The sequence below is a fragment of the Pseudomonas sp. 1152_12 genome (assembly GCF_052850675.1).
The window spans coordinates 170963-286305 of sequence record NZ_VXCW01000009.1 but is presented as its reverse complement, the minus strand read 5'-3'; the positions used below and the strand labels follow the sequence as shown (position 1 = coordinate 286305).

The following is a 115343-nucleotide window of genomic DNA, read 5'->3' as shown; positions in this document are numbered from 1 at the left end:
CAATGCCCTGTGGCTGACCAACGCGATGGTGCAAATTTTCCTGGTGATTACGCTGTTCTCCGCCAGCACTTACCTGTCGCTGATCTACCTCGCCACTTCGATGATCCTGGTGCCTTACCTGTGGTCGGCGGCTTACGCCCTGCTGCTGGCCGTGCGCGGTGAGACCTACGAAAACGCCCTGCGCGAACGCAAAAAAGACCTGCTCATCGGCGCCATCGCGCTGATCTACGCGGTCTGGTTGCTCTACGCCGGCGGCACCAAATACCTGCTGCTCTCCGCCCTGCTCTACGCCCCCGGCGTGATCCTCTTCGCCAAGGCCAAGCATGAACTGGGCAAACCGATTTTCACCAACGTCGAGAAGCTGATTTTCGCCGCCGTCGTCATTGGCGCCTTGGTGGCTGCTTATGGCCTCTACGACGGTTTCTTGGCTCTGTAACTTTTGTTCACTGGAGGATCTGTAATGACCACGGAAAAAGTGAAGTACGGCGTACATTCCGAAGCCGGCAAACTGCGCAAAGTCATGGTGTGCTCCCCAGGTTTGGCCCACCAGCGGCTGACCCCCAACAACTGCGATGAACTGCTGTTCGATGACGTGCTGTGGGTGGCCCAGGCCAAGCGCGACCATTTCGACTTCGTCACCAAGATGCGCGAGCGGGACATTGATGTGCTGGAAATGCACAACCTGCTGACCGATATCGTCGCCATCCCCGAAGCGCTGGACTGGATCTTGGAACGCAAGATCACCGCCAACACTGTGGGCCTTGGCCTGGTCGATGAAGTCGGCTCCTGGCTGCGCAGCCTGGAGCCGCGCAAAGTCAGCGAGTTCCTGATCGGTGGCGTGTCGGCCGATGACCTGCCGAGCAGCTTCGGTGGCAAAACCATCGAGATGTTCCGCGACTTCCTCGGCCACTCAAGTTTCATTCTGCCGCCGCTGCCCAACACCCAGTTCACCCGCGACACCACCTGCTGGATCTACGGCGGTGTGACGCTCAACCCGATGTACTGGCCTGCGCGACGTCAGGAAACCCTGCTGGCCTCGGCCATCTACAAGTTCCACCCCGAGTTCACCAACGCAGACTTCCAGATTTGGTACGGCGACCCCGACCAGGAACACGGTGCCGCCACGCTGGAAGGCGGCGACGTCATGCCGATTGGCAACGGTGTTGTGCTGATCGGCATGGGTGAACGCTCGTCCCACCAAGCGATTGGCCAGCTGGCGCGCAACCTGTTCAAAAACAAAGCCGTGGAACGCGTGATCGTTGCTGGCCTGCCGAAATCCCGCGCGGCGATGCACTTGGACACCGTGTTCAGCTTCTGCGACCGCGACCTGGTCACCATCTTCCCCGAAGTGGTCAACCAGATCATCCCCTTCACCCTGCGCCCTGATGAAAGAAAGCCACACGGTATCGATATCCAACGGGAGAAAACCAACTTCCTCGACACCGTGGCCGCAGCGCTCAACCTCAAGGCCCTGCGCGTGGTCGAGACCGGCGGCAACAGCTTCGCCGCCGAGCGCGAGCAGTGGGACGACGGCAACAACGTGGTGGCCCTGGAGCCTGGCGTGGTGATCGGCTACGACCGCAACACCTACACCAACACTCTGCTGCGCAAGGCCGGTGTGGAAGTCATCACCATCAGCGCCGGTGAACTCGGCCGTGGCCGTGGCGGCGGCCACTGCATGACCTGCCCGATCATCCGCGACCCAATCGACTACTAACTTTCAGGCCTTGGCCGCCGCTCACAAGGCGCCGGCCAAGGGGATAACCTAAACAGAAGGAGATCCAACATGGCTTTTAATATGCGCAACCGCAGCCTGCTCTCGCTGATGCACCACACCACTCGCGAGCTCAACTACCTGCTGGACCTATCCCGCGACCTCAAGCGCGCCAAATACACCGGCACCGAGCGTGCGCACCTGCAGGGCAAAAACATTGCGCTGATCTTCGAAAAAACCTCGACCCGCACCCGTTGCGCGTTCGAAGTGGCGGCCCATGACCAAGGCGCCCACGTCACCTATATCGACCCGATGTCGTCGCAGATCGGCCACAAAGAAAGCATGAAAGACACCGCCCGTGTACTGGGCCGCATGTTCGACGCCATCGAGTACCGTGGCTTCGAGCAGGAAATCGTCGAAGAGCTGGCCAAGTTCGCCGGCGTGCCGGTGTTCAACGGCCTCACCGCCGAATTCCACCCGACCCAAATGATCGCCGACACCCTGACCATGCGCGAGCACAGCGACAAGCCGCTGCATGACATCAGCTATGCCTACCTGGGCGACGCCCGCTACAACATGGGCAACTCGCTGCTGATGATCGGCGCCAAGCTGGGCATGGACGTGCGTATCGGCGCGCCGAAAGCCCTGTGGCCGCATGAAGATTTCATCAAGCAGTGCCAGGCCTTTGCAGAAGAAAGCGGCGCGCGCATTACCATCACCGAAGACCCGAAAGAAGCGGTCAAAGGCGTGGACTTCATCCACACCGATATCTGGGTGTCGATGGGAGAGCCGGTGGAAGCGTGGGACGAGCGTATCGAGCAACTGCTGCCGTACCAGGTCAACACCAAGATGATGAAGGCCTCGGGCAACCCTCGCGTGAAGTTCATGCACTGCCTGCCAGCATTCCACAACAGCGAAACCAAAGTAGGCAAGGACATCGCCGCGCGTTATCCGAACCTGGCCAATGGGGTGGAAGTGACCGAGGAAGTGTTTGAGTCGCCGGCCAATATCGCCTTTGAGCAGGCGGAAAACCGCATGCACACCATCAAGGCGATCCTGGTGTCGGCGTTGGCGGATATCTAAACTTTAAGTGTGGAACTCAGTCAATGTGGGAGCTGGCTTGCCTGCGATGCGGACACCTCGGTTTCTCAGGAACATCAGGGTGATGCCATCGCGGGCAAGCCCGGCGCCCACATTGATTGCTCTTCGCTCAGAGACCTTGCTGAATTCTAGAAGGATTGCATTATGCGTATCGTCGTTGCACTGGGCGGTAACGCCCTGCTGCGCCGTGGTGAACCCATGACCGCGGACAACCAACGCACCAACATCCGAATCGCCACCGAACAGATCGCCAAAATCCATCCCGGCAACGAGCTGGTGATTGCCCACGGCAATGGCCCGCAAGTGGGCCTGCTGTCGTTGCAGGCGGCGGCCTACACCAGCGTGTCGCCCTACCCGCTGGACGTGCTGGGTGCCGAAACCGAAGGCATGATCGGCTACATCATCGAACAGGAGCTGGGCAACCTGCTGGACGCCGACGTGCCATTCGCGACCTTGCTGACCCAGGTTGAAGTGGACGCTAACGATCCGGCCTTCAAGAACCCGACCAAGCCCATCGGCCCGGTGTACGCCAAAGCCGAAGCGGAAAAACTCGCCGCCGAAAAAGGCTGGGCCATCGCCCCGGATGGCGATAAATATCGCCGCGTGGTTGCCAGCCCTCGCCCCAAACGCATTTTTGAAATCCGCCCGATCAAATGGCTGCTGGAAAAAAGTGCCATCGTGATCTGCGCCGGTGGTGGCGGGATTCCAACGATGTATGGCGAAGACGGCAAACTGCGCGGCATCGAGGCCGTGATCGACAAAGACCTGTGCTCATCGTTGCTGGCCGCGCAGTTGGACGCCGATTTGCTGGTGATCGCCACCGACGTCAACGCTGCGTTCATCGACTTCGGTAAGCCGACACAGAAGGCCATCGACCAAGCCCACCCGGACGAAATGGAAAACCTCGGCTTCGCCGCCGGCTCCATGGGCCCCAAGGTACAAGCCGCCTGCGAGTTCGCCCGCCAGACTGGCAAAACCGCCGTCATCGGTTCACTCTCGGACATCGAAGCCATCGTCCAGGGCCGCGCCGGTACGCGTATCAGCACGGCAAAACCTGGCATCACCTATCTGTGAAGTAAAGGAGATACGCCTATGGCCACCTTTGAACCCGGTCACTTGCACGTCGAACGTCACGCGCTCAACAAAGATGACTACAGCTACAACCTGTGCATCGACTACGAGGTCAGCCAGGATCCAAAGGAAGGCAAGGGAATGCTCTTCAAACTGCACGGTTCGGTGCAGGGCAAGGACCTCAAGGAGGAGTTCTTTCTGCCCAAGGACCAGGCCTTTGATTTTGCGCGGCATGCGATGAATATCGCGCAGAAATATGGCATGCCAAAGGTTGCGACGCTTAACGGGCAGATGCACAAGCAGTACGACTTGATGTTCGAGGATGTACGGCATCAGTTGGATCTGAAGCCGGGGGATCCGGTCAAGCCCGAACACTTGGAATAACTCGGTTCAAATGTGGGAGGGAGCAAGTCCCCTCCCACATTTTTTGATCTCCACCACCTGTCAGGCATACTTGCCGCCTCTCGCTCTCCAGAATCGTTAACCGCCCCATGCGTATCCACGTCAGCTTCATCGACCGCGTCGGCATTACCCAGGAAGTCCTGGCCCTGCTCGGTGGGCGCAATCTCAACCTGGATGCGGTGGAGATGGTGCCGCCCAATGTCTACATCGACGCCCCGACGCTGAGCGCCGAGGTGCTCGAAGAACTGCGCGACGCGCTGTTCAGCGTGCACGGCGTACAGGCGGTCACGGTAGTAGACATCCTTCCCGGCCAGCGCCGCCACTTGCAGCTCGACGCCCTGCTGGCGGCGATGACCGATCCGGTGCTGGCCCTGGACAGCGCCGGCAAGATCCTGCTGGCCAACCCGGCGCTGATCGCCCTCTATGGCCGCGAACCGGCCGGGGAAAGCATCAGCGCGCTGTTCAATGACCCGGCGCTGCTCGACACCTTGCTGGAGCAAGGCTTTCGCCTGCCCCTGCGCGAGATCAGCGTCAACGGCCAAACCTTTTTACTGGACGCCACGCCGATCACCGACGCTGGCGCCCTGCTCACGCTGTACCAACCCAACCGCATCGGCGAACAGCTGTCGGCGCTGCACCACGACCATGCCGAAGGCTTTGATGCGCTGTTAGGCGAGTCCCCGGTGATTCGTACCCTCAAGGCCCGTGCGCAGCGCGTCGCCGCACTGGATGCACCGTTATTGATCCAAGGCGAAACCGGCACCGGCAAAGAGCTGGTGGCGCGTGCCTGCCACGCCATCAGCGCGCGCCACAGTGCGCCGTTTTTGGCCTTGAACTGCGCGGCGTTGCCGGAAAACCTCGCCGAAAGCGAGCTGTTTGGTTACGCCCCGGGCGCGTTTACCGGTGCTCAGCGCGGCGGCAAGCCGGGGCTGATGGAGTTGGCCAACCAAGGCACGGTGTTCCTCGATGAGATTGGCGAAATGTCGCCGTACTTGCAGGCCAAGCTGCTGCGCTTTCTGAATGACGGCAGCTTCCGCCGTGTGGGTGGCGACCGCGAAGTGAAAGTTAACGTACGCATTCTCAGCGCCACCCACCGCGACCTGGAAAAGATGGTCAGCGAAGGCACGTTTCGCGAAGACTTGTTCTACCGCCTCAACGTACTCAACGTTGAAGTACCGCCGCTGCGTGAGCGCGGCCAAGACATCCTGCTGCTGGCCCGCTACTTCATGCAGCAGGCCTGCGCGCAGATCCAGCGCCCGGTCTGCCGTCTGGCGCCCGGCACCTACCCGGCGCTGCTGGGTAACCGCTGGCCGGGCAACGTTCGGCAACTGCAAAACGTGATCTTTCGCGCCGCCGCCATTTGCGAAAGCAGCTTGGTGGACATCGGCGACCTGGACATCGCTGGCACCTCGGTGGCGCGCCAGAGCGACGGCGAAGTCGACAGCCTGGAACAGGCGGTGGAAGACTTTGAGCGCAGCCTGCTGGAGAAGCTATACGCCAGCTATCCCTCGACCCGCCAATTGGCCAGCCGCTTGCAGACCTCGCACACGGCGATCGCCCATCGGCTGCGCAAGTACGGCATCCCCAATAAGCCCTGACTGAATAAACGCGGTCCAAATGTGGGAGCTTGCATAACTCACCCAATTGGGTCTGAGAACGACATCCGCTGTACTGAAAGCGCTACAGCGTAACGATATCGCTACAACCCTGTTTTTTGCGCGCCATGCAAGGCTTTGATCCACATAGGCTTTTTTTCACCGGCCAGACTGTAGCGAAATCGCTACAGCCAAAACATCTAACGTCACAGCCAATTTTGTTAACTTATTGATTTATAAGAGTTTAATGACTTTGGCCGCGATATTGCTAAGTAACTCCTCATTATTCCAATCTTGTCCACCAGACGAATCTGGCCCTGAGGAGTTTCCATGAGCGAGTTGCGTTTCACTGAAGATCACGAATGGCTGCGCGCCGAAGCCGATGGCAGCGTCACTGTGGGTATCACCGCTTTCGCGCAGAACGCGCTGGGTGATGTGGTTTTCGTGCAACTGCCGGAGTTGCAGTCCTACGACAAAGGCGCCGAAGCCTCCACCGTTGAATCGGTCAAGGCAGCCAGCGGCGTGTACATGCCGCTCGACGGCGAAGTCCTCGAAGTCAACGACAAACTCAGCGACAGCCCGGAACTGGTCAACGAAGATCCGATGGGCGAAGGTTGGTTCTTCCGCTTTAAACCCGCCGATGCCAATGCAGTGGCTAAGCTGTTGGATCAGGATGCGTACGACCGCCTGATCAAAGCCAACGCTGAAGCCTGAGGAGCGCGCCATGACCATTAATCTCAGCACCGCCAACGAATTCATCGCCCGCCACATCGGCCCGCGCCAGGAAGACGAGCAACAGATGCTGGCCAGCCTGGGCTTCGACTCCTTGGAAGCCCTGAGCGCCAGCGTGATCCCGGAAAGCATCAAGGGCACCAGCGTGCTCGGCCTGGAAGATGGCCTGAGCGAAGCCGAGGCCCTGGCCAAGATCAAGGCCATTGCTGGCCAGAACCAACTGTTCAAGACCTACATCGGCCAGGGCTACTACAACTGCCACACACCGTCGCCGATCCTGCGCAACCTGCTGGAAAACCCGGCTTGGTACACCGCTTACACGCCGTATCAGCCAGAAATCTCCCAGGGCCGCCTGGAAGCGCTGCTGAACTTCCAAACCCTGATCAGCGACCTCACCGGCCTGCCGATCGCCAACGCCTCGCTGCTCGACGAAGCTACCGCCGCCGCCGAAGCCATGACCTTCTGCAAGCGCCTGAGCAAGAACAAGGGCAGCAACGCGTTCTTCGCTTCGATCCACAGCCACCCGCAAACCCTCGACGTACTGCGCACCCGTGCCGAGCCGCTGGGCATTGACGTGGTGGTGGGCGATGAGCGCGAACTGACCGACGTCAGCGCATTCTTCGGCGCCCTGCTGCAATACCCGGCCAGCAACGGTGACGTGTTTGATTACCGTGAGCTGACCGAGCGCTTCCACACCGCCAACGCCTTGGTCGCGGTCGCCGCCGACCTGCTGGCCCTGACCCTGCTGACCCCACCGGGTGAGTTCGGTGCCGACGTGGCCATCGGCAGCGCGCAACGCTTTGGCGTGCCGCTGGGCTTTGGTGGCCCGCACGCGGCGTACTTCTCTACCAAGGATGCGTTCAAGCGCGACATGCCGGGCCGTCTAGTCGGTGTGTCGGTCGACCGTTTCGGCAAGCCGGCCCTGCGCCTGGCCATGCAGACCCGCGAGCAACATATCCGTCGCGAGAAAGCCACCAGCAACATCTGCACCGCCCAAGTGCTGCTGGCCAACATCGCCAGCATGTACGCCGTGTACCACGGCCCTAAAGGCCTGACCCAGATTGCCCAACGCATTCACCAACTGACCGCGATCCTGGCCAAGGGCCTGACGGCCTTGGGCTTGAAGGTCGAGCAGGCACACTTCTTCGACACCCTGACCCTCAACACGGGCGCCAACACCGCTGCCCTGCACGACAAGGCGCACGCACAGCGCATCAACCTGCGTGTGGTCGATGCTGAGCGTCTGGGCTTGTCGGTCGACGAAACCACCCGCCAGGCCGACATCGAAGCCCTGTGGTCGATCTTCGCCGACGGCAAGGCACTGCCCGCTTTCACCAACACCGAAAGCACCCTGCCCGCCGCGCTGCTGCGCCAGTCGCCGATCCTCAGCCACCCGGTGTTCAACCGCTACCACTCCGAAACCGAGCTGATGCGCTACCTGCGCAAGCTGGCCGACAAGGACCTGGCACTGGACCGCACCATGATCCCGCTGGGTTCGTGCACCATGAAGCTCAACGCCGCCAGCGAAATGATTCCGGTGACCTGGGCCGAGTTCGGTGCCCTGCACCCGTTTGCCCCGGCCGAACAAAGCGCCGGCTACCTGCAACTGACGTCCGAGCTGGAAGCCATGCTCTGCGCAGCCACCGGTTATGACGCCATCTCGCTGCAACCGAACGCCGGTTCCCAGGGTGAATACGCCGGCCTGCTGGCAATTCGTGCCTATCACCAGAGCCGTGGCGAAGATCGCCGCGACATCTGCCTGATCCCATCGTCGGCCCACGGCACCAACCCCGCTACCGCCAACATGGCCGGTATGCGCGTAGTGGTCACCGCCTGCGATGCACGTGGCAACGTCGACATCGAAGACCTGCGTGCCAAAGCCATCGAGCACCGCGAGCACCTCGCCGCGCTGATGATCACCTACCCGTCCACCCACGGCGTGTTCGAAGAAGGCATCCGCGAAATCTGCGGCATCATTCACGACAACGGCGGCCAGGTGTACATCGACGGCGCCAACATGAACGCCATGGTCGGCCTGTGCGCACCGGGCAAGTTCGGCGGCGACGTGTCCCACCTGAACCTGCACAAGACGTTCTGCATCCCTCACGGCGGTGGCGGCCCGGGCGTTGGCCCGATTGGGGTTAAATCCCACCTCACGCCGTTCCTGCCTGGCCACGCAGCCATGGAGCGCAAGGAAGGCGCGGTGTGCGCGGCGCCATTCGGCAGCGCGAGTATCCTGCCAATCACCTGGATGTACATCAGCATGATGGGCGGCGCGGGTCTCAAGCGCGCTTCGCAGTTGGCGATCCTGAATGCCAACTACATTTCCCGTCGCCTCGAAGAGCACTACCCAGTGCTTTACACCGGCAGCAACGGCCTGGTAGCGCACGAGTGCATCCTTGACCTGCGCCCGTTGAAAGACAGCAGCGGCATCAGCGTTGATGACGTGGCCAAGCGCCTGATCGATTTTGGCTTCCACGCGCCGACCATGTCGTTCCCGGTGGCCGGCACCTTGATGATCGAGCCGACAGAAAGTGAATCCAAGGAAGAACTGGACCGCTTCTGCGACGCGATGATCGCCATCCGCGAAGAGATCCGCGCGGTGGAAAACGGCACGCTGGACAAGGACGACAACCCGCTGAAAAACGCACCGCACACGGCTGCTGAAATCGTCGGCGAATGGAGCCACCCGTACAGCCGTGAACAAGCGGTGTACCCGGTTGCGTCGTTGATCGAAGGCAAGTACTGGCCCCCGGTTGGCCGGGTCGACAACGTGTTTGGCGATCGCAACCTCGTATGCGCATGCCCTTCAATCGAGAGCTACGCCTGATCTGACTGGAGGAACACGGTCAAAAATGTGGGAGCGGGCTTGCTCGCGAAAGCGGTGTACCAGTTGATACATCTGGTGACTGAACCAACGCATTCGCGAGCAAGCCCGCTCCCACATTTGAGCGCGTTCATCCGATAAATAATAAGAAACCGGAGAACAACCATGTCCCTTAGCGTGTTCGACCTGTTCAAAATTGGCATCGGCCCCTCCAGCTCTCACACCGTCGGCCCGATGCGCGCCGCCGCCCGATTCGTCGAAGGCCTCAAGCGCGATAACCTGCTGAGCGCCACCACCGGCATCAAGGTGGAACTCTATGGCTCGCTGGGCGCCACCGGTAAAGGCCACGGCAGCGACAAAGCCGTGTTGCTGGGCCTGGAAGGCGAACACCCGGACACCGTCAATACTGAAACCGTGGCTGCACGCCTCGCGCAAATGCGCAGCGACGGTCGCTTAAACCTGCTCGGCGAACACAGCATTGCGTTCAATGAGAAAGAACACCTGGCGATGATTCGCAAACCCCTCGCCTACCATCCCAACGGCATGATTTTTCGTGCCTTCGATGCGGCGGGTATCCAGATTCGCAGCCGCGAGTACTACTCGGTCGGTGGCGGGTTTGTGGTGGATGAAGACGCCGCTGGCGCCGACCGGATTGTCGAAGACACCACGCCGCTGACCTTTCCGTTCAAGCACGCCAAAGACTTGCTGGGGCATTGCGCTACCTACGGGCTGTCGATCAGCCAAGTGATGCTGACCAATGAAAGTGCCTGGCGCCCGGAAGCGGAAACCCGCGCCGGTTTGTTGAAAATCTGGCAAGTGATGCAGGACTGCGTCGACGCCGGCTGTCGCAACGAAGGGATTTTGCCCGGTGGTTTGAAGGTCAAGCGCCGCGCCGCTGCCCTGCATCGCCAGCTATGCAAGAACCCGGAATCAGCGCTGCGTGACCCGCTGTCGGTGCTTGATTGGGTCAACCTGTATGCACTGGCGGTCAACGAAGAAAACGCCAACGGCGGGCGTGTGGTCACGGCGCCCACCAACGGCGCAGCCGGGATTGTGCCGGCCGTGCTGCATTACTACATGCGCTTTATCCCAGGCGCGAACGAGGACGGCGTGGTGCGCTTTCTGCTCACCGCCGCCGCCATCGGGATTTTGTACAAGGAAAACGCCTCAATCTCCGGCGCCGAAGTCGGCTGCCAGGGCGAGGTTGGCGTGGCCTGTTCAATGGCTGCAGGTGCGCTATGCGAAGTGTTGGGTGGCAGCGCGTCCCAAGTGGAAAACGCCGCCGAGATCGGCATGGAACATAACCTCGGCCTGACCTGCGATCCGATTGGCGGCTTGGTACAAGTGCCGTGCATCGAGCGTAATGCGATGGGCTCGGTCAAGGCGATCAATGCAGTGCGTATGGCGTTGCGCGGCGATGGTCAGCACTTTGTGTCCCTCGACAAGGTCATCCGCACCATGCGCCAGACCGGCGCCGACATGAAAAGCAAATACAAGGAAACCGCCCGTGGCGGTTTGGCGGTCAACATTATCGAGTGCTGACGCTTACACGCGCGTCCGCACGTTTTTCAGGAGCTGAATATGTCCACCGAAACCCTGTTGAAAACCCCACTGCATGCGCTGCACCTCGAGCTGGGCGCGCGCATGGTGCCCTTTGCCGGCTACGACATGCCGGTGCAATACCCGCTGGGCGTGATGAAGGAACACCTGCACACTCGTGATCAAGCCGGGTTGTTCGACGTGTCGCACATGGGTCAGATCCGCTTGACCGGCGCGAATGCCGCCAAAGCCCTGGAAACCCTGGTGCCTGTCGACATCATCGACCTGCCGGTGGGCATGCAGCGCTACGCCATGTTCACCAATGACCAAGGCGGCATTCTCGACGACCTGATGGTGGCCAACCTGGGCAACGACGAGCTGTTCCTGGTGGTCAACGCCGCCTGCAAGGACCAGGACTTGGCGCACCTGCGCAAACACATTGGCGAGCAGTGCACCATCGAGCCGCTGTTCGAAGAACGCGCCCTGCTCGCCCTGCAAGGCCCGGCGGCAGTGAAGGTACTGGCGCGCCTGGCGCCGGAAGTGACCCAGATGACCTTCATGCAGTTCGCCACCCTGCGCCTGCTGGGTGTGGACTGCTACGTCAGCCGCTCCGGTTACACCGGCGAAGACGGTTTTGAAATCTCGGTGCCGGCCGCCAACGCCGAGAGCCTGGCGCGTAGCCTGCTGGCCGAGACCGAAGTGCAAGCCATCGGCCTAGGCGCCCGCGACTCGCTACGCCTGGAAGCTGGCCTGTGCCTGTACGGCCACGACATGAACACCGACACCACCCCGATCGAAGCCAGCCTGCTATGGGCGATCTCCAAGGCCCGCCGCGCCGACGGCGCACGTGCCGGTGGCTTCCCGGGCGCCGACAGGATCTTCACCCAGCAACAAGCCGGTGTAAGCCGTAAGCGTGTCGGCCTGCTGCCACAGGAACGCACCCCGGTGCGTGAAGGCGCTGAAATCGTCGATGAGCACGGCACCGTGATCGGCAGCGTGTGCAGCGGCGGCTTTGGCCCGACGTTGGGCGGCCCGCTGGCCATGGGTTACCTGGACAGCGCATTCATCGCACTGGACACCGAAGTGTCTGCGTTGGTACGTGGGAAAAAGGTGCCATTACGTGTAAGTAAAATGCCATTCGTACCACAACGTTACTACCGTGGCTGATTGGCTGTTTCTATAAGTAACGCGGTTGCGTTAGCGCGCACTAAACTGTAACGCAACCGCCATAAAACAGTGCATCGTCGATAGTCAATGTAATAGGGGCTCACCTATAACAAGTGATCAACGCTATCGAATAAGCAGGCGTAACATTGTTGATCAAACAGCCACGAACCCAAGCAAACGCTGGGCTTTTGGCGGGGCTTGTTTTTTCTCTGTTAGTTGGCGTAGAGTTTGCCCACTGTGTTTGCATGGGTCGCTTGGAACCTGGACCTGGGCAGTAGCTGAAGTAGTTGTGCTACAACCCGTTCGACGTCTCTTACTTTCCTGCAACCCAGCCCAGTACTCTTTCATGCGAAAGGGGCTGTCATTAATTTTTAGCGTCAAGGAAATAAGAAAATGGCTGAACGTCAGAGCGGTACCGTCAAGTGGTTTAACGACGAGAAAGGGTTTGGTTTTATCACTCCAGAAAGCGGTCCGGATCTGTTCGTCCATTTCCGCGCTATTCAGGGCAACGGCTTCAAGAGCCTCAAAGAAGGCCAGAAAGTGACTTTCATCGCCGTGCAAGGCCAGAAAGGCATGCAGGCTGACGAAGTACAAGCAGAAGGTTGATCCTTACTGCGACAAAAAGCCCCTGAGGGTGACATCAGGGGCTTTTTTATAGGCGTTTATCCGTAAAATGGCTTTTTCCTCAAGAGAAACTGCCATGTCCAAACCCCTGCTGAGCCCCCAAGGCGAATTTCCCGCCGTTGGTCTGGGCCGTCGTCTGGCAGCGATGTTCTATGACTTTCTGTTGTGCACCGCCCTGCTGATCGTCACCGCGTTTATCTACAAACTGGTGTGGATGGCATTTATCGGCGAGGCCAAGATGCGCACGCTCACCGAGTCGGGCGCGCTGGACGGTGACCCGTTGCTGTCGACGATTTTGTTTTTTGTGCTGTTTGGTTTTTTCGCCATGTTCTGGACTTATTCAGGGCAGACACTGGGCATGCAGGTGTGGGGCGTACGCGTACAGAACGCCGACGGCTCGCGGATCAGTCTGTGGCAGGCGCTGTTACGCTTTGTGGTGTCGATTGCGTCGTGGCTGTGCGTGGGGTTGGGGTTTATCTGGTCGTTGTTTGATAAGCAGAAACGCAGTTGGCATGACATTTATTCGGATACGCAGTTGGTGCGGGTTCCGAAGCAGAAGAAGTAATTCAAGGCAACCCAAATCAAATGTCGGAGCTGGCTTGCGATGCAGGTACCTCGGTCTATCAGGCAGACCTGGGTGATGCTATCGCAGCATAGGTATCTACACATCTTTATATGGGTTGAATTCTTTGGTTGTCGTGGGGGCGCTGGGTACATATCCGTTATTTGGGTAACGGCTGCTATGGGTTCCGCCCTTACGGCGGGTCACTTTTGGAAAAGAGCCCGGAATGCCGGCCCAGCCAAAAGTAACCAAAATGGCTCTTGCCCCACCACTCGGCACCTCGCCTAGGCTCGGTGTGCCCTCACTCCGGCCAGCGTGGTTTAACGGGGCGCCTAAGATCAAGATCAAGATCAAAAGCAAGAGCACGCCGGCCTGACAGCCGACCTGATATTTGAAACTGAACTCAATCTAATGTGGGATCTCATTACATCAGCTAGATAGGCTTCTGCTCTGCTTCTGCCCTGCTTTTGCTTCTACCACTCAGGTCGGCTACTAGGCCGCCGTGCTCTTGCTTTTGATCTGCTTTTGATCTTGATCTGAGGCGCCCCGTTAAACCACGATGGCCGAACGCAGGCTTGAATCCGTGGGTAACCCGGCAGGACGCCGGGTTAGCCGCGATGGGCCAAGGATGGCCCATGGCGGCGGCCCACGGATTCAAGCCGGAGTGAGGGCATGCCGAGCCTAGGCGAGGCACCGAGTGGTGGGGCGAAGACCTTTTGCTTACTTTTGGGTCTTTCCAAAAGTGAGCCGCTGTAAGAGCGGAACCCTAAGCAGCCGTTACCGCAGCAACGGATATGTACTCACATCTACCTAACAACCCCGTCAAAAACTTAGCGCAACACAAAAAGTTGCGTAGATACCCATGCTCATCGCGGGCAAGCCAGCTCCCACAGTTTGACCGTTTTTACGGCTGCATCAGGCATTGCCAGCCAGTTTCAGGCGCGCAGCCTGGGTAAAATCCAGCATGCGCTTGAGCGGCCGCACCGCCTGTGGAATCACCGACGGCTCAACGAATATCTCGTTGCTGCCCTCACGCAGGCACTGCAGCGTGCGCTCCAGCGTATTCATCGCCATCCACGGGCAGTGCGCGCAACTGCGGCATGCCGCGCCGTTGCCGGCAGTCGGTGCCTCAACAAACACCTTGTCCGGGCACAACTGTTGCATCTTGTAGAAGATGCCGCGGTCGGTCGCCACGATGAACGTCTTGTTCGGCAAACGCTGAGCCGCCGCGATCAGTTGGCTGGTGGAACCCACCGCGTCCGCCAATTCAATCACCGCCGTCGGCGACTCCGGGTGTACCAAGATCGCTGCATCCGGGTACAGCGCCTTCATGTCCTCCAACTGCTTGGACTTGAACTCCTCGTGGACGATGCAAGCACCGTCCCACAGCAGCATGTCGGCACCGGTCTGGCGTTGAATGTACGTGCCCAGGTGCTTGTCCGGGCCCCAGATAATGGTTTCGCCGTTGTCCATCAGGCTTTCGACGATTTCCAGCGCGCAGCTGGAGGTGACAACCCAATCCGCCCGGGCCTTGACCGCCGCCGAGGTGTTGGCATACACCACCACCGTGCGCTCGGGATGCTGATCGCAGAACGCCGAAAACTCATCCACCGGGCAGCCAAGATCCAGAGAGCACGTGGCTTCCAGGGTGGGCATGAGGATGCGTTTTTCGGGGGTGAGGATTTTGGCGGTCTCGCCCATGAAACGCACACCGGCAACCAGCACGGTCTTGGCCGGGTGGGCAGCGCCGAAGCGCGCCATTTCCAGGGAGTCGGAGACACAGCCGCCGGTTTCTTCGGCCAGGGCCTGAATCACCGGGTCGCAGTAGAAGTGGGCGACCAGCACCGCGTCTTGAGCCTTGAGCTCGGCGGCGATGGCGGCACGCAGGCGCGTCTCTTCTTCGGCGCTGAGCGCCTTGGGCTGCTTGGCGTCGAGGTGAGCTTGAACCAGAAGGCGTTCGGAAATTTGCGTCATGTTCGCAAGACCTGCAGGCGCAGTTGCGCGAAAGTCGAGTGTACCACCGGCTCTGGAGCCCTTCGGGCGCCGCCGGACGAAGTGATTGTGTTCATCAAGCACGGTGAAGCTGCGCAAGGCTACAGAATATCGAATGGATTCAAAAGCCTAATATGGCGTTCACGGGTGCGTCGGTAGGGATGGGCCCAGCGTATTGTGCCGCTGCGAAAATCCTACCTCACCCAGGCATTGGCCGTGCGACTGCACAAAGTCGTCAACAGCCGCTTGAACCTGAAGACAAAAGGCTAAGCGGTCAGGCTGGATCTTTTGGCAAGATCGGTGCCAGCTTTGAGTAAACAGAGCGATTAAACAAATTCCCTGCAACAATCGAAACCCTCCATCGCTATGCCCCCTCCTGCTAAAACCCTTTAAACCAAGGCTCTTAAGAAGCCTGGCGTTTAGGCTTGCACCATATTTGTGCGATTTATTACTGAATAACGCGGAATTCATCACGTTTTATGTAATAAATCCTACAACCCATGTAACAAACCGTTTAAAGATGACTCAAGTGCGACAAGCCCTGAGTTCACGGTTTGGCAGTGAGCTCGTGGGTCGTGTGAATTTCTACGTTAAGGATGTCGAGTGCCGAATCAGCCCTCAACCCAACATCAGCGGTGTTTGCGAGAACTGGGCGTCGCCCTGCTCTGCCTTTGCACGTTGCCAGCGGCCGCCGCCGAGGGGCCGCAGCCAGGCCAGGAAACCCTGCGCCTACAGCAGCAACAGTCAGGCCAGGAAGCCTTGCGCCTACAGCAGCAACAGCAACGCGACCTGCAGCAATTACAACTCGAGCAGCGCCAGCGGCAGATGCAACGAGGCAGCTTCGGTACGCAACCGGCCACCCCGGCCTCGCCTGCAGGCATCGCCAAGGATGAACGCTGCTGGCCGCTGAGCGGCACGCGTCTGGCCGGTGTAACGCTGTTCAACAAGGCTGAGTTAAACAAACGCATCGAACCCTACATCGCGCCCTGCATGGGCGTCACCCAGATCAACCGCTTGCTGGCCGAGATCACCCGGCTGTATGTCGAGGCTGGCTATATCGCCAGCCGCCCGTACCTGATCAGTACGCCCGCTGCCGGGCAACCGCTGGATATTCACGTCGAAGAAGGCTACCTGGAAGCCATCGAACTGGCCGACCAAAGCCTGCCAGTGTCGTTGGGCGGGGCGTTTCCCGGGATGCTCGGCCAGCCGCTGAACCTGCGCGACCTGGAACAAGGCCTGGACCAGCTCAATCGCCTGCGCTCGGTTGACCTCACCGCCGACATTGCACCCGGCAGCGAGCCCGGCGCCTCGCGCATCATCCTGCGCTCACGCAGCAGCGCCTCGCGCTGGGCGCTGGGGCTGGGGGTGGATAACCTCGGCAGTGCCGGCACGGGGCGTGATCGCAATGCCATCAACCTAAGCCTGGACAGCCCGCTGGAGCTCAATGATTCGCTCAACCTGAGCTTCAGCGACACGCTCAACCACGGGCCGCGCTACAGCCGCAGCAACAGCGTGTTTTATTCCATCCCTTACGGGTACTGGACCTACAGCCTGTTCGCCAGCCATACCGAATACCGCTCGCCGTTCAAGCTCAGCCGCGCCACGTTTTATAACAGCGGCCGTACCGACCAGGTCAGTTTGCGCACTGACCGCGTGCTGTGGCGCGACCAGGGCCATCAACTCAGCGCCAACCTGCAACTGGCCTACAAGGACGTCGACAGCTACCTGCAAAAGGTTCGCTTAGGCATCCAGAGCCCGACGCTGACAGTGGCCGAGGCTGGCCTGAATCTGTTCTGGCTCAACAGCGCAGTGTGGAACCTCGACGTCAATTACGCCCAAGGCCTGACGTGGTTCGGCGCCGACCGTGATGCTGACCAAACGCAAAAAAACTTGCCCCAGGCGCAGTTCCATAAATACCGCGCCAACCTCACCCAATGGCGCAACGGCCAATGGCTGGGCCAACCGTGGCAGTGGCAGAGCCAGCTGTCGGCGCAATACAGCCCGGATGCGCTGCCTGCCATCGAGCAACTGCTGGGCACCGACGATTCGGCGGTGCGGGGCTACCGCGAAAACAGCGCGTCCGGGGCCATCGGAGCGGTATGGCGCAACACCTTGCGCCTGCCGCTGAGCAGCAACCTGCCGGTAAAAATCACCCCGCGCCTGGGCCTGGACAACGGCTGGCTCAAGCGCGAACACGGCGCCCAAAGCCAGCGCCTGAGCGGCGCCAGTGTCGGGCTCAACCTGAGCTGGAAAAACGTGCAACTGGACCTCGATTACCAACGCAACCTCAACACGCCCACAGGGTTTGGCCAGGAACCGGAGGTCTGGCTGACGCGCTTGAGCCTACAGATATGAGCAAACACCTGTTTAGCCTGAGTTAACCGCAGTACCTGACCACCTCAGCAGCGTTGCAACGAACAACGCACGTCGCGGATCAGCCAACACAGAGCGAATTTATTTATGCCGACTGACATCCATACGTTTCACCTTTCACCCCAGGGCAAACTGCGCTGGGCCATCGCCAGCTTGTTCCTGCTGCCGCAGCTGGTGCTGGCCGGTGGCTTGACCGTCGTCGAAGGGCCTGGCGGCACCCCGCAACTGCAAAACCAGGGCGGCGTGCCGATCGTCAACATCGTCGCCCCGAATGCCGGCGGCCTGTCGCATAACCAGTTCCTGGACTACAACGTCGACCGCCAGGGCGTGGTGTTGAACAACGCCTTGCAGGCCGGCCAATCGCAACTCGCCGGGCAACTGGCGGCCAACCCGCAGTTCCAGGGCCAGGCGGCGAGCGTGATCCTCAACGAGGTGGTGAGCCGCAACGCCTCGGCCATCAATGGCGCCCAGGAGATTTTTGGCCGGGCCGCCGATTATGTACTGGCCAACCCCAACGGGATTTCCGTCAACGGCGGCAGTTTCATCAACACCCCGAATGCCAACTTGGTGGTGGGCCGCCCTGAGCTCAACGACGGTAAGCTACAAGGTTTGAACACGCGCGATGCCAGCGGCCAACTGACGGTGCTAGGCCAGGGCCTGCAAAACGGCGCGGGCTCGATCAACCTGATTGCGCCGCGCATCGACAGCGATGGGCGCCTCAGTGCGCGTGACCAATTGAACCTCACGGTCGGCCGCAATCAGGTCGACTACGCCAGCGGCCAGGTGCGCCAGGTCGACCCGGCGAGCAAAACCCAAGACCAGCGTATCGACGCCCGTCTGTTCGGAGCGATGCAGGCCGGCCGCATCAACATCATCAGCACCGCCGAAGGGGCCGGTGTGCGCGTAGGTGCGGTGCAAGTCGAGGGCCGTGACGGGGTGAAGGTCAGCTCCGCCGGCGACCTCGATATCAGCGGCCAGGTCCACGCCGACAGCCTCGACGCCACCCGCGCCGGTGTGCAGAGCCGCCAGGGCGATGTCGACTTGCACAGCGCCAAGGACTTGAGCCTCGCCGCCACCGACGTCGGCGGGCGCAACGTCAAGCTCGACGCCGGCCGCAACCTCACCCTCAGCAGCCTGGAAAGCCGCAAGCTCCAGGAAAAACGTGAACAGTGGAACAACAGCAACTTCCTGTTCACCTACGAAACCTATGACCGCACCACCACCGACAAAGATTCGCGCCAGCACGGTACAAACGTCGTCGCGCAGCAGAATGCCGCGCTGTCGTCCGGCGCCAAGACCGAGATCAAGGCTAGCCAGGTCGAAGCGGGCGAGGCCTTGCGCGTCAACAGCGGCGCCGACCTGCAATTGAGTGCCGCCACCGAAACCCATGAAACCCGCGACCAAGGCAACCATCGCAAGCACCTGTGGAAAGCCAACTGGGACAAGTCCAGCAACGAACAGCGCAGCGTCACCAGCCGCCTCAAGGCCGGCAAAACCCTGGAGCTGACCAGCCAGCAAAAACTGCAGCTGCAGGGCGCCGAGCTGAAATCTGCGGGCGATATTCAATTGGCCGCCCGGCAAGTCGATATCACCAGCGCCAGCCGTACCCAGAGCAGCCGCGACAACGCTTACTCCGGCGACCTGACCGGCGGCAGCTTCTTCGGCAAGAACGGCGATGGCGATAAGGGCAAGACCCTGAACACCGGCAGCAAGGTCAACGCCGACGGCAAGCTGATCGTCAAGGCGGACGACGTGCGCATCAGCGGCAGCCAGGCGCGTGGTGGCCAACAGGCCAGCGTCATCAGCGACAAAGGCTCACTGGTGATCGACGGCGTACAAGACACCTCCCACGACAATAGCTACAGCAACGACAGCAAGTTCTTTGGTATCTCCAAGGATGAAAGCCGCAAGAACCTCAAGGACAGCACCGTCGTCGCCAGCAACCTGCGCTCGGACAGCAACCTCAAACTGCAAAGCGCCAAGGACATCAGCGTCAGCGGCTCCAAGGTCTCAGCGGCAGGCGAACTGCAAGCGGATGCCAAAGGTGACATCAAGGTCGCGTCGGCTGAAAACACCTCTGACACCACCACCAGCACTCACACGCGGGGTTTCGATGGCTACGCCAAGGAAACCGCCGACGGCACCCGTCAGTACCGCGCGGGTGTGAACTATGCAGACCAGCAGCACACCAGCAAGACCGACACCACCCAGCAGCAAGCTTCCAGCCTCAGTGGCGGCAGCCTGGCCGTCACGGCCGGTGGCGACGTGAGCATCAAGGGTTCCGAGCTGAAGGCGACCCAGGGCGATGCGACCGTGAGCGCTAAGAACGTCGAGCTGTTGGCGACCGATGACAGCACCCGCAACCAAACCGACACCACCACCACCGCTGGCGGCGTGTACTACACCGGCGGCCTGGACCGAGCCGGCAATGGTGCGCAGTTCAGCCATCAGAGCAGCAATGACACCAGCCACAAAACCACGGCGCAAACCAGCAGCGTGGCGTCGGCCGGCACCCTGACGATCAACGCCGGCAACACCCTCACCAGCCAAGGCGCGCAGGTGAAGGCCGGTTCTGAGTTGCAGGTCAACGCGGCCCAGGTCGATAACCAGGCGGCGCATAACACCGAGACCGGTACCCACAAGGAGAACGGCTGGACCGCCGACGTCGGCGCCAATGTCGAATACAAAGGCATCACCCGGCCTATCGAAAAAGCCGTCGAAGGCGTGGCGCAGGCCAAATTCCATCAGCCAGGCCTGCTGGATGCCTTCGAGCAACCGAATGTCGGGCTCGATGTGGAAATCGGCCATACCAACAAGACCCGCACCCAGCAGGACAGCACTGCCGTGGTCAGTCAGTTCAGTGGTGGCACGGTGCAGGTCAATGTCGCCAACACCGTGAAGGATGAAGGCACCCAATACCGCGCCACTGAGGGCGGGCTGAAGATCAATGCCGGCGAGCACCTCGCCACCGCCGCCGCCAACACCCACACCAGTAGCGAGCAAGGCGTTGACGCCAAAGCGGGCGTGCGCGTCTACACCACTACCGGTGAAGACTTGAACGTGCGCGGCAATGGCGCAGGCGGCAGCAGCGATGTGCGCGAGGCCAGCAGCACAGCGGTGGTCGGCAGCTACGCCGGCGCCCAGGGTGTGAACATCGAGACCCAAGGCGACGCGCGTTATGAAGGCAGCCAGTTCAACGGCGGCCAGGCGGGCATCAACCTCAAAGCCGGTGGCGAATTGGCGCTGAACCAGGCCAACGATACCCAGAGCAACACTAACACTAGCCTGCGCGGCAGCGGTTCATTGACCGTGGGCACGGCGCCGGGCAGCAACGGTACAAACGTCAACCTCGGTGCCGGTGTGCAACTGGACAACAAGCGCCTGAACACCCAGGACAGCCAGGCGCGTGTCGCGACGCTGCAGGGCAACGGCCCGATCCAGCTCAGCAGCGGTGGCGACATGATCCTGCAAGGCACACAGGTCGGCAGCAGCACCGCGAAGACCGGTGACATCAGCCTCAACGCTGGCGGCAAGCTGAACCTGCAAGCAGCCACCGATACACACGTGAGCAGCGGCAGCAACCTGGGCGGCGGCCTGACGGTCGGTGCCGGCAAGACCAACAGCGCCGAAAGCAGCAGCACCACCGGCAGCCTGAGCGCCAACTTCAACATCGGCAAAGTCGCCGAAAACGACCAAGGCGTCAGCGTCGGGCAGTTGCACAGCAACGGCAAGGTGAGCCTCACCAGCGGCGCCAACGCGGCGGATGCCATCCACCTGCAAGGCACTCAGGTAGTGGCGGACAGCGTCAGTCTGGAGGCGCAAAACGGCGGTATCCTGCAAGAGTCGGCGCAATCGACCCAGGCACATAACAGCTGGGGCGTGACCCTGGGCGCAGGCGGCAGCGGCGGCAAAACCACCCTGGCCGACGCCGGTGAACACGACACCCCCAAGACCCAGCACGGCATCAATGCGCGGGCCAAGGTCGACGTGGATCACCTGCAAGGCACCACCCAGCACGACAGCCTGATCAAGGCGAATAAGGTGGTGATCAACAGTGCCGGTGACACCCATCTGGCCGGCGCGCGGATTGAAGCCGAGCAGGTCAGTGGCAATGTCGGCGGCGACCTCGTCGTTGAGAGCCGCAAGGATCAAGTCAGCAGCACCCAGGTCAACGTCGACGCCAAACTTGATGTCGAGAAAAACCAACCCGGCGTGGTCAACAAACTGGCCAAGGCCAGCGGACCGCTCAAGGACAAGGTGCAAGCCAAGGCCGAGGGCGCGTTCGACAAGCATCGCGACAAGTTGGAGAACGCCGTCGACAAGGGCACCGAGCACCTGGCCTCGGCCAAGGACAGCGTGGTCAACAGCGTTGGTAACGCCAAGGAACGCCTGGGCGAAAAACTCACCCGCAGCGGTAGCTACGACGTGAACCCCGAGCCCCGTGGCGCCTTCGGTACGAGCGTGGACAAAGCCAAGGCTTACCTGGCGGACAAGAAGGATGCCGTGGGCACTCGCCTGTCGGACCTCAAGGAAAAGGTCTGGCCAAAAACCACTGACAGCTACGCCGTCAGCGGCAAGAACACCACCGGCAGCTCGGTGGCCAATACCGCCGAAAGCGTGCTGTTCGGCGACAAGAGCGGCAACACGTCCTACACCCCGACGCTGAACCTGGACGTCAGCCATGGGGTGAAAGACAGCGTCACTCAAGCATCGGGCATCCGCGGTACGCAGGGCGTAAACCTGCAGGTGAGTGGCGAAACCCGCCTGACGGGCGCGCGGATCAGCGCGGACCAGGGCAAGGTCGACCTCGGTGGTTCCAAAGTGACGGCAACGACGTTGGCCGGCAGCGACTACCGAGCCGATGTGGGGCTGAACCTGTCGAAATCACCGGTCAATCTGGTGCTGGGAGCCAAGGATGAATTGACCCAGAAACAGGACGACGCCACGCGTAAGGATCAAGCCTTCAACCTCGGGCCGCTAAGGGTCGGCGGGCACAGTGATAGCCAGGAGTTGCAGGCCGGGATTGATCAGCGCGTTAACTAAGTCACAGTGCGGCGGTGGGCGCGGGTAAGCCGTCTTCCACCGCCGCATACATTTCTAAATGTTTCTTCATAAACCCAAACCGTCATTAAACAGACATATCTCAGGAATTAAATCGTCACGTCCCGGACAGGTGGACCTACCCACTTACCCTTCCCCTGAGGTGTTGTCGTGATGTTGCCGACTAAAAAAAGACTGTCTGTTTTGCTCGCTACCCTGTGCTTGAGCGGCGTGGCGCACGCCACTGACGTGACCGGCGCGGGCTCCAGCTTCGTCTACCCGGTGCTGTCCAAGTGGTCGCAGGACTACAGCAAGAATTCCAGCAATCGCATCAACTACCAGTCGATCGGTTCCGGCGGCGGTATCGCCCAGATCAAGGCGGCCACCGTTGACTTCGGCGCCTCCGACGCCCCGCTGTCGGCCGATGACCTCAAAGCCGGCGGCCTGGGCCAATTCCCCAGCGTGATTGGCGGCATCGTGCCGGTGATGAACGTTGAAGGTATTGCGCCAGGCCAGCTGAAACTCGATGGCGACGTGCTCGCGAAGATTTTCCTCGGTGACATCAAGGCCTGGAACGACCCGGCCATCGCCGCCCTTAACCCTGGCTTGAACCTGCCGGTGGCGAACATCACCGTGGTGCATCGCTCCGACGGTTCGGGCACCTCGTACAACTTCACCAACTACCTGGCCAAAGTCAGTGACAGCTGGAAAACCAAGATCGGTTTCGGCACCACCGTGCCGTGGCCGGTCGGCGTTGGTGGCAAAGGCAACGAAGGCGTTTCGGCCTACGTGAAGCAGATCAAGAACTCCATCGGTTTTGTGGAGTACGCCTACGCCCTGCAGAACAAGATGACCTACACCCAGTTGAAGAACGCGTCGGGGAAATTCGTCAAACCTGACGCCAAGGCGTTCCAGGCGGCTGCGGATACTGCCGACTGGGCCAACGCCAAGGACTTCAACCTGATCATGACCAACGCGCCAGGCGAAGGCGCATGGCCGATCACGGCGACCACCTGGATCATCATGTACAAGCAGCCCAAGAATGCCGAGCAAAGCCAGGCGGCGTTCAGCTTCTTCAAATGGTCACTGGAAAAAGGCCAGCAACAGGCCGCGGCGTTGGACTACGTAGCACTGCCGAACTCCTTGGTGTCGCGCATCGAAGCTTACTGGAAGTCTGACTTCGCCAACTGATTCGCCCTACAACCGCCTTCCTCTGCGCTGAGGGAGGCGGTGAGCACATTTGATATGAATGACACCGTCCATCCACTGGTTATGACGACTCACGCAGGCGAGACACCGGGCGACCGGCGTGCCACCCGCGATCAACGCCACGATCTGTGGTTCAAACGCTCGATGTTCGGCGCAGCCATGCTGGTATTGGTGCTGCTGGGGGCCATTGCGGCCTCGACCCTTTGGGGCGGTGGCTTGGCGTTCAAAACCTTTGGTTTGAGCTTTATCACCAGCACCGAGTGGGATGCGGTAAACAACCACTTTGGCGCCGTGGTGCCGATTTACGGCACCTTGGTCACCTCATTTCTGGCACTGCTGATTGCGGTGCCGGTGAGTTTTGGCATTGCGATTTTTCTCACCGAAGTCGCGCCGCCATGGCTGAAGATGCCGGTTGCGTCGGCGATTGAATTACTCGCCGGGATTCCCTCGATCATCTATGGCATGTGGGGCCTGTTCGTGTTCGGGCCGTTCATGGCCGAACACCTGTCGCCCTATATCAATGACTACCTGGGCGCCCTGCCCTTTGTTGGCTCGCTGTTCCAGGGGCCGCCGCTGGGAATTGGCATGCTCACCGCCGGCATCGTGCTGGCGGTGATGATCATGCCGTTTATCACCTCGGTGATGCACGAGGTGTTTCGCAGTGTGCCGACGCCATTGAAAGAATCGGCCTACGCCTTGGGCAGCACCACCTGGGAAGTGGTGTGGGACATCGTCTTGCCCTACACCCGCTCGGCGGTAGTCGGCGGTATTTTTCTCGGTTTGGGCCGCGCCCTTGGCGAGACCATGGCCGTGACCTTCGTATTGGGTAACGCCCAGCAATTTTCCGCCTCACTGTTGATGCCCAGCAGCTCCATTGCGTCGGTCATCGCCAACGAGTTCAGCGAGGCCTACACCGACCTGCATCGCTCCGCGCTGATCGCCTTGGGCTTCTTGCTGTTTATCGTGACCTTTGTGGTGCTGGCACTGGCACGCCTGCTGCTGATGCGCCTGTCGCGTAAGGAAGGCCTATGAGCGCCAATGACCGCCTGTACCGCAAACGCGCGCTTAAAAACGGCGTGGCCATGCTCCTCAGTTGTGGGGCTACGGCCTTCGGTCTGCTGTGGCTGGCGTGGATCCTGCTGACGACCCTTATCAATGGCTTCCAGGCCCTCAACCTGCGCCTGTTTACCCAGATGACCCCGCCGCCCGGCACTGAAGGCGGGCTGGCCAATGCGTTTTATGGCAGCGCGCTAATGTCTGCCATCGCGTTGTTGATCGGCACGCCCATCGGGCTGATGGCGGGCATCTGGCTGGCGGAGTTCGCCCGCCACTCGCGCCTGGGCACCACGGTGCGGTTTATCAACGACATCCTGCTGTCGGCGCCGTCGATTGTGCTGGGGTTATTCATCTACACCAGCGTGATCCTGCCGCTGAACCTGCTCACGAACCATCAGGTCGGGTTTTCCGCCATCGCCGGTGCCTTGGCCCTGGCTTTGCTGGTGATTCCGGTGGTAGTGCGCACCACCGATGAAATGCTCCAACTGCAACCCTCAACGATGCGCGAGGCTGCGCTGGCGCTGGGTGTGCCGCAATGGAAGTTGACGCTGCAAATCGTGCTGAGAGCGGCCAAGGCTGGTGTGGTCACCGGCATCCTGCTGGCCCTGGCGCGGATTACCGGGGAAACCGCGCCCCTGCTGTTCACCGCCTTCGGCAACCAGTTCTGGAGCAGCAACCTGCTCAAGCCGATTGCCAGCGTGCCGGTGGTTATTTTCCAGTACGCCATGAGCCCGTTCGATGACTGGCATGCGCTCGCGTGGGCCGGAGCCTTGGTCCTGACGCTGTTCGTGCTGGTGCTCAGCCTGGCATCTCGCCTGATCCTTTTACGCAATAGGTCTCACTGATGGACGCCACCGATATTGCTCACGGAAAAACCAAAATCCAGGTGCGTGGATTGGAGTTCTTCTACAACAACCAACGCTCACTGAAATCCATCGACATCGATATCCCGGAAAAGCGCATCACCGCCATCATCGGCCCCTCAGGCTGCGGTAAGTCTACGTTGCTGCGCGTGTTCAACCGCATCTACGCGATGTACCCGAAGCAGGAGGCGCGCGGCGAAGTGCTGCTCAATGGCGAAAACATCCTCTCCCCCGGCTACTCGATGAATCGCCTGCGCAGCCACGTCGGGATGGTGTTCCAGAAGCCTGTGCCGTTTCCGATGTCGATCTTCGACAACATCGCCTACGCGGTGCGCCACCATGAAAAACTCTCGCGCCGTGAAATGAATGACCGCGTCGAGCAAGCCCTGCGCGGCGGCGCGCTGTGGGATGAGGTCAAAGACAAACTCAACCAGAGCGCACAAAGCCTCTCCGGTGGTCAGCAACAACGACTGTGCATCGCGCGCACCATTGCGCTACGTCCGCAGGTGTTGCTGCTGGACGAACCGACCTCCGCGCTCGACCCCATTTCCACCGGGCGTATCGAACAGTTGATTACGGAGTTGAAGGCGCAGTACACGGTGATCATCGTGACCCACAACATGCAGCAAGCCGCGCGGGTGTCGGACAACACCGCGTTCATGTTCATGGGGGAATTGATTGAGTATGGCAATACGGACGAGATTTTCACCAAGCCGAAGGTGAAGCAGACCGAGGACTACATTACCGGGCGGTTTGGTTAGTGCAGCCACAGGCCCGCGATGAGTATCGCGGGCCCTTTTGCGGGTTAACGAGTGGGAATTATCGCCAGTTGGCCGCCAGCACTGGCTGCAAGGCCTGTTGCTCGGCGGCACCGAAGGTCATGGTCGCAGGTGCCGCAGGGGCAAATGCGGCCATGGCCTGGACCAGATGGTCCACATCACTGTCCATCAACCGCTGACGATCACCGGCCATGATGTCCCGTGGACGCTCAGGCGTGTCGGCGTACCAGTTACGCAGCGTGACCTCCTGTTGGCTGCCGACCACCGAGATCTGCAAGTCCTGCCCTTTGTGCTGGAACCACAGATGATCGGGTTTAATGTCCTGGCCGAACACCAATTCCCCTCGGGAGCCACTGAACTCGATGTCGTTGACGCCGTGCCCGACTTCAACCGTCGGCATGCTGCCACTGACCACGACCTTGTTGTTGCCATCGCCCAGTTTCACCTGCGTGAAAGCGCCGGAATCGGTAAGGGTGTTGTTACCGTGGCCAACCGTCAGCTTGTCGATGTCACCGGTCACGACGTTATTGCCGTTGCCCAGGCTGATATTGCCTCGACGACCCGCCACATTGATCGTGTTGTCACCGTTGCCGGCGACCACTTTGACATTGAACGCCTCAATATTGACGGTCTTGCTCTCGTCGCCCAGGATCACATCGTCTGAAAAGAAGCCTTTGATGTTGATGACGTTGGGATCACTCGCCGCAGGCACCGGATCGACTGTCGAAGGCGTGCGCCCAAGAATTCGGTCACGGATGGAATCGAAGGAGGTGTCCACCACGCTCGGTTGGCGCGGCGTAAGATCCAGGTCGCGATGCGAGATATCGACCATCGGAATGTCTGGAATGACAATCGGCCGCGGCTGACGCACATCAATCGGCGTGCGCCCGACCACGCCAATGTCCGGCAGCTTTGTCGGTTCCAGCGAACCCACGCCACGTTCGGCCAGCAGTTGCTCGAGCGTTTTATGCTCAGGCACTGTCACGCCACGGTTGGCATCGCGCTCGGCAAGAATCTGCTCAATGGTTTTATGTTCCGGCACTTTCGGGTTCAGATCGATACCGCGCTCGGCCAGCAGCTCTTCGAGCGTCTTGGTCGGCGGCAACGTGAGGTCCGGAATCGTCACCGACGGCTTGAGCACCGGGTCCGGCACGACGATAGGCGGGTGCAAATCAGTCGGCGGCAACGTGACAGGTGTCACCGGCCCCACCGGCGTGACCACCGCTGGCGCGTGATCGGCAAACAGGAAATCTGTCGCCGTGACCTGCGCCACATCAAGCGCATCCAGATACAGCAGCTTGGTGTTGGAACCGTTGTGCGTGACGTACACCCCGTGAATCTGGGTCAGGTTGTTTAACGTGGCGCGGTTCTTGTGTTCGATGGTCAGCTGGCTGAAGTCGGTGACGCCGGTCTGGCGCAAGTCGATCTTATCAATGCCATGGCGGAAGCCGCGCAACGCATTGTTGTAATCGGTAACGCCGGTTTGCGCCGCCACCACAAACACATCCGAGGTCGCGCTGTCGTGGCTATAGACCGTGCCACTCAACGAGGCCACGTTTTTGCCTTGGGCGTCGCCTGTGTACATCACACCTTGGCCGCCACCCTTGAGCACCACGGTGCCCAAGCCCTCTTGCGGCTTGATCGCCGAGGCGTCGCTGTTGATGTAGGCGGTGGGCGCCACAAAGCTGTCCTGGAACAGGAAGTTGGCGGCCGTGATACCGGCGACAACCTGGTTCTTCAGGACAATGCTCTGGCCGTTGCCCAGGTCAACGTTGACGTCCGCGCCCTGCTGGGTCAGCAGCAGGTCGGCAAATTGCTTGCCGGCAAACCCCACCAAGTCGACGATTTCGCCACGGGCAGCCTCGAAGTTGTTAAGCGTGTCATTGCCCGCCTCACGGCGATGAACCACAAAGAAATCCTTGCCCGCGCCGCCGGTCAGGGTGTTATTGCCGCGCCCGCCATCCAGCAAGGCATCGGCATTACCCGCGACCAAGGTGTCATTCCCGTCGCCGGTAACAATGTTGTGAAGGCTCGCCGGTTTTTTCACCGTCAACGCCGCACCGCCAATACTGGCAACACCGGTTAACAGATTGACCGAGGTATCCCCCGAAACGGCCGCCGCGTTGAGCGTGTTACGCCCGCCGGCCAGCCCGTTGACCGCGTCGTCCAACACCGCGCGATTGGCATTGCCGAGCACGGATTTGACGTATTCGTCGGTGTAGAAATAGGTGTCGTCGGCACTCGCCTTGCTGCCATACAAACGCAGCGACCAGCTGTTGAGCGTCACTGGCAAACCGGACGCAGCATCCGTCACCTGCAATGTCCAGTTACCCGCCGAGTGTTCACCGAAGTCATGGGTCGACATGAAGGTGTATTTGAACGCACCGGCCTGCGTGCTGCCGACGTCCGCTGCACTGGCGCCCGGCATGCCGTCCGGGACTTTGCCCTGACGGTTGAGCAATACGCTTTGGGTGCCATCGGGAGAGATCAGCTTGAGGGTCAGATCGCCCAGGCGGCCGACCTGCGCATCGAAGTCGATTTCCACATGTTCAACGTTCAAACCGGCATTCATCGCGATGGATGAGGTCAGTGTCGCGCCCGCCGCCAAAGGTTGGCCGAGTGCGCCGCTGGACGCGCTGTAGACATACTCATTGGCGCCCGTGCTCTGGGTCATCCAGGCCTCGGACAAGCGCACAGCAGCCCGCGCATCGACTTCACCAAAGCCGTAGTCGTTGCTGGTATGCATGCCGCCGCCGTTCCAGCCGTGTGCGCCGTTATCGGCCCATTGGGTTGCGGGGTCGTTGATCTTGCGGGCCGACAACGCGAGGATCTGCTGCACGTCGCGATACCCAAGGTTCGGGTTAGCTTCGAGCATCAGTGCGACGATGCCGGAGACGATCGGCGCAGCAAAGCTGGTGCCTTGCATGCTGGTGTAATCGTTACCGAACGTGGAACCGCGTTCGGTTTCCAACATGTGGCTGGTGGACACCACATTGCTGCCCGGTGCCGAGACCAACAGGCTGGCGCCCGGGTTGGAGAACGGCGACGAGCCAATCTGCAGGGTCGACAAATCGCCCTGGGCATTGATTGCGCCGACCTCCACCGAGAAGCGATTGTTGTTGGTCAGCGAACCTTGGGCATTGCCGCCGGTGGCCCGGCTGTTACCGCCCGCCGCCACGATGATGGTGCCCAGGCCGCCGCGACCGTTACTGGCGGCGTACTGCGCATTCATGCTCAAGGCTGCGGCAGTATCCAGCGCACCGTTCTGGAGGCTGCTGAGGGCGAAGTCCGTGGTGAACCCCCAGCTGTTGTTGGCAATGTCGAAACTGACCATGTGCCCCAGCCCGGCCAGGTCATCGCCTTTGCCCGCCAGGTAGTAGCCGCCGAGCTTTGCATCGTAAGCGACGCCGACACCGCCGATGCCGTTCTTCGCACCGACCATCACGCCCGCCACCATCGTGGCGTGGTTGGACACCAGGCCCGGTAAAGTGCCATTGGCGGTTTGCGTCTGCAGCCAGGCCTGGTCGATATTCGGCGCCAGGTCCGGATGCGCGACATCAAAGATCTCAGGCGCGGTGGCGAACTGGCCACCGGGCTCGAACTGACCAATGCGCACGCCTTTACCGGTGTAGTCCTTCCACACTGGCAACACGTGGGTGTCACTCAAATACCATTCCTGGGCGGCCAAAGGATCAAGTGGCACTTCTGGCGTGAGCAAGGTCACACCAGCCCGCATCGGTGCAGTCTGGCCGCTGCCCAGGTCGACGACCGATGCCGACAGGTTACCCGCTGCATCCGCCACGCCGTACTTGAAGCTGATCAGGCCGTCGTAATGCTTGTCCGGGGTAAACAGCACATCGCCTTGAGCGGTAAGGCTGACCGTACCGCCGACGGCATCACCGACATTGGCAATGTGCAGCGCGCCCTGGCTGTTGAGGCGCTGATCATTGGCCAGCAATGCCTCGGCGCTGATCAGGTGGGCCTGGGTGCGATCAAACGCCTTGCCGGCCTTGTCCACCGTCAGCACATCCGCTACCGGCATTGCGTTCGGGGTCAGCAGGTCAACGGCGGAGATGTCCGAGAAGTTGAGTTTCTGGATATTGCTCAGCGTCACCGTACCGTCGCGTCCGGCCACCTTGTCGGCCACTTCATAGCCGGCGGTGGTGCGGGTGATGCGGTAGTCGCCATGGTTACCGTGCAGGGTCACCAGGTTGATCCCGCCGTCGCCGTCGATGGTCGCGTTACCGTGACCGACCTCGATGACGTCATTGCCGGCGCCGCCGTAGATCTTATCGGCGCCGCCACCGGCATGGATGATGCTGCCGGCTTCGGAGGCGTAAATGGTGTCGCCTTGCGGCCCGGCATAGATCACCGCTTTGCCGCTGCCGCCGATGATGGTGTTGTGGCCGGTGCCGCCGACCAGGACGTCGTTGCCGCCGCCGCCCACCAGCGTCGAGTAGCCTGAACCGCCCTTGATAAAGGCGCTGCCCATGCCGCCGCTGATGATCGTGTCGTTGCCGCCACCGCCTTCGGCGATGGTCAGGCCAGCCTGGGCCATGTTCAGCACCACGCCCTTGTCACCGACGATGATCGCGGTGTCATGGCCGCCATTGCCGTGAATATTGGCCGGATTGTCCGAGGCGCTGATGACAAACACGTCATCGCCCACACCGCCGTTGTAGGTGTTGCTGCCCGCGCCGCCCACCAGCCAACCGCCGCCCGGGGCCGCGATCAAGGTGTCGTCGCCGCTGCCGCCGTACAGGTTGTTGACGCCCAATGTGGCCGCATCCAGGGTTTCGCCCGTGGTGCTATGGCTGGCATAGGCGCTGGTGGTGACGCTGTTGGCGCCGCTGGTGGTGGAGGTCACGCGGGTGCCTGCGCCCTGGCTGGTCAGCGTATTGCTGACCGGGTCGCCGAGGAAGTCTACTGCCAGCGCTTCCTGAGTTTTGCCATTGATGGTGAATGAGCCGGTCGCCAACACGCGGTTGCCGTCGCGCATGTCGGCTTGGGTGGAAGCCGCCGCGCGCACGTTGATTTGGGTAATACCCAGCTCGGCCAGGGTCTTCAATTCCCCGGCATCGACTTTGGCGTCATGGGTGCCGTCGACCCAGACGCGCAATTGGCTCCAGATCGGATCGTTCTGGTCGATCACACCGTCTTTATTCGCATCCTCACTGGCCAGCGCCGCGAAACCGTCCTTGAACCTGGTCTCGCCCGCGGCACCGTTAACGCCGACTTTGCCGCCGTAATACTCGGAGAACATTTGGCTGACGTCTTTGACCTGGCCACTGCCATCGTCAATCACCAGCATCCCGGTGGTGCGATCCGCCCAACCGCTGCGCTTGACCGTGCCGCTGTGGTCGGTGTCAAACAACACGCCGTCGCGGATGTCAGTCATGTGCACGCCATTACCGGTCAGGTCCAGCAACAACGGGTCGACGTAGGTGTTGAATGTCGACATCGCCGACAGGCCGTTCAGGGTCACGGCACTGCGCAGGCTGAAGTCCGGTTTGGTCGCGTCCGGTGCAGGATAGAACTGCGACAGGTAGGTGTTGGGACGCGCGTTGGGGTCCAGTTGCATTTCACCGGGGCGAATGCCGCCCGAGGCCAGGCTGGCCATTTGAGTGGAGGTGAAATCGGTTTTGTTCAGAATGCCGCCAACGGCGAAGATATTATGCGTTGCCGAGTTTTGAATGTAGCCGTTGGCAACGTCTTGCTGGGCTTTGCTTTCGCCCTGGATGTGTTGTTGGGGTTGGGGCGAGGGGTTGATGTCGATATTGATCAGATCTTGACGGGGAGCAACGGGCGCCGCGTCGTCCTTGGCATAAAGCCTGTAGCGATTGTCCGCTATGTAGGTATTCAACTCACGCCACAACTTCCACGACGGGCTAATATCAAGCACCGATTCCCGGTTTAATACTCGCTCCATCCCCGCCATATTAGCAATCATGGAGCTGATGACGTTTTGCATGAACTCCATGCTGGTTTCGTGGGGGATTTGTATAAAGTCACGGCCCATACCTGCGGGAGGCGGAAGTATATCAGCCAAGGCCCCCGGCCATTGCCAGGCTTCCAAGTGTAATCCGGACCTCATACCATCCGACTCTAAATCACCGATAATATTAGCCGTCGAAATACCTCTTGCATCTAATACAGTCTTTATTGTCTCCCGCGCTAGATTATCCGAAGCTATTTGAAACGCCGCATCATCTAGAGGACGGCCTGTTTTTGCCACGGAATACTGGATCGACCCACGGACGAGGTCATTAAGAAAGTTACCTTTATCATTTGAATTAATAGCCTTAGCTGTCGCCAGCCAATTAGTCACAGCCTGTAAATCAGCAGCACTCGCCGAGTCCCCAGCTTTCGCGGTTTCAGCCGCGAGAATGCCATGCATATAGTCATAGGCGGCTGGAAAGTCTTCTTTATCCGACAGCCGTTGAAGCTCATTTACTTGATCATCGCTAAACACTAACAACGCCACGGGTCATCTCCTTATTCGACTACTATCTTACGCAAGACATCAAGGGCAAAACGATCCATTGCCTTGACGTCCGTAAGTTCCTTGGGGTATTGATAAAAAACTAAAAGATCCGGCGCGTACAGTCTGCTCGCTCTAATGGTCGCCAAGAAGTCAGAAGCGATAACGGAGACACCATCTTCTCCGACAAACTTTCTTTCCTTATAATCATTCATATCATAGAGTTCAATTCCATCACTGACGGACATCGGCGCCTTCCCAACCAAATGCCTACTTGCATCATAATCACCTACTGAAATACGGTACATGGCAAAATAAATTTGAATGCCTTTTTCAAGTCGCGGAAAAACCACTGCCGCGCTCGGATAATCAACATAAAATTTAATACCCTCCCCACCCCCATAAAAGACAAACCTGCATTCCTGCGCGGAGAGTTTGAATTTAAAGTGTACGTTTGGTCGTTTTTCGTTGAGAAACTCGCAACCCGGAGAACCGGTCCCGTTCACAGAGGAATAAAGCCGCATATAGGGGTTGTCTTGCGGCTTCGACATCAAGAAAAACACCAGCCACGACAACAGCATTAAAACAACCAGCCCACACCCATACTTCAAATACTTAACAAACATCAACTTCCTCACTGGCCAATTCAACGTGGGTAACCCTCAACGCTCATGCAAACTTTCATCCATATGCTGTTGCAACGGGCTCAAGAAGTATTCGATCACACGGCGCTGGTCCGTCTTCACTTCCGCCGTTACCGACATCCCCGGTGACAGCGCCACGCGTTGGCCGTTGACCATCAGGTGGTCGGTTTTCAAACGGATACGGCTGCTGTAGATCAGCCCGCGTTTTTCGTCCTCAATAGCGTCGTTGGAGACGCTGACGACCTCGCCAACAACGGTGCCGTATTTGGTGAAGGTGAAGGTTTCGACCTTGACCGTGACCGGCTGGCCGGCGCGCACGAAGCCGACGTCTTTGTTTTCCAGCATGGCTTCGACTTCCACCGGCTGGTCGGCCGGCACGATGACCATCAGCGGCTGGGCTGGGGTGACCACACCGCCGACCGTGTGGATCGCCAGTTGCTGCACCGTTCCATCTACCGGCGCGGTGAGGCTGGTGAGGGTCTCCTGATAGCGAGCCTTGGCCAGCTCCTCGACCAGGCCTGCAGCTTTCTGATTGGATTGCTGTTGCAGGTCGAGCATCGCGCGGCGGTTTTGTGCGACCACGCCTTCGCGCCGGCGTCGCGCTTCACCTTGCGCCGCGGTGGACTGCAAAACACTGGCTTGCTGCACGCTCAACTGGCGTTGCAGGTCGAGGCGAGCCTGTTCTTTTTCCAGGTACTCATGGCGGGCGACGTACTGTTGCGCGAGCAGGCGTTGATAGTCCTCGGCCAGTTGCGTGGCAATCGGCACGGTTTGCCGAAGGCTGGCAACCTGGGCCTGGGCCGACTGGATTTCGGCGTTGCGCTGCTGGATCTCCGCGTCGACCAGCTCCAGGCTGCTGCGGTATTCCTGATACTGCCCTTGAAGCCAGCGCTGGGCGCTGAGCACCTGTTGCGGGTCGGCATCGGTAATTGCGCCGAGCAGTGATGGCGGTGGCTTCTGGTGGTTGATTGCCTCCAGCATCGCGGCGCTGCGGGCGCTGTCGATGCGGGCGGCGAGCAGATCGCTGCGGATGCGGCGCACGTCGGCATCGGCGGCTGTCGGGTCGAGTTCGACCAGCAGCTCGCCGACTTTCACCGCCTGACCATCGCTGACATGAATGGCCCTGACCACCGCCGTCTCACTGGGTTGAATCAGCTTGGTCTTGCCGCTCGGCACGACCTTGCCGGACGCCACCGCTACCACCTCGATCTTGCCCAGGCACGCCCACAGTAACGCCAGCGCGGCGAAGCCCAGAATGCTCCACATGAATATCCTCGGCGCCGGGTGCACAGGCGTGTCCTGCAACTCCAGCGCCGCGGGTAGAAACTGTGATTCGTGGGGCAGGCGCGGCACGCTGTCCATGTGTTTGCGCTGGCGCCAGGACTCGCGCCAGGCGTGACGGTAGCGCTGCATTAACGAGGGCGTTGCGCTCATGGGGCATCCATCCTTGAATCCGAAGTACGGTAAGTGTCGGCGACCCGAAATCAGGGCGCGCCGAGGGCTGCTCAGCCCTGTTGCATGCGGTGCAGGCGTGAATAGTGCCCGGCGTGATGGGTGAGCAATTCGGCATGGCTGCCCTGCTCGACGATTTGCCCGCGATCGACCACCAGGATGCGATGGGCGTCGCGCACGGCCGACAATCGGTGCGCGATGATGATCACCGTGCGCCCCGCGCAGATGCTCTGCATGTTCTGCTGGATGATGCGTTCGGACTCGTAGTCCAGCGCACTGGTGGCCTCGTCGAAAATCAGGATGCGCGGGTTGCCGATCAACGCGCGGGCAATCGCGACCCGTTGACGCTGGCCACCGGAAAGCGAGGTGCCGTGCTCACCGACCATGGTGTCGTAACCTTCAGGCAACTCGAGGATGAACTCATGGGCACCGGCCATGCTCGCCGCGTGCATCACCGCTTCAAGCGGTGCCCCCGGATCGCTCAAGGCGATGTTCTCGCGGATGCTGCGGTTAAACAGCATGTTGTCCTGCAACACCACGCCGATCTGGCGTCGCAAAGAGGAAACATCGGCCAGGGCCAGGTCCATGCCATCGACCAGCACCCTGCCGCGCTCGGGCACATACAAGCGCTGCAGCAGCCGGGTCAGGGTGCTTTTGCCGGAGCCGGAGCGCCCTACTACGCCGATTACTTCGCCAGCGGCGATGTGCAGGCTGACGCCGCGCAGTACTTCCGAGCCGTCGGCGCGGTAGCGAAAATGCACTTGATCAAATTCGATTTGCCCCCGCAGCGGCGGCAGCGCACTGCGCGTGGCCTGGGATAATTCGGTGCGGGTGTTGAGAATATCGCCCAGGCGCTGTACGGAAACACCGGTCTGTTGGAAGCTCGTCCATAGTTGCGCCAGGCGCATGATCGGGCCGCTGACGCGACCGGCCAGCATGTTGAAAGCGATCAATTCGCCCACCGACAATTGCCCGTCGATCACCAGACGCGCGCCCAGCCACAAGGTCGCGACCGTGACCAATTTGCCGATCAGGCCCACACTTTCGTTGGCGAGGGTGGACAGCGTCTGGGTCTTGAAACCCGCGGCGACATACGCCGCCATTTGGTTGTCCCACTTGCGAATGGCCTGAGGCTCGACAGCCATGGATTTCACGGTATCGATACCGTTCACCGTCTCGACCAGAAATGCCTGGTTCTCGGCGCCGCGGGTGAAACTGTCTTGTAATCGAGCCCGCAGCAGCGGCGTGACGAGCAGCGAAACCAGGCCATACAACGGCAGCGACAACAGCACGATCAGGGTCAGCCACCCGCTGTAGTAGAACATCACCAGCACGAACACCACGGAGAACAGTACATCCAGCACCAGGGTGATGGCGTTGCCGGTGAGGAAGCTGCGAATGTTCTCCAGCTCGCGCACCCGGGCCACCGAGTCACCGACGCGACGCGCCTGGAAATACGCCAAGGGCAGGTTGATCAAGTGCCGGAATAACCGCGAGCCCAATTCCACGTCGATACGGCTGGCAGTATGCGCGAATACGTAGCTGCGCAGGCCACTCAAGGCCGACTCAAACAGCATGATCCCCAGCAGCCCGGCCGCGATCACATCCAGCGTCGTCAGCCCGTGATGCACCAGCACTTTGTCCATCACCACCTGGAAAAACAGCGGCGTAACCAGCGCAAACAACTGCAGGGCGAACGACACCAACAGGACTTCGCCGAGTAGCTTGCGGTATTTGACGATGGCGGGAATGAACCAGGTGAAATCAAAGCGCGAGGTTTCGCCCGGTAGCCCGGACTCGGAGCGCACCAGAAGCAGTTCACCGCTCCAGCGCGCCGCGAGGGCTTGGAAGGTGATCACTTCCGGGCGTTCGGCACGCGGGTCCTGGATCAGTGCTTTGCCCTGGTCCAGCTTGGCAATGATGAAGAATGTCCCGTCGCCATTGGCTGCAATGGCCGGCAGCGGCGTGCGGTCGAGACGGGCGATGGTGGTGTTGACCGTTTTGGCCTTCAGACCCAGCTTGCGTGCGGCCAGCAGCAACTCACGTTGCGTGAATGGCTGGTTGGCCGGTGCGAATTCGTGAGCCAATTGCTCGGCAGATGCGGCCACCGAATGAAACCTTGCCAGCATCACCAGACACACGAGACCGGTGTCTGACGCAGGCGACTCCGCGCCCCTTCCTTGATCACTCATAAGCTTCCATGCGTGCCGTCAGGCGACAATAAATTTCTTAAATCTTTCAATAGCTTATATCAGTTTAGATACATTTAGAATCATTTTGACATCAGCCATACGAGATTCACACATCACTAGAGCGCTTGCCGCTCCTGAGGCGGAAGGAAATCGCGATCCGGGTCGTAATCCTTGTTCAGGTACATGGCCAGATCACTTAAGTCGGCAGGGCTTAACGTCCCCGCCGCTTGTTTAAGCTTGAGCGTGTCGATGATGTAGTCGTATCGCGCGTTGTTGTACTCACGCACGGCAGCGTACAACTGGCGCTCGGCATTAAGGACATCAGCCGTGTTGCGCGACCCCAGGTCACGTCCGACCTGGTTGGCCTTGACCGAGGCTCGGCTCGAACGAATCGTCTGACGGCGGGCAGTCACTTGCTCAATGTCGGAATTGATTGCCCGGTAGAAATTGCGCGTGTTGAGGACCACCTCGCGGCGTCGGTCCTCTCGCTCGTCTTCACTCTGCGCCAAGCGTTCGGTGGATTCGCGCACTTGCGAACGGGTCATGCCGCCGCTGTACAGCGGGATATTCAACTCAACACCAATGCTGCCTTGCGAGACGCTGCCCCGATAACCATCACGGCCGAAATCCGTAGGGTTGCTGTAGCCAAAACTGTCGTTGTCACCCTTGCGCCAGGACGCCACTGCGTCGACGGTGGGGGCATAACCCGCCTTACGCTGGCGATTGGTCTGCTCGGCGGCAATCACCGCGTAGCTGCTGGCCTGCAAGGCCAGGTTCTGCTGCACCGCACGCCCCACCCATACCTTGGCATCGTTGGGCACCGGCGGCTGCACAGGTAACTGATGTTCAATGCCCTCGATCGAGGCATAGTCCTGGCGGGTCAAGCGCGACAAGGCTTCATAGGCATCATCGACTTTGCGCTCTGCCAGTTTGCGGTTGGCATTGGCGTTGTCATAGGCGGCTTGGGCATCCAAGACATCGGTGATGCTCGACGCACCATTGTCCAAACGCGCTTGGGCCTGCGCCTGCTGTCGCTTGAGCGCAGCCTCCTCGGCTTTGGATGCCGCCAATAAATCCAACGCACGCAAGGTTTCGAAATAGGCCTGGGCCGTGGTCAGAATCAGCCCCTGCTCCTTGGCGCCCAATTCCAGCTCAGCCTGGGATGCAGTGGCCTGCGCCGCTTCGAGTTGAAACCAGCGGTCGACACGAAACAACGGCTGGTTGAGATTCGCCTGGAACACCGCGGTGTTACGGGTACGGGTTAACCCGGGCTCATCGCGCTGCAAGCGCACCGCTTCGACGGTGCTGCCGGCGTTGAGCGTCGGTAGCAGCCCGGCGCGGGCTTGCGGCACGCTTTCGCGTCGGGCTTGATAATCGTGACGTGCGGCGCAGAGCTTCGCATCGTGTTCAACCGCCTGCCGGTACACACCGAGTAAATCGGCACGTTCAGCACTGGCATAAGCCAGCATCGAGATCAGGTTAAGCGGGAAGATGAGCGCAACGGCAAAAAGGCGGGAGCAAGCAGTCATAACTATCCATGTCGAGGGGCTTTACCGATTCAGCTGGACTGATCCGGGGGCGCATCCTACGCCTGCCCGCACGCAGCAACAAGGCGGACTTGTAGCTAGTGGCCACCACTCACTCAAAATTCAGGCAAAAAAAAACCCGGAAATCCTCACTTACGTGGGCCTTCCGGATTTTCTAAACCGCCAAAAATGGTGGGTCGTGTGGGATTCGAACCTACGACCAATTGGTTAAAAGCCAACTGCTCTACCAACTGAGCTAACGACCCGCTGTGTGGTGGCGCGTATAATACTGATTTCTAAGGATTATTCAACACCTTATTTTAAATAAATCAGAAATAACGCGTTGGGTCAGTCATTCCGGCGGCTTGGAAGCCTTCTGCACGCAGTCTGCAAGCGTCACATTTCCCACAAGCACGGCCGGCATTGTCTGCTTGGTAGCAGGAAACAGTCAGCGCGTAATCGACGCCGAGCCCTACGCCTGCCTTCACAATATCTGCCTTGCTCATGTTCTGCAGCGGCGCCTGGATACGAAACCCCTGCCCCTCTACACCGGCCTTTGTAGCCAGGTTAGCCATGCGTTCGAATGCCTCGACGTACTCGGGGCGGCAGTCCGGGTAGCCGTTGTAGTCCAGTGCGTTGACGCCAATGAAGATGTCGCGGGCATTCAGCACTTCGGCCCAGCCGAGGGCCAAGGACAGGAACACGGTGTTACGTGCGGGCACATAGGTCAGCGGGATGCCTTCGCTCGGCGCCTCGGGTACGTCAATGCTGCTGTCAGTCAGGGCCGAGCCGCCGATGCCATTGAGGTTGAGGCCGATCACCTTGTGCTCGACTACGCCCAGGTCATGGGCGACACGCGCAGCGGCGTCCAGCTCGGCGCGGTGGCGCTGGCCGTAGTCGAAGCTCAGGGTATAGCAGTTGAAGCCTTGGGCGCGGACCATGGCCACCAGCGTGGCGGAATCCAGGCCGCCAGAGAGCAGGATGACTGCACGTTGTTGATCAGCCATCTCAGCGCCCCGGTTCGTCGTTCCACAGGTATTTGTGCAACTGCAATTGCAGGCGTACCGGCAGGTTGTCCGCCACCACCCAGTCCGCCAGGTCGCGGGCGTTCAGGTCATGATGGCTTGGCGAAAACAGCACTTCGCCTGCACGACGGTCCAGGCCGTACTGGATCAGCTTGGAGGCCGCCCAGTCGTAATCGTCCCGGGAGCAGATCACGAACTTGACCTGATCGTTGGCCGTTAGCAGGTCCATGTTGTCATAGAGGTTGCGGTGCGCTTCTTTGGAGCCTGGGGTCTTGAGGTCGACCACACGGCTGACGCGTGGATCCACCGCCGAGATGTCCAGCGCGCCGCTGGTTTCCAGCGAAACCTCGTAACCGGCGTCACATAGCTGCTTAAGCAGCGGGATGGCATTGGGTTGGGCCAGGGGCTCGCCGCCAGTGACACAGACGTAGCGCGGCTTGAAGCCGGCAACCTGCTCAAGGATGTCGTCGAGGGTGCGCACGGTGCCGCCACTGAAAGCGTAGGCGCTGTCACAGTATTGGCAACGCAACGGGCAGCCGGTCAGCCGTACAAATACGGTAGGCAGGCCAGCGGTTCGCGTTTCACCCTGTAACGAGTAAAAAACTTCGGTAATACGTAATGTGTCTTGCATAGTCGCCACGGGCGTAACAGCTAAACAGGCTGTCCGCCTCCGTCAGGCACTTCAAGGGATTGCGCCAACGCGTCAACCCCAAGGAGCGTGTTTCATAAAAGGGCGTGGATTCTAACGAAAAAACCCGCGCCAGGCGCGGGTTTCTTCTAAACGGGCTAGCTTCGCCTACAAACGTTGCAGATCCCTTTGGGCCAGTTGGGCAGCGGACGTCCCCGGATATTGGGCAACGACCTGTTGCAGAATGCCTTTGACCTTGTCGGTATGACCCAGGCGGCGCTCCACGTCAGCGAGTTTGTACAGCGAATCCGGTACCTTGGCGTGTTTTGGGTACAGCTGGCTGACCTTAGCAAACGCCTGGCCTGCTGCTTGCAAATCACCCTTGGCCAAGTTGACCTCGCCCAACCAGTACTGGGCATTGCCCGCGTATTGGCTGTTGGGGTACTTGCGCAGGAAGGCGGTAAAAGCCTGGCTGGCCTTATCGAAATCCTTAGCTTTGATCAGGTCGAAGGCTGCATCGTAATACAGTTTTTCCTTCGCCGGATCACTCGGTTCGTTGCTGGCGGCAGGGGCTTGGCTGGCAGCAACTGCCCCCGCTGCGGCACCACCGGTGACAGCGCTTGGCGCACCACCGGCAGAAGAATTATCAGGAGTGGCGGCAGGTGTAACACCGGCTCCAATACGGCGATCAAGATCCTGGTATCGCTCCAGACCTTGTTGCTTCAGCTGGTTCACTTGGTTCTGCAGAACTTCAATCGCGCCTTGTTGCTGGGACAATTGATCCTGCATGCGTTGCAGCTGGTTGAACAGCTCGCCCTGTGCCGAGGGAGCGGACGTAACCGCTCCCCCAGCATAGGCGCCGTTCGTGCCATAACCCGCTGGGGGATAACTACTCCCGCTATTGTTATAGCCAGAGTTGCTATCTTCCACAGGAACCGCAGCCCACACCGCAAGCGGGGCGAGGCTGAGAGCCAATACAGTTAGAGCACGACGGCACGTTCGCATGACGAATTACTTACGCAGTTCGACGCGACGGTTTTGAGCCCAGGACTGCTCGTCGTGGCCAGTAGCAACTGGACGCTCTTTACCGTAGGACACCAGTTCCAGTTGGCCTGGAGCAACACCTTGCAGTACCAGGTAGCGCTGAACGGCTTTCGCACGACGCTCGCCCAGTGCCATGTTGTACTCACGAGTACCACGTTCGTCAGTGTTACCTTCCAGAACAACGCGAGCGCCGTTAGCTTTCAGGTCCTTCGCGTGAACGTCCAGAGCGCGCATGGCTTCTGGTTTCAGGTCCGAACTGTCGTATTCGAAGTAGAAAGTGGTGATAGCGCGCAGAGCAGCTTCTTCGCTCAGGGAGCCGTCGACTGCACCAGTGTTAGCGCCGTAACCAGCGTTTGGATCAACAGCTGCGCCTTCACCGGCATTGTCGCCGCCTTTAGACGAGCAACCAACGGCAACGGACAGAGCCAGAGCCAGAGCAGCAAACTTACCAAACTTCAGCATTTCCATCGTGAAACTCCTAATGAACCCCAGTGTGTTAAGTACTTCTTTTTGTAGCGCCGCGTCAGTTCAGGTAAGGGGACCAGGACGGTTCTCTGACTTCGCCTTGTGCGGTAGGAAGCGGGAGCCTTACGCGTCCATTAATGGACACGAGCATCAAGACTCCCCGGCCCTGCTGGCGGGTGGCGTAGATTACCATGGTGCCGTTGGGCGCAACAGTAGCTGACTCATCAAGGTTGGTATCTGTAAGGATTTTTACCGTTCCGCGCTGCAAATCCTGGGCCGCAACCCGGAAATTAGTGAAGCCATCCTGACGGTGAATCATCACCAACGTCTTTTCATCAGCCGAAAGCTTAGGGTTGGCATTGTAGTTACCAATAAAGGTCACACGCTCTGCGCCACCGCCACCTACGCTTGTTTTGTAGATTTGTGGCTTGCCGCCCCGGTCGGAGGTGAAATAGATGGTCGAGCCATCCTTACCCCAGAACGGTTCAGTGTTGATGCCCGGGCCGCTGGTAACACGGCTGATCTGGCGCGAAGCCATGTTCATCACGTAGATGTCCGGGTTGCCGTCTTTGGACAACACGAACGCCAGGCGCGAACCATCCGGCGACCACGCAGGTGCACCATTGAGGCCTTCGAAGTTGGTGATTTGCTCACGACGGCCAGTGTCGATGTGCTGTACGAAAATGCGCGGACGCCGCTGTTCGAACGACACGTAAGCAATACGCTTGCCGTCCGGCGCGAAGCGCGGCGACAGGATTGGCTCACGCGACTGCAGTAAAGTCACTGCCCGTGCACCGTCGTAGTCCGAACGCTGCAGCGTGTATCGCGTGTTGTCTACGGAGAAACGCTCAGCCGTTACATACAGCAGACGCGTCGAGAAAGCACCTTTGATACCGGTGAGCTTTTCAAACGACTGGTCCGAGATGTAGTGCGCCATGTCCCGCAGTTGTTCGGCTGTACCCGATACGCTGCCGGTCAAGACCTGCTGCTCGGTGGCCACGTTGAACAACGTGTACTGGATCTGCAGGCGACCACCAGCCGGCGTAATGTTGCCGACCATCAGGTACTGGGCGCCTACGGCTTTCCAGTCACGGAACACAACTTCGCTGGCCTGGTTCGGCTGGCTGATCATGTTGCCTTTCGGAATCGGCGCGTAGTAACCGGAGTTGCGCAGGTCGTCGCTGACGATCTGGGCCATGTCGTCCGGCAGCACGCTGCCGCCCTGCCAGCCGAACGGTACTACGGCGATCGGGGTGGCCCGATCGCTACCGCTGGTAACCAGGATGTTCTTTTCATCCGCCGCCGCTATGCCTGCCATACAGCAAATAACGACAAGCATTCCTCGAAGAAGGTTTCTCACAAGGCTAGATCCTCAGGTGTGAATGTCATCTTGAATGAACGATAGGGAGCGAAGTCGCTTGGTTTCATTCCCTGCATCTCGGTCAACCGGCCAATGTTCTTGACCGCGGCAACCGCCGAACTGTCGAACGAACCGTCACCACTGGACTTGGACACGCTGACCGAAGTCACCGTGCCGTCCGGCAACATGCCGATCTGCAGCACTACTGTCATGCCTTTACGTGCCGAAGGTGGACGTGTCCAACCCTCTGCTGCCCGTGCTCGAATCAGGTCGTCAAAACTGCCCGCGACGTCGTCGCCACGTTCATCGGCCAAGGCTTGCTGACGCTGCGGCGTGTCGGAAAGTAAATCTGCCAAGGCCTGGGCCTTTTTCTCTTCGGCGGATTTACGTGCTGCTTCCTGAGCCTTTTTCTTACTGGCGTCGGCGGCAGCTTTCTTCTTCGCGTCGTCGGCGACCTTCTTCTTCGCCTCGTCTGCTTCAGCTTTTTTCTTGGCGTCTTCGGCGGCTTTCTTCTTCGCGTCTTCGACTATCTTTTTCTTGGCGTCTTCAGCGGCCTTTTTCTTGGCCTCTTCTTCGGCAGCTTTCTTGGCTTCTTCTTCAGACTTCTTCTTGGCTATATCAGCCAACTGTTTCTCTTCGGCCTTTTTAGCTTCGGCAGCTTTGTCGGCTTTCTTGGCTTCATCAGCCTTTTTCGCCTCGTCAGCTTTCTTGGCTTCGTCAGCCTTTTTCGATTCCTCGGCCTTTTGAGCCGCCTCTTCTTTCTTTTGTTCCGCAGCAGCCTTCACCGCTTCCTGCTCGACCTTCTTCTGTTCCATCTGCTCGACTTCAGTCTGGCGCGCAGCCGACTTCTGGGCCTCACCCGCAATCTTCTGATTGGTCTGGGTGGTGGCCTGGCTTTTCGATTTCAGCTGATACAGGGTCGCCTGCACGATCGGCTTGGCTGGCGGCAGGTCCGGGGTCATGGCAAAGCTGACGAACAGCATGCCAAACACCAGGACGTGCAGGGCAATTGCCCAGACGCTAGGCCAGAAGAAGCTTTCCGAGGCGGACGGCTCTCGCTGTTGGTGCATCAGGGCGCCTCGGTAATCAAGCCAACGTTACCCACGCCGGCCTTCTGCAGCCCACCCATGGCGCCCATGACGGAGCCATAGTCGACCACTTTGTCGCCGCGAATGAACACTTGCGTGTGCTTGCCGCCCTCGTTGCCGGCCCGGATGATCTTGGTCACGGCATCGGTCATCTGCGGCAAGGTCATGGCCTTGTCCTGCTGTTTCTGGGTATCGACTTCGCTGCCAAGGTTCCAGTAATAGGTCTTGTCAGCTTTGATCGAAATGGTCAGGACCTGGGTGTTGTTGTCCTGCGGCAAGGCTTCGCTGGAAACCTTGGGCAGATCAACTTTCACGCCCTGATTGAGCATCGGCGCGGTCACCATGAAGATCACCAGCAGCACCAGCATCACATCGATGTAAGGCACTACGTTCATCTCGGCGACCGGCTTGCGCTTTTTGCGAGCTCGAGCGATTAAAGCCATTGGGAATTACCTGCTTATTCTTCGCTGGTGTGCACTTTACGGTGCAGGATCGCCTGGAATTCATCGGCGAAGGTGTAGTAACGGCTGATCAAGGTTTCACCACGAGCGGCAAAACGGTTGTAGGCAATTACTGCGGGGATAGCAGCGAACAAGCCGATCGCGGTGGCGATCAGGGCTTCGGCGATACCCGGGGCCACGGTGGCCAGGGTCGCTTGCTGGGCCTGAGCCAGGCCACGGAAGGAGTTCATGATCCCCCACACGGTACCGAACAGGCCGATGTACGGGCTGACGGAGCCGACGGTGGCGAGGAAAGGCAGGCTCTGCTCAAGCTTCTCTTCTTCACGGGAGATGGCGACGCGCATGGCACGGGCCACGCCTTCCATGACGGCTTCCGGGTCAACGCCCGGTTGCTGACGCAGACGCGAGAATTCCTTGAAGCCGGCGCGGAAGATCTGCTCGACGCCCGAATCCGGGTCCGGGTTGCTGCCGGCCTGACGGTACAGCTTGGACAGATCGATACCCGACCAGAAGCGCTCCTCGAAGCTCTCCAGGGCACGTCGACCGGCACGCAGCAGGTTGCTGCGCTGAAAAATCATGACCCAAGAGGTAACCGATGCGGCTACCAGGATCAGCATCACCAGTTGAACCACGACACTGGCATTGCTGACCAGGCTCCACATGGAGGAATGGTCGACGACGGTAGGTTCCACGCTAAATCTCCTGCTTTGATTGTTTACCCGCGCCGCTTACGTCGGCAAAGGCCGCACGTAGAGCTTCGGGAATGGCCCGGGGCTTCAAACTATTGGTGCGCACACAGGCCACCAGGAACTGCCCCTCACAGAGCAGCGTTGCATCCGTTGCCCGCCTGACCTGCTGTTTAAAGCGCAGGCTGACACGGTTCAATTCGATTACTTCAGCGCTGACCAACAATTCATCGTCCAATCGCGCCGGTGCGTGGTAGCGCGCCTCGCTGGAATGCACGACAAATAACAGGTCCTCCCCTGCCAGCTGGGATTGGGCAAAGCCCAGCTCCCGTAGCCGCTCGGTTCGAGCCCGCTCCATGAACTTGAGGTAGTTGACGTAATAAACGATGCCGCCGGCATCGGTGTCCTCGTAATAAACGCGACAGCGATGTGCGAACGACTGATCCACGTTTTGCGCGCGCATACTCTAGTGCTTACTCCTCAGGTTGCCAATCCGGCTGGGCAACTGTTTTTTGATCCTATGAAACATTTCTAACAACTGAATGACGACGCCAGCCACTAGGACAGCACAATGCTCAGATAAATCGACTGGCGTGACCTTTTTAATCGTCCACTGCATCGAGGAATTCGTCTACTACAGGCATCTCGCCCAATCGTGACGGAATGTTTAACCCGAAGTGCAAATAGGCGTGACGTGTCACTACCCGCCCCCTTGGCGTACGCATGATGTAACCCTGCTGGATCAGGTACGGTTCCAGCACATCTTCAATGGTATGGCGCTCCTCGCTGATCGCCGCCGCCAGGCTGTCCACGCCCACAGGGCCACCGTCGAACTTCTCGATCATGGTCAAGAGTAGACGTCGATCCTGGTGATCGAAGCCATGCTCATCCACATCCAACAGGTTCAAGGCCAGATCGGCCACGGCCTTGGTGATATGCCCTTTGGCCCGTACCTCGGCAAAATCACGTACACGCCGCAGCAGACGGTTAGCGATGCGCGGCGTGCCACGCGCTCGCCGAGCGATTTCAAACGCGCCTTCCGGGTCCAGGGGCAAGCCGAGGATGCTCGCCGAACGGCTGACGATGGTGGCCAAATCCGCAGTGCTATAGAACTCTAGACGTTGAACAATGCCGAAACGGTCTCGCAGCGGGTTGGTCAACATGCCTGCGCGGGTGGTCGCGCCCACCAGCGTGAACGGCGGCAGGTCGAGCTTGATCGAGCGGGCCGCCGGGCCTTCGCCGATCATGATGTCGAGCTGGAAGTCTTCCATCGCCGGGTACAGCACTTCCTCAACGATGGGCGACAGTCGGTGAATCTCATCGATAAACAGCACGTCGTGTGGTTCAAGGTTGGTCAGCAACGCCGCCAAGTCACCCGGGCGTTCAAGCACCGGGCCGGAGGTGGACTTGATCGACACCCCCATTTCCTGGGCGATGATATTGGCCAGCGTGGTTTTACCCAACCCCGGCGGGCCGAAGATCAACGTGTGGTCCAAGGACTCGCTGCGCCCGCGCGCGGCCTGGATAAACAACTCCATTTGTTCGCGCACGGTGGGCTGGCCGATGTATTCAGCCAGGCTCAGCGGCCGGATGGCCCGGTCCTGGACTTCTTCACGGTCGCGCGGGCCGGTGGCCGCGATCAGACGATCAGCTTCAATCACTTAAATCATTCCCTTCAGGGCTCGGCGGATCATGTCTTCGCTGCTCAGGTTCTTGTCCTTGATGGCCGACACGGCTTTGCTCGCTTCCTGCGGCTTGTAGCCCAAGGAGATCAGCGCGCTGACCGCATCGCTTTCGGCGCTGGCGACCTGGCCTGCCGGTATATCCGGTTGGTTCGGCACCAGGGCAAACATGCTCGGTACGACTTCCCAGGCTTTGAAACGGTCCTTGAGCTCCACCAGCAGGCGCTCTGCGGTTTTCTTGCCGACCCCCGGCACCTTGGTCAACGCCGAGGTGTCCTGGGCCGAAACCGCGCGCACCAACTCGTCCACTTCCAGGCTCGACATCAGCGCCAGCGCCAGCTTGGGGCCCACGCCATTAAGGCGAATCAGCTCGCGGAAAAAGTCGCGGTCGCGCTTACCAATAAAACCATAGAGCAATTGCGCGTCTTCGCGCACCACCAAGTGGGTGTGCAGGGTCAGCGGCTCGCCGACCGACGGCAGGCGATACAGGGTGGTCATGGGCACTTCTAGCTCATATCCCAACCCATTTACATCCAGAATCAGGTGCGGCGGCTGTTTTTCAGCCAGGGTGCCGCGCAAGCGTCCAATCACGGTTCAGATCCTTAAAGCTTGGGGTCAGAACAAGGCCTGACCGGAAGTAACGATTGCGCTGATGCTATCAGAGACGCAGCCGCCCGCCACGACTGCGTGCCGTGCCCAGGCCATGCGGCAGCAAGCTTGAGCGGGTGTGTGCATGGCAAATGGCAATGGCCAGGGCGTCGGAGGCGTCGATCTGCGGTTTTGAGGTGAGCTTGAGCATGTGCATGACCATCATCTGCACCTGCTCTTTATTCGCCGCGCCGGTACCGACCACGGCCTGTTTGACCTGGGTCGCGGTGTATTCGGCGATTTCCATGCCCTCTTCGGCACCGGCGACAATGGCGGCGCCACGCGCCTGGCCAAGCTTAAGCGCGGAGTCGGCGTTTTTGGCCATGAACACCTTTTCGATGCCCATGGTCACCGGGCCGTAGGTCTGGATCACTTCACGCACGCCGCGGTAGACGATCTGCAGGCGCTCGGCCAACTCGCCAGCGCCGGTGCGGATGCAGCCCGAGGCGACGTAGACGCAACCGCGCGGCGTGTGTTGCACCACCCCAAAACCGGTGATGCGCGAACCGGGGTCGATACCTAGGATTAAAGTCATAACGCCTGCAGTTTTGTGGATACAGATAGACCCAATGTGGGAGCGGGCTTGCTCGCGAAAGCGGCCATTCAGTTAATGCATCAAGTGACTGACACACCGCATTCGCGAGCAAGCCCACTCCCACAGGGGATCCTCATTGTTCTCAGGTGAGCTGCTCGGCTACAGATTCCGGGATGTCGGCGTTTGAGTACACGTTCTGCACATCATCCAGGTCTTCCAGCATATCCAGCATCTTCAGCACTTTCTGCGCGCCGTCCAGGTCCAGTTCGGCGCTGGTGGTCGGCAGCATCACGATTTCTGCGTCAGTGCCTTTGAAACCGGCAGCTTCCAGGGCGTTGCCCACCGCATAGAAGCCGGCAAACGAGGTGAACACGTCGATGGAGCCGTCTTCGTTGGTCACCACGTCATCAGCGTCCGCTTCCATGGCGGCTTCCATCAACGCGTCTTCATCCGTGCCTGGCGCAAAGGTGATCTGCCCTTTACGCTCGAACAGGTAGGCCACCGAACCGTCGGTCCCGAGGTTGCCGCCGCATTTGCTGAAAGCATGGCGTACAGCTGCAGCAGTACGGTTGCGGTTGTCGGTCATGCACTCGACCATCACCGCGACACCACCCGGGCCGTAACCTTCGTAGCTCAGTTCGACCATGTCGTCGGTGTCAGCCGCGCCGGCGCCACGGGCCACGGCGCGGTCGATGATGTCGCGGCTCATGTTCGCGCCCAAGGCCTTGTCCAGCGCCAGGCGCAGACGCGGGTTGGAACCTGGGTCACCACCGCCCTGACGGGCAGCGACAGTCAGTTCGCGAATCCACTTGGTGAAGATCTTGCCTTTCTTGGCATCCTGACGCTCTTTGCGGTGCTTGATGTTCGCCCACTTGGAATGGCCAGCCATAACACAACTCCGAAATTCTCTAGAAACCTTAAACAATCCCGCCCCAGGCAGGATTTGCCTCTTTTAAACGCAAAGGCGCATCCGAAGATGCGCCTTTTTGACTGCTTACAACCTTATCGCGCTTTCACGCAGCAGCCTTACTCAGCCTTCGGCGTCTCGCGCAGACGGATGTGCAGTTCGCGCAGCGCCTTGGCATCCACCACACCCGGAGCCTGGGTCATGACGTCCGCAGCACTCTGGGTTTTCGGGAAGGCGATCACTTCACGGATCGACTGGGCGCCGGTCATCAGCATCACCAAGCGGTCCAGACCGAACGCCAGGCCACCGTGCGGCGGTGCGCCGTACTTCAGGGCGTCGAGCAGGAAGCCGAACTTCTCTTCCTGTTCCGCTTCGTTAATGCCCAACAGACGGAATACCGCTTGCTGCATCTCTTTGCGGTGAATACGGATCGAACCGCCACCCAGCTCGGTGCCGTTCAACACCATGTCGTAGGCGCGGGACAGAGCGCCAGCAGGGTTGGCTTCCAGCTCTTGCGGCGAGCACTTCGGCGCAGTGAACGGGTGGTGCAAGGCGCTGAAGCTGCCGTCGTCGTTCTCTTCGAACATCGGGAAGTCGACCACCCACATCGGCGCCCACTTGCAGGTCAGCAGGTCGAGGTCGTGGCCCAACTTGATGCGCAGCGCGCCCAGAGCTTCGCTGACGATCTTGGCTTTGTCGGCGCCGAAGAACACGATGTCGCCGTCGACCGCACCGACGCGATCGAGGATCGCGTTCAGGTTGTCCAGTGGAATGTTTTTAACGATCGGCGATTGCAGACCGTCAACGCCACTGGCGCGCTCGTTGACCTTGATGTACGCCAGCCCCTTGGCACCGTAGATGCCGACGAACTTGGTGTAGTCGTCGATCTGCTTACGCGGCATGCTCGCGCCGCCAGGTACACGCAGGGCGGCGATACGGCATTTAGGGTCGTTGGCCGGGCCGCTGAACACCTTGAAGTCGACTTCTTTGAGTTGGTCGGCCACGTCCACCAGCTCCAGCGGGTTACGCAGGTCTGGCTTGTCGGAACCGTAGCGGCGCATGGCTTCTTCGAAGGTCATGTGCGGGAATTCGCCGAATTCCAGATCCAGCACTTCCTTGAACAGGTTGCGGATCATTTGCTCGGTGATGCCCATGATCTCTTTTTCATCGAGGAAGCTGGTCTCGATGTCGATCTGAGTGAATTCCGGCTGGCGGTCAGCGCGCAGGTCTTCGTCGCGGAAGCACTTGGCGATCTGGTAGTAACGGTCGAAGCCGGCCACCATCAGCAGTTGTTTGAACAGCTGCGGCGATTGCGGCAAGGCAAAGAAAGAACCGGCGTGAGTGCGGCTCGGCACCAGGTAGTCACGCGCGCCTTCCGGGGTGGCCCGAGTCAGGATCGGCGTTTCGACGTCGAGGAAGCCGTTTTCGTCGAGGAAGCGGCGGATGCTGGTGGTCATGCGCGAACGCAGGCGCAGCTTCTCGGCCATTTCCGGACGACGCAGGTCCAGGAAGCGGTAGCGCAGGCGAGTTTCTTCGCCGACGTCGGAGTATTCGTTGAGTGGGAACGGCGGGGTTTCCGACTCGTTCAGCACTTCCAGCTCGTAGCCCAGCACTTCGATCGCGCCGGACGCCATGTTCGCGTTCACGGCGCCGGCCGGACGCAGGCGAACCTTGCCGGTGATCTTGACGACATATTCGCTGCGTACGCGGTCGGCGGCAGCGAAGCTCTCGGCACGGTCCGGATCGAACACTACCTGGGCCAGACCATCACGATCACGGATATCGAGGAAGATCACCCCGCCGTGGTCGCGGCGACGGTGAACCCATCCGCAAAGGGTGATTTCCTGACCTTCCAGGGTCTCGTTCAGTTGGCCGCAATAGTGGCTGCGCATCATGGTAGTGGTTTCACTTCTCGTAATTCGAAATTCGGTGGAGGCTCGCCTCGTCACCGTACAGTTAAGCAGGGGACGGATAATGCAGGAGCCTGCGCGTAGAGTTCAACTCAGTCTGCTTTGTCGCCGCCCGCCAGATTCTTCTTGGCGCCGGTCTTGAAGTCGGTCTCGTACCAGCCGCCACCGCTCAGGCGGAAGCCCGGCATGGACAACATCTTCTTCAGCTCAGGTGCCTGGCAGGCAGGGCAATCGACCAGCGGCGCGGCGCTGATCTTCTGAATGGCTTCCAACTGATGACCACAGGAAGCACATTGATAGTCGTACATGGGCATGGAGATGTCTCGGCGATCGGATCATTACTGCGCCACGCCCTGCCCTGTGGATAAACCCCTGGCATGCGCAGCAAAGCGCGGGATTATATCTGGTAAATCAAGGCAGCGCAGCCGGCTTTCTGCCCCAAGGCCAGCCCACCTTAGCGGCGAGCCGGCTGGGCAACCGCCGGATTAATCGCCGTTCATCGGCGTGATGCGGCCTTTTAATACGTGAACCACGCACACCACCCTGACCAATCCGCTGAAGTTCTTCACTCCTCCGTACCGCAAATGCACTTCCCGATCGACATAAGACAGCAACGCACTGACTGAGCAGGCATTGATCCTGGCTATCTCCGTGAGAATATTCCAGTAGATCTGTTCAAGCCGCAGGCAGGTGGAAAACCCGTTAAGCCTGACCGACCGGGACAATGGCTTGGCCAAGCCCATATCGAACCCTTTTGCAAAAGGGTCGCCCTTTATCTGATGGAAACCGCAGGTTTCCATCACTCCATTACCCACTCCGCGTGACATACACCTGACACTCCATTGCCAAACATCAGCCCATGGGTTTGTCCCATTGGACAGCGGGTCTATAAAACAGCAGGACGCGGGGGGCAGCCAGAAGACGGGGAGTCGATAGTCGTAGGACAACGCCAGGAAACGCGGGGAAACAAGCAAGCGGCGCCAGGACGGCGCCACTCAAACTGGATGTTTACTGATTTTCGAGCAAAGAACGCAGCATCCACGCGGTTTTTTCATGAACCTGCATACGCTGGGTCAGCAGATCCGCGGTCGGCTCATCGCTGACCTTATCAAGCAATGGGAAGATGCCGCGCGCAGTGCGCGTCACCGCCTCCTGGCCCGCCACTAACTGCTTGATCATCTCTTCTGCGCTGGGCACACCCTCTTCTTCCTTGATCGAAGACAGACGGGCGTAGATCGAATAGGCGCCCGGCGCCGGGAAACCCAGGGCACGGATACGCTCGGCAATAGAGTCCACTGCCAGTGCCAGTTCGTTGTACTGCTCTTCAAACATCAAGTGCAGCGTACGAAACATGGGGCCCGTGACGTTCCAATGGAAGTTGTGGGTCTTCAAATACAGTACATAGGTATCGGACAGCAGTCGTGAAAGTCCGTCGACGATGGATTTACGATCCTCTTCACTGATACCAATATCGATTGCCATGTTTTTTCCCCTTCAATTGACGAGCATTCATTGATCAGGTGCAGGACCACTCTAGCAAGAGTGCTGGCTATGTGCAGCCAGGCACAGGCAGCAGGCGTGCGGCAAATCGCCCCTCTGCGCAAGCGCCTGCTGCTCGCTCGAGAGCGGCGCGCATGCCTTTGCACAGAGTAGGAAAACGCTAAAAATGCCGCTCAAAAAGCCCGCACCTGTCTAGGACAAGCGTTTGACGCAGAAATGCCATGGCGCTCGTACGCCCCCGAAATGCTTGATTTGAGTAGGCACAGCCTTTGCTGTTAAATAGACGTCGTGTGGTGGGCCGATTATTTCTGCGGCTCACCACATAGGCTGATACCCGTGCACGTGCTCAACGCCTCCCATTGTTCAGAAGCGAACCGTGCCAGTCAGCTCTTCCTTGTGATCCGTCTAAACGTGAGTTAATCAAAATGTTGAAAATCGTCCACCTGCTAACGGGCGTTGCAGCTTTGCTGCTGTCCTTTATACCGAGCTTGCAACACGGGAGCCCTCCCTACCTGGAACAACACGACGCTCTGTACCTGGCCTTGTTCGGCCTTCTTAACCTGACGCTGGCACCGGTGATCCCTTACTGGAACAAAGGCACGCGTCATCAACTGCAAAACCTGGTCAGCGCGCTGCTGGTGCTGACCGTTGTCGTTCAAACCCTCACCCTCCTCGCACCTATGCCTGAAGTCGGCGGCCACCCGGCCATCTTGCTCAGCTTGGTGATTGCTGTAGTCGCCATCGTTCTTCACCTGGCCATCAGCTTCTACCGTTCGACCCCTGCCGCTGCGTCGCAAAACTACGACATGACTAACCGGGATACCGGGACCGTCAAGTGGTTCAACACCTCCAAAGGCTTCGGCTTTATTTCCCGCGATTCGGGCGACGATATCTTCGTTCACTTCCGGGCCATCCGCGGCGAAGGTCATCGTGTCCTGGTAGAAGGCCAGCGCGTGGAGTTCTCCGTCATGAACCGCGACAAGGGCCTGCAAGCCGAAGATGTGATCGCGGCATTGCCGCGTCGCTGATTCCCACCCTCGGCGTAATAAAAAAACCGCGATCCAGCGCTGCTGGGTCGCGGTTTTTTTATGGCGTGCACTTAATAATGCGGCGGTGGCGCTTCTTCTTCGGATGACTCGAATTGGCCACCCATTTCTTCCTGGCGCTTGAGCAGCGCGGTCATCTGCAACTGCAGGCGCTCAACCGCCCGCTGCTGGGTGACGAGGATGTCATTGAGGGTCTCGATGGTGTCGTCCTGAAACGCCAGACGACTTTCCAGATCGGTTACGCGGTCTTGCAGGTCCATGGCTCAGTCCTGAGTAAAGATGAAGTCGGCGGGCAGTAACTCGCGCAGCCGGGTGCGAATCGCCACCACTTGCTCTTCGGTATACGGCCGGGCCGGGTGCTTGCCCCAGACCGGTGCGGGCCAGGCGGCGTCATCCCGCTTGCGCACAATCACATGCACATGCAGTTGGCTGACGACGTTACCCAACGCGCCAATGTTCATTTTATCGGCGGCCATGCCTTCATTGAGCAACTGCGCCAGGGCCGTGGCTTCTTTCCACAGCGTCTGTTGATCTGCGACATGCAGCTGAAACACTTCGCTGATACCGTCAATGCGCGGCACCAGGATGAACCAAGGGTAATTCGAGTCATTGGACAGCAGCAGGCGACAGAGCGGAAAGTCGCCAATGGCCAGTGTGTCTTGTTGCAGACGTTGATCTAAGGCGAACACGCGGGCACTCCGTTCGGCAGGTCGGTATCAATCAGGTGCCCAGCATACCTTTGAATGCTCAAGGCTTCACGGCGAATACGGGGAGCCTGGATGCAACTGGATGAAATACCTGCCTCCTTAAATAGAGGCGGGCGGATATTTGAGCTACGCTGAATCTGGCTTGAGCGGGATGCACCAAAATGACCCACCTGCGCTTCAAAGGGATCCGCCAACTACCCACTCAGGGGGGTGAACCGGTAACGTTTTGCCCTGGCACAGGATTTATGTACGTCCCCGCAGGGGAAACACTTGGACGTCAAGCCTAAACCAAACGGCGTAAAAAGCCCGTGCTTATGCGGTTTTTACACTGCCGTAACGTTTTTCACGAAAAAATGACATTCGATTGAGGCTTTGTGCACGCCTTTTGCTTTAACACCCGTAACGTCGGCAACGGCACCCGCTTGGAAGCGAGTGTTTCGCGATAAAAAACAGTAGCGTTTGAGTGCACACCCAGGACGATTTCAAACTTCGAAAACGGTCTGAAAACAGCACTTAAGTTGTCAGCCTGATTACCGTCGGGCTGTGAATTTGCGACACGGAACTAGCAATTTACGACAGCCTCGTAAAGAAGCTGAAAGGACAGATGACTAAGTATCGTCAATAGGGTCTGCGTGATATAACTTTGCGCCGACACATAAAAGAAAGAGCCGCCCAGATAAAAATACAGGTGGGACGGCAGTACTCTTCCTAAAACCAAAGGAGCAAATCACGATGCGCGTGATGAAGTGGAGCATGATCGCCCTGGCTGTTTCAGCAGGCACCTCGCAGTTCGCAATGGCATCCGCCCAGGACGATTCCAAGGGCTTTATTGAAGACAGCACAGCGAGCATTCTGACTCGTACCCTGTACTTCAGCCGTGACTACCGCAACCACAATGCGAAGCAAAGCCGTTTCGAAGAAACCGGCCTCGGCTTCCACGGTCTGTTCAGCTCGGGTTACACCCAAGGCACCATCGGTGTCGGTGTTGATGTCATCGGCCTGCTGGGCGTCAAACTCGACAGCGGCAAGGGTCGTGCCGGTACCGGTCTGTTCCCTACGGGTTCCGACGGCCGTTCGCAGGACGACTATTCCAAAGGCGGTGCTGCCGTTAAGTTCCGTATCTCCAATACGGTCCTGAAGGTCGGTGATCAATACACCACCGCGCCAGTGTTCGCTTCCGATGACAGCCGCTTGCTTCCGGAATTGCCGCAAGGCGTCTCCATCACTAGCAACGAAATCAAAGACCTGAAACTGGAAGCCGGTCACTTCACCTCGATCGTTGCCCAGGACAAAAGCTTCCGCGACAGCATCGGTAGCGCTGAACCTAACACCAATCGTGGCCTGCGCGATGCCAACTTCGTGGGCGGTGTCTACGCCTGGACTCCAGAGATCACCACCAGCCTCTACTACTCCAAAGTGGAAGACTACTGGAAGAAGCTCTACGCCAACGTGAACTGGACCCACGCGCTTAGCGATGACCAATCCGTGGCTGTCGACTTCAACATCTACGACACCAAGAGCGACGGCGCAGGCCTGGTACGTGCTGACAAAGACAGCACTACCAAGCTCGACAACCGTGCGTTCAGCTTGCAGGGTGCCTACACTGTTGGCGCTCATACCTTCACCCTGGCAGCACAGAAAGTCACCGGCGACGGCCAATACGCCTACGGCGTAGACGGCGGCGGCACGATCTTCCTGGCCAACTCCATCGCCCGTTCCGACTTCAACGCCGAAGGCGAGAAGTCCTACCAGGCACGTTATGACCTCAACATGGCTACCTTCGGTATCCCTGGCCTGAGCTTCATGACTCGTTACGTGAAAGGTACCGGCGCCAACATCGCCAGCACCAGCAACGGTAAAGAGTGGGAACGCGATATCGAAGCCAAATACGTGATCCAGAGCGGCCCAGCAAAAGACCTGAGCCTGCGTGTACGTCAAGCGACCTATCGCTCGTCTGATCAGGTTTACTCGGGTTCTCTTGACGAGCTGCGTCTGATCGCGCAATACCCGCTGAACATCTTGTAATTAGCCGTTTGATTACAGCGATGACTTGAGGCCTCGGCCTTAAATAAAAAGCCGCTCCCCTATTTAAAAGGGAGCGGCTTTTTTATTGCAGTTTTATTACAGCTGAAAAATAACTAGCAAGCTAACTAACGAGACTAGCTGCCAGCAGCGAACCTGACCTATTGGACAAGTTCGAGACCTTACCGCTTAGTTATTTGGCCGCCGGTTCCTGCATTACTCGAATAACCCGCTGTGGAAACGGAATATCAATGCCCGCCCCTTTCAAACGGTCACGCGATAATTCGTTAAGCATAAACACCATGTCCCAATAATCCGACGTCTTGGTCCAGCAGCGTAAAGACACGGTGATCGAACTATCACCCAAGTTCGACACCACGACTACCGCCGCAGGATCTGTTAGCACGCGCGGGTCTTTTGCCAGCTCCAGCAATACTTCACGAGCTTTCTGCAGGTCAGCTTCATAGTCGACACCTACGTCAAACACCACCTTGCGGGTCGGCTGGCGGTTGGTGTTGGTGATGATGCCGTTGGAGAGGATGCCGTTCGGCAAGATCACGGTTTTGTTGTCGCCCGTGCGTAGCACGGTGTGGAAGATCTGGATGCTGTCGACGGTGCCGGAGGTGCCTTGGGCTTCAATCCAGTCACCAATGCGGAACGGGCGGAACAGCAGAATCAGCACGCCACCGGCAAAGTTGGTCAGGCTGCCTTGCAAGGCCATACCGATGGCAAAACCTGCAGCTGCGATGGCCGCAACGAACGAGGTCGTCTCCACACCAATCATCGAAGCCACGCTGATTACCAGCATGATCTTGAGCACGATGTTCACGATACTGGTAACAAAGCTCTGAAGCGCCAGGTCAGCGTTACGCATAGCCAACAGACGACCCATCTTGTGAGTCAGTTTGTTGATCAGCCACCAGCCGATGGCCAGGGTGATCACCGCCAGCAATACCCGGCTGCCGTATTCCATAATCATCGGGATCCAGGACTGCGAGGTCTTGATCAGGTGATCCACTTCAGCGTTCAAATCCATCTATCTTCTCCTGTTGCGCGGATGTGCGGCTTAATTGACTGCCTTAAAACGCAAATGAGCCCCGAAGGGCTCAAGTGTAGGCACTGTTTCTGAGGCGTGGGACGTCAAAAACGCCCACAGGTTCCGCAAAGTGCCATCAGTCGCGGAAGTTATTGAACTGCAGCGGCATGTCGAAGGTCTTGGCGCGCAGGGCCGCGATCGCGTCCTGCAAATCATCACGTTTCTTGCCGGTGATGCGAACCTGCTCACCCTGGATGGCGGCCTGGACTTTGAGCTTGGCATCCTTGATGTGGGCGACGATTTTCTTCGCCAGCTCTTTGTCGATACCTTCTTTGAGCACCGCTTCCTGCTTCATCAGCTTGCCGGAGGCGTAGGCATCCTTGATTTCAAGGCATTGCGCGTCGATCTTGCGCTTGACCAGGGACAGCTTGAGGATCTCGATCATCGCTTCCAGCTGGAAATCGGCTTCAGCGGTCAGGTTGACGGTCAGTTCCTTTTCCTTGAATTCAAAGCTGCCCTTGCCTTTCAAGTCATAGCGACGGTCCAGTTCCTTGACGGCGTTCTCGACGGCGTTGGTGACTTCGTGTTTGTCCAGTTCGGATACCACGTCGAACGAAGGCATGTCATTTCTCCAATATAAGGGGCGGACTCAGTAGAGATGGAGCGCGCCCGAGCTAAAATGCCGAGGCATTATAGCGGTTCTTTCGCCCCGTTCACTGTGAGCGCCCCCACGGAGCACAAACTCATGTCGACCACTTGGCACATTCTCGGCGCCGGCAGCCTGGGCACACTCTGGGCCACCCGTCTGGCCCGCGCGGGCGTCCCCGTGAAACTGATCCTGCGCGATGCCGCGCGCCTGGCCAGCTATCAGTCGGCCAAGGGGCTGACACTGGTCGAGCAAGGTGTAGAACACACCTACCCGGTAATTGGCGAAACGCCCGACAGCCCTGAGCCGATTCATCGCCTGCTGGTGGCGTGCAAAGCCTACGACGCTGAAAGTGCCATCGCGCAGCTGCAACACCGACTGGCGCCGGATGCCGAACTGATCCTGCTGCAAAACGGTCTCGGCAGCCAGGACGCGGTGGCCGCGCAACTGCCCCAGGCCCGCTGCATTTTTGCTTCCAGCACCGAGGGCGCATTTCGTGACAGCGAGTGGCGCGTGGTGTTTGCCGGGCATGGTCACACCTGGCTGGGAGACGTGTACCACCCCACTGCACCACTATGGCTGGAGGACCTGCACGCCGCCGGTATTCCCCACGAATGGAGCACCGAGATTCTTACGCGCCTGTGGCGAAAGCTGGCTCTGAATTGCGCTATTAACCCGCTGACCGTGCTGTACCAGTGTCGCAACGGTGGCTTGCAGGATCATCAGTGTGAAGTCGCAACCCTGTGCGCCGAGTTGACCGAGTTGCTCGAGTGCTGCGGCCAACCAGCCGCCGCCGAGGCGTTGCACAGCGAAGTGGAGCGAGTGATCCAGGCCACGGCGGCCAACTACTCGTCCATGTATCAGGACGTGGCTAATGCCCGGCGCACCGAAATCAGCTACTTGCTGGGCTATGCGTGCTCGGCGGCTGCCCGTCACCTGTTGGTCCTGCCGCATCTGCAACAGCTGCAAGCACGGCTGGTCGACCACTTGCGCACACACGGATTGGCCAGCGACTGAGGCACGCGCTACCCTGCCTACCTGTCTATCACCTCGGAAAACCCTGATGCCACTGCGCCAGCGTCTAGAAAATCTACCGGTAGGGCAGAAGCTGCTGGCTGCGCTGCTGGTGTTATTGACCACCGTATTGCTGGTGGCCAACCTGACGTTTATCAGTGCCGCCTATTGGATTTCCCAGGAAAGCATGGCGCCCCAAGCGCTGCAGGCCATTGGTCGGCTGGTGTCCAACCCGTCGCTCGCCGCACAAGCGCTGCAATCGCCGGCCAAGGCCGACGCCCTGCTCAATGAACTGACTAGCTATTCGCCGTTACGCGCGGCTGCGTTGTATGACGGCGAAGGCACCCGCCTGGCGCAGATGCAACACGGCAACCGGCTGCAACTACCCGACAACTACCGGCATATCGAGGCCTGGCGACTCACTGAGTTTCGCAGCAATCAGGTGATCACCCTGCCCCGCGCCGGTCAGCCTTCCGGGCATCTATTATTAGTCGCCAGCAGTGAACTGCCGATGGCGTTCTATACCGGCACGCTGACAGCCAGCCTGGGCATCCTGATTTTCAGTGTGTTGCTCTGGCTGGTGATCGCTCGTCAGATCAAACGCCTGATCACCCGACCGATCCACGAGCTCGAAGAGCTGTCGCGGCAGGTCACCCGCGAAGAGAACTACGCCCTGCGGGCCAGCCGCGGCAACCATGATGAAATCGGCAGCCTGGCCGAAGCGTTCAACACTATGCTGTCGCGCATCGAAGCCCGCGAGCAGCAGCTCAAGCGTGCACGTGACGACTCCCAGGCCGCTTACGACCAAGCCCAGAGCCTGGCCGAAGAAACGCGCCACACCAACCGCAAGCTGGAACTCGAAGTCCAGGTGCGCAGCAAGATCGAGAAAAAACTCACCGGTTTCCAGAACTACCTCAATAGCATCATCGACTCCATGCCGTCGGCACTGATCGCCCTGGATGAACAGCTTTACGTCACCCAGTGGAACCAGGAAGCGACGGCCCTTTCCGGCACACGCCTGGATGAAGCACTGAACCAGCCGATCTTCCTTGCGTTTCAGCCGCTCAAACCGTACTTGCCGCAGATCAAAGCCACGGTCGAGCAGCACACGGTGGAACGTATCGAACGCGTCACCTGGATCAAAGATGACGAGCCCAAGCATTACGCCCTGACCTTCTATCCGTTGATGGGCGGTGCCGGGCGTGGCGTGGTGATCCGTATCGACGACATCACCCAGCGCTTGTCTCTGGAAGAAATGATGGTGCAGTCGGAGAAAATGCTCTCCGTCGGCGGCCTAGCAGCCGGCATGGCCCATGAGATCAACAACCCGCTGGGGGCGATCCTGCATAACGTGCAAAACATTCGCCGCCGCCTGTCCCCCGACCTGCCGAAGAACCTGGAGTACGCCGAGGAGGTGGGTATCGAGCTGGGCACGGTCAACCGTTACCTGCAAAGCCGCGAAGTGCCGCAACTGCTAGACGGCATTCAGCAAGCCGGCGCGCGCGCGGCGAAGATCGTCACCCACATGCTCAGTTTCAGCCGTCTCAGCAACCGCCAGATGGCGCCCTGTGACTTGCCGGCACTGATCGACCAAGCCGTAGAAATTGCCGGCAATGACTTCGACTTGACGATCGGCTTCGACTTCAAGGGCCAGGCGATCATCCGCCAGTTCGACCCGCAACTCGGCCCGGTGCCGGGCACCGCCAATGAGCTCGAGCAAGTGCTGCTCAACCTGCTGAAAAACGCCGCTCAAGCCATTTACCTGCGTGAAGACCCGCGTGAGCCTGGGCGCATAATCCTGCGTACTCGCCTCAATCCACCGTGGGCAGAGATCCAGGTGGAAGACAACGGCATCGGCATGAGCGAAAACGTGCGCAAACGCACCTTCGAGCCGTTCTTCACCACCAAGGAAATCGGCCAAGGCACTGGGCTTGGGCTGTCGGTGTCGTACTTCATCATCACCAATAACCACAAAGGCCAGATGGAAGCTCACTCCACGCTCGGCCAAGGCACGTGCTTCACTCTGCGCCTACCCCTGGCCGGTAGCCAGATACCATCCTTTGACCTGACTCAACTGGAGCAATGACCATGGGCTTTCGCCTGTCGAAAATCTACACACGTACCGGCGACAAAGGCGAGACAGGCCTAGGAGACGGCCGTCGCGTGCCCAAGGATCACCCACGGGTGGAGGCCATTGGCGAGGTAGATACGCTGAACAGTCAGTTGGGTTTACTGCTGGCTAACCTTGAAGAACAGAGCGGCAAGCATCCGCAACTGATGGATGTGATTGAGGTGCTTACGCCCTGCCAGCATCGGTTATTCGACTTGGGCGCAGAACTTGCGATGCCCGTGTACAAGGCGTTGAATGCGGCCGAGGTCGACCGGCTGGAGGCCGCGATTGATCGCTGGAATGAAGAAGTCGGGCCGCTGGAGAACTTCATCTTGCCCGGTGGTTCGGCGCTGATCGCCCAAGCCCACGTGTGCCGCAGCCTGGCACGCAGTGCGGAGCGGCGCTGTCAGCACTTGAATACAGTGGAGCCGCTGGAAGGCGTGGGGTTAGCCTATATCAATCGATTGTCGGACTTACTGTTTGTCGCGGCACGGGTGATCGCCAAGCGCCAGGGGGTTGCGGAGATTCTATGGCAGGCGGCGGCTAAGCCACACTGATGTTTTGGGGTGACTGACAGGACCTCATCGGGAGCAAGCCCCCTCTCACATTTCACCGAATTCCAACGTTGGAATGCAGTCACAGGTGAGAGAGGTTTGCTCCCGAAGAGGGCCATCAGAACACCATCAAACCTGCGGCCAGAACGCCCGAATTCCCGCCACCCCCTGAGCCCCAGCGTCCCAAGCCTGCTCCCGCTCAGCAGGCCCTACCCCACCCAACAGAAACACCGGTTTGCTGAACCCACGGATCAACTCTGCCGCCTGCTCCCAACCCAAAGGCTGAGCCTCTGGATGAGTCTGAGTCGGCTGCACCGGCGACAGCGTGACAAAATCCACGTCCATCATTTGCGCCAGCGCCAGCTCTTGCGCGTTGTGGCACGAGGCTGCCAACCAGCGATCTTTCGGCAGCGGGCGGCCCTTACTTGCGTATTTACGCAGTTGCGCAGCAGTCATGTGCCAGCCAGCAGCCGGAAAATCTCCCAGCCACTCAAACGGGCCCTTGAGCATCAATTGCGCTTTGCCGGCACACAGGCCAACAGCGTCCACGGCCAGGTCACGGTATTTCGGGTCGTAGCCATTAGGCGCACGCAACTGGATCAGCTTGATACCACCGGCAACAGCCTTCTGAATACCGCGCAGCAACACCGGGGTTTCCAGCTCGCCAGGGGTAATCAGGTACTCAGCCGGTAACCGTGCTGCCGCAACGATTGGGGCATTGGCAGCAGGGAACTCATAGTTGATCAAATCCCGAGGGGCAACCCATTCCACCGGTTGCCCTTCGGCACCATGGGGCTCGCCGCCGAAGGCCGAGACTTCCCAGACATCCAGTAACACCTGTTTGTCCGGATAGTCATGTTGCACCTTGATCAGCGGCCGCGCCGTGGTGACCTGAATGCCCAGTTCTTCCTGCAATTCGCGCGTCAGCGCGGTGGCGACCGATTCATCGGCCTCCACTTTGCCACCGGGGAATTCCCACAGGCCACCTTGATGTTGGGTATCGGCGCGGCGTGCCAGCAGGATCCTGCCATCGACACCGCGGATCACCGCTGCTGCTACATGCACTCGTTTCACCGCGCTTATCCTCTTGGCTATCAGGTGCGGTATTCCGCATTGATCTTCACGTACTCGTGGGACAGGTCAGTGGTCCAGATGGTTTCGCTGCACTCGCCGCGACCCAACTCGATGCGGATGGTGATTTCTTCCTGCTGCATCACCGCCGAGCCCTGGGCCTCGGTGTAGGTTTCGGCGCGAGCGCCACGGCTGGCAATGCACACGTCGCCGAGGAATACGTCGACCTTGCTTACATCCAGGTCAGGCACGCCGGCACGTCCAACGGCGGCAAGGATACGGCCCCAGTTCGGGTCAGAGGCGAACAGTGCAGTTTTGATCAACGGCGAATGCGCCACGGTGTAGCCAACATCCAGACATTCCTGATGGTTGCCGCCGCCATTGACTTCAACGGTGACGAACTTGGTAGCGCCTTCGCCGTCACGCACGATAGCCTGGGCCACGTCCATGCACACGTCGAACACCGCCTGTTTCAATGCGGCGAACAGCGGGCCGTCAGTGGAAGTGATTTCCGGCAGGTTGGCCTGGCCAGTCGCGATCAGCATGCAGCAGTCGTTGGTCGAAGTATCGCCATCGATGGTGATGCGGTTGAACGACTTATTGGCGCCGTCCAGCATCAGGCGTTGCAGCACGTCCCGGGAGACTTTGGCGTCGGTGGCGATGTAGCCGAGCATGGTGGCCATGTTCGGGCGGATCATGCCCGCACCTTTGCTGATGCCGGTCACGGTGACGGTCACGCCGTCATGCACGAACTGGCGGCTCGCACCTTTTGGCAGGGTGTCGGTGGTCATGATGCCGGTAGCCGCCGCCGCCCAGTTATCCACAGACAAGTCATCCAGGGCGGCTTGCAGGGCGCCTTCGATTTTTTCCACCGGCAACGGCTCACCGATCACGCCGGTGGAGTACGGCAGTACTTGGCTGGCGTCCACGCCGGTCAACTGGGCCAGCTTGGCGCAAGTGCGCGCGGCGGCGACCAAGCCTGGCTCGCCGGTACCCGCATTGGCATTGCCGGTATTGGTCAGCAAGTAACGAATCGGCCCGGCCACACGTTGCTTGGCCAGGATTACCGGCGCAGCACAGAACGCATTGAGAGTGAACACACCGGCGACGGTCGAGCCTTCAGCACAGCGCATCACCACCACATCTTTGCGTCCCGGGCGTTTGATGCCGGCCGAAGCGATACCGAGCTCAAAACCGGCAACCGGGTGCAACGTGGGCAAAGGACCAAGACCAACAGCCATGAATGCGCTCCTTAAAAATAGGTGATGTCTGTGCCGTCGTGATCGACGGTGAAATTAATGGCAAAACGCCGCGACGGCAGAAGCCGGTCGCGGCGCGGGGTGTAGCAGCGTCAGGCAAAAATCTTAGTTGATTTCGCCGTGGCAGTGTTTGAACTTCTTGCCCGAACCGCACCAGCACAGTTCGTTGCGGCCCAGCTTCTGGTCATTGCGAACCGGGGTTTGAGCCAAGGCCACATCGACTTCTTCGCCCAAGACTTCAGGCGCTTCCAGGCCCGGTGCTTCGTCGTGCTGGAACTGCATGCGCGCAGCCAGTGCTTCGGCTTCCTGGCGCAGGCGAGCTTCTTCCTCGACCGGGTCTTCGCGACGCACCTGAACGTGGGACAGCACGCGAATCGAGTCGCGCTTGATCGAATCCAGCAGCTCGGAGAACAGCGTGAACGACTCGCGCTTGTACTCTTGCTTCGGGTTTTTCTGGGCGTAGCCACGCAAGTGGATACCGTGACGCAAGTGGTCCATGGTCGACAGGTGGTCTTTCCACAGATCGTCCAACACGCGCAGTACGATTTGTTTCTCGAAGGTGCGCAGTGCTTCGGCACTCGCCTGCTCTTCTTTCTCGTTGTACGCGGCCAGAAGCTCGGTCATCAGCTTCTCGCGCAGGGTTTCTTCGTACAGGTGGTCGTCTTCGTCCAGCCATTGCTGAATCGGCAAATCAACACCGAAGTCGCTCCTCAACGCCGCTTCCAGACCGGCAACATCCCACTGTTCAGGCAAGGACTGTGGCGGGATATGCGCGCTGACGGTGGCGTTGAGCACGTCCTGACGGAAATCAGCGATGGTCTCGCCAATGTTGTCGGCGGCCAGCAACGTATTACGCATGTGATAAATCACTTTACGCTGTTCGTTGTTGACGTCATCGAACTCAAGCAGTTGCTTACGAATGTCGAAGTTACGACCTTCAACCTTGCGCTGGGCCTTCTCGATGGCGTTTGTCACCATGCGGTGCTCGATCGCTTCACCGGACTGCATACCCAACGCTTTCATGAAGTTCTTCACCCGATCAGAGGCGAAGATACGCATCAGGCTGTCTTCCAGCGACAGGTAGAAACGGCTGGAACCGGCGTCACCCTGACGACCGGCACGACCACGCAACTGGTTGTCGATACGGCGCGATTCGTGACGCTCGGAGGCGATCACCTGCAAGCCGCCGGATTCGAGAACAGCCTGGTGGCGTTTCTGCCAGTCGGCCTTGATCTGGGCGATCTGCTCAGGGGTCGGGTTGTCCAGCGAAGCGACTTCCACTTCCCAGTTACCGCCTAACAGAATGTCGGTACCACGACCGGCCATGTTGGTAGCGATAGTCAGTGCGCCTGGGCGACCGGCCTGGGCGATGATCTCGGCTTCTTTTTCGTGGAACTTGGCGTTGAGGACCTTGTGCTCGATGCCTTCCTTGTTGAGCAGGTTGGATACGTGCTCGGAAGTCTCGATGGTGGCGGTACCTACCAGGATCGGGCGGCCTTGGGCCATGCCATCCTTGATATCGTTGATAATTGCCGCGTATTTCTCTTCGGCAGTCAGAAACACCAGGTCGTTGAAGTCTTTACGCGCCAGTGGCTTGTTCGGTGGAATCACCATCACGGCCAGGTTGTAGATCTGGTGGAATTCGAATGCTTCGGTGTCGGCCGTACCGGTCATGCCGGACAGTTTGTTGTACAGACGGAAGTAGTTCTGGAAGGTCGTGGAGGCCAACGTCTGGCTTTCAGCCTGGATGTTGAGCCCTTCCTTCGCTTCGATGGCCTGGTGCAGGCCTTCGGACAGACGACGACCCGGCATGGTACGGCCGGTGTGTTCGTCAACCAGTACGACCTGGCCGTCCTGGACGATGTATTCAACGTTGCGGTGGAACAGCTTGTGGGCGCGCAGGCCGGCATACACGTGGGTCAGCAGGCCCAGGTTATGTGCCGAATACAGGCTTTCACCCTCAGCCAGCTCACCGATCTGGGTCAGCATGTCTTCAACGAACTGGTGACCGGCTTCGTTGAGTTCGACCTGACGGGTCTTCTCGTCGATGGAGAAGTGACCTTCTTTGGTCACCACGCCTTCCACTTCCTCGATGTGCTGCTCCAGGCGCGGGATCAACTTGTTGATCTCGGTGTACAGGCGCGAGCTGTCTTCAGCCTGGCCGGAGATGATCAGCGGGGTACGGGCCTCGTCGATGAGGATGGAGTCGACTTCGTCGATCACGGCAAAGTTGAGTTCACGCTGGAATTTCTCATCCATGCTGAACGCCATGTTGTCGCGCAAGTAGTCGAAACCGAACTCGTTGTTGGTGCCGTAGGTAATGTCGCAAGCGTAGGCGGCGCGTTTCTCTTCCGGCGGCTGGAACGGCGTTACCACGCCGACAGTCAGGCCGAGGAATTCATACAACGGACGCATCCAGTTGGCATCCCGGCGAGCCAGGTAGTCGTTCACCGTCACAACGTGCACGCCCTTGCCGGACAATGCGTTGAGGTAAACACCCAAGGTTGCCACCAGGGTCTTACCTTCACCAGTACGCATTTCAGCAATCATGCCTTCATGCAAGGTCATGCCGCCGATCAACTGGACGTCGAAGTGGCGCATGCCCATGACACGCTTACCGGCTTCACGGGCGACCGCAAAGGCTTCGGGAAGCAGCTTGTCGAGGGTTTCACCTTTGGCTATGCGGGCCTTGAACTCTTCGGTCTTGGCGCGCAATTGCTCGTCCGAAAGGGCAACCATCTGCTCTTCGAAGGCATTTACCAGCTGCACCGTCTTGAGCATGCGTTTAACTTCGCGCTCATTCTTGCTTCCAAAAAGTTTCTTTAACAAAGGCGCAAACATATCGGCAGGTTCTTCCACACATAGGGATGGAGGGCGCACCGTGAGTGGCCCGAGCAGCCCTCACGGCCGCATGCGAACGCGCATTCTACCCGGAATCGTGGGTGAGGAAAGTGGCGTTGTTCCCCGATGCTGGCATGGCGCTGTGAGAGGACCTGTTTAAAATAAGGGCTTTTGCTGGAACTTCAACCCATGGAGCGCAGAAGTTACCTATTGATTTCACGAGTAAAGCGCTGCTGATGCATCGCCCGGGGGCACACAGGCGCTTTCTGCTAAGATGGCAGCTCTGTTACTTAAGGTGTCTAAACATGGCATTTCGCCCACTTACAGCCCGCGCTCCCAGCGTGTTGCTCCGCGAAGCCAAACCGTTGAAAGCCATCTTCGGCCACGCGCAGCGCCTGGGCCGTTTGCAACGCCTCGTAGAAAGCCAACTGCAGCCTGCCGCACGCGAACACTGCCATGTGGCGTCCTGGCGTGAGGGTAATTTGCTGTTAATTGTCACCGACGGTCACTGGGCGACCCGTCTGCGCTATCAGCAAAAACGCCTGCTGCGGCAATTGATGGCATTTGATGAGTTTGCCAGCCTGACCCGTATCCAGTTCAAGGTGCAGCCACCCACGGCGCCACAACGCGCCGTTGGGCACACGATAGACCTTTCGGTGAATGCGGCCGAAACCATCCAGGCAACGGCCGACGGCATCAGCGATCCAGGCTTGCGTGCAGCACTGGAGCGATTGGCCGCCCACGCCAAGCCCAAAGCCTGAACCGCTATTTACGCTTGCTGCCACCCAGCAACGAGCCCAGCAGCCCACGCACCAGCTGACGGCCCATCTGATTGGCAGCCTGTTGCATCGCTGATTTAAGCGCCTTGCCGGCCGTGGTGCCCAGAAACGCTCCGGCCTTGTCGGTAAAGCTCGGTTCTTCGGTAGAGGGTTTAGCCTCTTCGGTTGGCCCCAGTTCCTTGCGCGCCATCAACACTTCATAGGCTGACTCCCGGTCAATCGGCTTATCGTAGCGCCCCAACAGCGGCGAACTGGCGATCAGCGCCGCGCGCTCAGCCTCACTGAGTGGCCCGATTCGCGATTGCGGTGGCGCAACCAGTACGCGCTGGACGACTTCCGGCGTGCCCTTTTCCTGCAACGTGCCCACCAGCGCTTCGCCTGTACCCAACTCAGTCAGCACCGACAAAGCATCGAACGCAGGGTTGGGCCGAAAACCCTCCGCCACCGCGCGCAGGGATTTCTGCTCTTTCGTCGTGAACGCACGCAAGCCGTGCTGAATGCGCAGGCCGAGTTGCGCCAATACCGTGTCAGGCAGATCGCCTGGAGACTGAGTGACAAAGTACACACCCACGCCTTTGGAGCGAATCAGGCGCACCACTTGCTCCAGGCGATCCTGCAAAGCCTTGGGCGTGTCGGCAAACAACAAATGCGCCTCGTCGAAAAACAGCGCCAGCAGCGGTTTGTCGGCATCACCCCGCTCCGGCAGTTGCTCGAACAGCTCGGCCAGCAGCCACAGCAGGAACGTTGCGTAGACCTTCGGTGCCTCATGCACCAAGCGGCTGGCGTCGAGTAAGTGGATGCGCCCACGGCCGTCACTGGCCGGCTGCAAAATATCCTCGAGTTGCAGGGCCGGCTCGCCAAACAAGGCTTCGGCGCCCTGCTGCTCCAGCACGGCCAGACGTCGTAACAGCGCCTGGCTGGAGCCCGTGGTCATCAGCGCCGCGTCGTCCCCCAGCAACTGCGGGTGATAGCGCAGGTGGTTAAGCAAAGCCTTGAGATCTTTAAGGTCAAGCAGCAACAGACCTTCGCGGTCCGCCACCTTAAAGGTGGCATAGAGTGCCGATTGCTGGCTGTCGGTGAGTTCCAGCAGGCTGCCGAGCAATAACGGCCCCATTTCGCTGATAGTAGTGCGCAGCGGATGACCGGACTGCCCGTGAATGTCCCACAGCGTTACCGGATAAGCCTTCGCCGTGTAATCAAGGAAGGGCATACCCGCAATGCGCTCAGCCACTTTACCTTGAGGATTGGCCGCAGCGCCCAAACCACACAGATCGCCCTTGATGTCGGCGGCGAACACCGCCACGCCCGCATCACTGAAGGCCTCCGCCAGCCGTTGCAACGTGACGGTCTTGCCTGTGCCGGTGGCACCCGCTATCAACCCGTGGCGGTTGGCCAGGCGCATGGCCTGGGCGATAGGCTGGCCATCGAGGCCGGCACCGATAAGCAATTGCGAGGGATCAGGCATTTCGTCACCTTTGGTTAATCTTTAGTACCGCCAGGTCGATATAGACAGATGTAAGACCGACAAAGTCTAAAAATAGGTCAGATAGCTTCTATAGTGACCAGCAGGGTTATCACAAGAAGTATCACACCTTTTTTGACACTGTCATTTTGCGCATCCTACAAGGACGCGCTTTGGATATTAAGACCATAGCGGACTCTACAAGCCATGAATAAAAACCTGCGCTTCAGCCATAAAATCCTGCTTGCAGCCTCCCTTATCGTCATCGCCGCCTTCGCGCTGTTTACACTCTATAACGACTACCTGCAACGCAACGCGATTCGCGACGACCTCAATAACTACCTGCATGAAATGGGCGATGTCACCGCCAGCAATATTCAAACCTGGCTAACCGGGCGGATTGCCTTGGTAGAAAACGCAGCACAAAACATCGCCATTAATCCTGAAACCAGTGTGGTTGCCAGCCTACTAGAGCAAAAAGCTCTGACGTCCTCGTTCATGGCGACCTACGTAGGTGACAGCAAAGGCGCCTTCACCATTCGCCCCGACACCAAGATGCCGGACGGCTTCGACCCACGGGTTCGTCCCTGGTACAAGGGCGCCCAAAGCAGCAACGGCTCAACCCTGACTGAACCCTACATTGATGCTGCTACCGGGCAGTTGATCATTTCTGTTGCCACCCCTAGCACCACCAAGGCCGGCCAGAGTATCGGCGTGGTAGGCGGCGACCTGAGCCTGCAAACCCTAGTGGATAACATCGGCGCGCTGAACTTCGGCGGCATGGGCTATGCGTTCCTGGTCAGTGCTGACGGCAAAGTACTGGTGCACCCGGACAAGAACCTGGTGATGAAGACCCTGGCTGACATGTACCCGAAAAACACGCCGAAGATCAGCAGTGACTTCAGCGAAGTTCAAGCCAACGGCAAAGACAACATCGTGACCTTTACACCGATCAAGGGCTTGCCTTCAGTGAACTGGTACCTGGGCATTTCGGTGGATAAAGACAAATCCTTCGCCATGCTCAGCAAGTTCCGCACCTCGGCGGTGATTGCCACCATCATTGCCGTGGTAATCATCATCGCGCTGCTGGGCATGCTGATTCGTGTGCTGCTGCAACCCCTGCACCTGATGACCCGCGCGATGCAGGACATCGCCGACGGAGAGGGTGACTTGACCCGCCGCCTGACCATCCAAAACAACGACGAGTTCGGTACGCTAGGTAATGCCTTCAATCGCTTCGTGGAGCGGATTCACACATCGATTCGCGAAGTGTCCTCGGCAACCGAACAGGTCAACGAGGTCGCTTTACGCGTGGTCAGCGCGTCCAACTCGTCGATGGTCAATTCCGACGAACAGGCCAACCGCACCAACAGCGTAGCGGCCGCCATCAACGAACTGGGTGCTGCCGCCCAGGAAATCGCGCGCAATGCTGCACAAGCCTCCAACCAGGCCAGTGATGCGCGGCACTTGGCAGAAGACGGCCAACAGGTCGTTGATCGCAACATCAAGGCAATGACGCAACTGTCCGCGATGATCAGTGCCTCCAGCAGCAATATAGAAGCGCTTAACAGCAAGACCGTGAATATCGGGCAGATTCTGGAAGTGATCACCAGCATCTCCCAGCAAACCAACCTGCTCGCGCTTAACGCCGCCATCGAAGCAGCACGTGCCGGGGAAGCCGGGCGCGGGTTTGCGGTCGTGGCCGATGAAGTACGCAACTTGGCGCATCGCACTCAAGAGTCGGCGCAACAAGTGCAAAAGATGATCGAGGAGTTGCAAGTCGGCGCCAGAGATTCGGTCAGCACCATGAGTGAAAGCCAGCGCCACAGCCAAGACAGCGTGGAAATCGCCAACCTGGCCGGCGAGCGCCTGAACAGCGTGACCCAGCGCATCGGCGAGATCGACGGCATGAACCAGTCCGTGGCCACCGCCACCGAGGAACAAACCTCGGTGGTGGAGTCGATCAACATGGACATCACCGAGATCAACACCCTCAACCAGGAAGGTGTGGAAAACCTGCATTCAACCCTGCGCGCCTGCACCGACCTGGAACAACAGGCGGCGCGTTTGAAACAGTTGGTAGGCAGTTTCCGGATCTGATCCCTGTGCCCGCGGACTAATACGACAGCGGGCGATTATTCTTTTTCGGGCTCGGATTTACCGTGCTCGCGCCTCCACAGCTCAGCGGCACCAGGAAACTCGGTGCCGTCCTCTGCGTCCAGGTCATCCGGGTCAAATCGACTCAAACACCCCTCACCCAGCGTCGTCGGTGCTTTGGAAGTGGCTTTGTCCAGTGGATCGCTCATCGATCAATCCTCAACGGCAGGCAAAGAAAAAGGGCCTGTGGCGATTTAACGCCAAGGCCCCTTATTCTTCAATCATTCAAGCGCTGTTATCAGAACACGACCGTCTTGTTACCGTGAACCAGCACGCGGTCTTCCAAGTGGTAACGCAGCCCACGGGCCAGCACCATCTTCTCGACGTCACGGCCGAAACGCACCATGTCTTCAATGCTGTCGCTGTGGCTGACCCGCACTACGTCCTGCTCGATGATCGGACCGGCGTCCAGCTCTTCGGTGACATAGTGGCAAGTTGCGCCAATCAGCTTCACGCCACGCAGCGAGGCTTGGTGGTAGGGCTTGGCGCCGACAAACGATGGCAGGAAGCTGTGGTGAATGTTGATCACCTTGCCGGCGTACTCGCGGCACAGTTCCGGCGGCAGAATCTGCATGTAGCGCGCCAGTACCACTACGTCGGCTTCGTGCAGCTTGACCAGGCGGGAGACTTCGGCAAACGCCGGCTCCTTGTCCTGCGGGTTAACCGGGACGTGGTAATACGGAATGCCATGCCATTCGACCATACTGCGTAGATCGTCATGGTTGGAAATGACGCACGCGATCTCGCAGTCCAGCTCATCGCTGTGCCAACGGTGCAACAGGTCGGCCAAACAGTGCGATTCACGGCTAGCCATCAGCACGACGCGTTTTTTCTGCTCCGTGTCGGTGATGTGCCAGGTCATCGAAAACTCTTCGGCGATCGGCGCAAACGCCTCACGAAAAGCTTCAAGACCAAAGGGCAGTGTGTCGGCGCGAATTTCATGACGCATGAAAAACCAACCGCTGAGGTCGTCCGAGTGATGGCTCGCCTCGGTGATCCAGCCGTTGTGGGAGGCCAGAAAGTTACTGACTTTGGCAACGATGCCAACCCGGTCCGGGCAAGCGATCACCAGCCGAAAAGTGCGCATTAGGGGAAAACTCCAGAACTTCGCAAAGGTCGCCATTCTAGCGATTACGTAGAAAAACTGCAGTACTCCTTGCACCTTATTCTGCCCCCGCACCCTGGCGACAGCCCTTAATAACGTAAGGTTTACAGCCGCTATATGGCCGTACAACGTCACCTCGGGCAGTTATCGGAAAATAAACGAGATTATCTTTAGGCCAACCAACCACTAATTAACTCGATTGCGTAGCGTGGCTACAAACATTCAAAGTAATTCACATAAATGCGTCCTTACATGTTTACTTGCGCAAGTGGCCTGACTATTATTAGCGCACTTTCCCTGTCAATCAGCGCTCTACATAAGGTAGTCCACATGTCTCTGATCAACGAATACCGTGCCACCGAAGAAGCTATCAAAGAGTTGCAAGCCCGTTTGAAGAACCTGTCCCAAGACGACAAGCTGCAAACCGAGCTGGAATTCGAAGGCAAACTGCGCGCCCTGATGGGTGAATACTCCAAATCCCTGCGTGACATCATCGCGCTGCTGGATCCAGAGTCGAAAATTAAAGCACCGCGTGGCGCTGTGAAAGCTACCGGCACCAAGCGTGCTCGCAAGGTCAAGCAATACAAGAACCCGCACAATGGTGAAGTGATTGAAACCAAAGGTGGCAACCACAAGACTCTGAAAGACTGGAAAAGCACGTGGGGCGGTGACGTGGTTGAAAGCTGGGCTACCTTGCTGGGCTAAGCTTGGTCGGGCTCTGGTCTGATACGCAATACAATAAAAAACGCCAGCTTGCTGGCGTTTTTTATTGTCCGAATAATCTGCAATTTCCTCTCTACAGATTCAGGCGAGCGGCTAAAGAGTCGGCATACTCCTGCCACTGATCCACTACCTGGCACTGAAACGATGTAGCAGTAACAGCCAACTCTTCGCGCGCCTGTTTAAATGCCGAGAGGGTATTGGGCGCTCCCCATTGCGCCTCCGACAACCGTTGCTGACAAAAAAGTTTCCAGCGCTGTTGCTCCTCGATGTTCAAGGTGTCTGGGAAGTTACGCGCGCGGTAGCGGAATAATAATTCCGGCAAACGATGATCATCAAAAGGCCACTGCTGATGTGCCAGATGAGCAGGCTCAGCTGCCCGGACTTGTTCACATAAACGACGGTCGCGGTCGCCAATAAAACCATCATAGAGCTGCTGCTCCGGGTCTGTACTCGGCGTAAAGTCATCCTCGGCATAAATAACCGCCAATTTATCGCGCCATACTTCTTGTGCGTCAGTTAGTCGCAGCGCCCGCGCCTGAAACGCTTCCATATCCAACTGCAATCGTTCACGGTCCTGTGCCCGCAGCACATTCAATGGCGCTACGACCGGGCAGCGGTTGATATGCAACAACTTGAGCGGCACCGGCAGCTCACCTGCCGCCAGATCATCACGACGTGTATAAAGACGCTGGCGCAAGGTATCAGCGTCCAGATCCAGTAACCCCTGCGGGTCGAGCCCAAGGTCACAGACAATCAACGCATTACGATTGCGCGGGTGCCAGGCCAGGGGCAGGACCACGCCCAGGTAATGACGCTCGGCGGAAAAACGCCCGGAAATATGCACCATGGGTTGCAGCAGGCGTACCTGATCCATCACCCGCTGCTTGCTGCGCAACTGAAACAGCCAGTCATACAACTTGGGTTGTTTCTCACGCACCAAACGCGCCAAGGCAATCGTGGCACGTACGTCCGACAAGGCATCGTGAGCCTGGCCATGATCAATCCCATTGGCCTCGGTCAAGCGCTCAAGCTTGAGCGTTACGCGCCCATCCTGCTCAGGCCAGACAATGCCCTCGGGGCGCAGCGCGTAGGCTGTGCGTACCACATCAATCAAATCCCAGCGACTGTTGCCGCCCTGCCATTCACGGGCGTAGGGGTCAAAAAAGTTGCGATACAGGCTGTAGCGCGTCATCTCATCGTCAAAGCGCAGGGTGTTGTAACCGGCACCACAGGTGCCTGGCGTGGCCAGCTCGGCATGCACACGGGTCATGAAGTCGGCTTCGGCCAGGCCCTTTTCCGCCAGGATCGCGGGGGTAATACCGGTGATCGCGCAGGCGACCGGATGGGGCAGGATATCGTCGCTGGGTTGGCAATAAAGATTGACCGGCGGGCCGACCTCGTTGAGTTCGAGGTCGGTACGAATACCGGCGACCTGCAGCGGGCGATCGCTGCGCGGGTTGATGCCGGTGGTTTCATAGTCGTACCAGAAAATAGAGGTCACGGGCTGTTCCTGTACAGAAGATCGGCAAAGTCTAGGCGCTGCAAGGCGTCCGCGGCCAGCGATACATTAGCTGTACAAACATCCAGCAAAACCTGGAAGGGTTGCTTCCACCGTCGACACTGCTAGCATCCGTGTCTCTCAGCCGCTTTGCACTGCCAAGGATCGCAATGCCATCAGCCCCTTTGGATACCCGTTACCAGATCGAGACCCCGGAGGGCATTGATCTGCCCTTGCGCCCGGCAGGCCTGCCGCCACGCGCACTGGCCTTTGCTTTCGACCTGGGCATTCGTGGGTTGATCATGGGGATCCTGCTCGTGCCTCTGGCGCTGCTGGGCAACATCGGCATTGGTCTGGGCTCGTTGCTGCTGTTTCTCCTGAGCTGGTGGTACATGGTGCTGTTCGAGGTACTCAACCAGGGTTGCTCCCCCGGAAAGCAGGTCATGGGCCTGCGGGTGGTACAGGACGACGGCACACCTGTCGGCTGGTCCGCATCATTGATCCGTAACCTGCTGCGCTTTGTCGATATGCTGCCTTTCGGGTACTTCACCGGCGCCATCAGTTGCCTGCAGCATCCTCACTTCAAACGCCTCGGCGACTTGGCCGCCGGCACCCTGGTGATCTATCGCGAACAGCCCTTGGCGCGCCCCCAAATTCCTCAAGCGACCGCCCTGCGCCTGCCGTTTGCGCTGGACCTCGGCGAACAGCGCGCCATTCTCGGCTTTGCCGAACGCCAGGGTGAACTGTCCAGCGAGCGCGTGCATGAGCTGGCCTCAATCCTTGCCGCGCCGCTGCAAGTGTCTCCGGCACGGGCCGTGGAACAGCTCAATGGTGTGGCACGCGGTTTGTTGGGGCCAACATGAAACAGAGCCAGTTCGAAAGCCGGCACCAGGCCCAATGGCAGGCCTTTTCCGAGCAACTGAAACAGCTGGAACAAGGTCGTGCCAAGGCCAGTGACGTGGCTGACTTCCCCCATCACTATCGACGTTTGTGTCAGCACCTGGCTCTGGCCCAGGAGCGCGGCTACAGCAGCTACCTGGTCGACCCACTGCAGCAACTTGCCCTGCGTGGCCATCAACAGTTGTATCGCCACCGCAGCCAATTGAGCGCGAACATAGTAGCCTTCATTCTGGCCGACTTTCCGCGACTGGTGCGCGAGCAGTGGCGTTTCGTCCTGATCGCCAGCCTGCTGTTCTTTGGCAGCCTGGTGGGTATAGCCCTGCTGGTCTACCTGTTTCCAGACCTGATCTACAGCATCGTCAGCCCCCAACAGGTCGCAGAGATGCAAGGCATGTACGACCCGGATGCCAGCCGCCTGGGGCGCGCCGCCGAACGCGCTTCCAGCGAAGACTGGATGATGTTTGGCTACTACGTGATGCACAACATCGGCATCGCCTTCCAGACCTTTGCCGCCGGCCTACTGTTTGGCCTGGGCAGCGTGTTCTTTCTGATTTTCAACGGTTTGATCATCGGGGCGATCTCCGGGCACCTGACCGAAATTGGCTATGGCCAAACCTTCTGGTCATTTGTCATCGGTCACGGTGCGTTCGAGCTGAGCGCCATCGCCCTGGCCGGCGCGGCAGGGTTGCAGCTGGGCTGGGCGCTGATCGCTCCAGGGTCACTGGCGCGCAGCGAATCCTTGCGTTTGGCGGCGCGCAAAAGCGTGCAAATGCTCTGCGGCGTCATGGTATTCCTGCTGATTGCAGCCTTTATTGAAGCCTACTGGTCTTCCACCACAACCATCGCACCTTGGGCCAAATACCTTGTCGGCGCTACGCTTTGGCTGCTGGTGGCCGCTTACCTGACCCTTGCTGGACGGACTCGCCATGCGCCTGAGTGATGCCAGCGTGGTGATACGTCCCCGCACCGCCTGGGAAGCCATGGACCTTGGCGTCTTAATGGCCCGGGAATATCGTCTGCTGTTGATGAGCAGTTGGGCGCTCGTGAGTTTGCCAGTGTTTGCCCTGCTCACCGCCCTGCTCTGGGATCATCCGTCTATCGCACTATTCGTGTTCTGGTGGCTCAAGCCGGCATTCGACCGCTTGCCGCTGTATATCCTGTCCAAGGCCCTGTTTGGTGAAACGCCAAGCATCAAACAGGCCGTACGCCATTGGCCGCGACTGCTAAAAAGCCAACTGCTGGTCAGCTTGACTTGGCGTCGACTGAGCCTGAGTCGCAGTTTTGTACTGCCAATTAGTCAACTTGAAGGCTTGGGTGGCCAGGCGCGCCAGCAACGCCTGGGGGTACTGCTGCAACGCAACGCCGGCGCCGCGCGATGGCTGACCATCATCGGAGTACACCTTGAAATCGGCCTGTGGTTTGGTTGCATGGCGATGTTTTATCTATTTATCCCCGATCAGGTTGAATCGGATTGGGACTGGCAACGCCTCGCACTCGCGGCGGGCTCAGACTGGCTGTGGCTGGAACACCTGCCCCATGCCTTCTACGCGCTGATCCTGGTGTTTTGGGAGCCCATCTATATTGCCTGCGGCTTCAGCCTCTATCTCAATCGTCGCACCGTACTGGAAGCCTGGGACCTGGAGTTGGTATTTCGCAGATTGCGCCAGCGCCTGAGCAGTGTTGTGCCGCTGCTACTGCTGGTTGTCGGGCTGATGCTGATACACACAAGCACGCCGGTCATGGCTGATGATTCGAACGCCCGCACTCAACTTAGTACTCAAGCAGCCTCCCAGTCGGTCAAGACCGTACTGGAACAACCCCCTTTCAAAAACCCGGAAACCGTCACCCGTTACCGTTTTGGCGATGAAAAGCCTGCGGCGAAAAACCAAGCGCGTGGTGACGGCAAATTACCGGCCTGGCTTCAGTCACTGCTGGACAGCCTCAACAGCACTACCTTCAAACATGTCGGCCAAGGATTGGAAGTAATCCTGTGGAGCCTGGTGATCGGCCTTTTGGCGCTGCTGGTCTGGCGCTACCGCGACTGGTTGCGTGCCTTCGTCGGCCGGCGCCCGGAGCGCAGCGCTAAAATTGTCAAGCCGGCGCCAGCGCAATTGTTCGGCCTGGAACTGGGTATCGAGACGCTGCCGGAAGACATCGCCAGTACCGCCGAGCAACTGTGGCTCACTCAGCCACGCGAAGCCCTTGGCCTTCTCTACCGAGGCCTGCTCAGCCGGTTGCTGCATGACTACCACCTGCCGCTGAAAAGCGCCGATACCGAAGGTCAGGTCCTGGAGCGTGTTCACCAGCTGCAACAACCGCACCTACTGGCGTTCAGTGATGAATTGACCCGACACTGGCAGAACCTCGCTTACGGTCACCTTCTGCCTCCTGTCTCTGCCCAGCAAAAACTCTGCAGCGATTGGCGTGCATTGTTCAGTTCGGGAGCCGCCCGATGAGCCGCCCATTAGTGTGGATCGGGGCGCTGCTGGCGTGCCTGCTGGGAGTCGGGGCATTTTACGCCTGGCAAAAGGCGATTCCTTATGACGAAGTGGTAGATCGCGGCCCATCCCCCCAAGCCCGGCAGAACCCCTATCTGGCAGCCGAGTACTTTCTACGCGAGCAAGGCCTGGCAGTCGCGCATGCCAATAGCCTTGAACGGCTCTCCAACCTTCCCGCCAAAGGCAATAGCCTGCTACTCCTGGGCGAACGCAGCAACATGACCCCGCGCCAAGTGGATCAACTGTTGGCGTGGGCGAAGTCCGGGGGGCATCTGCTGGTGGTCGCCGAAGCGTTATGGGATGAGGAAACAGGTAAAAGCGGTGACGTGCTGCTTGATCGTCTGAACATCCACCAACTGATGAGTGACATCTTTGACGAACCGGCGGCCTCACGCAAAAAGAAAGCGCCGGACCTGACCAAACTCTATGTCGACAATGAAACCGCTCCTGCCTATTTCAGCTTCGATACCGCCTTCAACCTCACCGACCCCGAGCACGTGGCGCAGTTTTCCGCCAACAGTGCCAAGTCCAGCCACCTGATGCAACGCGACCTTGGGCATGGCACCGTGACAATTGTGACCGACAGCGACCTGTGGAAAACCCCAGCCATCGGCAAACACGATAACGCTTGGTTGCTGTGGTACCTCAACCAGGGCACTGACGTGACTTTGCTGTTCAACAGCGACGGCGACAATCTACTGACGCTCTTGCTGCGCTATTTCCCCCAGGCCCTGGTAGCGCTTGTCGCGCTGATTACACTGGCACTATGGCAAGCCGGTATGCGCCAAGGCCCGATCCAGGCGCCTGCACCCAAGGCACGTCGGCAATTGCAGGAACACTTGAAGGCCAGCGCCGATTTCTTGATGCGCCGCAGCGGCCAAGGCGCTCTTTTGCAAGCCTTGCAGCGCGACGTGCAGCGCGCTGCAAGGCGGCGGCACCCAGGCTTTGAACACCTCGAAACCGCTGAACAGTGGCAGGTACTTGAACGCCTGACGCGCCAACCCTCCCACATTGTCAGTCAGGCCCTCGGCCCACTGGCGGCAAAACGGCTCAGCAGCGCCGATTTCAGCCGTCAGGTAGCGTGCCTGCAAACTCTCAGGAATGCCCTATGAGCGATTATCCAGCAGCCATGGCACCGACGATCGAAAGCCTCCAACACGCCAGTGCGCAGGCACAAGCCCTGCGCGTCGAACTGCGTAAGGCGGTTATTGGCCAGGAGCAAGTGATTGACGACGTACTCACCGCATTGATCGCCGGCGGCCATGTACTGCTCGAAGGCGTACCAGGGTTGGGCAAGACGTTGCTGGTACGCGCCTTGGCCCGTTGTTTCGGGGGCGATTTCGCGCGTATCCAGTTCACACCGGATCTGATGCCCAGCGATGTCACCGGCCACGCCGTGTATGACCTGCACACCGAGCAGTTCAAGCTGCGCAAGGGGCCACTGTTCACTCACTTGTTGCTGGCTGACGAAATCAACCGCGCCCCGGCCAAGACCCAGGCCGCACTGCTCGAAGCCATGCAGGAACGCCAGGTCACACTTGAGGGCGAGGCGCTGCCCATCGGCCAACCGTTCATGGTGCTGGCCACCCAAAACCCGATCGAACAGGAAGGTACTTATCCCCTGCCCGAGGCCGAATTGGACCGGTTCATGCTCAAGGTGCGCATGGACTACCCCGATGCACAGCAGGAGCTGGATATGGTGCGCGAAGTGACCCGTTCATCCAGAGCAGACATGCTCGATGTGCAACCGTTACGCACCGTGCTGCAAGCCCAAGACGTGCTGCAACTGCAGCAGATCGCCAGTGAGCTGGCCTTGGACGAACAAGTGCTCGACTACGCCGTACGCCTGGCACGCGCTACCCGAACCTGGCCTGGGCTGGCCATCGGCGCCGGCCCTCGTGCCTCCATCGCTCTGGTTCGAGGTGCCCGAGCCCGGGCTTTGTTGCGCGGTGGCGAATTCGTCACCCCGGACGACATCAAGGGCTGTGCGCTGGCGGTGTTGCGTCACCGGGTGAGAATTGCACCAGAGCTGGACATTGACGGCCTCGAAGTAGACCAGGTGCTCAAGCAGTTGCTGGACCAGATTCCGGCCCCCCGGCAGTGATGTGCTCATGAAGCCGACCCGACTTTTGTTGAGCTGGCTCGGTGCGCTACTGGGTCTGAATATCATGCTCGGCGCAGCAGCGGCGTTGCAGTTAAAGGTGCCCGACACCTTGCATTCGGTGGCCTGGGGCCTGCTGCTGGCGCTGCTGTTACTCATGTTATTGGATGCCGCACGCTTGCGTCGCCGCCCCGGTGTGCATGTGCAGCGGCAAATGCCCGGCAGCCTGGCGCTCGGACGCTGGGGCGACGTTCGCCTGACCCTGACCCACACCTTCGCGCAGCCACTGACCGTGCAGGTGTTCGATCACGTCCCAGATGGCCTGAGTATGGAAAACCTGCCTCAGTCCATAGAACTACGCCCCGGTGAACGCAGCGAGCTCGGCTATCGGCTACGCCCTCTGCGCCGCGGGCACTTCCGTTTCAGCCGCTGTGAAATTTACCTGCCAAGCCCCTTCGGGCTGTGGTCGGCACGACGCTTTATCGAGGTTGACGATACAACTCGCGTCTACCCGGACTTCGCTCGTTTATACGGTGCCCAGCTGTTGGGCGTGGATAACTGGCTGAGTCAACTGGGTGTGCAACAACGTCAGCGACGCGGGTTGGGGCTGGAATTTCATCAACTGCGTGAATTTCGTGAAGGCGACAGCCTGCGCCAGATCGATTGGAAAGCCACCGCACGACAACGCACGCCGATCGCCAGGGAATACCAGGATGAGCGCGACCAGCAAATTGTGTTCATGCTTGATTGCGGCCGACGCATGCGCAGTCAGGATGACGAGTTAGCGCATTTTGACCATGCGCTCAACGCATGCCTGCTACTCAGCTACGTTGCGCTGCGCCAGGGCGATGCGGTGGGTCTATGCACCTTTGCCGGCGACCAGTCGCGTTACCTTGCACCGGTCAAGGGAAGCGGCCAGTTGAGCCTGCTGCTCAATGCTGTGTACGACCTCGATACCACCCGACGCACCGCCGACTACCAGGCTGCCGCCAGCCAACTGCTGGCTCGGCAAAAACGTCGGGCGCTGGTGATTGTGGTCACTAATCTGCGGGATGAGGACGATGAAGCACTGGTGACGGCGGTCAAGCGTATGAGTCGACAGCACCGGGTACTGGTGGCCAGCCTGCGCGAAGAGGTTCTTGAACAACTGCGCCAAGCCTCCGTACAAACCTTGCCCGATGCTCTGGTTTATAGCGGTACGGTGAGCTACCTCAATACTCGAAACGAACTCCACGAACGCCTGAGCGCGCATGGGTTGTCTGTATTGGATACGTCGCCGTCGCAGCTGGGAGCCGCCTTGGTTACGCGCTATCTGAGCTTGAAGAAAGCCGGCGCCTTCTGAAACAAACGCTCTGGCAAAAGTGCTCTAAAAACCAATGTACGACCGAGTTCGGGTAACAATCCCGAACCAAGCCGACAATGCACAGCGTCTAGGCGGATGCCTGTAATGGATCGAAACTGAAGTAATTCAACAGGGCCGTGATCAGTTGCCCGTACTCTTCGCTGGCCTGAATCACATTGAACCCGGAGTCATAATGCTGAGGGTTGATATCCTCATGGCTCCACAAACAGGTCGCTGTGATGTCAATCGTTTGGAACTCGCCGTCCGCCCCAGGAATTTTCAGGCACAACTCGAAATCGACGTCGACCATCATAGGCAACTGGCTGATCAACAGCAGCCCGTCCTCGGAAACATTGCCCAGAAAGCCGATAGGTTTGTCGGTAAGGCGATTGAACACTTGTAGGAAATAATTTAATTGGTGCCGTTCGATCCGTCGGTGAGTAAACATGTGAGATTGCCATCCAATGGCCACACATTGGCCGTGCCAGTGATTCGGAACAAGCCAATGGCTCGCTCTCCCTGGATCTCGGTGTGACGGTACATCGCAATAGTCACTGAACAGCTGCCGAATCCGGGCCTCGCATTCGTTCGAATAGTAACTTGTACAAACGAACCTCTAAAGGATAGCCCAAGAATGGCGACGGGCCAGCTATAACATGACAATTTTCATTACAAAGACGCCGGACGTGGCTGTGCAGCACTGGCACCGGGGTAATGCCCCAACTGCTGCAGGGTGTCGAGCCGGGCCCGAGCGCGGTATGCGTACTCGCTTGTTGGGTATTGGCTGATGATGAACTGATAGGTTTGTACGGCATCAACGAACAATTTCTGCCGTTCCAGGCATTGTCCGCGCAACATCGACACCTCCGGTTGCACATATCGACGGGTGCGGCTCTCACGGTCGACCTGGGACAACTCCAGGGTCACGCGCTCGCAATCACCCACGCCATAGGCGCGGTAAGCGTTGTTCAAATGGTGATCCATTGACCAGCGGGTACAGCCGACAACACTGACGGCCAAGGCAGCAACGAGCAAAATTCGCATGAGGGTTCTCCTGTCTTGAGCAGTGTATCGACCCCTCGTCGAAAATCTTCAAGGATGTTGGTCTATTCAACCGCGGCAAAAACAAGCCAATCGCCGATAAGTAGTGCAAACGAACAATGACTACAACGAAAGAGCATAGTAGCCTTCTCCAGCGCTTGAACTCAGGAGTCTGTGCATGTCCGTCCGTCGTACCAAAATCGTCGCCACCCTTGGCCCGGCCAGCAACTCGCCGGAAGTCCTCGAACAGCTGATTCTGGCTGGTTTGGACGTTGCCCGTCTAAACTTCTCCCACGGCACCCCGGACGAGCACAAGGCTCGCGCCAAGCTGGTGCGTGACCTGGCTGCCAAGCACGGCCGCTTCGTGGCACTGCTGGGTGACCTGCAAGGCCCGAAAATCCGTATCGCCAAATTCGCCAACAAGCGGATCGAGCTGAAGATTGGTGACACGTTCACCTTCTCCACCAGCCATTCGCTGACCGAAGGCAATCAGCACGTCGTGGGTATCGATTACCCGGACCTGGTAAAAGACTGCGGTGTCGGCGATGAGCTGCTGCTGGATGACGGTCGCGTGGTCATGCGCGTCGACACCGCCACCCCGACAGAACTGAACTGCACCGTGATCATCGGTGGCCCGCTGTCCGACCACAAAGGCATCAACCGTCGCGGTGGCGGCCTGACGGCACCGGCCCTGACTGAAAAAGACAAGGCCGACATCAAGCTCGCCGCCGAAATGGAAGTGGACTACCTCGCCGTGTCCTTCCCACGCGACGCTGCCGACATGGAATACGCCCGTAAACTGCGCGACGAAGCCGGCGGCACCGCCTGGCTGGTGGCGAAGATCGAACGTGCCGAAGCCGTGGCCAATGACGAAACCCTCGACGGCCTGATCAAGGCATCCGACGCCGTGATGGTTGCCCGTGGCGACCTGGGCGTGGAAATCGGTGACGCCGAACTGATCGGTATCCAGAAGAAGATCATCCTGCACGCACGCCGCCACAACAAAGCGGTCATCGTGGCGACCCAGATGATGGAGTCAATGATCCAGAACCCGATGCCGACCCGCGCCGAAGTGTCCGACGTGGCCAACGCCGTGCTCGACTACACCGATGCCGTGATGCTTTCGGCTGAAAGTGCTGCCGGTCCTTATCCGCTGGAAGCCGTTCAGGCCATGGCGCGTATCTGCGTCGGAGCCGAAAAGCACCCGACCAGCAAGACCTCCAGTCACCGTATCGGCAAAGTATTCGAAAGCTGCGACCAGAGCATCGCGCTGGCGGCCATGTACACCGCCAACCACTTCCCGGGCGTCAAAGCGATCATCGCCTTGACCGAAAGTGGTTATACGCCGTTGATCATGTCGCGTATCCGTTCCTCGGTGCCGATCTACGCGTTCTCCCCGCACCGCGAAACCCAGGCCCGCGCAGCCATGTTCCGTGGCGTGTACACCGTACCGTTCGACCCGGCTTCGCTGCCGCCACATGAAGTCAGCCAAGCTGCCATCGACGAGCTGATCAAGCGCGGCGTGGTGGAAAAAGGCGACTGGGTCATCCTGACCAAAGGCGATAGCTACCACACCATCGGTGGCACCAACGGCATGAAGATCCTGCACGTTGGCGACCCAATGGTCTGAGTGACACGCTGAAAAACAAAAGCCCCGCCATGTGAATGACGGGGCTTTTTGCATTTCAACGCCTGGTGACGGGTTAAATAAAAGGGCCTCATCGCAGGCAAGCCAGCTCCAACGTTGGGGCGCGGTCAACTGTGGGAGCCGGGCTTGCCCGCGATGGCGTCGTCAGCGCCTGGCAATAAACCCTGACAACGCCGCAATCGCTTCCGGCGATTTCAAGCGCTGAGTAAACAACGCCCCCTCTTCCTCGATGACCCGCCGCAACTGCTCGCGATCAACACTTTTCATCAGGTGTTTACTGACCTGCACCGCCCCCGGCGCCAGGGTTTCAAAGCGCTCGGCAACCTCCCGCGCCTTGGCCAATGCCGCTTCGCCGCTGCCCAACACCTCGGTCGCAATTCCCCATGCCGCCGCCTGCTCCCCGGTGAAACCTTCGCCGAGCAGCAACAACTCCGCCGCTTTCGCATGCCCCAACAGACGCGGCAGGATCAGGCTGGAACCAAACTCCGGACACAGCCCCAAGTTGACGAATGGCATGCGCAAGCGCGCATCGCGGCTGACATAGACCAGGTCGCAATGCAGCAGCAGCGTTGTACCAATGCCCATCGCCGCGCCAGCCACAGCGGCAATCACCGGTTTGCGGCAATTGAGCAGGCTCCTCATAAAGTGAAACGGTGGGCTGTCGAGGTCGCGGGGCGGCTGTTCGAGAAAATCGCCAATGTCATTGCCGGCGGTAAAACACTCGCTGCTGCCCTGAATCAGCACGGCGCGTATATCTACATCCGCATCGGCCTGTTCCAACGCTTCGGCCATTTGGGTGTACATGGCGCGCGTCAGGGCGTTTTTCTTGTCGGCGCGGTTGAGCTGCAAGGTCAGCAGCCCGCGTTCGCGTTGCAGCACAATAGCATTGGTCATGGTGATTCTCGCGGCTGTAGAGTTCAGCGCTCAACCACGGGGCAGGAACACATCGGCCAGCAGTTGATTGCGCGGCAATCCCGCCAGGAACAAGCGCTTGGAAAATGCCTCGACGCTGACGGGGTGCCCGCAGAGTAAGGCCAGCGTTTGCCGCGAAACAAGCCTCAGTTGCGCCAATGCCTGGGCCGACTGATCCGCGGTCCACAGCTCCACGGTCAGGTTCGGATGCTGCGCCGCCAGCTGCGCCAAGGGCTCGGCCAAGTAATGCGCGTCGGCATCATGAGCCAGGTGAATCACCCGAATAGCGCCCTGGTGATCCTGGCGCAACGCCTCGCGCAGCACGCCCCATAGCGGCCCAAGACCCGTACCCGACGCCAGCAGCCATAGCGGCCGCGCTTGCCAGTCGGGGTCGTATTGCAGTGCCCCGCCTCGCAGTTCGCCCAGGCGCAGGCCGTCTCCCACTTGCAGCTGTCGGGCAATATCGCTGAACTCACCGGGTTGGCGGCAGTCGAGGTGAAACTCCAGAAACGGATCTTCCTGGGGCAGACTCGCCAGCGAATAGGGCCGCGCCACCTGGCCCGCCCACAGCACCAGATGCTGCCCAGCGCGATAACGCACACCACGCTCCGGTTGAAGACGCAGGCGCAGCACATTCACATTCAACCAGTCGGTGCCCACCACCGTGGCCGGCAAACCGTCGCGCAGCGGGTCGAACGTTGCGACCTGCATATCCCCGCGTACCTGGCACTGGCAAGCCAGGCGCCAGCCGTCCTGACGTTGCGCCGGGCTCAGGGCGTCGGGTTGCGTGTCCTCGACCTCACCTGAGCAGCGCACCAGGCACGCATGGCAACTGCCCGCCCGGCAACTGTAAGGCACAGCCACACCCGCCGCATTCAAGGCATCCAGCAAGTTGCTGCCGGTGGCGACCGACCAGTGGCGTTCGCCGACACGCAGTTCAGGCATATAAGGTCTCAATCAGAAGGGGCCGCGTACAGGGAATCACGCCCGACAGAGTTTGACCATAGTCGGGTGTATCGGCCACCGCGCCGGGTTATACTGCCGCGCCTTTTTAGCGTCGCGCCTGCTGCACTCGGCGTGCCTTGGAAAGGTGACTTCAGCCGACCGATGTACCCCACTGAAGCCACCTTTATTGAATGTTCCCGTCTTATAGAGGAGCGCGACTCATGACCGTGATCAAGCAAGACGACCTGATTCAGAGCGTTGCCGACGCCCTGCAATTCATTTCCTACTACCATCCCGTTGACTTCATCCAGGCGATGCACGAAGCCTACCTGCGTGAAGAATCGCCGGCAGCCCGTGACTCCATCGCGCAGATCCTGATCAACTCGCGCATGTGCGCCACCGGCCATCGCCCGATCTGCCAGGACACCGGTATCGTCACCGTGTTCGTGCGCGTGGGCATGGACGTACGTTGGGACGGCGCCACCATGGGCCTGGACGACATGATCAACGAAGGCGTGCGTCGCGCCTACAACCTGCCGGAAAACGTCCTGCGTGCATCGATCCTCGCCGACCCGGCTGGCGCACGTAAAAACACCAAGGACAACACCCCGGCCGTGATCCACTACTCCATCGTCCCGGGTAACACCGTGGAAGTGGACGTGGCGGCCAAGGGCGGCGGTTCCGAGAACAAGTCGAAAATGGCCATGCTCAACCCGTCCGACTCGATCGTCGACTGGGTGCTCAAAACTGTTCCGACCATGGGCGCCGGCTGGTGCCCACCAGGCATGCTGGGCATCGGCATCGGCGGCACCGCCGAGAAAGCCGCGGTGATGGCAAAGGAAGTGTTGATGGAATCCATCGACATCCACGAGCTGAAAAAGCGCGGCCCGCAGAACCGTATCGAAGAGATGCGCCTGGAGCTGTTCGAGAAGGTCAACAGACTGGGCATCGGCGCCCAGGGCCTGGGTGGCCTGACCACCGTGCTCGACGTGAAGATCATGGACTACCCAACCCACGCCGCCTCGCTGCCGGTGTGCATGATCCCCAACTGCGCCGCCACCCGTCACGCGCACTTCGTGCTCGACGGTTCGGGCCCGGCGTCGCTGGAAGCGCCACCGCTGGACGCCTACCCGGAAATCGTCTGGGAAGCCGGCCCGTCGGCCCGTCGTGTCAACCTCGACACCCTGACCCCGGAAGACGTACAGAGCTGGAAGCCGGGCGAAACCGTGTTGCTCAACGGCAAGATGCTCACCGGTCGCGACGCTGCGCACAAGCGCATGGTCGAGATGCTGAACAAGGGCGAAACCCTGCCGGTAGACCTCAAAGGTCGCTTCATCTACTACGTCGGCCCGGTTGATCCGGTGCGTGAAGAAGTGGTTGGCCCGGCTGGCCCGACCACCGCAACGCGGATGGACAAGTTCACCCGTCAGATCCTCGAGCAAACCGGCCTGCTGGGCATGATCGGCAAATCCGAGCGCGGCCCGACTGCGATCGAAGCGATCAAGGACCACAAAGCCGTGTACCTGATGGCCGTGGGCGGTGCTGCTTACCTGGTGGCGCAAGCCATCAAGAAGTCACGCGTTGTCGCGTTCGCCGAACTGGGTATGGAAGCGATCTACGAGTTCGACGTAAAAGACATGCCGGTCACCGTTGCGGTGGACAGCAAGGGCGAATCCGTCCATATCACCGGTCCTGCCATCTGGCAGAAAAAGATCAGTGAAAGCCTGGCGGTAGAAGTGCAGTAAGCACTTCCCTCGCAAGGAGAAAGGCGACTGCGGCCCCATGGCCCAGTCGCCTTTTTTATTGTGTACGCGGTCATGTGGGAGCGGGCTTGCTCGCGAAAGCGGTGGGTCAGTCAACTCAACTGTCACTGATACACCGCATTCGCGAGCAAGCCCGCTCCCACACAAGCCGCGCTCGCCACAAAATACAGTCCTACTCATGCTATGGTGCTCTCCCCTCACCGTGCCTGTTCATCACCGTATGATCGTGATCCCTCGCCCTCTGCGTCTGACCTTTTACTCGCTGTTGATCATCGCCGGCGCGGTGCTGGCCGCTGCCTTGGCCACGCGCCATGCCGAACGCCAAGCCTTGGTCGACGACGCCGCTCGCGCCAATCAGCAACTGGCGCTGTATGCCAACTCCCTACACACCCTGATCGAACGCTACCGCGCCCTGCCCGCCGTATTGGCGCTGGACTCGGAAATGATCAGCGCCTTGAAAGGCCCGCTCGACGCCACCACTCAGGACCTGCTCAACCGCAAACTGGAGCGCATCAACGGCGCCGCGCAGTCCTCCACCCTGGAGCTGATGAACCGCACCGGTCTGGCCGTGGCCGCTAGTAACTGGAACCTCCCGAGCAGTTATGTCGGGCACAACTACGCGTTTCGCCCTTATTTCAGCCAGACCCTGAGCCAGGGCACCGGGCGTTTTTATGCGGTGGGCGTGACCACCGGGATCCCCGGTTACTTCCTCTCCAGCGCAGTGGTCGATGAACATGAACAGTTCCTCGGCGCCATGGTAGTGAAGCTCGAATTCCCCGAACTTGAGCGCGAGTGGGCCCAGGGCAACGACCTGCTGCTGGTCAGCGATGCGCGCGGCATCGTGTTTATCGCCAACCAGCCGGGCTGGCGTTACCGCAACCTGCGCCCGCTGTCGGCCAATGACCTCGCCGATCTCGAGGCCACCCGCCAATACGACAAAAAACAATTGCAGCCGCTGGACACTCAAACGTTGCAGCGCTTTGACGAAAACAGCCACCTGATGCGCGTCAACGGCCCCGACGGCAGCGCCAATTACATCTGGGAATCGCTGCCGCTGAAGGCCGAAGGCTGGACCTTGCACCTGCTGCGCAAACCGCAGTTTGCCTTTGAAGACCAGCGCAATGCCGGCCTCGCCGCTGCCGGCTCCTGGCTGGCGCTGGTGTTCCTGGTGCTGTTCCTGACCCAACGCTGGCGCCTGGCCCGTTTGCGCCAACGCAGCCGCGAAGAACTTGAACGGCTTGTGGAGGAGCGCACCCAGGCGCTACGTACCGCCCAGGATGGCTTGGTGCAATCGGCCAAACTGGCGGCACTGGGGCAGATGTCCGCCGCCCTCGCCCATGAAATCAACCAACCGCTGACCGCCCAACGCATGCAGTTGGCGACTCTGCGCCTGTTACTGGACCATGGCCGCGTGGACGATGCCTACAAGGCCCTCACGCCGCTGGACGACATGCTCACGCGCATGGCCGCACTCACCGGCCACCTCAAGACCTTCGCGCGCAAGAGCCCCAGCGGCCTGCGCGAAAAGCTGGACCTGGCCACCGTGGTCGATCAATCCCTGCACTTACTCGACGCGCGCCTGCGCGACGAAGCCATCGGCGTGGTGCTGGACCTGACACGTCCGGCCTGGGTGCGAGGCGACGCCATCCGCCTGGAACAGGTGCTGATCAACCTGCTGCGCAACGCCCTCGACGCGATGGCTGACAAGCCGCGCAAACGCCTGGAAATCCGCCTGCACGCCGATCAACAGCTGTGGCAGTTGACCGTCAGCGACAGCGGCGGCGGGATTGCCGAGGAACACTTGAACAGCGTGTTCGACCCGTTTTTTACCACCAAGCCCGTGGGCGACGGCCTCGGCCTTGGGCTGGCGGTGTCCTACGCTATCGTGCACGAACTGGGCGGGCGCCTGCTCGCCGGTAATCGTGGCGATGGCGCGGTATTTACCCTGACCTTGCCGATTGCGCTGGAGACGCACGACCTATGTTGAACGCAGTGATTGTGGTCGATGACGAAGCCAGCATCCGTACGGCCGTCGAACAATGGTTGAGCCTGTCGGGGTTTGACGTGCAATTGTTCAGTCGCGCCGAGGAGTGCCTGGCGAACCTGCCCAAGGACTTTCCCGGGGTGATCTTGAGCGACGTGCGCATGCCCGGCCTCAGCGGCCTGGAGCTGCTGGCCGAAGTACAACGCCGCGACGCCGACTTGCCAGTGATCCTGCTCACCGGCCACGGCGACGTGCCGATGGCGGTGGAGGCCATGCGCGACGGGGCCTACGACTTTCTGGAAAAACCCTTCAGCCCTGACGCCTTGCTCAACGGCCTGCGTCGCGCCTTGGACAAACGCGGGCTGATTTTGGAGAACCGTCGCCTGCATCAACAGGCCGATCATCGGGCGCAGCTGGAATCCAGCCTGCTGGGCGTGTCCCGAGGCTTGCAGAACCTGCGGCGCCAGGTGCTCGACCTGGCGAGTTTGCCGGTCAACGTCTTGATCCGTGGCGAAACAGGCAGTGGCAAGGAGTTGGTCGCGCGCTGCCTGCATGATTTCGGCCCGCGCGCGAAAAAACCGTTTGTGGCGCTAAACTGCGCTGCCATCCCCGAGCAACTGTTTGAAGCCGAATTGTTCGGCCACGAAAGTGGCGCGTTCACGGGCGCCCAAGGCAAGCGCATCGGCAAACTGGAATACGCCCACGGCGGCACGCTGTTCCTGGATGAAATCGAAAGCATGCCCTTGGCGCAACAAGTGAAACTGCTGCGTGTGTTGCAGGAGCAGAAGCTGGAGCGGCTGGGTTCAAACCAAAGTATCCACGTGGATCTGCGCATCATCGCTGCCACCAAGCCGGACCTGCTTGAAGAGGCCCGCGCCGGACGGTTTCGCGAAGATTTGGCTTATCGCCTGAACGTCGCGCAACTGCGCCTGCCGCCGTTGCGCGAGCGCCGCGAAGATATTCCGCTGCTGTTCGAGCACTTTGCACACAGCGCCGCCGAGCGGCTGGGCCGTAGCGCCGAACCCTTGAGCGGCGCGCAACTGGGGCGGCTGCTCAGCCATGATTGGCCAGGCAACGTGCGTGAGCTGGCTAACGTTGCCGAACGCCAGGTGCTGGGCCTGGGTGAACCGGAGCCGGAAGGTATCGAGGCGGGGCAATCGCTGGCGGCGCAGCAGGAGGCCTTTGAAGCGCATTGCCTGAAAGCGGCGTTGATTCGGCATAAGGGTGATATCAAGGCGGTGTTGGCAGAGTTGCAACTGCCGCGGCGCACGCTCAATGAAAAGATGCAACGGCATGGGTTGGTGCGGGATACGTTTTTGTAATCTGAATCTTGTATTGCCTGGCAGGACGCCTTCGCGAGCACGCCCGCAAAGGGGTCAGCAGCCATAAGCGGATTTCCGCTCACCACCTTCAAACCATCAGCAATTTTCCGCTCAAAACCATTCTGAAACCCTTCTAAACCGGGCCTTCATCTACTTGGCACAGCTCCTGCTATAGCCGAACCAGGCAGCGTTCGCGCCGCTCCACAAAAACAATTAGATGAAGGATCCTTCAATGGATAACTCCAACACCTTGCCTCTGGGGTCGGCGGCTGTGCCGGCAAAAGAACGCACGACATCCAGCCGGATCAAATCGATCTTCAGCGGCTCCGTCGGCAACATGGTCGAGTGGTATGACTGGTACGTCTACGCCGCCTTCTCGCTGTACTTCGCCAAAGCGTTCTTCCCTGCCGGTTCCTCCACCGCCCAGTTGATGAACACCGCCGCCATCTTCGCCGTGGGCTTCATCATGCGCCCAATCGGTGGCTGGCTGATGGGCCTGTATGCTGACTACAAGGGCCGCAAGGCCGCGCTGATGGCCTCGGTATTGCTGATGTGCTTCGGCTCGCTGCTGATCGCCTTGACGCCGGGTTACGACACCATCGGTATCGGCGCACCGATCCTGCTGGTGTTCGCACGCTTGCTGCAAGGCCTGTCGGTCGGCGGCGAGTACGGCACCTCGGCCACCTACTTGAGTGAAATGGCGACCAAGGAACGTCGCGGTTTCTTCTCCAGCTTCCAGTACGTGACCCTCATCTCCGGCCAACTCATCGCCCTGGCCGTACTGATCGTGCTGCAACAAACCCTGACCACCGAGCAGTTGTATGCCTGGGGCTGGCGCATCCCGTTCGCCATCGGCGCCCTGTGCGCAGTGGTCGCGCTGTTCCTGCGTCGCGGCATGGAAGAGACCGAGTCGTTCACCAAAAAGGAAAAAGCCAAGGAAAGCGCCATGCGCACCTTGATGCGTCACCCCAAAGAAGTGCTGACCGTCGTCGGCCTGACCATGGGCGGCACCCTGGCGTTCTACACCTACACCACCTACATGCAGAAATACCTGGTGAACACCGTCGGCATGAGCATTTCCGACTCCACCACCATTTCGGCCGCGACGCTGTTTCTGTTCATGTGCCTGCAACCCCTGGTTGGCGGGCTGTCCGACAAAGTCGGCCGGCGGCCGATTCTGATCGCCTTCGGCATCCTCGGCACATTGTTCACCGTGCCGATCCTCACCGCCCTGCACACCATCCAAAGCTGGTGGGGCGCGTTCTTCCTGATCATGGCGGCGCTGATCATCGTCAGCGGCTATACCTCGATCAACGCGGTGGTAAAAGCTGAGCTGTTCCCTACGGAAATTCGCGCGCTGGGCGTGGGCCTGCCGTATGCACTCACCGTGTCGATCTTCGGTGGCACCGCTGAATACATTGCGCTGTGGTTCAAGAGCATTGGGATGGAAACGGGTTACTACTGGTATGTGACGGCGTGTATTGCTGTGTCGCTGCTGGTTTACCTGACCATGAAGGACACGCGCAAGCATTCGCGGATTACCACGAACTAAACGTGTGTGCGGGCTTGCTCGCGAATGCGGAGTGTCGGTCGATGTTGCTCTGACTGATCCACCGCATTCGCGAGCAAGCCCGCACATTTTGCTCTTTAGCGTTTCCAAAAAAGCATCAGGTCAGCTCTATGGACTGCTGACGCCCATACCGACGCTGGGCATACGACGCTCCGGCGATCATCACCACCAGCACCGCCGCCAACATCGCCGATGAACCGATGGTGCCGAAATCCAGCCCGCCCTTTTCATGGGGTTTGGTGAGGAAGTCGCCCAAGGTCGCACCGAACGGCCGGGTCAGCACAAACGCCACCCAAAACAACAGCACCGACGAAATCTGGGTGAAGTATTTAAGTGCAACCACCACGGCTATGGCCGAGCCGATCAGCAACGCGCCGCCCGCAAAACCCAGCCCCGAGTCGTCCGCCAGGAAGTCGCCCAATGCCGTGCCCAAGGTGTTGGAGAACAGAATTGCCATCCAATAAAACAGCTCTCCTCGGAACGTCTGGACCTTGTTCACGTTCAGCGAGTCGCCGCTCAGGCGCCACAGCGCAAAGATGATCATCAGGATCACGATCAGGATCATCGACCCCGCGGCGTAACCGAGACCCAGCGTGCGGTCCATGAAGTCCGACATGGTGGTGCCGGCCGTGCTGGTGGACAGGATCACGATCCAGTACAGCACCGGGTTGTAGGTTTTCGACCAGAGTTGGGTCACCAGGGTAACGAGAAACACGCTGATCAGAATCATCGAGCTGATGGCATAACCGACATTCAAGGTCATCGACAGCAAATCCCCGGCGGTTTCGCCCAAGGTCGTTGCGCAGATTTTCATAACCCAGAACGCAAGGGTGATCTGAGGAAGTTTGTTCATGGTGCAGAAGGCTCCGAAGCTCAGTCGTTCATTGGGCCGACTTATAGGGGGTGTCGACCTGGCGCGCAGACTGAACGCAGGGCTGTGAAAAATAGGTGGGCAATCGATGAAAATTCCATATAGCCAATGGAAATTCGCGGTGATGGATTGCACTATGGCTACCTCACAGAACCCTGTAGCAGGAACCCCGGCCCATGCCTGACGATATCCATTTCTACGAACCTGGCAACGGCCACGGCCTGCCCCATGACCCGTTCAATGCCATCGTCGGCCCACGGCCGATTGGCTGGATTTCTTCCCACGACAGCCAAGGCCGCCTGAACCTGGCGCCCTACAGCTTCTTCAATGCGTTCAACTACATTCCGCCGATCATTGGGTTTTCCAGTGTCGGGCGCAAAGACAGCCTGAACAACATCGAACAGACCGGTGAGTTTGTGTGGAACCTGGCCACTCGCCCGTTGGCCGAGCAGATGAACCAGAGTTGCGCGGCGGTATCGCCAGAGGTCAACGAGTTTGAGCTGGCCGGCCTGACGCCAGTGGCCTCGAAAATCGTCGGCGCGCCGCGCGTGGGCGAGAGCCCGGTGTCGTTCGAGTGCAAGGTGACGCAGATCATTCAGTTGCAGAGGGCCGACAAGGAATGGGTGCCGAGCTGGCTGGTGTTGGGCGAGGTGGTCGCGGTGCACATTGCCAAGTGGCTGCTCAAGGATGGGGTCTACGACACCGCCGCCGCCGAGCCGATCTTACGCGGTGGTGGGCCAGCGGATTACTTCCAGTTGGGGCCGGAGTCGCTGTTCAAGATGTATCGCCCAGGCGCCACTCAGCGCTGATTGGCATGCAAAAAAATGTGGGAGGGGCAAGCTCCCTCCCACATTTGGCTATCGGTGTTGTCTAGTTAGCGGCAGTTGCCCAAGTCAGCTGCCCTTCTTCGTCCACATCGACCAGCCGCTCCAATTGCACGGCAGCCGCATCGTCGGCGTCGTCAGCGGTCTTGAACGTGTGTCCATCCAGGATCTTGTGAAACTTAGGGGCGCCCATGCCATCCAGTGCCTTGACGGCAATGGCAGCGCTGTAGCCACCCTCTTCTTCACGCACCAAGGCGGAAACGGCTTCGTGGTGGGCAAACTCTTTACGTGCCATGTTGCAAGTCCTGGCCAATGGGAAAGTCGGCCATTCTAAAGCACTAACCGGCCAGTTGCAGGTACTCGCCGAAGGCATGCGCTGCAGATGCATCAGTGAAGGTCTGGAAGTCCATGCTGCGGACCACCCCGTCGTTTAACAGCTCGGTAAAGATCATCAGGGCTGGCGAACTGAAGTAGGCGCTCATCGCCTGCTCACTGCTCCAGAAGCCCGATACCAGCCATACATCAGGGTCGACCTGGGAGTGCTGCAACGAGAATTGCAGGCAACCCTGAGCCTGACGGCCCGATTCAATCAAACTGCTCAAGCGTGCACCGAGTTCGGTGCTGCACCCGGTACGGGCACGGATAAAGGCCATATGGCTCGCGGGAATGGGGGTGGACATGTTCGACTCTCCCGTTGAGAAGTGATGCTCGGCAAGCACTGTGAAGGCGTGTTACCACAGGATCAACGATAACGGCACGGGTATGGCCGCGGTTAGTCAATTCCTGCAGGCTTATTGCACAATCCTGCGAGAAGTGTGGATAAGACGTTTGAGCCCCAGGGTTTATTCCAGGCCCATGCTCAGTGTTTCAGGGAGATGACAAGCTCCGTACTTGCCTGATTCACGACTTATCGCAGGATCAGGCAAGGATTGTGCAGAATCGACGTAACACCTGTTCAAAGCCGCCGCTAAGCTTGGCCCATTAAAGAAGCTTGTAGAGGACGCACCATGTCGTCGCCGGAACTTGAGCCCATGCCCCTCGATGCCGAGATGGAAAAACAGCGCGCCGAACTGGCGAGCATTGTGCACCGACATACGTGGGAAGATGGCTCGTACGGCACGGCAATCACCTCGCTGTTCCTGAATCGCCACAACACACCGCGCGACTTCATGCCGGTGCTGGTGGAGCCCGCGCTGTGCATCCTCGCCAGCGGCAGCAAGGAGGTGCGCCTGGCCGACGAGATCTTTGCCTACGACCCGCTCAACTATCTGGTGTTCTCGGTCGCCATGCCGGTGGCCGGGCGGATCATCGATGCCACTCCCAAAGACCCGAACCTGTCGGTGCGCATCAACATCGACCCAGCGCAGTTGACGGCGCTGATCGCCGAGGCCGGCCCGATGGGCGTGCCCTCGCGTCCGACATCACGCGGCATGTACGTCGACCGCATCGACACCCAACTGCTCGATGCGGTGCTGCGCCTGGCGCGCCTGCTGGATACGCCAAAAGACATCGCGATGCTCGCGCCGTTGATCAACCGTGAGATTCTTTACCGTTTACTGCGTGGGCCGCAGGGTTATCGACTGTATGAAATTGCCGTGGCCAACAGTCAGAGCCATCGCGTGAGCCAGGCGATCACGTGGCTGAACGGCAACTATGAACAGCCGCTGCGCATTGATGACCTGGCCAAGGAGGTGAACCTCAGCGTCTCGACGTTGCACCACCGCTTCAAAGCGATTACCGCCATGAGCCCGTTGCAATACCAGAAGCAGTTGCGCTTGCAGGAGGCGCGGCGATTGATGATTGCCGAAGGGCTGGAAGCCTCGGCGGCGGGCTACCGGGTGGGGTATGAAAGCCCGTCGCAGTTCAGCCGGGAATACAGCCGCTTGTTTGGGGCGCCGCCGCTGCGGGATCTGGCCAGACTGCGCCAACGAATCTGACTCAGCGCAACTTCATTGTGGGAGCTGACTTGCCTGCTGCCACATTTGATCCTCGGTGTTCTTTAGTCCAGGGTCCGGGGCAACTGCAGCGTCACTCGCAAACCACCCTCACGCAGGTTCTGCAAACTCACTTCACCACCATGGCTATGGGCAATGTTGCGCGCGATGCCCAGCCCCAAACCGTAGCCCTGCTGCTGGCCAGCCAATCGAAAATGCGGCTCGAAGACTTGCTCCAACCGCTGTTCCGGCACGCCTGGACCTTCATCATCGACGTGCAGGATGAATTGCGCGCCATCGTCTTCAATATGCAAATGCGCGTTCTGCCCGTACTTCAACGCGTTGTCGATCAGGTTGCCGATGCAACGTTTAAGCGCCAGCGGTTTGCCCGCATACGGGGCCAGGGCGCGGCCGTCCTGGGTGATGCGACCATTGCCGTTGGGCGCCAAGTATGGCTCCACCAGGCAATCGAGCACGTGATTGAGGTCGACCGGCCCAATGTTTTCGTGGATGTCGGTGTCTTTCACGCATTGCAGCGCGCCCTTCACCAGTAACTCCAGCTCGTCCAGGTCGCGGCCAAATTTGACTTGCAGGTTCTCATCTTCGAGCAGTTCCACGCGCAGGCGCAGACGGGTGATCGGCGTGCGCAAATCGTGGGAAATCGCGCTGAACAACTGGCTGCGCTCGGTCAAGTAACGGCTGATGCGTTCGCGCATGGCATTGAACGCTCGACCCACTTCCACCACTTCACTGCCGCCACCTTCGGCCACCGGCTCAACGTCAGCGCCCAACGACATGTCCCGCGCCGCCCGCGCCAGGCGCTTGAGCGGCCGGCTTTGCCAGTGCACCAGCAGGCCGATAAACAGCAGCAGGAAGCCACTGGTCAGCACAATAAACCACACCTGCTGCGACGGCAGGCCCTGCTCTTCAAGGCTGGTGTAGGGCTCAGGCAACAGTGAGGCGATGTACAGCCATTCGCCCGGCGCCAGTTGGATCTGCGTGACCAGCACCGGCGGGTTGACCGGCTCCAGGGTCAGCGCGTAATGCGCCCAGGAGCGCGGCAGCTCATCGAGCTTCAAACCGGCGTTGAAAATACGCAGGTCCTCGGCACTGACGAACTCCACCGAGATATGCACATCGCCGCCCAGGGTCTGGCGCAGCACTTCGTCTACCGCTTGCAGCACCGCCTGCTTGCGCGGGGTCTGGGGCAATATCTGCATATCCAAAGGACGGTCATTGAGGGTCACCACAAAACGCGTGCCGCCCATGCTGCGTAATTGATCCAGCACTAACGGGCGATAGGCCACTGGCAGCGAACGAAAATAACTCACGCTGGCCGTCATCGAGTGCGCCAGGCTGCGGGCGCTGGTGACCAAGCCTTCGAGCTGGGTGGCGCGCAATTGAGAAACCCAAATCACGCTGGACAGCGCCTGGGCGAACAGCACCGCGAGCAAGGTCAGCAGCAGCATCCGCCCCAGCAGCGAGCGCGGCACCGGAAAACGGCGGCGGCGTTCGGTCACAGGCTCAGTGGGCATTGCCGGCAACCACGCTGGCTGCCAGTTGATAACCACTGCCGCGTACGGTGCGGATCAGTCGTGGAGGTTTTTCGGTGTCGCGCAGGCGTTGGCGCAGGCGGCTGACGGCCATGTCGACGATCCGGTCCAGCGGCATCAGGTCGCGGCCACGGGTGGCATTGCCGATAGTGTCGCGGTCGAGAATTTGTTGCGGGTGATCGAGGAACAGTTTGAGCAGGGCAAAGTCGGCACCGGAGAGAATCACCTCTTCGCCATCAACGTGAAACAAACGATGGCTGATCATGTCCAGGCGCCACTCATCGAACACCCACACGTCGCCGCCGCTGCTGCGCTCCTGGCCAAACTGGGCACGGCGCAACAGGGCTTTGATTCGCGCTTGCAGCTCGCGCGGGCTGAACGGCTTGCCGATGTAATCGTCGGCGCCCAGTTCCAGGCCGATCACGCGGTCGGTTTCGTCGGAGCTGGCGGTGAGCATGATGATCGGCACCTGCGCCTGGCGCGGGTGCTGGCGGATCCAGCGGCAGAGGCTGAAACCGTCTTCGTCGGGCAACATCACATCGAGGATGACCAGGTCGCATGGCGCCTCGTTCATCGCCTGGCGGAACCCCGCGCCATCCGGCACGCCACGCACTTGGAAGCCGGCGCGACTGAGGTAGGTTTGCAGCAATTCGCGGATTTCCTGGTCGTCGTCGACGAGGAGAATCGATTTACTGATTACGCTCACGGGGGTCCTCCTTGTTGTTATGGCCAAGCTTAAGTCATGTGTTGCTCTCAAGGGTCCGTTAGCGGTCTATGCAAAAGCCTGCTCCAGTGCAACGCCAGCCCCGGTCAACCCGGAATACGGCGCGGTCACCAACCACACCGGAATGCCTTTGAAGTAGTCGCTCATGCAGCCTTTGTCACTGAAACTCTTGGCGAAACCGCTGTTGATAAAGAAGTCGGCAAACCGTGGAATCACCCCACCCACGATATACACACCACCGCGACCACCGGTGGTCAGCACGTTGTTACCGGCTACCCGGCCCAGCCAGATGCTGAACTGGTTCAACACTTCCATTGCCACCGGGTCGCCGGCCAGGCCTGCCGCCGTAATGGTTTCGGGCGTGTCCAGCACCGGTGTATGTCCGTCGACCGCACAGATCGCACGGTACACACGCGGCAAGCCACCACCGCTCAACGCTGTTTCGGCGCTGACGTGGCCGATCTCAGTGTAGATGTGCTGCCACAGTTGGGTTTCACGCGGGCTGCTCAGCGGCAGGTCGACATGCCCGCCCTCACCCGGCAGCGCTGCGAAGCGGCCGCCCCCAAAATCCAGCAAGGTGCCGACGCCTAAGCCGGTGCCCGGGCCGATCACCACGGCTGGGCGCAACGGTTCCGGCGTGCCTTCGCAGACCACGCGGAATTCGTCGGGTTTGAGGCGGGTCATGCCCAAGGCCATGGCCGTGAAGTCATTGACCAGCAGCAGCTCATCGACCTGCAAGGCTTTGCAAAATGCTGCTTTGCTCAGGCGCCAGTGATTGTTGGTGAATTTAAATTCATCGCCCCCCACCGGCCCGGCAACCGACAGGCACACCGCGCCGATGTCCCCCATTTCCAGGCCTTCTTCCTTGAGGTAAACCTTGATGGCCTCCTCAGGGCCCTGGTGATCTGCAGTGGCATGCACGCGGATCGAATGCAGTTCCTGATCTCGCCACAACGCAAAACGGGCGTTGGTACCCCCAATATCACCGACCAGCGCAAGCTTCACTTAAGCGTCTCCAAGGCAGAGGTAAAGGCGCTGGCGCCTTGCTCTGCGGAGCTTGCGGCCAAGCGCATAAATGCAAACAGCTCGCGACCAGCCCCCACGTTATTGCCCAACAGGCCCGTGGCAGGCGTGCGCGCTGCAAATTCTTCGGCGTCCACCTTAAGCTCCAAGGTGCCTTTCACGCCATCCACGCGAATGATATCGCCATCTTTGACCCGTGCCAGCGGCCCGCCGCTCTGGGCTTCGGGGTTGACATGAATCGCGGCGGGGATCTTACCCGACGCGCCGGACATGCGCCCGTCTGTCACCAACGCTACTTTGAAGCCACGGTCCTGCAACACACCCAGGAACGGCGTCATCTTGTGCAGTTCCGGCATTCCGTTAGAGCGCGGGCCCTGGAAGCGCATGACTGCGACAAAATCTTTCTCCAACTGGCCGGCCTTGAACGCATCGGCCAGATCCTGCTGATCCTGGAATACCACCGCCGGGGCTTCGACGATCTGGTGCTCCGGTGCCACGGCGGAAACTTTCATCACGCCACGGCCGAGGTTGCCTTCCATTACGCGCAAGCCGCCTTCCGCCGAGAACGCACGGGCCACGGGGCGCAGGATGGTTTCATCGAGGCTTTCGATCGGGCCGTCGCGCCAGATCAGCTCGCCGTCGACCAGGAACGGCTCCTGGGTGTAACGGCTAAGGCCCTTACCTGCCACAGTGTTGACGTCTTCGTGGAGCAGGCCGGCTTCGAGCAGTTCGCGGATCAGGAACGACATGCCGCCCGCTGCCTGAAAGTGATTGATGTCAGCCTTGCCGTTTGGATACACGTGGGACAGGGTCGGCACCACCTCGGAGAGATCGGCCATGTCCTGCCAGGTGAGAATGATGCCTGCCGACATGGCGATCGCCGGCATGTGCAGCGTGTGGTTGGTGGAACCGCCGGTAGCATTGAGGGCGACGATGGAGTTGACGATGGATTTCTCGTCGACGACCTCGCCGATCGGCATGAAATTGCCGTTGGCCTTGGTCAGGCGCGTGACCTGATGCGCAGCTTCGCGGGTCAGCGCATCACGCAACGGCGTGTACGGGTTGACGAACGAGGCGCCCGGCAAGTGCAGGCCCATCACTTCCATCAACAACTGGTTGGTGTTGGCGGTGCCGTAAAAGGTGCAGGTGCCGGGACTGTGGTAGGACTTCATCTCCGACTCCAGCAGCTCCTCGCGAGTAGCCTTGCCTTCAGCGTAACGCTGACGCACATCAGCCTTCTGCTTGTTGGAAATGCCCGACGGCATTGGGCCGCCGGGTACGAAGATCATCGGCAGGTGACCGTAGCGCAACGCGCCCATCATCAGGCCCGGCACGATCTTGTCGCAGATGCCCAGCATCAGCGCCCCATCGAACATGTTGTGGGACAGTGCTACCGCCGTGGACATGGCGATGACTTCACGGCTGAGCAGGCTCAGCTCCATGCCGGGCTCGCCTTGGGTCACGCCGTCGCACATGGCGGGCGTGCCGCCGGCGAACTGGCCGACCGAGCCGACTTCGCGCAGGGCTTTTTTAATCTGTTCAGGGAAATGTTCGTACGGTTGGTGCGCCGAGAGCATGTCGTTATATGACGAAACAATTGCCACGTTGGCGGCATTCATCATTCGCAGGCTATTTTTATCTTCAGTGCCGCAACCGGCTACGCCGTGGGCGAAGTTGGCGCATTGCAGCTTACCGCGCATCGGGCCGTCGCTGGCTGCGCCGCGAATGAGTGCAAGGTAAGCCTCGCGGGTTGCACGACTGCGGGCGATAAGCCGTTCGGTGACCTCAATAACGCGGGGATGCATGTGTAGAACTCCAGGCTAACGGATGTGGCGACCTTCGTTCCTATGCTGATCAAACGCCCGTAGCTCATGGGATGGCATGGGTGTCGTTTGAATCATCGGACCAGTTGATTCAGGTCACTCGTTGTAGATTGAACAAAATATTGCCACTAAAAAGGCTTGTTTTCTATTTTTATGCGAATAATCTTGTAATTCTTACAACAAATCGACGACAGGCACTTTCCAATGACTCTTCGTATCGCAATCAATGGTTTTGGCCGTATCGGCCGTAATGTCCTGCGGGCACTGTATACCCAAGGCTACCGCCAGGATTTGCAGATCGTCGCCATCAATGATCTGGGCGACAGTTCGATCAATGCCCACCTGCTCAAATACGACACCGTACACGGTACTTTCGAAGCAGAGGTTGCCCATGACCAGGAAAGCCTGACCGTCAATGGTGACCGGATCGCCGTGAGTGCCATTCGCAACCCGGCCGACCTGCCGTGGGCTGCGCACAAGATCGACGTGGTGTTTGAATGCACCGGTCTGTTCACCGACCGTGACAAGGCTGCCGCCCATATTACCGCTGGCGCACGCAAGGTGATCATCTCGGCCCCGGCCAAAGGCGCCGATGCCACCGTGGTTTACGGTGTGAACCATGACATTTTGCGTCAATCGCACCAAATCATCTCCAACGCTTCGTGCACCACCAATTGCCTGGCACCGGTCGCCCAAGTGCTGCACCGCGAGTTGGGCATTGAAAACGGCTTGATGACCACCATTCACGCCTACACCAACGACCAGAACCTGACCGACGTCTACCACACCGACCCGTACCGCGCGCGCTCGGCTACCCAGAACATGATCCCGAGCAAGACCGGCGCCGCAGAAGCGGTCGGCCTGGTGCTGCCGGAACTGGCGGGTAAGCTGACCGGCATGGCGGTGCGTGTACCGGTGATCAACGTGTCGCTGGTCGACCTCACCGTAGAGCTGAAAAAAGAAGCCACGGCCGAGCAAGTCAACGCACTGCTCAAGGAAGCCAGCCAGCACTCGAAAATCCTTGGCTACAACACCCTGCCGTTGGTTTCCAGTGACTTCAACCATAACCCGTTGTCGTCGATTTTCGATGCTAATCACACCAAAGTCAGCGGCAAATTGCTGAAAGTACTGGCCTGGTACGACAACGAGTGGGGCTTCTCCAACCGTATGCTGGATAACTGCCTGGCGCTGTGTAACGCCGAGTAAGCGAATGATTGGCTCACAGCAATAGCCACTTGCCATTTGAGTTGATGATAAGCATTATCATTAACTGCAAATCGATCTGGTAGCACTGTGAGCCAATCTCGCTTCAACCACGTCTTTCTCACCCAACGGGTGATTCTGCTACGCACCTTGCAGCGGATGGTGAATAACCCCAGCACCGCCGAGGACCTGTTGCAGGAGACCTACCTGCGCGTCACCCGGGCCCTCAGCGAGCGGCCGATCGAACACCTCGAACCCTTTGTCTACCAGACTGCGCGTAACCTGGCGCTGGACCACCTGCGTTCGCGCCGTATGCAAGCCCGCACGCTGCAGGAAGATGTTCCACTGGACGTGCTGCAAAGCATCGCCGCCCCCATCAGCACACCCGAAGACGCAACCCAGGCCGAACAGTTGCTCGAACACCTGAGTGTCAGCCTCGGCCAGTTGAGCGCCCGCCAACAGCAGATTTTCATCCTCAGCCGCCTGCACGGTTGCAGCTATCAGGAGATTGCCGATCAGTTGCAAGTGTCCTTGAGCACCGTGCAAAAGGAACTGAAATTGATCATGGCCATCTGTGTAGGTGTGGCCGAACGTCTGGATCAGCCTTAAGCTTCACCCGACAGAGGTATCGATTCAGGCTGCCGGAAAGATGAATAGAACGTGGCGAAGACCCGAGGAACACCGTGAAGGCCCCGAATAAACTGCGTCCCCATGAGCTGGCTCATGAGGTGTTGCAAGACACGGCTATGGACCAGGCCCTCGACTGGCTGATCGCCTTGCAGTGCCCGCGACCCGGGCAGCAAGCCGAGTTCGACGCCTGGCTGGCCAGCGACCCGGCGCACCTGCTGGCCTTCAACAAAGCCCAGGCCGCGTGGGGTGGCGCGCCCGTACACAGCGCCGCCGTGGCCCTGGCGGCACCGCGTAAACCGAGCGTCTGGCGCCGGATCAAACCGCATTGGAAACCGTTGGCCACCGCTGCCGTGCTGCTGATCGGCCTGTTCAGCTTCAGCAGCCTGCCCGTGCGCCTGCAAGCCGACCACCTCACCGTCGTCGGTGAACGACAACGCCTTCAACTGGACGATGGCTCCAAGGTGCTGTTGAACACCAACTCGGCGTTTTCCAGCAGCATCAAGGACCACCAGCGTATCGTTCGCCTGTATCAAGGCGAGGCATTTTTCGAAATAGCCCCCAACCGTGGCCTGCCGCTGGAGATCGACGCCGGCCCAGTGCGTGCCAGCGTGCGCGACACCGACTTCGCCGTGCGCTACCTCAATGGCGAGGCCCAAGTGCAGGTGCAGCGCGGTGATGTCGACCTGAGTAACACCTTCGACGATGCCCGCGTGCGCCTGCGCGCTGGCGAGAGCATCCGTATCGGCCCCAGAGGCTTTGGCCAACCCGCCAAACTGGATGTGAGCAAAGACCTGGCGTGGGTCCAGGGCCGGCTAGTGTTTGAAAACTGCCCGATGAGCGAAGTGCTGGCCGAGTTGCGCCGCTATTACCCGGGCTGGATCGTCAACACCAACGACAAGCTCGCCAGCACAGCCGTCACCGGCAACTACCGCCTTGACCAGCCGCTGGACGTGGTGCGCTCACTGGCGCACATCACCTCGGCCAAACTTTCCGAATATCCGGCGTTGGTTATCCTGAACTAAATGAGAATTATTTTTACTCGATGTTAACCGGCAGTACGTCTCGTTATAGCCAATGCAACTAATTCCTATTTGGATCGGTTCGCAACTATAAGATTCGTACCTCCGGAGCGCTCTCGATGTCCTCTCGTTTCAACCGCCGGTCTTCTTCGCCCGTTCTGTCCCTTCTGACCGCCGCCATCCTGATGGCCAGCGCCCCCGCCATGGCCACCACTGCCGTCGAGCCGGTCGCCCGCAGCCACGGCAACTACACCTTCAGCATCGAGCAGCAGCCGCTGGTCTCCGCGCTGAATGCGTTCAGCGCTGTCACCGGCTGGCAAGTCGGCCTGCCGGCAGAGCTGGGCCAGGGTGTGTCGTCCCCTGGCGTGCGCGGACCGCTGTCGCCGGAAAAAGCCCTGGACCGGCTGTTGGTGGGGACCAACCTGAGCTACCGCAAACTGGGCAATAACAACATCGTGCTGGAAAAACGCGCGGCTGGTAGCGTGCTCAACCTGCAACAGGTGACCATCAGCGCCACGCGTAACGAGCAGGCCGTCAACAGCGTGCCGAGCACCGTCACCGTGCACGAACGTGAAGAACTGGACCGCCAGAACGTCAACACCCTCCGCGAACTGGTGCGCTACGAGCCCAACGTGTCGGTCGGCGGCGCGGGCACTCGGGCCAGCAACGCGGGCTACAACATTCGCGGCATCGATGGTGACCGCATCCTCACCCAAGTGGATGGTGTGGAAGTGCCGGACAACTTCTTCAACGGCCCTTACGCCAAGACGCGCCGTAACTACGTCGACCCGGAAATCGTCAAGCGTGTGGAAATCCTGCGCGGCCCGGCCTCGGCCTTGTACGGCAGCAGCGCCATCGGCGGTGCAGTGAGCTACTTCACCCTCGACCCGGATGACATCATCAAGCCCGGCCAGGATTTCGGCGCCCGCCTGAAAACCGGCTACAGCTCCGCCGACGACAGCTGGCTGACCAGCGGCACCGTCGCCGGCCGTGTGCAGGACTTCGACAGCTTGCTGCACTTGAGCCAGCGCAACGGCCATGAAATGGAATCCTACGACGGCAACAACGCCACCGGCCTGGCACGGACCGGCGCCAACCCAGAAGATGCGCGCACCACCAATATACTGGCCAAGTTGGGTTGGAATTATGGCGATGACAATCGTCTGGGCCTGACCTACGAGAAGTTCAAGGATGATCGCGACGTAAACTTGAAAAACGCTGTGGGCGGCCCGTTCATCGGTGGTCGGGGGATGAACCTGTACCGCGCCCGCTCGGGTAACGACACCATCACCCGCGAGCGCTTCGGCCTGGAAAACACCTTCACCCTCGAGTCGCCGATTGCTGATCGCATCAAGACCAGCCTCAATTACCAGATCGCCAAGACCGATCAGACCACCGCCGAAATCTACCAGGCGGGTCGTCGCGTATTGCGCACCCGTGACACACTTTACGAAGAAAAACAGTGGGTCTTCGACGCGCAACTGGACAAGGCTTTCAGCCTCGGTGAAACCGATCACCAGGTAACCTACGGCACCACACTCAAACAGCAGAAAGTCACCGGCTCCCGCGAAGGTTCAGCCTCCTGCCTCGCCGCCGGCTCGGGTTGCACGGCTATCGGTGCTCCCAGCCCCTCCGCCGGCGACAGCGTGAAAAAGTCCAGCGACTTCCCGGACCCGACTATCAACACCTACTCGCTGTTCGCACAGGACCAGATCACTTGGAACAAATGGACCTTCCTGCCCGCTGTGCGCTATGACTACACCCAGCTCAAACCCAAGCTGACCCAGGAATTCCTCAACACCGTGAACCCGACCGGTGCATACCCGGTCAGCGACAAGGATAAAACCTGGCACCGTGTGACGCCAAAATTTGGCCTGACCTATGCGCTGACCGATCAATACACCTGGTTCGGTCAATACGCTGAGGGCTTCCGCACGCCATCGGCCAAGGCCCTCTATGGTCGCTTTGAAAACCCTAACCTGGGCTACACCGTCGAGCCGAACCCAGATCTCAAGCCGGAAACCAGTAAAGGCATAGAAACCGGGATTCGCGGCAATTTCGACGAGGGCTCCTTCGACATCGCGGTGTTCTATAACAAGTACCGTAACTTTATCGACGAGGACGCCTCGGTCGCCGGCGGCGACATACAAACCTTCGAAGCCAATAACATCAAGCACGCCACCATCAAGGGGATTGAAGCCAAAGGCCGCCTGAACCTCGACACCTTCGGCGCGCCGCAAGGCCTCTACACACAGGGCTCGGTCGGCTACACCTACGGCCGCAACGACGACAACGGCGAGCCACTCAACAGCGTCAACCCACTTAAAGGCGTATTCGGCCTGGGCTACGAGCAAGCGCAATACGGCGCGTTGGTCAGCTGGACGCTGGTCAAGCAACAGAACCGCGTCGACAGCACGACCTTCCACGCACCTGATGGCAGCACCCGTGCGCCGTTCAAAACCCCAGGCTTCGGCATCGTCGACCTGACCGGTTACTACAAAGTCACTAACAATGTGACCCTCAACGGCGGCCTCTACAACCTCACCGACAAGAAGTACTGGAACTGGGACGACGTGCGCAGCTACGACGGCGTCGGCGAAGCCGGCGTAACCGCGCCAGCCAACCTCGACCGCCTGACCCAGCCCGGCCGTAACTTCGCGATCAACCTGATCTGGGACATCTGATAGCAATTCACCCAGATGCCGCCTGCTCACCTCGCCGGAATTTCAGCGGCGAGGTGAGGATTTTTTACTGTGCCGCGTCTTCTTGTTCGTCTAGTTGATAACAGCTCTCTTAAGGGCACCAGGCGCTACTCTTCTCAAGGACTTTTCCGATGACCGCTTCCCCTACCGCAGAACGCCAAAACCTTCGCTCCCAGCGCCTGAACCAAATCACTAATGAGCCTCACACCCAGCTCGATGCGCTGGTCAAGGCTCACGCCCCGTTCGAAACCCAAACTAACTTCGCCCGTTTCGTGGTCGCGCAATACCTGTTCCAATCGGAGCTGGTGGCCTTGTACAACGACCCCGAGCTGATCAAGATCGTCCCGGATCTGGCTGAACGCTGCCGCGCCGAAGCCGCCAAGCAGGACCTGGGCGACTTGGACACCGAAGCGCCTGCACCGGTCGCCGGCGCCGTGAAAAACCCAAGCAAGGCAGAAGCCTTGGGCTGGCTGTTCGTGTCCGAAGGTTCCAAGCTCGGCGCTGCGTTTCTGATCAAACGCGCTGTGGGCCTGGGCCTGAGCGAAACCTTCGGCGCCCGCCACCTCGGCGAGCCGGCCGGTGGTCGCGCTGAAGGCTGGAAAAGCTTCACCCGCACCCTCGATGGCCTGGCATTCAGCGCCGAAGAAGAAGCCGCGGTAGAAAAAGGTGCGATCGACGCGTTTGTGCGCTTCACCGTGCTGCTGGAACAGGCGTACGCTAGCGCCCCTGAATTGGCATAAATGCTCCGGTAAACACCGGCTCAGGGTGGGAGCATTTCAGTTCGGAAAATGTGTAAACCCTACCATCAGATAAGCTTCAGCATGACCGGCAAAACCCAATCCACCTCAAAAATCGCGCAGATCCTCTTCGGCCTGCTGGCCTACGTCAGCCTGGGCATTGGGCTGGTGGCGATTGTCGTACCGGGTTTACCCACCACCGAATTCATCTTGCTCGCCGCCTGGGCCGCCACTAAAAGTTCGCCGCGCCTGAGCGCCTGGCTGGAAAACCACCGGCTCTTCGGGCCGATCCTGTTCAATTGGCGCAATGGCAAGATCATCGCGCGCAGGGCCAAGGTCAGCGCCACCGTCAGCATGTTGCTGTGCGCTGTCTTGATGCTGGTGATGCTCGATCACGGCTGGCCGATGTACCTGGCGATCGCCGGGATGAGCCTGGGCAACCTGTGGATCTGGACACGCCCGGAACGGCTCGCAGCGCCCGTATAGCGCGGGGTGTAGTCTTTTACCTACCGCTCATCGCCTTTCCCTCATGAAACATTTCTTTACGCCGATGTTCCGTACATAGCGCCGAATGGACTTGGCTCGCCCTGCTTGCATTTCAACAAGTCTAATCGCGAGTGAACCTATGTTCGATACCCTCTCTATCCGCTTGAAAATCGTGCTGCTGTCCGGCCTTTGCCTGGTGGGGGTGATCGCACTGGTCGTCGGCGTCAACCTCTACGAGGCGGATCAAAACAACCGACTGGTCAGTGATTCAAGCACGCGCATGCTCGCCAACAGTGTGCAGAACCTGCTGCAGGCCAAGGCAGGGGAACAGGCCGTACAACTGCAGAAAACCTTTGGCGAAAGCCTGGTGGTGATCACGGCGTTGGCCGACCAGATCAAGGGCCTGCGCACCACGGCAGCCAAACGCGGGCTGGAAGCCGGCGCGCTGCGTGAAGAACTCAATCAGAGCCTCAAAACCGCTTTCGAGCGCAACAGCAAGGTGCTGGGTATCTGGCTGTCGTTTGAACCCAACGGCCTGGATGGCAAGGACAGCGAGTTTGTCGACGACAAAGCCCGCGTATCCAATGAAAAAGGTCGCTTCTCCAGCTACTGGAGCCGCGCTGGTGGTGAAGGCCTGAACACGGTGATGGTCGAGGAAGACCTGACCAAAACCACCCCCAACCTCAGCGGCACGCCGTACAACATCTGGTACACCTGCCCACGGGACACGCGCAACGTTTGTCTGCTGGACCCGTATTCCGATGAGGTGGCTGGCAAGCAGGTGCTGATGACCACTATCTCGCTACCGTTAATCGTCGACGGCAAGGTTATCGGCGTGGTCGGTATCGACCTGGCGCTCAATACACTGCAGGCGGTGACCGATGCTGCACAAAAAGAACTGTTTGACGGCGCCGCACACTTGGAGATTCTCTCCAGCACCGGTCTGATTGCGGCCTATAGCGGTGAACCGGCCCGGGTCGGTAAGAACCTGATCGACACCCTCGGTGCCGAGGGCAAAGAGATTGTGCAATTGCTGGCCAACGACACGCGCACAATCCGCGAGCAAGACGACACGATTCGCGCCGTGTACCCGGTCAAGCCGATTGCCGACGCCAAGTCGTGGGGCGTCGTGATCAAATTGCCGAAAACCGTGATGCTGGCCGATACCTTGAAACTGCAAGACGTACTCGACAAAGCCCAGGCTGCCGGCATGCTCAAGGCCTTGCTGGTCGGCACCGCCGCCGCCCTGCTCGGCTTGCTGCTGATCTGGCTGACGGCCACCGGCGTGACCCGCCCGATCAATACCGTGGCCGCGATGCTCAAGAACATCGCCAGCGGCGAAGGCGACCTCACCCAACGCCTGACCTATGCCAAGAAGGACGAATTGGGCGAGCTGGCGAACTGGTTCAACCGATTCCTAGACAAACTGCAACCGACCATCGCGCAGATCAAGCAAAGCATCACCGAAGCACGTGGCACGGCGGATCAGTCATCCGCCATTGCACGCCAGACCAGCGAAGGCATGCAGGTGCAATTTCGCGAGATCGATCAGGTGGCCACCGCCTCCAATGAAATGAGCGCCACCGCCCACGACGTGGCCAACAGCGCATCCAACGCCGCCAGCGCGGCGCGCGGGGCGGACCAATCAGCGCGTGACGGCATGGCGATCATTGAACAAAGCACCCGCGACATCACCACCCTCGCTGAAGAAGTCAGCAAGGCTGTAGGCGAAGTTGAGGCCCTAGCGGTGAACAGCGAGCAGATCGGTTCGGTGCTGGAAGTGATCCGCAGCATTGCCGAGCAGACCAACCTGCTGGCACTCAATGCGGCTATCGAGGCCGCGCGCGCCGGCGAAAGCGGGCGGGGCTTTGCGGTGGTGGCCGACGAAGTACGCAACCTGGCCAAACGCACCCAGGATTCGGTGGAGGAAATTCGCCTGGTGATCGAGCGTATCCAGAACGGCACCCGTGGCGTGGTGGCGACCATGCATTCCAGCCAACACCAGGCCCAGAGCAATGCCGGGCAGATCCATCAAGCGGTGCAAGCGTTAGGCAAAATCAGCGACGCGGTCACAGTGATCAGCGACATGAACCTGCAAATCGCCAGCGCCGCCGAACAACAGAGCGCTGTGGCCGAAGAGGTTAACCGCAATGTCTCGGCGATCCGCACCGTGACCGAAACCCTCACCGGCCAGGCCACCGAATCGGCGGCCATCAGCAGCCAACTGAACGCCTTGGCCAGCCAGCAGATGAAGCTGATGGATCAGTTCAAGGTCTAAGAAACACAACAGGTCAATGTGGGAGCGCGCTTGCTCCCGACAGCCGTGTGTAAGTCATTACATTGAGTGACTGAACCACCGCCATCGGTAGCAAGCGCTCCCCCACATTTTGACCATGGACGGCTTAAAGGCCAGTCCAGGCCTGAACAAACGCAGCCACATCTTCCTTCGGCGCAGTACGCGGCGGGTTCTGCGGCGTGCCCAGGTAAAGGAAGCCAATCACCTCTTCATCCGCCGTCAGCCCCAGGCCTTTAGCCACGTGAGCGGAGTAGGACAATTCACCCGTGCGCCACACCGCGCCAATCCCCTGGGCGTAAGCCGCGAGCAAAATACCGTGAGCCGCGCAGGCAGCCGCCAGCAGTTGCTCGGATTTCGGCACCTTGAAATGCTCTTGCAAGCGAGCAATCACCACCACCACCAGCGGCGCACGCAATGGGCCGTTCTGGGCCTTGTCGATGGCGGCTTGCGGGGCGTCGGCGTCCTGCAGACGCACGGCTTGGGCCAACAACGTGCCCATCTGCTCACGCGCGACGCCTTCTACAGTGAGGAAACGCCATGGGCGCAACTGGCCGTGGTCCGGTGCACGCATGGCGGCGGCGAACAGCACATCGCGCTGCTCCTGGGTCGGTGCCGGCTCCAGCAAGCGCGGCACGGAAACACGGTTGAGCAAAGCGTCGAGAGCCTGCATTGGCCACCTCCAGAGAAAAATGTGCGGCCATTCTAGCGGGAATGAATCGGATTCGACCAAACGATAATTGCTCTTATTCAAACGGCCCCGCCCTGTTAGACTTTGCGGCCTAATTTTGGCCATCGCTTCAGGAAACTTGATGTTCCGTTCGCTATTTCGCCTGTCTGTAGCATTGATGGCTTTGAGCCTGGCTGCCTGCGATGACGCCCCTCGTTTCACGAAGGCTGAGCCCGGTGAAGCGCGGGCGGGCGGTGCGACGACGGTGAACAAGCACGACCAGAACGCATTTTCTTTGCCCTCGGCCAATCTGGCGCCGACCCGTCGCTTGGACTTCAGTGTTGGCAACAGTTTCTTTCGCAGCCCCTGGGTGATTGCGCCGTCCACCACCACCGCACGTGATGGGCTGGGCCCACTGTTCAATACCAACGGCTGCCAGAACTGCCATATTAAGGATGGCCGTGGCCACCCGCCGCTGCCCGATGCACCTAATGCAGTGTCGATGCTGGTGCGCCTCTCCATCCCGGATACACCCGCCCTCGCCAAGCTTATCGAGCAGCTCGGCGTCGTGCCCGAGCCGGTCTACGGCGGGCAACTGCAAGACATGGCCGTGCCGGGCGTAGTGCCGGAAGGCAAAGTGCGAGTCGACTACACACCGGTCAACGTGACGTTCAAGGACGGCACCGTGGTCGAACTGCGCAAGCCGGCCTTGCAAATCACCCAGCTCGGCTACGGCCCGATGCACCCGGATACACGCTTCTCGGCGCGTATCGCGCCGCCGATGATCGGCCTGGGCCTGCTCGAAGCCATCAGCGACGCCGACGTGTTGCGCAATACCGAGGCGAAAACTGCCGATAAAGAAGCCCTCGTCGGCCGCGCCAATTGGGTCTGGGATGACGCCCAGCAGAAAACCGTACTCGGGCGCTTCGGCTGGAAAGCCGGGCAACCCAACCTCAATCAACAAAATGTTCACGCGTTCTCTGGTGATATGGGCCTCACCACGTCGCTGAGACCCTTTGATGACTGCACCGACGCCCAAATCGCCTGCAAACAGGCGCCCAACGGCAATGGCCCCGATGGCGAGCCGGAAGTCAGCGATAACATCCTGCGCCTGGTGCTGTTCTACACGCGCAACCTCGCCGTGCCGGTGCGCCGTGACGTCAACACGCCGCAGGTGCTGGCCGGAAAAAACCTGTTCTACCAGGCCGGTTGCCAGGGCTGCCATAAACCAACGTTCACTACGGCCGCCAACGCCGCCGAGCCCGAGCTGGCCAACCAAGTGATTCACCCTTACAGCGACCTGCTGTTGCACGACATGGGCGCAGGCCTTGCCGACAACCGCAGCGAATTCAAGGCCAGTGGCCGCGATTGGCGCACTCCGCCGCTGTGGGGCATTGGCCTGACGCAGACCGTCAGTGGCCACACCCAGTTTTTGCATGACGGCCGCGCCCGCGACCTGCTCGAAGCCGTGCTGTGGCACGGCGGTGAAGCACAGGCGGCGCAGCAGCATGTGCTGTCCTTTAATGCCGAGCAGCGTGCCGCGTTGCTGGCGTTCCTGAATTCTTTATAAGCGTTGCCCCACTTACCGAAGGGAGCTCGACATGTTTCGTCCCAAGTTGTTGTTCACCAGCCTGGCCGCCCTCGCCCTCGGCGCCTGCTCGCCGCAGGACCCGCAAGCAGTGACCTCGGCAGCCATTGCCAAGCAAGTGATCCTGCCCACCTACAGCCGCTGGGTTGACGCCGACCGCCAATTGGCCGTCAGCGCCCTCGCCTACTGCCAGGGCAAGGAAAGCCTGGAGACCGCCCGCGCCGACTTCCTGCACGCGCAAAAAGCCTGGGCCGAGCTGCAACCGCTGCTGATCGGCCCGTTGGCCGAGGGCAACCGTTCGTGGCAAGTGCAGTTCTGGCCAGACAAGAAAAACCTGGTGGGTCGCCAAGTGGAACAACTGGTCACCGCCCAACCGCAGATCGACGGCGCCGCCCTGGCCAAATCCAGCGTCGTGGTGCAAGGCCTGTCGGCCTACGAATACATCCTCTACGACGCCAAGACCGACGTCACCGACGAAGCCCAGAAAACCCGTTACTGCCCGCTGCTGGTGGCCATCGCCGAGCGCCAGAAAGCCCTGGCCGAAGAGATCCTGGCCAGTTGGAACAGCACCGACGGCATGCTCGCGCAGATGACCAAGTTCCCGAACCAGCGCTACGCCGACTCCCATGAAGCCATCGCCGATCTGCTGCGCGTGCAAGTGACCGCGCTGGACACCCTGAAGAAAAAACTCGGCACGCCGATGGGCCGCCAGACCAAGGGTATCGCGCAACCATTCCAGGCCGATGCATGGCGCAGCCAGTCGTCCCTGCAAAGCCTGCAAGCCAGCCTCGCTGCCGCCCAAACCGTGTGGGCCGGTGTCGACAACAAAGGCCTGCGTGGCTTGTTGCCGGCGGACCAAAAGCCATTGGCCGACAAGATTGACGCGGCCTACGCCGCGGCGCTGAAACTGTTCGCCAGCAACCAGCGCACACTTAATGAACTGTTGGCCGACGAAGCCGGGCGCCAGCAACTCAACGATCTCTACGACAGCCTCAACGTCGTCCACCGCCTGCACGAAGGCGAGTTGGCCAAGGCGCTGGGCATTCAACTGGGCTTTAACGCCAACGACGGTGACTGATGATGCTCAGGCGACAGGCTTTGGCGGTGGGCAGCGTGCTGCTCAGCGCACTCACGTTGGACAGTTGGACACTGTTTAAGCAGAAGGGCTCGAACGGCCCACTGCTGCTGTCCGCACGGGATGATGCGAACGGCAAGCACTATGCCGTGGGCTATCGCCTGGACGGCAAACAGGTGTTTGCCACCCAGGTCGGCCAACGTTGCCACGACATTATCAACCACCCAACATTGCCCCTTGCGCTGTTCGTCGCCCGTCGCCCGGGCACCGAGAGTTACCTGATCAACCTGCGCGATGGTGGGCTGCTGCAGACCATCACCTCGAATGCCAATCGCCATTTTTATGGGCATGCGGTGATCCACCAGAGCGGCGACTGGCTGTATGCGACCGAGAACGACACCTCTGACCCGGGCCGTGGTTTATTGGGTGTGTATAAGTTCGAAGGTGAGCGGCTGGTGCACAGTGGGGAGATTTCCACCCACGGTATTGGGCCGCATCAGGTGTCGTGGATGCCTGATGGTGAGACCTTGGTGGTGGCCAACGGCGGGATTCGCACCGAGGCTGAAAGCCGGGTAGAGATGAACCTCAATGCCATGGAGCCGAGCTTGGTGTTGATGCATCGCGATGGCAGCCTGATCAGCAAGGAAACGCTGGGGCAGCAGATGAACAGCGTACGTCATATGGGGATTGCCAGCGACGGCACTATTCTCACGGGCCAGCAATTTATGGGGCCGTCGCAGGAGCGCTCGGAGTTGCTGGCGATCAAGCGGCCGGGGCAGCCGTTTGTGGCGTTTGCGGTGGCGGATGAGCAGTTGCAAGCGATGGGGCATTACACCGCCAGTGTCGCGGTGCACAGTGAGTTGCGGTTGGTTGCCTTGACTGCGCCACGGGGGAATCGGTTTTTTATCTGGGACATGGACAGTGCTGAACTGCGCCTGGACGGGCCGTTGCCCGACTGTGCCGGGGTGGGTGCGGTGGCGGATGGGTTTGTGGTGACTTCGGGTCAGGGCCGTTGTCGGTTTTATGATTGCCATCGGGCGCCTTTGGTCGCTAAGCCGCTGGAGTTGCCTTCAGGGTTTTGGGATAACCATCTGCACTTGGTTTGACGTTGTTGGGGTTGGCGGCATATCCCTTGCTGCGGTAACGGATATGCACTCAAACCATCCCCAACAGCCGCAAAAAAAGGGCCTCACATCGTAAGGCCCTTTCTCTGACGCTTGACTCGTTTCAAGACTCTTTTCAACTCTGCGGC

General features: G+C 59.6%; 96 protein-coding genes, 1 tRNA gene and 1 pseudogene (2 of these 98 running past the window's edge). 50 read left to right on the top strand and 48 right to left on the bottom strand.

Annotation, left to right across the window (positions count from 1 at the left end; translation table 11 throughout):
* From arcD to FW764_RS18915, 12 genes are all read left to right on the top strand, one after another.
* Positions 1-436 carry the final stretch of an arginine-ornithine antiporter gene (gene arcD, locus FW764_RS18970; RefSeq protein WP_446435177.1) on the top strand. Its footprint begins 992 nt before the window's first position, so 436 of the gene's 1428 nt are visible here — the last part of the coding sequence; its start codon lies off the left edge, out of view; the stop codon is at positions 434-436.
* Positions 437-460: 24 nt separating this feature from the next.
* Complete coding sequence (gene arcA, locus FW764_RS18965; RefSeq protein ID WP_446435176.1) at positions 461-1717, top strand: arginine deiminase; 1257 nt, start codon at positions 461-463, stop codon at positions 1715-1717.
* 69 nt (positions 1718-1786) lie between these two features.
* Positions 1787-2797 carry an ornithine carbamoyltransferase gene (locus tag FW764_RS18960; RefSeq protein WP_446435175.1) on the top strand — a complete coding sequence of 337 codons (1011 nt, stop codon included), beginning with the start codon at positions 1787-1789 and terminating at the stop codon, positions 2795-2797.
* Between the two features lie 162 nt (positions 2798-2959).
* Positions 2960-3889, top strand: a complete 930-nt coding sequence (arcC, locus tag FW764_RS18955; RefSeq protein WP_446435174.1) for a carbamate kinase — start codon at positions 2960-2962, stop codon at positions 3887-3889.
* Between the two features lie 18 nt (positions 3890-3907).
* Complete coding sequence (locus tag FW764_RS18950) at positions 3908-4270, top strand: DUF5064 family protein (RefSeq protein ID WP_446435173.1); 363 nt, start codon at positions 3908-3910, stop codon at positions 4268-4270.
* Between the two features lie 107 nt (positions 4271-4377).
* Positions 4378-5886 carry a sigma-54-dependent transcriptional regulator gene (locus tag FW764_RS18945; protein ID WP_446435172.1) on the top strand — a complete coding sequence of 503 codons (1509 nt, stop codon included), beginning with the start codon at positions 4378-4380 and terminating at the stop codon, positions 5884-5886.
* Positions 5887-6213: 327 nt separating this feature from the next.
* Positions 6214-6597 (top strand): glycine cleavage system protein GcvH, encoded by a 384-nt coding sequence (gene gcvH, locus FW764_RS18940; protein ID WP_446435171.1) that lies wholly within the window; start codon positions 6214-6216, stop codon positions 6595-6597.
* 10 nt (positions 6598-6607) lie between these two features.
* The gene (gene gcvP, locus FW764_RS18935) at positions 6608-9445 is read left to right on the top strand and encodes an aminomethyl-transferring glycine dehydrogenase (RefSeq protein ID WP_446435170.1); all 2838 of its coding nucleotides are present in this window, start codon (positions 6608-6610) and stop codon (positions 9443-9445) included.
* A gap of 162 nt (positions 9446-9607) precedes the next feature.
* On the top strand, positions 9608-10984 hold the full coding sequence (locus FW764_RS18930; RefSeq protein ID WP_446435169.1) for an L-serine ammonia-lyase: 1377 nt from the start codon (positions 9608-9610) through the stop codon (positions 10982-10984).
* Positions 10985-11023: 39 nt separating this feature from the next.
* The gene (gene gcvT, locus FW764_RS18925; protein WP_446435168.1) at positions 11024-12148 is read left to right on the top strand and encodes a glycine cleavage system aminomethyltransferase GcvT; all 1125 of its coding nucleotides are present in this window, start codon (positions 11024-11026) and stop codon (positions 12146-12148) included.
* Positions 12149-12541: 393 nt separating this feature from the next.
* Complete coding sequence (locus FW764_RS18920; protein WP_003316897.1) at positions 12542-12754, top strand: cold-shock protein; 213 nt, start codon at positions 12542-12544, stop codon at positions 12752-12754.
* Positions 12755-12848: 94 nt separating this feature from the next.
* Positions 12849-13337, top strand: coding sequence for an RDD family protein (locus FW764_RS18915; RefSeq protein ID WP_446435167.1), 489 nt, complete (start codon positions 12849-12851; stop codon positions 13335-13337).
* Between the two features lie 912 nt (positions 13338-14249).
* On the opposite strand, the gene nadA is transcribed toward FW764_RS18915, so the two are convergent.
* A complete protein-coding gene (gene nadA, locus FW764_RS18910; RefSeq protein WP_242152259.1) occupies positions 14250-15308 on the bottom strand; it encodes a quinolinate synthase NadA in 1059 nt (352 codons plus the stop codon).
* Positions 15309-15929: 621 nt separating this feature from the next.
* On the opposite strand from nadA, the gene FW764_RS18905 reads away from it, so the two are divergent.
* The 6 genes from FW764_RS18905 to pstB all read left to right on the top strand — a co-directional run bounded on the left by FW764_RS18905 (position 15930) and on the right by pstB (position 26628).
* Entirely contained in the window at positions 15930-17681 is a 1752-nt protein-coding gene (locus FW764_RS18905; protein ID WP_446435166.1) for a ShlB/FhaC/HecB family hemolysin secretion/activation protein, read from the top strand.
* Between the two features lie 105 nt (positions 17682-17786).
* On the top strand, positions 17787-22742 hold the full coding sequence (locus FW764_RS18900) for a hemagglutinin repeat-containing protein (RefSeq protein ID WP_446435165.1): 4956 nt from the start codon (positions 17787-17789) through the stop codon (positions 22740-22742).
* 171 nt (positions 22743-22913) lie between these two features.
* Complete coding sequence (gene pstS / locus FW764_RS18895) at positions 22914-23930, top strand: phosphate ABC transporter substrate-binding protein PstS (RefSeq protein WP_446435164.1); 1017 nt, start codon at positions 22914-22916, stop codon at positions 23928-23930.
* Between the two features lie 54 nt (positions 23931-23984).
* A complete protein-coding gene (gene pstC, locus FW764_RS18890) occupies positions 23985-24980 on the top strand; it encodes a phosphate ABC transporter permease subunit PstC (RefSeq protein ID WP_446435163.1) in 996 nt (331 codons plus the stop codon).
* Complete coding sequence (gene pstA / locus FW764_RS18885) at positions 24977-25849, top strand: phosphate ABC transporter permease PstA (RefSeq protein WP_446435162.1); 873 nt, start codon at positions 24977-24979, stop codon at positions 25847-25849. The genes pstC and pstA overlap by 4 nt, the downstream gene beginning before the upstream one ends.
* A complete protein-coding gene (gene pstB / locus FW764_RS18880; RefSeq protein ID WP_446435161.1) occupies positions 25849-26628 on the top strand; it encodes a phosphate ABC transporter ATP-binding protein PstB in 780 nt (259 codons plus the stop codon). The genes pstA and pstB overlap by 1 nt, the downstream gene beginning before the upstream one ends.
* A gap of 58 nt (positions 26629-26686) precedes the next feature.
* On the opposite strand, the gene FW764_RS18875 is transcribed toward pstB, so the two are convergent.
* The 23 genes from FW764_RS18875 to FW764_RS18765 all read right to left on the bottom strand — a co-directional run bounded on the left by FW764_RS18875 (position 26687) and on the right by FW764_RS18765 (position 52862).
* Complete coding sequence (locus FW764_RS18875) at positions 26687-32626, bottom strand: S8 family serine peptidase (RefSeq protein WP_446435160.1); 5940 nt, start codon at positions 32624-32626, stop codon at positions 26687-26689.
* Positions 32627-33141: 515 nt separating this feature from the next.
* Positions 33142-33753, bottom strand: a complete 612-nt coding sequence (locus tag FW764_RS18870) for a hypothetical protein (protein ID WP_446435159.1) — start codon at positions 33751-33753, stop codon at positions 33142-33144.
* A 36-nt stretch (positions 33754-33789) separates the two neighbouring features.
* Entirely contained in the window at positions 33790-35205 is a 1416-nt protein-coding gene (locus FW764_RS18865; protein WP_446435158.1) for an HlyD family type I secretion periplasmic adaptor subunit, read from the bottom strand.
* Between the two features lie 71 nt (positions 35206-35276).
* Positions 35277-37415, bottom strand: a complete 2139-nt coding sequence (locus tag FW764_RS18860; protein WP_446435157.1) for a type I secretion system permease/ATPase — start codon at positions 37413-37415, stop codon at positions 35277-35279.
* A gap of 116 nt (positions 37416-37531) precedes the next feature.
* Positions 37532-38884: a TolC family outer membrane protein gene (locus FW764_RS18855; RefSeq protein WP_446435194.1), complete on the bottom strand. Its 1353-nt coding sequence runs from the start codon at positions 38882-38884 to the stop codon at positions 37532-37534.
* Between the two features lie 247 nt (positions 38885-39131).
* Positions 39132-39207, bottom strand: a tRNA-Lys gene (locus FW764_RS18850).
* Between the two features lie 63 nt (positions 39208-39270).
* A complete protein-coding gene (gene queC / locus FW764_RS18845; protein ID WP_446435156.1) occupies positions 39271-39948 on the bottom strand; it encodes a 7-cyano-7-deazaguanine synthase QueC in 678 nt (225 codons plus the stop codon).
* A 1-nt stretch (position 39949) separates the two neighbouring features.
* Complete coding sequence (gene queE / locus FW764_RS18840; RefSeq protein ID WP_083356998.1) at positions 39950-40597, bottom strand: 7-carboxy-7-deazaguanine synthase QueE; 648 nt, start codon at positions 40595-40597, stop codon at positions 39950-39952.
* 165 nt (positions 40598-40762) lie between these two features.
* Positions 40763-41599 (bottom strand): tol-pal system protein YbgF, encoded by an 837-nt coding sequence (gene ybgF, locus FW764_RS18835; RefSeq protein WP_446435155.1) that lies wholly within the window; start codon positions 41597-41599, stop codon positions 40763-40765.
* 6 nt (positions 41600-41605) lie between these two features.
* Positions 41606-42106, bottom strand: coding sequence for a peptidoglycan-associated lipoprotein Pal (gene pal / locus FW764_RS18830; protein WP_003209827.1), 501 nt, complete (start codon positions 42104-42106; stop codon positions 41606-41608).
* A gap of 55 nt (positions 42107-42161) precedes the next feature.
* Complete coding sequence (gene tolB, locus FW764_RS18825) at positions 42162-43442, bottom strand: Tol-Pal system beta propeller repeat protein TolB (RefSeq protein ID WP_152745290.1); 1281 nt, start codon at positions 43440-43442, stop codon at positions 42162-42164.
* Between the two features lie 17 nt (positions 43443-43459).
* Complete coding sequence (gene tolA, locus FW764_RS18820; RefSeq protein ID WP_446435154.1) at positions 43460-44533, bottom strand: cell envelope integrity protein TolA; 1074 nt, start codon at positions 44531-44533, stop codon at positions 43460-43462.
* Positions 44533-44985 (bottom strand): protein TolR, encoded by a 453-nt coding sequence (tolR, locus tag FW764_RS18815; RefSeq protein ID WP_161635741.1) that lies wholly within the window; start codon positions 44983-44985, stop codon positions 44533-44535. Before tolR ends, tolA begins: the two co-directional genes overlap by 1 nt.
* 23 nt (positions 44986-45008) lie before the next feature.
* Positions 45009-45704 (bottom strand): protein TolQ, encoded by a 696-nt coding sequence (tolQ, locus tag FW764_RS18810; protein WP_048727035.1) that lies wholly within the window; start codon positions 45702-45704, stop codon positions 45009-45011.
* 1 nt (position 45705) lies between these two features.
* Positions 45706-46161 carry a tol-pal system-associated acyl-CoA thioesterase gene (gene ybgC, locus FW764_RS18805; protein WP_446435153.1) on the bottom strand — a complete coding sequence of 152 codons (456 nt, stop codon included), beginning with the start codon at positions 46159-46161 and terminating at the stop codon, positions 45706-45708.
* A 139-nt stretch (positions 46162-46300) separates the two neighbouring features.
* A complete protein-coding gene (gene ruvB / locus FW764_RS18800; protein ID WP_003193867.1) occupies positions 46301-47359 on the bottom strand; it encodes a Holliday junction branch migration DNA helicase RuvB in 1059 nt (352 codons plus the stop codon).
* Positions 47360-47971, bottom strand: coding sequence for a Holliday junction branch migration protein RuvA (gene ruvA, locus FW764_RS18795; protein ID WP_446435152.1), 612 nt, complete (start codon positions 47969-47971; stop codon positions 47360-47362).
* Between the two features lie 67 nt (positions 47972-48038).
* Positions 48039-48563 (bottom strand): crossover junction endodeoxyribonuclease RuvC, encoded by a 525-nt coding sequence (ruvC, locus tag FW764_RS18790; protein WP_024077147.1) that lies wholly within the window; start codon positions 48561-48563, stop codon positions 48039-48041.
* 142 nt (positions 48564-48705) lie between these two features.
* Entirely contained in the window at positions 48706-49452 is a 747-nt protein-coding gene (locus tag FW764_RS18785; protein WP_446435151.1) for a YebC/PmpR family DNA-binding transcriptional regulator, read from the bottom strand.
* Positions 49453-49589: 137 nt separating this feature from the next.
* Positions 49590-51365, bottom strand: a complete 1776-nt coding sequence (gene aspS, locus FW764_RS18780) for an aspartate--tRNA ligase (protein WP_446435150.1) — start codon at positions 51363-51365, stop codon at positions 49590-49592.
* 107 nt (positions 51366-51472) lie between these two features.
* A complete protein-coding gene (locus tag FW764_RS18775; protein ID WP_017139808.1) occupies positions 51473-51694 on the bottom strand; it encodes an FmdB family zinc ribbon protein in 222 nt (73 codons plus the stop codon).
* 171 nt (positions 51695-51865) lie between these two features.
* Positions 51866-52207 (bottom strand): ribbon-helix-helix domain-containing protein, encoded by a 342-nt coding sequence (locus FW764_RS18770; RefSeq protein WP_446435149.1) that lies wholly within the window; start codon positions 52205-52207, stop codon positions 51866-51868.
* 181 nt (positions 52208-52388) lie between these two features.
* Positions 52389-52862, bottom strand: coding sequence for a Dps family protein (locus tag FW764_RS18765; RefSeq protein WP_003193874.1), 474 nt, complete (start codon positions 52860-52862; stop codon positions 52389-52391).
* Between the two features lie 443 nt (positions 52863-53305).
* Between FW764_RS18765 and FW764_RS18760 the strand changes: the two genes are divergently transcribed.
* Complete coding sequence (locus FW764_RS18760) at positions 53306-53908, top strand: cold shock domain-containing protein membrane protein (protein WP_446435148.1); 603 nt, start codon at positions 53306-53308, stop codon at positions 53906-53908.
* 71 nt (positions 53909-53979) lie between these two features.
* On the opposite strand, the gene FW764_RS18755 is transcribed toward FW764_RS18760, so the two are convergent.
* Together FW764_RS18755 and FW764_RS18750 are read right to left on the bottom strand one after the other, a co-directional pair.
* The gene (locus FW764_RS18755; protein ID WP_017847119.1) at positions 53980-54186 is read right to left on the bottom strand and encodes a SlyX family protein; all 207 of its coding nucleotides are present in this window, start codon (positions 54184-54186) and stop codon (positions 53980-53982) included.
* Positions 54187-54189: 3 nt separating this feature from the next.
* On the bottom strand, positions 54190-54615 hold the full coding sequence (locus tag FW764_RS18750) for an HIT domain-containing protein (RefSeq protein ID WP_083356989.1): 426 nt from the start codon (positions 54613-54615) through the stop codon (positions 54190-54192).
* 750 nt (positions 54616-55365) lie between these two features.
* On the opposite strand from FW764_RS18750, the gene FW764_RS18745 reads away from it, so the two are divergent.
* Complete coding sequence (locus FW764_RS18745) at positions 55366-56658, top strand: OprD family porin (protein ID WP_446435147.1); 1293 nt, start codon at positions 55366-55368, stop codon at positions 56656-56658.
* A 190-nt stretch (positions 56659-56848) separates the two neighbouring features.
* Here FW764_RS18745 and FW764_RS18740 read toward each other — a convergent pair whose 3' ends face one another.
* Both FW764_RS18740 and FW764_RS18735 read right to left on the bottom strand, forming a co-directional pair.
* The gene (locus tag FW764_RS18740; protein WP_446435146.1) at positions 56849-57691 is read right to left on the bottom strand and encodes a mechanosensitive ion channel family protein; all 843 of its coding nucleotides are present in this window, start codon (positions 57689-57691) and stop codon (positions 56849-56851) included.
* Between the two features lie 136 nt (positions 57692-57827).
* A complete protein-coding gene (locus tag FW764_RS18735; RefSeq protein WP_446435145.1) occupies positions 57828-58313 on the bottom strand; it encodes a YajQ family cyclic di-GMP-binding protein in 486 nt (161 codons plus the stop codon).
* 123 nt (positions 58314-58436) lie between these two features.
* On the opposite strand from FW764_RS18735, the gene FW764_RS18730 reads away from it, so the two are divergent.
* From FW764_RS18730 to FW764_RS18720, 3 genes are read left to right on the top strand one after another with little or no spacing between them, the layout of a single operon-like run.
* A complete protein-coding gene (locus FW764_RS18730) occupies positions 58437-59354 on the top strand; it encodes a putative 2-dehydropantoate 2-reductase (protein ID WP_446435144.1) in 918 nt (305 codons plus the stop codon).
* A 46-nt stretch (positions 59355-59400) separates the two neighbouring features.
* Positions 59401-61437 carry an ATP-binding protein gene (locus FW764_RS18725; protein WP_446435143.1) on the top strand — a complete coding sequence of 679 codons (2037 nt, stop codon included), beginning with the start codon at positions 59401-59403 and terminating at the stop codon, positions 61435-61437.
* A 2-nt stretch (positions 61438-61439) separates the two neighbouring features.
* Positions 61440-62018, top strand: a complete 579-nt coding sequence (locus FW764_RS18720) for a cob(I)yrinic acid a,c-diamide adenosyltransferase (RefSeq protein WP_446435142.1) — start codon at positions 61440-61442, stop codon at positions 62016-62018.
* A 126-nt stretch (positions 62019-62144) separates the two neighbouring features.
* Here FW764_RS18720 and FW764_RS18715 read toward each other — a convergent pair whose 3' ends face one another.
* The 3 genes from FW764_RS18715 to secA form a co-directional block, all read right to left on the bottom strand.
* On the bottom strand, positions 62145-63089 hold the full coding sequence (locus tag FW764_RS18715; RefSeq protein WP_446435141.1) for a Nudix family hydrolase: 945 nt from the start codon (positions 63087-63089) through the stop codon (positions 62145-62147).
* 20 nt (positions 63090-63109) lie between these two features.
* On the bottom strand, positions 63110-64327 hold the full coding sequence (gene argJ, locus FW764_RS18710) for a bifunctional glutamate N-acetyltransferase/amino-acid acetyltransferase ArgJ (protein WP_446435140.1): 1218 nt from the start codon (positions 64325-64327) through the stop codon (positions 63110-63112).
* Positions 64328-64450: 123 nt separating this feature from the next.
* Positions 64451-67186: a preprotein translocase subunit SecA gene (gene secA, locus FW764_RS18705; RefSeq protein ID WP_446435139.1), complete on the bottom strand. Its 2736-nt coding sequence runs from the start codon at positions 67184-67186 to the stop codon at positions 64451-64453.
* 305 nt (positions 67187-67491) lie between these two features.
* On the opposite strand from secA, the gene FW764_RS18700 reads away from it, so the two are divergent.
* A complete protein-coding gene (locus tag FW764_RS18700; protein WP_446435138.1) occupies positions 67492-67947 on the top strand; it encodes a DUF721 domain-containing protein in 456 nt (151 codons plus the stop codon).
* A gap of 4 nt (positions 67948-67951) precedes the next feature.
* On the opposite strand, the gene FW764_RS18695 is transcribed toward FW764_RS18700, so the two are convergent.
* Complete coding sequence (locus tag FW764_RS18695; RefSeq protein ID WP_446435137.1) at positions 67952-69430, bottom strand: helicase HerA-like domain-containing protein; 1479 nt, start codon at positions 69428-69430, stop codon at positions 67952-67954.
* Between the two features lie 204 nt (positions 69431-69634).
* On the opposite strand from FW764_RS18695, the pseudogene FW764_RS18690 reads away from it, so the two are divergent.
* Both FW764_RS18690 and FW764_RS18685 read left to right on the top strand, forming a co-directional pair.
* Positions 69635-70669, top strand: a pseudogene (locus FW764_RS18690) (HAMP domain-containing protein); the annotation flags it as partial.
* A 93-nt stretch (positions 70670-70762) separates the two neighbouring features.
* Positions 70763-71527 (top strand): methyl-accepting chemotaxis protein, encoded by a 765-nt coding sequence (locus FW764_RS18685; RefSeq protein ID WP_446435193.1) that lies wholly within the window; start codon positions 70763-70765, stop codon positions 71525-71527.
* A 35-nt stretch (positions 71528-71562) separates the two neighbouring features.
* Here the strand turns inward: FW764_RS18685 and FW764_RS18680 are convergent, their stop codons facing one another.
* Both FW764_RS18680 and purU read right to left on the bottom strand, forming a co-directional pair.
* The gene (locus FW764_RS18680; protein WP_446435136.1) at positions 71563-71733 is read right to left on the bottom strand and encodes a hypothetical protein; all 171 of its coding nucleotides are present in this window, start codon (positions 71731-71733) and stop codon (positions 71563-71565) included.
* Positions 71734-71822: 89 nt separating this feature from the next.
* Positions 71823-72671: a formyltetrahydrofolate deformylase gene (gene purU / locus FW764_RS18675; protein ID WP_446435135.1), complete on the bottom strand. Its 849-nt coding sequence runs from the start codon at positions 72669-72671 to the stop codon at positions 71823-71825.
* A 348-nt stretch (positions 72672-73019) separates the two neighbouring features.
* Between purU and mvaT the strand changes: the two genes are divergently transcribed.
* Complete coding sequence (mvaT, locus tag FW764_RS18670; RefSeq protein WP_446435134.1) at positions 73020-73394, top strand: histone-like nucleoid-structuring protein MvaT; 375 nt, start codon at positions 73020-73022, stop codon at positions 73392-73394.
* Between the two features lie 91 nt (positions 73395-73485).
* Here the strand turns inward: mvaT and sbcB are convergent, their stop codons facing one another.
* Complete coding sequence (gene sbcB, locus FW764_RS18665; protein WP_446435133.1) at positions 73486-74913, bottom strand: exodeoxyribonuclease I; 1428 nt, start codon at positions 74911-74913, stop codon at positions 73486-73488.
* Between the two features lie 167 nt (positions 74914-75080).
* On the opposite strand from sbcB, the gene FW764_RS18660 reads away from it, so the two are divergent.
* Genes FW764_RS18660 through FW764_RS18635 form a run of 6 tightly spaced genes read left to right on the top strand, consistent with a single transcriptional unit; the run spans position 75081 to position 81751 of the window.
* Entirely contained in the window at positions 75081-75773 is a 693-nt protein-coding gene (locus tag FW764_RS18660; protein ID WP_446435132.1) for an RDD family protein, read from the top strand.
* Complete coding sequence (locus FW764_RS18655; RefSeq protein WP_446435131.1) at positions 75770-76750, top strand: stage II sporulation protein M; 981 nt, start codon at positions 75770-75772, stop codon at positions 76748-76750. Before FW764_RS18660 ends, FW764_RS18655 begins: the two co-directional genes overlap by 4 nt.
* Positions 76737-78266: a DUF4129 domain-containing protein gene (locus FW764_RS18650; protein ID WP_446435130.1), complete on the top strand. Its 1530-nt coding sequence runs from the start codon at positions 76737-76739 to the stop codon at positions 78264-78266. Before FW764_RS18655 ends, FW764_RS18650 begins: the two co-directional genes overlap by 14 nt.
* Complete coding sequence (locus FW764_RS18645; protein WP_446435129.1) at positions 78263-79420, top strand: DUF4350 domain-containing protein; 1158 nt, start codon at positions 78263-78265, stop codon at positions 79418-79420. Before FW764_RS18650 ends, FW764_RS18645 begins: the two co-directional genes overlap by 4 nt.
* Positions 79417-80412 carry an AAA family ATPase gene (locus FW764_RS18640; protein WP_446435128.1) on the top strand — a complete coding sequence of 332 codons (996 nt, stop codon included), beginning with the start codon at positions 79417-79419 and terminating at the stop codon, positions 80410-80412. Before FW764_RS18645 ends, FW764_RS18640 begins: the two co-directional genes overlap by 4 nt.
* A gap of 7 nt (positions 80413-80419) precedes the next feature.
* Positions 80420-81751: a DUF58 domain-containing protein gene (locus FW764_RS18635; protein WP_446435127.1), complete on the top strand. Its 1332-nt coding sequence runs from the start codon at positions 80420-80422 to the stop codon at positions 81749-81751.
* An 88-nt stretch (positions 81752-81839) separates the two neighbouring features.
* Here FW764_RS18635 and FW764_RS18630 read toward each other — a convergent pair whose 3' ends face one another.
* Positions 81840-82199, bottom strand: coding sequence for a PilZ domain-containing protein (locus FW764_RS18630; protein ID WP_446435126.1), 360 nt, complete (start codon positions 82197-82199; stop codon positions 81840-81842).
* A gap of 221 nt (positions 82200-82420) precedes the next feature.
* The gene (locus tag FW764_RS18625) at positions 82421-82795 is read right to left on the bottom strand and encodes a tetratricopeptide repeat protein (protein WP_407019911.1); all 375 of its coding nucleotides are present in this window, start codon (positions 82793-82795) and stop codon (positions 82421-82423) included.
* A 175-nt stretch (positions 82796-82970) separates the two neighbouring features.
* Between FW764_RS18625 and pyk the strand changes: the two genes are divergently transcribed.
* Positions 82971-84422 carry a pyruvate kinase gene (pyk, locus tag FW764_RS18620; protein ID WP_446435125.1) on the top strand — a complete coding sequence of 484 codons (1452 nt, stop codon included), beginning with the start codon at positions 82971-82973 and terminating at the stop codon, positions 84420-84422.
* Positions 84423-84584: 162 nt separating this feature from the next.
* On the opposite strand, the gene FW764_RS18615 is transcribed toward pyk, so the two are convergent.
* Entirely contained in the window at positions 84585-85334 is a 750-nt protein-coding gene (locus tag FW764_RS18615) for an enoyl-CoA hydratase (RefSeq protein ID WP_446435124.1), read from the bottom strand.
* Positions 85335-85364: 30 nt separating this feature from the next.
* A complete protein-coding gene (locus FW764_RS18610) occupies positions 85365-86297 on the bottom strand; it encodes an iron-sulfur-binding ferredoxin reductase (RefSeq protein ID WP_446435123.1) in 933 nt (310 codons plus the stop codon).
* Between the two features lie 221 nt (positions 86298-86518).
* Here FW764_RS18610 and FW764_RS18605 point away from each other — a divergent pair, with 221 nt between their 5' ends.
* From FW764_RS18605 to FW764_RS18590, 4 genes are all read left to right on the top strand, one after another.
* Entirely contained in the window at positions 86519-88042 is a 1524-nt protein-coding gene (locus FW764_RS18605; protein WP_446435122.1) for a fumarate hydratase, read from the top strand.
* Positions 88043-88280: 238 nt separating this feature from the next.
* Positions 88281-90047 carry an ATP-binding protein gene (locus FW764_RS18600; protein ID WP_446435121.1) on the top strand — a complete coding sequence of 589 codons (1767 nt, stop codon included), beginning with the start codon at positions 88281-88283 and terminating at the stop codon, positions 90045-90047.
* Complete coding sequence (locus FW764_RS18595; RefSeq protein WP_446435120.1) at positions 90041-91366, top strand: sigma-54-dependent transcriptional regulator; 1326 nt, start codon at positions 90041-90043, stop codon at positions 91364-91366. Before FW764_RS18600 ends, FW764_RS18595 begins: the two co-directional genes overlap by 7 nt.
* Positions 91367-91598: 232 nt before the next feature.
* Positions 91599-92918, top strand: coding sequence for an MFS transporter (locus FW764_RS18590; protein ID WP_446435119.1), 1320 nt, complete (start codon positions 91599-91601; stop codon positions 92916-92918).
* Positions 92919-93033: 115 nt separating this feature from the next.
* Here the strand turns inward: FW764_RS18590 and FW764_RS18585 are convergent, their stop codons facing one another.
* Positions 93034-93789 carry a COG4705 family protein gene (locus FW764_RS18585; RefSeq protein ID WP_446435118.1) on the bottom strand — a complete coding sequence of 252 codons (756 nt, stop codon included), beginning with the start codon at positions 93787-93789 and terminating at the stop codon, positions 93034-93036.
* 194 nt (positions 93790-93983) lie between these two features.
* Between FW764_RS18585 and FW764_RS18580 the strand changes: the two genes are divergently transcribed.
* Entirely contained in the window at positions 93984-94616 is a 633-nt protein-coding gene (locus FW764_RS18580; RefSeq protein ID WP_446435117.1) for a flavin reductase family protein, read from the top strand.
* Between the two features lie 61 nt (positions 94617-94677).
* Here the strand turns inward: FW764_RS18580 and FW764_RS18575 are convergent, their stop codons facing one another.
* Positions 94678-94926: a hypothetical protein gene (locus tag FW764_RS18575; protein WP_446435116.1), complete on the bottom strand. Its 249-nt coding sequence runs from the start codon at positions 94924-94926 to the stop codon at positions 94678-94680.
* A 43-nt stretch (positions 94927-94969) separates the two neighbouring features.
* A complete protein-coding gene (locus FW764_RS18570) occupies positions 94970-95311 on the bottom strand; it encodes an antibiotic biosynthesis monooxygenase family protein (protein ID WP_446435115.1) in 342 nt (113 codons plus the stop codon).
* 327 nt (positions 95312-95638) lie between these two features.
* On the opposite strand from FW764_RS18570, the gene FW764_RS18565 reads away from it, so the two are divergent.
* A complete protein-coding gene (locus FW764_RS18565) occupies positions 95639-96568 on the top strand; it encodes an AraC family transcriptional regulator (protein ID WP_446435114.1) in 930 nt (309 codons plus the stop codon).
* A 62-nt stretch (positions 96569-96630) separates the two neighbouring features.
* On the opposite strand, the gene FW764_RS18560 is transcribed toward FW764_RS18565, so the two are convergent.
* From FW764_RS18560 to edd, 4 genes are all read right to left on the bottom strand, one after another.
* Complete coding sequence (locus tag FW764_RS18560; RefSeq protein WP_446435113.1) at positions 96631-98100, bottom strand: ATP-binding protein; 1470 nt, start codon at positions 98098-98100, stop codon at positions 96631-96633.
* A complete protein-coding gene (locus FW764_RS18555; RefSeq protein ID WP_262209816.1) occupies positions 98090-98824 on the bottom strand; it encodes a response regulator in 735 nt (244 codons plus the stop codon). The genes FW764_RS18560 and FW764_RS18555 overlap by 11 nt, the downstream gene beginning before the upstream one ends.
* A 66-nt stretch (positions 98825-98890) precedes the next feature.
* Positions 98891-99847 carry a glucokinase gene (locus FW764_RS18550; protein WP_446435112.1) on the bottom strand — a complete coding sequence of 319 codons (957 nt, stop codon included), beginning with the start codon at positions 99845-99847 and terminating at the stop codon, positions 98891-98893.
* Positions 99844-101670: a phosphogluconate dehydratase gene (edd, locus tag FW764_RS18545; protein ID WP_446435111.1), complete on the bottom strand. Its 1827-nt coding sequence runs from the start codon at positions 101668-101670 to the stop codon at positions 99844-99846. The genes FW764_RS18550 and edd overlap by 4 nt, the downstream gene beginning before the upstream one ends.
* A gap of 222 nt (positions 101671-101892) precedes the next feature.
* On the opposite strand from edd, the gene gap reads away from it, so the two are divergent.
* The 7 genes from gap (at position 101893) to FW764_RS18510 (ending at position 110743) form a co-directional block, all read left to right on the top strand.
* The gene (gene gap, locus FW764_RS18540) at positions 101893-102894 is read left to right on the top strand and encodes a type I glyceraldehyde-3-phosphate dehydrogenase (protein ID WP_083356951.1); all 1002 of its coding nucleotides are present in this window, start codon (positions 101893-101895) and stop codon (positions 102892-102894) included.
* Positions 102895-102981: 87 nt separating this feature from the next.
* On the top strand, positions 102982-103500 hold the full coding sequence (locus FW764_RS18535; protein ID WP_446435110.1) for an RNA polymerase sigma factor: 519 nt from the start codon (positions 102982-102984) through the stop codon (positions 103498-103500).
* A 74-nt stretch (positions 103501-103574) separates the two neighbouring features.
* Positions 103575-104543, top strand: a complete 969-nt coding sequence (locus FW764_RS18530; protein WP_446435109.1) for a FecR family protein — start codon at positions 103575-103577, stop codon at positions 104541-104543.
* 116 nt (positions 104544-104659) lie between these two features.
* Complete coding sequence (locus FW764_RS18525; RefSeq protein ID WP_446435108.1) at positions 104660-107224, top strand: TonB-dependent receptor; 2565 nt, start codon at positions 104660-104662, stop codon at positions 107222-107224.
* A gap of 149 nt (positions 107225-107373) precedes the next feature.
* Complete coding sequence (locus tag FW764_RS18520; RefSeq protein ID WP_446435107.1) at positions 107374-107982, top strand: biliverdin-producing heme oxygenase; 609 nt, start codon at positions 107374-107376, stop codon at positions 107980-107982.
* 81 nt (positions 107983-108063) lie between these two features.
* Positions 108064-108465 (top strand): YbaN family protein, encoded by a 402-nt coding sequence (locus tag FW764_RS18515; protein ID WP_446435106.1) that lies wholly within the window; start codon positions 108064-108066, stop codon positions 108463-108465.
* 139 nt (positions 108466-108604) lie between these two features.
* A complete protein-coding gene (locus tag FW764_RS18510; RefSeq protein WP_446435105.1) occupies positions 108605-110743 on the top strand; it encodes a methyl-accepting chemotaxis protein in 2139 nt (712 codons plus the stop codon).
* Between the two features lie 124 nt (positions 110744-110867).
* On the opposite strand, the gene FW764_RS18505 is transcribed toward FW764_RS18510, so the two are convergent.
* Positions 110868-111431, bottom strand: a complete 564-nt coding sequence (locus tag FW764_RS18505) for an NAD(P)H nitroreductase (RefSeq protein WP_446435104.1) — start codon at positions 111429-111431, stop codon at positions 110868-110870.
* A gap of 139 nt (positions 111432-111570) precedes the next feature.
* On the opposite strand from FW764_RS18505, the gene FW764_RS18500 reads away from it, so the two are divergent.
* From FW764_RS18500 to FW764_RS18490, 3 genes are read left to right on the top strand one after another with little or no spacing between them, the layout of a single operon-like run.
* Positions 111571-112998, top strand: coding sequence for a di-heme oxidoreductase family protein (locus FW764_RS18500; RefSeq protein ID WP_446435103.1), 1428 nt, complete (start codon positions 111571-111573; stop codon positions 112996-112998).
* A gap of 31 nt (positions 112999-113029) precedes the next feature.
* Positions 113030-114094, top strand: coding sequence for an imelysin family protein (locus FW764_RS18495; RefSeq protein ID WP_446435102.1), 1065 nt, complete (start codon positions 113030-113032; stop codon positions 114092-114094).
* Positions 114095-114096: 2 nt separating this feature from the next.
* On the top strand, positions 114097-115197 hold the full coding sequence (locus tag FW764_RS18490; RefSeq protein WP_446435192.1) for a DUF1513 domain-containing protein: 1101 nt from the start codon (positions 114097-114099) through the stop codon (positions 115195-115197).
* Between the two features lie 133 nt (positions 115198-115330).
* Here the strand turns inward: FW764_RS18490 and FW764_RS18485 are convergent, their stop codons facing one another.
* Positions 115331-115343, bottom strand: partial view of a hypothetical protein gene (locus FW764_RS18485; protein ID WP_446435101.1) — the end only. Its footprint extends 215 nt past the window's final position; 13 of the gene's 228 nt are visible here — the last part of the coding sequence; its start codon lies off the right edge, out of view; the stop codon is at positions 115331-115333.

Bases quoted from the DNA above. Each gene is read 5' to 3' on its own strand.
- arcA (WP_446435176.1), top strand. From the start codon at position 461: ATGACCACGGAAAAAGTGAAGTACGGCGTACATTCCGAAGCCGGCAAA.
- FW764_RS18960 (WP_446435175.1), top strand. From the start codon at position 1,787: ATGGCTTTTAATATGCGCAACCGCAGCCTGCTCTCGCTGATGCACCAC.
- arcC (WP_446435174.1), top strand. From the start codon at position 2,960: ATGCGTATCGTCGTTGCACTGGGCGGTAACGCCCTGCTGCGCCGTGGT.
- FW764_RS18950 (WP_446435173.1), top strand. From the start codon at position 3,908: ATGGCCACCTTTGAACCCGGTCACTTGCACGTCGAACGTCACGCGCTC.
- FW764_RS18945 (WP_446435172.1), top strand. From the start codon at position 4,378: ATGCGTATCCACGTCAGCTTCATCGACCGCGTCGGCATTACCCAGGAA.
- gcvH (WP_446435171.1), top strand. From the start codon at position 6,214: ATGAGCGAGTTGCGTTTCACTGAAGATCACGAATGGCTGCGCGCCGAA.
- gcvP (WP_446435170.1), top strand. From the start codon at position 6,608: ATGACCATTAATCTCAGCACCGCCAACGAATTCATCGCCCGCCACATC.
- FW764_RS18930 (WP_446435169.1), top strand. From the start codon at position 9,608: ATGTCCCTTAGCGTGTTCGACCTGTTCAAAATTGGCATCGGCCCCTCC.
- gcvT (WP_446435168.1), top strand. From the start codon at position 11,024: ATGTCCACCGAAACCCTGTTGAAAACCCCACTGCATGCGCTGCACCTC.
- FW764_RS18920 (WP_003316897.1), top strand. From the start codon at position 12,542: ATGGCTGAACGTCAGAGCGGTACCGTCAAGTGGTTTAACGACGAGAAA.
- FW764_RS18915 (WP_446435167.1), top strand. From the start codon at position 12,849: ATGTCCAAACCCCTGCTGAGCCCCCAAGGCGAATTTCCCGCCGTTGGT.
- nadA (WP_242152259.1), bottom strand. From the start codon at position 15,308: ATGACGCAAATTTCCGAACGCCTTCTGGTTCAAGCTCACCTCGACGCC.
- FW764_RS18900 (WP_446435165.1), top strand. From the start codon at position 17,787: ATGCCGACTGACATCCATACGTTTCACCTTTCACCCCAGGGCAAACTG.
- pstS (WP_446435164.1), top strand. From the start codon at position 22,914: ATGTTGCCGACTAAAAAAAGACTGTCTGTTTTGCTCGCTACCCTGTGC.
- pstC (WP_446435163.1), top strand. From the start codon at position 23,985: ATGAATGACACCGTCCATCCACTGGTTATGACGACTCACGCAGGCGAG.
- pstA (WP_446435162.1), top strand. From the start codon at position 24,977: ATGAGCGCCAATGACCGCCTGTACCGCAAACGCGCGCTTAAAAACGGC.
- pstB (WP_446435161.1), top strand. From the start codon at position 25,849: ATGGACGCCACCGATATTGCTCACGGAAAAACCAAAATCCAGGTGCGT.
- FW764_RS18875 (WP_446435160.1), bottom strand. From the start codon at position 32,626: ATGGAGTTCATGCAAAACGTCATCAGCTCCATGATTGCTAATATGGCG.
- FW764_RS18870 (WP_446435159.1), bottom strand. From the start codon at position 33,753: ATGTTTGTTAAGTATTTGAAGTATGGGTGTGGGCTGGTTGTTTTAATG.
- FW764_RS18865 (WP_446435158.1), bottom strand. From the start codon at position 35,205: ATGAGCGCAACGCCCTCGTTAATGCAGCGCTACCGTCACGCCTGGCGC.
- FW764_RS18860 (WP_446435157.1), bottom strand. From the start codon at position 37,415: ATGAGTGATCAAGGAAGGGGCGCGGAGTCGCCTGCGTCAGACACCGGT.
- FW764_RS18855 (WP_446435194.1), bottom strand. From the start codon at position 38,884: ATGCTGGCTTATGCCAGTGCTGAACGTGCCGATTTACTCGGTGTGTAC.
- queC (WP_446435156.1), bottom strand. From the start codon at position 39,948: ATGGCTGATCAACAACGTGCAGTCATCCTGCTCTCTGGCGGCCTGGAT.
- queE (WP_083356998.1), bottom strand. From the start codon at position 40,597: ATGCAAGACACATTACGTATTACCGAAGTTTTTTACTCGTTACAGGGT.
- ybgF (WP_446435155.1), bottom strand. From the start codon at position 41,599: ATGCGAACGTGCCGTCGTGCTCTAACTGTATTGGCTCTCAGCCTCGCC.
- pal (WP_003209827.1), bottom strand. From the start codon at position 42,106: ATGGAAATGCTGAAGTTTGGTAAGTTTGCTGCTCTGGCTCTGGCTCTG.
- tolB (WP_152745290.1), bottom strand. From the start codon at position 43,442: ATGCTTGTCGTTATTTGCTGTATGGCAGGCATAGCGGCGGCGGATGAA.
- tolA (WP_446435154.1), bottom strand. From the start codon at position 44,533: ATGCACCAACAGCGAGAGCCGTCCGCCTCGGAAAGCTTCTTCTGGCCT.
- ybgC (WP_446435153.1), bottom strand. From the start codon at position 46,161: ATGCGCGCGCAAAACGTGGATCAGTCGTTCGCACATCGCTGTCGCGTT.
- ruvC (WP_024077147.1), bottom strand. From the start codon at position 48,563: ATGACTTTAATCCTAGGTATCGACCCCGGTTCGCGCATCACCGGTTTT.
- FW764_RS18785 (WP_446435151.1), bottom strand. From the start codon at position 49,452: ATGGCTGGCCATTCCAAGTGGGCGAACATCAAGCACCGCAAAGAGCGT.
- aspS (WP_446435150.1), bottom strand. From the start codon at position 51,365: ATGATGCGCAGCCACTATTGCGGCCAACTGAACGAGACCCTGGAAGGT.
- FW764_RS18775 (WP_017139808.1), bottom strand. From the start codon at position 51,694: ATGCCCATGTACGACTATCAATGTGCTTCCTGTGGTCATCAGTTGGAA.
- FW764_RS18770 (WP_446435149.1), bottom strand. From the start codon at position 52,207: ATGTCACGCGGAGTGGGTAATGGAGTGATGGAAACCTGCGGTTTCCAT.
- FW764_RS18765 (WP_003193874.1), bottom strand. From the start codon at position 52,862: ATGGCAATCGATATTGGTATCAGTGAAGAGGATCGTAAATCCATCGTC.
- FW764_RS18760 (WP_446435148.1), top strand. From the start codon at position 53,306: ATGTTGAAAATCGTCCACCTGCTAACGGGCGTTGCAGCTTTGCTGCTG.
- FW764_RS18755 (WP_017847119.1), bottom strand. From the start codon at position 54,186: ATGGACCTGCAAGACCGCGTAACCGATCTGGAAAGTCGTCTGGCGTTT.
- FW764_RS18745 (WP_446435147.1), top strand. From the start codon at position 55,366: ATGCGCGTGATGAAGTGGAGCATGATCGCCCTGGCTGTTTCAGCAGGC.
- FW764_RS18740 (WP_446435146.1), bottom strand. From the start codon at position 57,691: ATGGATTTGAACGCTGAAGTGGATCACCTGATCAAGACCTCGCAGTCC.
- FW764_RS18735 (WP_446435145.1), bottom strand. From the start codon at position 58,313: ATGCCTTCGTTCGACGTGGTATCCGAACTGGACAAACACGAAGTCACC.
- FW764_RS18730 (WP_446435144.1), top strand. From the start codon at position 58,437: ATGTCGACCACTTGGCACATTCTCGGCGCCGGCAGCCTGGGCACACTC.
- FW764_RS18725 (WP_446435143.1), top strand. From the start codon at position 59,401: ATGCCACTGCGCCAGCGTCTAGAAAATCTACCGGTAGGGCAGAAGCTG.
- FW764_RS18720 (WP_446435142.1), top strand. From the start codon at position 61,440: ATGGGCTTTCGCCTGTCGAAAATCTACACACGTACCGGCGACAAAGGC.
- argJ (WP_446435140.1), bottom strand. From the start codon at position 64,327: ATGGCTGTTGGTCTTGGTCCTTTGCCCACGTTGCACCCGGTTGCCGGT.
- secA (WP_446435139.1), bottom strand. From the start codon at position 67,186: ATGTTTGCGCCTTTGTTAAAGAAACTTTTTGGAAGCAAGAATGAGCGC.
- FW764_RS18700 (WP_446435138.1), top strand. From the start codon at position 67,492: ATGGCATTTCGCCCACTTACAGCCCGCGCTCCCAGCGTGTTGCTCCGC.
- FW764_RS18695 (WP_446435137.1), bottom strand. From the start codon at position 69,430: ATGCCTGATCCCTCGCAATTGCTTATCGGTGCCGGCCTCGATGGCCAG.
- FW764_RS18685 (WP_446435193.1), top strand. From the start codon at position 70,763: ATGGTCAATTCCGACGAACAGGCCAACCGCACCAACAGCGTAGCGGCC.
- FW764_RS18680 (WP_446435136.1), bottom strand. From the start codon at position 71,733: ATGAGCGATCCACTGGACAAAGCCACTTCCAAAGCACCGACGACGCTG.
- purU (WP_446435135.1), bottom strand. From the start codon at position 72,671: ATGCGCACTTTTCGGCTGGTGATCGCTTGCCCGGACCGGGTTGGCATC.
- mvaT (WP_446435134.1), top strand. From the start codon at position 73,020: ATGTCTCTGATCAACGAATACCGTGCCACCGAAGAAGCTATCAAAGAG.
- FW764_RS18660 (WP_446435132.1), top strand. From the start codon at position 75,081: ATGCCATCAGCCCCTTTGGATACCCGTTACCAGATCGAGACCCCGGAG.
- FW764_RS18655 (WP_446435131.1), top strand. From the start codon at position 75,770: ATGAAACAGAGCCAGTTCGAAAGCCGGCACCAGGCCCAATGGCAGGCC.
- FW764_RS18650 (WP_446435130.1), top strand. From the start codon at position 76,737: ATGCGCCTGAGTGATGCCAGCGTGGTGATACGTCCCCGCACCGCCTGG.
- FW764_RS18645 (WP_446435129.1), top strand. From the start codon at position 78,263: ATGAGCCGCCCATTAGTGTGGATCGGGGCGCTGCTGGCGTGCCTGCTG.
- FW764_RS18640 (WP_446435128.1), top strand. From the start codon at position 79,417: ATGAGCGATTATCCAGCAGCCATGGCACCGACGATCGAAAGCCTCCAA.
- FW764_RS18635 (WP_446435127.1), top strand. From the start codon at position 80,420: ATGAAGCCGACCCGACTTTTGTTGAGCTGGCTCGGTGCGCTACTGGGT.
- FW764_RS18630 (WP_446435126.1), bottom strand. From the start codon at position 82,199: ATGTTTACTCACCGACGGATCGAACGGCACCAATTAAATTATTTCCTA.
- FW764_RS18625 (WP_407019911.1), bottom strand. From the start codon at position 82,795: ATGCGAATTTTGCTCGTTGCTGCCTTGGCCGTCAGTGTTGTCGGCTGT.
- pyk (WP_446435125.1), top strand. From the start codon at position 82,971: ATGTCCGTCCGTCGTACCAAAATCGTCGCCACCCTTGGCCCGGCCAGC.
- FW764_RS18615 (WP_446435124.1), bottom strand. From the start codon at position 85,334: ATGACCAATGCTATTGTGCTGCAACGCGAACGCGGGCTGCTGACCTTG.
- FW764_RS18610 (WP_446435123.1), bottom strand. From the start codon at position 86,297: ATGCCTGAACTGCGTGTCGGCGAACGCCACTGGTCGGTCGCCACCGGC.
- FW764_RS18605 (WP_446435122.1), top strand. From the start codon at position 86,519: ATGACCGTGATCAAGCAAGACGACCTGATTCAGAGCGTTGCCGACGCC.
- FW764_RS18600 (WP_446435121.1), top strand. From the start codon at position 88,281: ATGATCGTGATCCCTCGCCCTCTGCGTCTGACCTTTTACTCGCTGTTG.
- FW764_RS18595 (WP_446435120.1), top strand. From the start codon at position 90,041: ATGTTGAACGCAGTGATTGTGGTCGATGACGAAGCCAGCATCCGTACG.
- FW764_RS18590 (WP_446435119.1), top strand. From the start codon at position 91,599: ATGGATAACTCCAACACCTTGCCTCTGGGGTCGGCGGCTGTGCCGGCA.
- FW764_RS18585 (WP_446435118.1), bottom strand. From the start codon at position 93,789: ATGAACAAACTTCCTCAGATCACCCTTGCGTTCTGGGTTATGAAAATC.
- FW764_RS18580 (WP_446435117.1), top strand. From the start codon at position 93,984: ATGCCTGACGATATCCATTTCTACGAACCTGGCAACGGCCACGGCCTG.
- FW764_RS18575 (WP_446435116.1), bottom strand. From the start codon at position 94,926: ATGGCACGTAAAGAGTTTGCCCACCACGAAGCCGTTTCCGCCTTGGTG.
- FW764_RS18570 (WP_446435115.1), bottom strand. From the start codon at position 95,311: ATGTCCACCCCCATTCCCGCGAGCCATATGGCCTTTATCCGTGCCCGT.
- FW764_RS18565 (WP_446435114.1), top strand. From the start codon at position 95,639: ATGTCGTCGCCGGAACTTGAGCCCATGCCCCTCGATGCCGAGATGGAA.
- FW764_RS18560 (WP_446435113.1), bottom strand. From the start codon at position 98,100: ATGCCCACTGAGCCTGTGACCGAACGCCGCCGCCGTTTTCCGGTGCCG.
- edd (WP_446435111.1), bottom strand. From the start codon at position 101,670: ATGCATCCCCGCGTTATTGAGGTCACCGAACGGCTTATCGCCCGCAGT.
- gap (WP_083356951.1), top strand. From the start codon at position 101,893: ATGACTCTTCGTATCGCAATCAATGGTTTTGGCCGTATCGGCCGTAAT.
- FW764_RS18525 (WP_446435108.1), top strand. From the start codon at position 104,660: ATGTCCTCTCGTTTCAACCGCCGGTCTTCTTCGCCCGTTCTGTCCCTT.
- FW764_RS18520 (WP_446435107.1), top strand. From the start codon at position 107,374: ATGACCGCTTCCCCTACCGCAGAACGCCAAAACCTTCGCTCCCAGCGC.
- FW764_RS18515 (WP_446435106.1), top strand. From the start codon at position 108,064: ATGACCGGCAAAACCCAATCCACCTCAAAAATCGCGCAGATCCTCTTC.
- FW764_RS18510 (WP_446435105.1), top strand. From the start codon at position 108,605: ATGTTCGATACCCTCTCTATCCGCTTGAAAATCGTGCTGCTGTCCGGC.
- FW764_RS18505 (WP_446435104.1), bottom strand. From the start codon at position 111,431: ATGCAGGCTCTCGACGCTTTGCTCAACCGTGTTTCCGTGCCGCGCTTG.
- FW764_RS18500 (WP_446435103.1), top strand. From the start codon at position 111,571: ATGTTCCGTTCGCTATTTCGCCTGTCTGTAGCATTGATGGCTTTGAGC.
- FW764_RS18495 (WP_446435102.1), top strand. From the start codon at position 113,030: ATGTTTCGTCCCAAGTTGTTGTTCACCAGCCTGGCCGCCCTCGCCCTC.
- FW764_RS18490 (WP_446435192.1), top strand. From the start codon at position 114,097: ATGCTCAGGCGACAGGCTTTGGCGGTGGGCAGCGTGCTGCTCAGCGCA.